The organism is Streptomyces sp. NPDC043996 (genome assembly GCF_056435225.1).
The window spans coordinates 1-84094 of the sequence record NZ_JBWKEY010000024.1 but is presented as its reverse complement, the minus strand read 5'-3'; the positions used below and the strand labels follow the sequence as shown (position 1 = coordinate 84094).

At 68.8% G+C, this 84094-nt stretch carries 67 protein-coding genes and 4 pseudogenes; 42 read left to right on the top strand and 29 right to left on the bottom strand.

Features of this window, described 5'->3' with window-relative positions:
• Positions 1–170: 170 nt before the first annotated feature.
• Positions 171–582, top strand: a pseudogene (locus AC07A4_RS40335) (DUF4158 domain-containing protein); the annotation flags it as partial.
• Here AC07A4_RS40335 and AC07A4_RS40330 read toward each other — a convergent pair.
• The gene (locus AC07A4_RS40330; RefSeq protein ID WP_478609308.1) at positions 581–964 is read right to left on the bottom strand and encodes an RICIN domain-containing protein; all 384 of its coding nucleotides are present in this window, start codon (positions 962–964) and stop codon (positions 581–583) included. The pseudogene AC07A4_RS40335 and the gene AC07A4_RS40330 sit on opposite strands and share 2 nt — an antisense overlap.
• 489 nt (positions 965–1453) lie before the next feature.
• Between AC07A4_RS40330 and AC07A4_RS40325 the strand changes: the two are divergent.
• Positions 1454–2011, top strand: a pseudogene (locus AC07A4_RS40325) (IS5 family transposase); the annotation flags it as partial.
• Between the two features lie 19 nt (positions 2012–2030).
• Here AC07A4_RS40325 and AC07A4_RS40320 read toward each other — a convergent pair.
• Positions 2031–2276 carry a hypothetical protein gene (locus AC07A4_RS40320; protein ID WP_478609301.1) on the bottom strand — a complete coding sequence of 82 codons (246 nt, stop codon included), beginning with the start codon at positions 2274–2276 and terminating at the stop codon, positions 2031–2033.
• A gap of 156 nt (positions 2277–2432) precedes the next feature.
• On the opposite strand from AC07A4_RS40320, the gene AC07A4_RS40315 reads away from it, so the two are divergent.
• The 3 genes from AC07A4_RS40315 (at position 2433) to AC07A4_RS40305 (ending at position 5671) form a co-directional block, all read left to right on the top strand.
• Positions 2433–3539, top strand: a complete 1107-nt coding sequence (locus AC07A4_RS40315) for a NucA/NucB deoxyribonuclease domain-containing protein (protein WP_478609299.1) — start codon at positions 2433–2435, stop codon at positions 3537–3539.
• Positions 3540–3623: 84 nt separating this feature from the next.
• Positions 3624–4196: a hypothetical protein gene (locus tag AC07A4_RS40310; protein ID WP_478609298.1), complete on the top strand. Its 573-nt coding sequence runs from the start codon at positions 3624–3626 to the stop codon at positions 4194–4196.
• Positions 4197–4699: 503 nt separating this feature from the next.
• Entirely contained in the window at positions 4700–5671 is a 972-nt protein-coding gene (locus AC07A4_RS40305) for a quinone oxidoreductase family protein (protein WP_478609297.1), read from the top strand.
• 255 nt (positions 5672–5926) lie between these two features.
• On the opposite strand, the gene AC07A4_RS40300 is transcribed toward AC07A4_RS40305, so the two are convergent.
• On the bottom strand, positions 5927–6085 hold the full coding sequence (locus AC07A4_RS40300; protein WP_478609295.1) for a hypothetical protein: 159 nt from the start codon (positions 6083–6085) through the stop codon (positions 5927–5929).
• 977 nt (positions 6086–7062) lie between these two features.
• Entirely contained in the window at positions 7063–7602 is a 540-nt protein-coding gene (locus AC07A4_RS40295) for a hypothetical protein (protein ID WP_478609293.1), read from the bottom strand.
• A gap of 414 nt (positions 7603–8016) precedes the next feature.
• On the opposite strand from AC07A4_RS40295, the gene AC07A4_RS40290 reads away from it, so the two are divergent.
• Entirely contained in the window at positions 8017–9522 is a 1506-nt protein-coding gene (locus AC07A4_RS40290; protein WP_478609291.1) for an FAD-binding oxidoreductase, read from the top strand.
• A gap of 1120 nt (positions 9523–10642) precedes the next feature.
• Here the strand turns inward: AC07A4_RS40290 and AC07A4_RS40285 are convergent.
• Positions 10643–10843, bottom strand: coding sequence for a hypothetical protein (locus tag AC07A4_RS40285; RefSeq protein ID WP_478609289.1), 201 nt, complete (start codon positions 10841–10843; stop codon positions 10643–10645).
• Between the two features lie 220 nt (positions 10844–11063).
• Here AC07A4_RS40285 and AC07A4_RS40280 point away from each other — a divergent pair, with 220 nt between their 5' ends.
• Positions 11064–11597 carry a GrpB family protein gene (locus AC07A4_RS40280; RefSeq protein WP_478609286.1) on the top strand — a complete coding sequence of 178 codons (534 nt, stop codon included), beginning with the start codon at positions 11064–11066 and terminating at the stop codon, positions 11595–11597.
• A gap of 237 nt (positions 11598–11834) precedes the next feature.
• On the opposite strand, the gene AC07A4_RS40275 is transcribed toward AC07A4_RS40280, so the two are convergent.
• From AC07A4_RS40275 to AC07A4_RS40265, 3 genes are all read right to left on the bottom strand, one after another.
• The gene (locus AC07A4_RS40275) at positions 11835–12113 is read right to left on the bottom strand and encodes a hypothetical protein (RefSeq protein ID WP_478609284.1); all 279 of its coding nucleotides are present in this window, start codon (positions 12111–12113) and stop codon (positions 11835–11837) included.
• A gap of 149 nt (positions 12114–12262) precedes the next feature.
• A complete protein-coding gene (locus AC07A4_RS40270; protein ID WP_478609282.1) occupies positions 12263–12805 on the bottom strand; it encodes a hypothetical protein in 543 nt (180 codons plus the stop codon).
• 985 nt (positions 12806–13790) lie between these two features.
• Positions 13791–13919, bottom strand: coding sequence for a hypothetical protein (locus AC07A4_RS40265; protein ID WP_478609279.1), 129 nt, complete (start codon positions 13917–13919; stop codon positions 13791–13793).
• 153 nt (positions 13920–14072) lie between these two features.
• On the opposite strand from AC07A4_RS40265, the gene AC07A4_RS40260 reads away from it, so the two are divergent.
• Both AC07A4_RS40260 and AC07A4_RS40255 read left to right on the top strand, forming a co-directional pair.
• On the top strand, positions 14073–15008 hold the full coding sequence (locus AC07A4_RS40260) for a hypothetical protein (RefSeq protein WP_478609277.1): 936 nt from the start codon (positions 14073–14075) through the stop codon (positions 15006–15008).
• Positions 15009–15111: 103 nt separating this feature from the next.
• Positions 15112–15813 (top strand): hypothetical protein, encoded by a 702-nt coding sequence (locus AC07A4_RS40255; protein WP_478609275.1) that lies wholly within the window; start codon positions 15112–15114, stop codon positions 15811–15813.
• Positions 15814–16713: 900 nt separating this feature from the next.
• Here AC07A4_RS40255 and mauJ read toward each other — a convergent pair.
• On the bottom strand, positions 16714–17589 hold the full coding sequence (mauJ, locus tag AC07A4_RS40250) for a methylamine utilization protein MauJ (protein WP_478609273.1): 876 nt from the start codon (positions 17587–17589) through the stop codon (positions 16714–16716).
• Positions 17590–17906: 317 nt separating this feature from the next.
• On the opposite strand from mauJ, the gene AC07A4_RS40245 reads away from it, so the two are divergent.
• The 6 genes from AC07A4_RS40245 to AC07A4_RS40220 all read left to right on the top strand — a co-directional run bounded on the left by AC07A4_RS40245 (position 17907) and on the right by AC07A4_RS40220 (position 24850).
• Complete coding sequence (locus tag AC07A4_RS40245) at positions 17907–19283, top strand: helix-turn-helix domain-containing protein (protein WP_478609271.1); 1377 nt, start codon at positions 17907–17909, stop codon at positions 19281–19283.
• A gap of 155 nt (positions 19284–19438) precedes the next feature.
• On the top strand, positions 19439–19606 hold the full coding sequence (locus AC07A4_RS40240; RefSeq protein WP_478609269.1) for a hypothetical protein: 168 nt from the start codon (positions 19439–19441) through the stop codon (positions 19604–19606).
• Positions 19607–19744: 138 nt separating this feature from the next.
• Positions 19745–21343, top strand: coding sequence for an ISL3 family transposase (locus tag AC07A4_RS40235; protein ID WP_478609267.1), 1599 nt, complete (start codon positions 19745–19747; stop codon positions 21341–21343).
• A gap of 314 nt (positions 21344–21657) precedes the next feature.
• Positions 21658–22278, top strand: a complete 621-nt coding sequence (locus tag AC07A4_RS40230) for a zinc finger domain-containing protein (RefSeq protein WP_478609265.1) — start codon at positions 21658–21660, stop codon at positions 22276–22278.
• Between the two features lie 502 nt (positions 22279–22780).
• Positions 22781–23569, top strand: a complete 789-nt coding sequence (locus AC07A4_RS40225; protein ID WP_478609263.1) for a hypothetical protein — start codon at positions 22781–22783, stop codon at positions 23567–23569.
• Positions 23570–23602: 33 nt separating this feature from the next.
• Positions 23603–24850, top strand: a complete 1248-nt coding sequence (locus AC07A4_RS40220; protein WP_478609261.1) for a hypothetical protein — start codon at positions 23603–23605, stop codon at positions 24848–24850.
• A 98-nt stretch (positions 24851–24948) separates the two neighbouring features.
• Here AC07A4_RS40220 and AC07A4_RS40215 read toward each other — a convergent pair.
• The 8 genes and pseudogenes from AC07A4_RS40215 to AC07A4_RS40180 form a co-directional block, all read right to left on the bottom strand.
• Positions 24949–25170 (bottom strand): annotated as a pseudogene (locus AC07A4_RS40215) (helicase associated domain-containing protein); the annotation flags it as partial.
• Positions 25171–25275: 105 nt separating this feature from the next.
• Positions 25276–25554: pseudogene (locus tag AC07A4_RS40210) on the bottom strand (helix-turn-helix domain-containing protein); the annotation flags it as partial.
• Between the two features lie 810 nt (positions 25555–26364).
• A complete protein-coding gene (locus AC07A4_RS40205; protein WP_478609306.1) occupies positions 26365–26679 on the bottom strand; it encodes a helicase associated domain-containing protein in 315 nt (104 codons plus the stop codon).
• 786 nt (positions 26680–27465) lie between these two features.
• Positions 27466–28590 carry an ATP-binding protein gene (locus AC07A4_RS40200; RefSeq protein WP_478609258.1) on the bottom strand — a complete coding sequence of 375 codons (1125 nt, stop codon included), beginning with the start codon at positions 28588–28590 and terminating at the stop codon, positions 27466–27468.
• Positions 28591–28693: 103 nt separating this feature from the next.
• Complete coding sequence (locus AC07A4_RS40195) at positions 28694–29227, bottom strand: Mu transposase C-terminal domain-containing protein (RefSeq protein ID WP_478609256.1); 534 nt, start codon at positions 29225–29227, stop codon at positions 28694–28696.
• Positions 29172–30830 (bottom strand): hypothetical protein, encoded by a 1659-nt coding sequence (locus AC07A4_RS40190; protein WP_478609254.1) that lies wholly within the window; start codon positions 30828–30830, stop codon positions 29172–29174. The genes AC07A4_RS40195 and AC07A4_RS40190 overlap by 56 nt, the downstream gene beginning before the upstream one ends.
• On the bottom strand, positions 30827–31543 hold the full coding sequence (locus AC07A4_RS40185) for a TnsA-like heteromeric transposase endonuclease subunit (protein WP_478609251.1): 717 nt from the start codon (positions 31541–31543) through the stop codon (positions 30827–30829). Before AC07A4_RS40185 ends, AC07A4_RS40190 begins: the two co-directional genes overlap by 4 nt.
• 121 nt (positions 31544–31664) lie before the next feature.
• Positions 31665–32705, bottom strand: a complete 1041-nt coding sequence (locus tag AC07A4_RS40180; protein ID WP_478609248.1) for a TniQ family protein — start codon at positions 32703–32705, stop codon at positions 31665–31667.
• 271 nt (positions 32706–32976) lie between these two features.
• Here AC07A4_RS40180 and AC07A4_RS40175 point away from each other — a divergent pair, with 271 nt between their 5' ends.
• The 4 genes from AC07A4_RS40175 to AC07A4_RS40160 all read left to right on the top strand — a co-directional run bounded on the left by AC07A4_RS40175 (position 32977) and on the right by AC07A4_RS40160 (position 40776).
• Positions 32977–35004 carry a helicase associated domain-containing protein gene (locus AC07A4_RS40175; RefSeq protein WP_478609245.1) on the top strand — a complete coding sequence of 676 codons (2028 nt, stop codon included), beginning with the start codon at positions 32977–32979 and terminating at the stop codon, positions 35002–35004.
• Positions 35005–35351: 347 nt separating this feature from the next.
• Positions 35352–37145 (top strand): AAA family ATPase, encoded by a 1794-nt coding sequence (locus AC07A4_RS40170; RefSeq protein ID WP_478609243.1) that lies wholly within the window; start codon positions 35352–35354, stop codon positions 37143–37145.
• A gap of 312 nt (positions 37146–37457) precedes the next feature.
• Positions 37458–38174 (top strand): hypothetical protein, encoded by a 717-nt coding sequence (locus AC07A4_RS40165; RefSeq protein ID WP_478609241.1) that lies wholly within the window; start codon positions 37458–37460, stop codon positions 38172–38174.
• Between the two features lie 466 nt (positions 38175–38640).
• Positions 38641–40776, top strand: a complete 2136-nt coding sequence (locus AC07A4_RS40160) for a helicase associated domain-containing protein (RefSeq protein ID WP_478609238.1) — start codon at positions 38641–38643, stop codon at positions 40774–40776.
• 235 nt (positions 40777–41011) lie between these two features.
• Here the strand turns inward: AC07A4_RS40160 and AC07A4_RS40155 are convergent, their stop codons facing one another.
• Entirely contained in the window at positions 41012–41881 is an 870-nt protein-coding gene (locus AC07A4_RS40155; RefSeq protein WP_478609236.1) for a WD40 repeat domain-containing protein, read from the bottom strand.
• 286 nt (positions 41882–42167) lie between these two features.
• Between AC07A4_RS40155 and AC07A4_RS40150 the strand changes: the two genes are divergently transcribed.
• From AC07A4_RS40150 to AC07A4_RS40130, 5 genes are all read left to right on the top strand, one after another.
• On the top strand, positions 42168–43319 hold the full coding sequence (locus AC07A4_RS40150; RefSeq protein ID WP_478609234.1) for a hypothetical protein: 1152 nt from the start codon (positions 42168–42170) through the stop codon (positions 43317–43319).
• Positions 43312–43875: a hypothetical protein gene (locus AC07A4_RS40145; protein WP_478609232.1), complete on the top strand. Its 564-nt coding sequence runs from the start codon at positions 43312–43314 to the stop codon at positions 43873–43875. The genes AC07A4_RS40150 and AC07A4_RS40145 overlap by 8 nt, the downstream gene beginning before the upstream one ends.
• 85 nt (positions 43876–43960) lie before the next feature.
• Positions 43961–44530: a hypothetical protein gene (locus AC07A4_RS40140; protein WP_478609229.1), complete on the top strand. Its 570-nt coding sequence runs from the start codon at positions 43961–43963 to the stop codon at positions 44528–44530.
• Complete coding sequence (locus tag AC07A4_RS40135) at positions 44527–47598, top strand: coiled-coil domain-containing protein (RefSeq protein ID WP_478609227.1); 3072 nt, start codon at positions 44527–44529, stop codon at positions 47596–47598. The genes AC07A4_RS40140 and AC07A4_RS40135 overlap by 4 nt, the downstream gene beginning before the upstream one ends.
• The gene (locus tag AC07A4_RS40130; RefSeq protein WP_478609224.1) at positions 47591–49006 is read left to right on the top strand and encodes a Wadjet anti-phage system protein JetD domain-containing protein; all 1416 of its coding nucleotides are present in this window, start codon (positions 47591–47593) and stop codon (positions 49004–49006) included. Before AC07A4_RS40135 ends, AC07A4_RS40130 begins: the two co-directional genes overlap by 8 nt.
• 103 nt (positions 49007–49109) lie before the next feature.
• Here AC07A4_RS40130 and AC07A4_RS40125 read toward each other — a convergent pair whose 3' ends face one another.
• From AC07A4_RS40125 to AC07A4_RS40105, 5 genes are all read right to left on the bottom strand, one after another.
• Positions 49110–50078, bottom strand: a complete 969-nt coding sequence (locus AC07A4_RS40125) for a hypothetical protein (protein ID WP_478609221.1) — start codon at positions 50076–50078, stop codon at positions 49110–49112.
• A gap of 110 nt (positions 50079–50188) precedes the next feature.
• Complete coding sequence (locus AC07A4_RS40120) at positions 50189–50962, bottom strand: AAA family ATPase (RefSeq protein WP_478609218.1); 774 nt, start codon at positions 50960–50962, stop codon at positions 50189–50191.
• Positions 50959–52470: a Mu transposase C-terminal domain-containing protein gene (locus AC07A4_RS40115; RefSeq protein ID WP_478609304.1), complete on the bottom strand. Its 1512-nt coding sequence runs from the start codon at positions 52468–52470 to the stop codon at positions 50959–50961. The genes AC07A4_RS40120 and AC07A4_RS40115 overlap by 4 nt, the downstream gene beginning before the upstream one ends.
• Before the next feature lie 250 nt (positions 52471–52720).
• A complete protein-coding gene (locus AC07A4_RS40110; protein ID WP_478609215.1) occupies positions 52721–55918 on the bottom strand; it encodes an AAA family ATPase in 3198 nt (1065 codons plus the stop codon).
• Positions 55915–57168 (bottom strand): metallophosphoesterase family protein, encoded by a 1254-nt coding sequence (locus tag AC07A4_RS40105; protein WP_478609212.1) that lies wholly within the window; start codon positions 57166–57168, stop codon positions 55915–55917. The genes AC07A4_RS40110 and AC07A4_RS40105 overlap by 4 nt, the downstream gene beginning before the upstream one ends.
• 134 nt (positions 57169–57302) lie before the next feature.
• Here AC07A4_RS40105 and AC07A4_RS40100 point away from each other — a divergent pair, with 134 nt between their 5' ends.
• The 6 genes from AC07A4_RS40100 to AC07A4_RS40075 all read left to right on the top strand — a co-directional run bounded on the left by AC07A4_RS40100 (position 57303) and on the right by AC07A4_RS40075 (position 64144).
• Positions 57303–58124 (top strand): hypothetical protein, encoded by an 822-nt coding sequence (locus AC07A4_RS40100; protein WP_478609209.1) that lies wholly within the window; start codon positions 57303–57305, stop codon positions 58122–58124.
• A 46-nt stretch (positions 58125–58170) separates the two neighbouring features.
• Entirely contained in the window at positions 58171–59310 is a 1140-nt protein-coding gene (locus AC07A4_RS40095) for a hypothetical protein (protein ID WP_478609206.1), read from the top strand.
• Positions 59307–62108 carry an AAA family ATPase gene (locus AC07A4_RS40090; RefSeq protein ID WP_478609204.1) on the top strand — a complete coding sequence of 934 codons (2802 nt, stop codon included), beginning with the start codon at positions 59307–59309 and terminating at the stop codon, positions 62106–62108. The genes AC07A4_RS40095 and AC07A4_RS40090 overlap by 4 nt, the downstream gene beginning before the upstream one ends.
• A gap of 341 nt (positions 62109–62449) precedes the next feature.
• Positions 62450–63232, top strand: a complete 783-nt coding sequence (locus AC07A4_RS40085; protein ID WP_478609202.1) for a MarR family transcriptional regulator — start codon at positions 62450–62452, stop codon at positions 63230–63232.
• A 102-nt stretch (positions 63233–63334) separates the two neighbouring features.
• On the top strand, positions 63335–63556 hold the full coding sequence (locus tag AC07A4_RS40080; protein WP_478609200.1) for a hypothetical protein: 222 nt from the start codon (positions 63335–63337) through the stop codon (positions 63554–63556).
• A 27-nt stretch (positions 63557–63583) separates the two neighbouring features.
• Positions 63584–64144, top strand: a complete 561-nt coding sequence (locus AC07A4_RS40075) for an SAVMC3_10250 family protein (protein ID WP_478609197.1) — start codon at positions 63584–63586, stop codon at positions 64142–64144.
• Between the two features lie 51 nt (positions 64145–64195).
• Here AC07A4_RS40075 and AC07A4_RS40070 read toward each other — a convergent pair whose 3' ends face one another.
• On the bottom strand, positions 64196–64633 hold the full coding sequence (locus AC07A4_RS40070; protein WP_478609195.1) for a hypothetical protein: 438 nt from the start codon (positions 64631–64633) through the stop codon (positions 64196–64198).
• 205 nt (positions 64634–64838) lie between these two features.
• Here AC07A4_RS40070 and AC07A4_RS40065 point away from each other — a divergent pair, with 205 nt between their 5' ends.
• The 3 genes from AC07A4_RS40065 (at position 64839) to AC07A4_RS40055 (ending at position 67331) form a co-directional block, all read left to right on the top strand.
• Positions 64839–65042, top strand: coding sequence for a helix-turn-helix transcriptional regulator (locus tag AC07A4_RS40065; RefSeq protein WP_478609303.1), 204 nt, complete (start codon positions 64839–64841; stop codon positions 65040–65042).
• A gap of 231 nt (positions 65043–65273) precedes the next feature.
• Positions 65274–66761: a UvrD-helicase domain-containing protein gene (locus tag AC07A4_RS40060; RefSeq protein ID WP_478609192.1), complete on the top strand. Its 1488-nt coding sequence runs from the start codon at positions 65274–65276 to the stop codon at positions 66759–66761.
• Between the two features lie 177 nt (positions 66762–66938).
• Positions 66939–67331 carry a hypothetical protein gene (locus AC07A4_RS40055; RefSeq protein WP_478609189.1) on the top strand — a complete coding sequence of 131 codons (393 nt, stop codon included), beginning with the start codon at positions 66939–66941 and terminating at the stop codon, positions 67329–67331.
• 115 nt (positions 67332–67446) lie between these two features.
• Here AC07A4_RS40055 and AC07A4_RS40050 read toward each other — a convergent pair whose 3' ends face one another.
• From AC07A4_RS40050 to AC07A4_RS40040, 3 genes are all read right to left on the bottom strand, one after another.
• Positions 67447–68124, bottom strand: coding sequence for a hypothetical protein (locus AC07A4_RS40050; RefSeq protein ID WP_478609186.1), 678 nt, complete (start codon positions 68122–68124; stop codon positions 67447–67449).
• Between the two features lie 10 nt (positions 68125–68134).
• Positions 68135–68419, bottom strand: coding sequence for a hypothetical protein (locus AC07A4_RS40045; protein WP_478609183.1), 285 nt, complete (start codon positions 68417–68419; stop codon positions 68135–68137).
• 1435 nt (positions 68420–69854) lie between these two features.
• A complete protein-coding gene (locus tag AC07A4_RS40040) occupies positions 69855–70586 on the bottom strand; it encodes a hypothetical protein (RefSeq protein ID WP_478609180.1) in 732 nt (243 codons plus the stop codon).
• Between the two features lie 219 nt (positions 70587–70805).
• On the opposite strand from AC07A4_RS40040, the gene AC07A4_RS40035 reads away from it, so the two are divergent.
• From AC07A4_RS40035 to AC07A4_RS40010, 6 genes are all read left to right on the top strand, one after another.
• Positions 70806–71372 carry a hypothetical protein gene (locus tag AC07A4_RS40035; protein WP_478609177.1) on the top strand — a complete coding sequence of 189 codons (567 nt, stop codon included), beginning with the start codon at positions 70806–70808 and terminating at the stop codon, positions 71370–71372.
• Positions 71373–72240: 868 nt separating this feature from the next.
• On the top strand, positions 72241–73563 hold the full coding sequence (locus AC07A4_RS40030) for a KAP family P-loop NTPase fold protein (protein WP_478609174.1): 1323 nt from the start codon (positions 72241–72243) through the stop codon (positions 73561–73563).
• A gap of 21 nt (positions 73564–73584) precedes the next feature.
• A complete protein-coding gene (locus AC07A4_RS40025) occupies positions 73585–73941 on the top strand; it encodes a hypothetical protein (RefSeq protein ID WP_478609171.1) in 357 nt (118 codons plus the stop codon).
• Positions 73941–74783, top strand: a complete 843-nt coding sequence (locus AC07A4_RS40020; protein WP_478609168.1) for a hypothetical protein — start codon at positions 73941–73943, stop codon at positions 74781–74783. Before AC07A4_RS40025 ends, AC07A4_RS40020 begins: the two co-directional genes overlap by 1 nt.
• On the top strand, positions 74780–76051 hold the full coding sequence (locus AC07A4_RS40015; protein ID WP_478609165.1) for a hypothetical protein: 1272 nt from the start codon (positions 74780–74782) through the stop codon (positions 76049–76051). The genes AC07A4_RS40020 and AC07A4_RS40015 overlap by 4 nt, the downstream gene beginning before the upstream one ends.
• Positions 76035–76799: a TatD family hydrolase gene (locus AC07A4_RS40010; protein ID WP_478609162.1), complete on the top strand. Its 765-nt coding sequence runs from the start codon at positions 76035–76037 to the stop codon at positions 76797–76799. The genes AC07A4_RS40015 and AC07A4_RS40010 overlap by 17 nt, the downstream gene beginning before the upstream one ends.
• A gap of 63 nt (positions 76800–76862) precedes the next feature.
• Here AC07A4_RS40010 and AC07A4_RS40005 read toward each other — a convergent pair whose 3' ends face one another.
• Positions 76863–77690 carry a pentapeptide repeat-containing protein gene (locus tag AC07A4_RS40005; RefSeq protein ID WP_478609302.1) on the bottom strand — a complete coding sequence of 276 codons (828 nt, stop codon included), beginning with the start codon at positions 77688–77690 and terminating at the stop codon, positions 76863–76865.
• 292 nt (positions 77691–77982) lie between these two features.
• Here AC07A4_RS40005 and AC07A4_RS40000 point away from each other — a divergent pair, with 292 nt between their 5' ends.
• Positions 77983–79623, top strand: a complete 1641-nt coding sequence (locus AC07A4_RS40000; RefSeq protein WP_478609159.1) for a hypothetical protein — start codon at positions 77983–77985, stop codon at positions 79621–79623.
• A gap of 105 nt (positions 79624–79728) precedes the next feature.
• A complete protein-coding gene (locus AC07A4_RS39995; protein ID WP_478609156.1) occupies positions 79729–80034 on the top strand; it encodes a hypothetical protein in 306 nt (101 codons plus the stop codon).
• 93 nt (positions 80035–80127) lie between these two features.
• Here the strand turns inward: AC07A4_RS39995 and AC07A4_RS39990 are convergent, their stop codons facing one another.
• Positions 80128–82986 (bottom strand): DEAD/DEAH box helicase, encoded by a 2859-nt coding sequence (locus AC07A4_RS39990; protein ID WP_478609153.1) that lies wholly within the window; start codon positions 82984–82986, stop codon positions 80128–80130.
• Positions 82987–83229: 243 nt separating this feature from the next.
• Here AC07A4_RS39990 and AC07A4_RS39985 point away from each other — a divergent pair, with 243 nt between their 5' ends.
• Positions 83230–83805, top strand: coding sequence for a transcriptional regulator (locus AC07A4_RS39985; protein WP_478609150.1), 576 nt, complete (start codon positions 83230–83232; stop codon positions 83803–83805).
• Positions 83806–84094 lie beyond the last annotated feature (289 nt).

The following is an 84094-nucleotide window of genomic DNA, read 5'->3' as shown; positions in this document are numbered from 1 at the left end:
CCACCAGGTACGACAAGACCGCCCAGTCCTACACAGCAGCCGTCACCCTCGCATCACTCCTGATGTGGGCGTGACACTTTGACGACAACTCCTAGTGCAGGTGATCGGTCTCGTGCGGGGGTTCGGGGAAGGTCCTCGGTCACTGGCGGGATGTGGCTGTGGTCCGCCGCATGCCGACGGAATTTCTGACTGATGAGTGGGGTGAGGTGTACGGGAAGTTCGCGGAGGAGCCGACGTGGCCCGAGCTGGAGCGGTTCTTCTTCCTCGATGACGAAGACCCGAGGCTGATCGCGAAGCGGTGTGGGGGCCGCAACCGTCTGGGGTTCGCTCTCGAGATGTGCGCGGTGCGGTACATCGGGCTGTTTCTGGCGGACCCGGTAGCTGTGCCGTGGCCGGTAGTGGAGCATCTGGCCGAGCAGTGGGGGATCGAGGACGTCTCCTGTATCAAGGAGTACAGGGAGCGGCTGAAGACGGTGTATGAGCACGCGGGGGATTCGAGGCGGACGCCGGCCTGGTGCTCGGCCGTTCCGGGCGTTGCTGTACGGGCGGGTGTGGATGGTGGGCCGGGGCGGGCGGGGTCTTACGTGATGTACTTCAGTGTCCATCGCTGGTTGGGCAGTCCTTGGTAGTCCCAGATCTCGACCCGGGCGCTTTCCTGGCTGCCCCCGGAGTCGCGCTGGGGTTCCAGGGCGCGGCCGAAGAGGTTCGCGATGCGTGCCGGGCCGGACTGGTGCGCGGGGTCTACGTACCAGAGCTGGTCGGGGTTGGTGAAGCTGGTGTCACAGGGCGACAGCCATGTTGACCAGCCGTTGGGGCCCTGGGCCCAGCCCGCGAGGCAGTGGCCGTTCCTGCGGCTGACCACGTGGTAGCGGCCGTTGCCGTCAGCGATCAGGTCCCAGAGGAGGAACGCCTCGTTGTAGCAGTCCCAGAGCCGGACGCGGTCATCGCCGTAGGGGAAGCCCATACAGCGGCCCGTGCCGTAGTTCCTGATCTGGAACGGGCCGACCGCGCGCGGGGCTGATGCCGCCGGTGCCGACTGCGCGCGCGTGCGCGGCTCGGCTGCCCCTGCACCCGGAGCCGCCGCCGCGAAGGTGGCGGCCAGCACCGCCGCGAGTACGGCGAATCGCTTACGTGATGTCACGAGTCTCCCTCTGTTCCGACGCCCCGGGGCCGTAGCCTCAGGGTCCCGCAAGGCACCTGGCTCGACAGGGATGTCGCCGTGAAACTCCCCCAAGGGGTGAAAGGGCTCCGCCCTCTTGCGCCGCGCTCTTGTGGGCCACTCTTGTGGGTCACCTCGCTTCGTGGGTCGTTGTTGTTGATCTTCGGAGAGCTGTTGTGGCGGTCGGGTTCCTGAGGGATGAGCAGGCGGCCCCGTACGGGTCGTTCCGCTGGCGGAGCAGGGGCCCGTTCTGCGGGTGATGCGCCGCAGGCCGCACCCGGTGCGGGCGACGCAGGGGAGGAGGACCGGAAGTGGTCTGCGGTACGGCGCCTTCGCCGGGCACGGGCGAAGGCGGGCGGGCTCGGCAGGTCAAGAGGCGGACTGAGTAGCAAGGTCCACGCTGCGGTCGATGCGGCGGGACTGCCGCTGGTGCTCGTGCTGGCGCCGGGCCAGGCGGCGGACTGCCTGCAGTTGCGGGCGGTACTCGGCCGGGTCCGGGTCGCAGGTCCCAGGGGCCGCCCGCGCACCCGGCCAGGGGCGGTGGCCGCCGACAAGGCCTACTCGTCCAAGGCCAATCGCGCCTACCTGCGCAGACGCGGGATCACCGCTGTCATCCCGGAAAAGAACGACCAGGGCGCCAACCGCCGCGGGAAGGGCTCGGCCGGCGGCCGGCCCGTCGGCTTCGATGCGCACCGCTACAGGCAGCGCAACATCGTGGAGCGCTGCTTCCAGAAGATCAAGACCTGGCGCGGACTCGCCACCCGCTACGACAAGTCCCCCGAGAGCTACGAGGCAGGACTGCACCTCAGAGCATCGCTCATGTGGTTGAAGCACATCACCTCAACCACATGATCCAAACCCCGAACAGCCCCTAGTCGGCGGTCAGCGCGCCAAGCCGCTGGGTGATCCGCTCCAGGAGGTCCAGGAACAGCCCTCGCTCGTTGGCGCTCAATCCGTTGACCAGTGCCTCAAGCCGTGCGAAGTGATCCGCGGCCATGCCGTGCAGCCGCTGGGCGCCGCGCGAGGTGAGGACCACCACCGCGTTGAGCAACGTGTCCGGGGGAGGGACGGCGGTGAGTGTCCGGTGAGCCGTGCCGGTGTGTGGTGGGCGAACCACTCGGTGACCTCCTTCAAGAGCCGTTCGGCCCGATCTTGCAGGACCTGGTCCCCTTCAAGATTCGTCGCTGTCTGAGGAAGTGTCAGGACTGCAGGACAGTCGCAGCGTTGAGTACGGCTGCCACAGGTGTTGCCACACGGAAGGACAGGACGGCCCATGAGCGAGCAGGTGTCCATCTCCCGCAGAAGCAAGGTCCATCGGCCCCGCGGTCTCACCTCAGGGCGGCGAATACCGCTGAAGCGAGCGGTCCTCGTCAGCACGGCGGCCCTGGGCGTGACGATTGCGGCTGTCGGGACGCCTGCCTTCGCCGACCAGGGAGAGGTCGGCCAGATACGTGCCGCGGGCAGTTCCGCCCTGCAGCGCACCGCCATGCCAGCCCCGGTCTCCGCGACAGCCAGCGCGGTGTGCACCAAGAACCAGATCTCGATCAACCGGTACAGCGAATGCCAGTGGCTCACCGTCCACTTCGACATCTACAAGCAGGTCGCCGGGAAGCCCTCATTGCGCGGCACTGTCGAGTTTGACGTCAAGCACAAGATGACCCTCAAAGCGAAGTCCACGACCTGGTCCGAGACGCTCGAGCTGACCAAGGCCAAGACCACAGGTGTCGGCAAGGGCTCCCGGATCAACATCGCCGCCACATCGAAGAGCGGTACCAAGGCGCAGGTCACCTTCGCCCAGGGGCGCACCCTTGATGCTGCCGCGCGCGGCAGCGTCAGCTACACGACCGGCGCGATCGCCAAGAAGAAGGTCAATGCCAAGGCCAAGACCACGTACACCTTCACGGCCTCCAAGCCCGGCTATCAGCCCGGTGTCGTCTCCTACGGCTCGGCCACCTACCGGTGCGACAACTTCTACGGCACCAGCGGATGCGCCTTCCCCGATGCCCCGACCGGCGTCTCCATGATCAATCAGCCGCGCATCGCCGAAGGCATACGCAAGCTTCGCGAACGCGGCGGCCACTACGGTGACCCCCACGGCGGCAAGCCCCTGCGCTGGATGACCAACAGCAAGCAGAAGGCCGCCAACCGCAAGGCCGTATGCTCCAAGACCCCGCCGACAGCCGACAAGAAGGCCGGCCGGACATCCTGCGACGAGTACCCCTTCGCCAGCACCTACGAAGGAGGCACCAAACTCCCTGCGAAGCAGCGCACGATCACCTGGGTCAACAAGGCCGAGAACGACAGCCAGGGCGCCACGATCACCAACTGGCGCCGCGCCTACCACGTCATGGACAAAGACCCCTTCTACGTGATCGTCTGAAGCATCACGCGACCCTGCCCCCATCAGTGTGCCTCCCTGCCCGCTGGGGAGGCACACCCCGGTTGCGGAAGATCAGGAGCCCACATGCTGGTCCATGAAGCCCAGTTCACCCTCGACCTCGGCGAGAGTGGATACCTCATCGGCTTCACCGAGCACGACGACTACCCCGACGACATGCCCTACGGCTGGCGCTGCGGTCCGGCCGGAACTGACAGTGCCGTCGTCCTGCCCACCACCGAAGACGGGCCCCTGCTCCTCACCCTGCAGATCCATGACAGCCAGCCCGCCCCCGAACCGGACACCGGCTGGGAGGCAGCGGAGGAACTCAGCCTGTTGGCCGACCGCTCACCCCTGTACCTCGCCACCCTGGACCCCGGAGAGACCACTGATGCCTGGCCCGATGACCTCCCCGGTCTGGAGCTGCCCCCGCCGTTCTCGCACGACGGCTGGGTCCGCATGCGTCTGTACTGTCAGACCGACGATCCCGAACCTGGCGTCGGCGACCACGCAGAACGCCACCTGATCCAGTTCTGGCGGGCACCGGCCGCGGACCCAGTGCACCCTGCCCTGAGCGAGGACGACCACCAAGCCCGCGCCGCTTACCACACCGCCCGGACCGGGCCAATGCAGGAATACACCCTCGACTTCCCTCTCTAGATCCCAGCCCGGGGACTGGCGAGACGCGAGAGTGCCAGATGCCGGTGAGGCTCTTGAGGCTCCAGCGCCTGGCGGGGCGAGACAACCGGATCGGACCCGCGTATGGCGTGAGTGCTGGCCGTCGTGGAACAGGGCCGGGGGCAGTTCGTCGCGATCGCCTGCCTGGCCGTCGATGCCCAGCAGGGCCACCGGCGGAATTGACTGGCCTGCAGGAACGTGGCTTGTGCCGGGTGTTGATCCCGTGCGGCTGTGTCCGCGATCTCGGGTGATGACCGCTGACGGGTGCCAGCTGTGGTGCGAGTGCGGGCAGAGCCGTGATGTCCGGCCGGCCGTTGACCGCGTTTTGTCACCTGGGCAGGCCCATGTGCGTCGGTGGTACCCCTCTCCCATGTGGGCAATGAGGTGGCTACGGCACCTCACTGCGCGCGGGAATCGGATCGCTATGACCGGAGTTGGTGAGGGAAGTTTGCCGTTTAGGGAAGTTAGCCGTTTCAGGAGGGGTTATGCGAGCGATTCAGGTTTCCGAGGTGGGCGGTGCTGAGGTGCTGCGGCTGGTCGACATTGATCGACCGGTGCCGGGCCCGGGTCAGGCGGTCGTGGAGGTGGCCGCGTCCGGCGTCAACTTCCTCGACGTATACCACCGCCAGGGCCGGTATACCCTCCCGCTGCCCTTCACCCCGGGCACTGAGGGCGCGGGCACGGTCCTCGAGGTGGGACCCGGCGTCACCCATGTCGCTGTGGGAGACCGGGTCGGCTGGGTGGAGATTCCCGGCACCTATGCCGAGCGGGCTGTCGTGGACGCCTCCCGGCTGGTGCCGCTGCCCGACGGCGTCGGCTTCGAGGCCGCCGCTGCCGTGCTGCTGCAGGGCATGACGGCGCATTACCTGGTCAAGGACGCCTACCCGGTCCAGCCAGGTGACACGGTGCTCGTGCACGCTGCTGCCGGCGGCATGGGGCTTGTGCTGACCCAGCTCATCACGCATCTCGGCGGCAGAGTGATCGGCACGACCTCGACACCGGAGAAGGCCGAGCTGGCGCGGCGCGCCGGGGCCGCCGAGGTGATCCTCTACTCTGCGGTGGACGATCTCGCGGCCGAGGTGAAGCGGCTCCATGGCGGCCAGGGCCTGCCTGTCGTCTTCGACGGCGTCGGCAGGGACACCTTCGATGCGAGCCTGGCCAGCCTGCGAACCCGCGGCCACCTGGTGCTCTTCGGCGCCGCGAGTGGTGCAGTGCCGCCCTTCGACCCCATCCGGCTCGCCCAGGGCGGTTCGCTGACCCTGATCCGGCCAAGCCTGGGGCACTTCATCGCCGATCGGTCCGAGCTGCTCCGGCGCGCCGCCGACGTGCTTGAATGGGTGCGCACCAAGGCGCTGGAGACCACCGTGACGGCCCGCTACCCGCTCGCCGAGGTCGCCCAGGCTCACCGCGATCTGGAGGCTCGGCGTACCACCGGCAAGCTACTCGTCATCCCCTAGGGCCACCGGCGGAATTGACTGGCCTGCAGGAACGTGGCTTGTGCCAGGTGTTGAGCCCGTGCGGCTGTGTCCGCGATCCCGGGTGATGACCGCTGACGGGTGCCAGCTGTGGTGCGAGTGCAGGCAGAGCCGTGATGTCCGGCCGGCCGCCGACCGCGTTTTGTCACCTGGGCAGGCTCATGTGCGTCGGTGGCACCCACTAGCTGGGAGGTGCTACCGAGGGCTTCGCGCCCCGCTCCGGCTGGTGGGCAGGGGTTACGGAGCCGGGATGGTGCGCCCCTGCTCGGCTGCGGCTTCGATGGCCTGGCTCTGCACCGTGTGGGGTGCGCGCTCGCCTCTCAACACCGCCTCGGTGAAGACGATGGCCGCGGGCGGCATGGTGGAGGAGGAGAGGAGGGGGCCATCTGTGGGCATGTCCAGCGTGGTGGCCTCTGGCGGGATAGCGTCGTGCACGCGGTCCTGGACCGGCAGTGGGTGCAGCCCGGCGCTTGAGCGGGGGCGGGCAGCTCTTGCGAGGGGGCAGGCGTGCTTGTCCGGTGCTCGCCACACTGTGTCGTGGCTGTTCGTGCGCCTGGCACGAGATGTGCCGGGCGTCTTCGTCCTCTGGCTCCGTGGGTTCGCGCTGAGGGGGCCTCGGGTTTTGGACGTTGCCGTCTACCCTGGCGGCAGCTGTATGAGGGCAAGGCCAGGCACTCCGGCCGGAATACCGCCCCATCGGTGCCGGTGCCGGGTGTCGGCGGCGTGTTCCGGGCGGCGCCAGATGGCCCGCTCCCGGCGGGCCGTCAGACCGCGTGACCGGACGCTTCCCTCGGCTAGGAGTGTGAGGTTGTGGTGAGGGTTGCGCCTGTCTGTTGCGCTGGATGTTGCGCCCAGGGGTTGCGCTAGATGGTGCGCGGCCTGCCGGAGCGTCCTTGTGCCGGTGCAGGTCACCACCCGGTTGTGCCGTGGTCGGGGTGCTGACATCCCCGTTGCGGCTGCTTTCGCCCATGTCCTTTGGCGTGGGGAAGGAGTAAGGGGCGGGCGGGATAGGGCGGCGCGGCCGTGGCCGGGGACCGGGCACGCGCGGCCGTTTCCGCGTCGGCCGGGGCCTTCGCGCCGCGCCGCTGTCAGCCCGGCCGCGGCAGGCCAGGACGAAAGCCGCCGGACGAAATGGAAGCGCAGCCTTTTTGACGCCCCCGGGCTGTTTCCGTTCGTTGTGGCCGAAGCGCAAGCCCTCCCAGGGCGCCGTCGGCGCGGTGAGCTTTGGCTCACCCGTCTGAGGGGAGACGGCACGGACGTACCCGGGGCGACTGGACGCGGCAAGGCGGTCACCAGCACCAGAAAATGATGCGCGGCGCCCGTGTGTTCCGTCGGCACGGACATACCTCAGCCAGGCGGCTCAGGGGAGCGTCTTACAGTTCCAGCAGGGCCCAGCGCCGGTTCCCCGCCTCGCCGCGTTCGGTGTCGGCGCCGCAGGACAGCACCCCGAGCGCGGCAACCTCCTCCAGGAACGTCTCGTCGCCCTGGCCTGGTCCGCCGCCTTGGTGGGAGAGGGCCATGATCAGGGCTGCGCCGTCCTGGTCGGCCACGTGGACGGTGATGCGCTGCCCGCCGTCACCCAGCGCGGCCCCAGCCAGCAGGCGGGTGACCGCGGTGTACTGCTCCCGCTGTGCGGCGCTGGCGAGGTATCCCCAGGAGCGCAGCTGTTCGACGACCTTGGCCGCGGCCCTGGCCGTCGACCAGGGAGCGCATTCCAGGGCCCAGTTGGCGGCGCGCCGGTTGGCGATCAGCGCGGCTGGACGGCGGCGGGCGGGTGGCGTGCCGGTCCGCTTCTGTAGCGGCGTCAGCGGGTCGGGAGGCGGCGGCGAGGGAGGCTTCTTCGGCGGGGGCGGGGTCTTGGGCGGATAGTCGGGCCGAGGCTTCACAGGGGTGTCCTGCCGTGCGTCGTCCATGAAGCGAAGGTACTCCCGAACAGCAGGCAGAGACCCGGTACTTCACGATGTGCCCCACCGCGCCCGCAGGCGAGGCAGGAGCCCGCCTCCCACCCCTCTCAATGAGGCTGGCGAGGAAGATCCCTGACGGCGCGGTCAGCCGAGACCCCGATAACGCTGCCGGCCATCCCTGCACGGCACTCCCTGGCCGTGCCGTAGCCGTAGGTGGTCTGAGGCGGCCAGCCCCCGACCACCATCTGCGGCTGCCGCGGCCGCACACCGGCGCGCTTATCCACCGTTGAGCCGCTGTTGATCACCAGAGGCCAGCTTTCTCCGTGACGCCCCGGCGTCGTCGCATCCATGCGGCACGTAAAACACGTACGACACATGCGACGCGTACGACATGAGAGTCCGCGAGAGACAAGGAACCACCAGGTGTCACAGCAGCAGCCCGGCCGCCGCACCGCGCTCAAGGCCGCAGGAGCCGGCGCCCTAGCCGTCGCCGCCGGTGCCGTAACCGCCACCCCGGCGTCCGCCCACGACAGCACGAGCGCGCTCCGAGGCGAGCACGCGCTGGCCGCACAGCTGCGCCGCGCGCTGCCCGACGACCGGGTACTGGTCCGCGGGGACGCGGCCTACGACGTGGAGCGCGCCGCCTACCACCGGGTCATCGACCACCACCCGGCGGCGATCGTCCTACCAGGCCACGCCGATGACATCGCCACCGCCGTGCGCATCGCCTCCCACCATCGTCTGCCGATCGCCGTGCAGGCCACCGGCCACGGCATCTCCCGCTCCGCACACGGCGGGCTGCTCATCAACACCCGCCACCTCAAACGCATCCGCATCGACGCCGCCAAGCGCACCGCCGTGGTGAGCCCCGGCGTCGTCTTCTCCGAACTCATCGACACAGCGGCCGCCCACGGCCTGGTACCTGCCACCGGCTCGGCGGTGGACGTCAGCGTCACCGGATACACCAGCGGCGGCGGCCTCCCGGTGATCGGACGCACGGTCGGTTTCGCGGCCGACCACGTCACCCGCATCGACCTGGTCGACGCCAAGGGACGGCGGCGCAGACTCACCCCGCACCGCGACGCCGACCTGTTCTGGGCGGTGCGCGGCGGCAAGTCCAACTTCGGCGTGATCACCGAAATCGAGACGGCACTCTTCCCCCTCACCCGCCTGTACGGCGGGAACATGCTGTTCACCGGCGCCATACCCGAACTGCTCAGGGCCTACCAGAAGTTCACCCGCAACCTCACCGAACGCATGACGACCTCACTGGTGATCGTGAACGTCCCCGCCAACAGCCCGGCCTTCCCCGAACCGCTGCGCGGCAAGACCCTGGCCAAGCTGTGCGTCGCGTTCACCGGGGAGGCGGCCGAGGGCGAGAAACTGCTGCGCCCGCTGCGCGCCCTGGGTCCCGCCCAGGACAGTGTGGCCGAGATGCCGTACACCGACATCGCGAAGATCTACGCCGACCCGGCGGGCCCGATCCGTACCCGCGAGCGCGCCGGTGCGCTGCGGGCGCTGGACGACGCGACGCTGCGGCGCCTGCTGCGGGCCGCGGGCCCCGATGCCGACCGGCCCCCGATGATTGTCGAGATCCGTCACCTCGGCGGTGCGCTCGCCCGGGCCCCCCAGCACCCGAACGCGGTCGGACCGCGTGATGCCGCGTTCAACCTGTTCGTCGCGGACGTGGCACCGGACCCGGGCAGGGACGCCGCTCTCGAAGCCGGGCAGGAGCAGCTCTTCGACATCCTCGGCCCCTCGCTGACCGGGCACACACAGCCCAACTTCCTCACCGACCACGACAAGACCGCCACACGGGTACGCCGCGCCTACCGGCCGCGGGACTACGAACGCCTCACGACCCTCAAGCGCCGCTACGACCGGCACAACCTCTTCCGCGTCAACCACAACATCCCGCCCGCGGCCTGAGGGGCCAGCAACGAGCAGGCATCCGGCCCGGCCGATCCGGCCCGGGCCGACACCGCGCCCACAGGCCGGGGCACCGCACCGCACGTGCCGAGCAGGGTAGCCAGGCCCCCGGGCGTGTGAGTGGTCCCGGCCACGCCGCCCTGCGTGTCCTACGGTGCCGGGGAGCTCGCGCAGGCCGGGCACCTGCGGGCGTGGAGGTAGCCGTGGACCGGTCCGTTCAGGCCCTGCCAGAGGTGCGGGCGGATCAACTCGCCGGGGGCGGTGGCGGTGCGGCAGCCCACGCACGACAGCTGCGGCTGCCCGGCATGCTCGCGCGCGGCCTGGTGCTGGACGGCCAGGGTCTGGCCGCGTTCGCAGGGGCCGAGGGGGCAGCGCGGGCATTCGATGCCGTGGTCGTACCAGTCGAGGCAGGCCGCCAGGACCCGGGTCTGGACGGTGTGGCAGGGCGCGCAGGCGCGCAGGCGTCCGCCCGGGGCTGAGGCCGACGCCTTCGCCGGGCGGCAGCGCCCGTGGACACCACACGCACACGGCCCCTGAACGCTGTTGGAGACAGAGGGTGCTGAGGGCGGGCACGACGGCCAGGAACAGACCCTGGGGCACGTCAGGCACGAGGTCGCTCCCCAGGAGAAGCGCGGGGTGGTCCCGGCGGCCCCGCGGCCGGGCCAGTCCTCCTCCAGGCGGCCGGCGGCGAGACGGGCGCCCTCGACACGCTCGGAGAGCAGGCCAGCATGGATGAGGGGGCAGGTATCGAGGTGGGCGCGGTAGGCCCCGTACGGGTGTCCGGGGACTCTCCGGGAACTCGTGGTCGTCCACGCAGCCGTCCGGGTCGGGCGCGGTCTTCCTCCGCGCACCCGTCCTGAGGGAGCCGGTCGTTGCAGATCCGTGAGGGGGGAAGGCGGCTGGGTCTGTTTGCCGGCCTTCGGCGAGCACCGTGCGGTACAGGTTCGTGCGCGAGTGTTCCAGGCTGCAGGAGCGCCGCCCGGTCCGGGCGAGGTCCACCGGATTGCCTGCCGCCTTGCGGCCTGTCAGGAGGCAGCAGCTCAGTACAGTCAGCCGACTGCCAGTGGCCCCGTCCCAGCGGCCTCGTGGTGGGTGCTGACCGGTGGCACACCCGCCGGGGTCAGGCCGCGCGGGTGTAGCGGTCGGCCTGGCGGGCGGTGGCTTCGGTGCGGCCCGCGGCCAGGCGGGCTGCGGCTGCTTCCCGGCCAAGCAGCGTCCAGCGCGTCTTCGCGGTCGTGCGTGCTTCGCGTACGAGGCGGTGGTGGGCGGCCTGGGCGGCGAGCTCGGTGGTGCGGAACTGGTGGAGTTCGTAGTCAAGCATTTCCGTGTCCCCCCTGGGTTTTGGTGTCTCGCTCTGTGCGATGACTCCACTTTCGTTTCCCAGGGGGGTCGGCCGCATCGGGAAGGTTCCGCATCTTCCGGTGGGGCGGGGGCCTTAGGCGTGCGGGGGAGCCTTACGACTCGGTATACGACGCGGTACGCGACAGCCAGGGATCCCCGCGGGAGGCGGTGAGCTCTGGCGGTCCTGCGAGACTGCCGGCATGACGGGCATGATCACGGTCAGCGACTACGACCCCCGATGGCCGGAGCGGTTCGAGGAGCTGCGGCGGCGCCTGGCAGCTCACGTCGCGGATCTGGCTGTGTCCATCGAGCATGTCGGCAGTACGGCCGTGCCCGGGTGTGCGGCCAAGCCGGTCATCGACCTCGACGTTGTGGTGTCCGCGGAGACCGTCATGCCCGAGTTGGTCTCCCGGCTCGCCGGGCAGGGCTACCGGCACGAAGGCGATCTCGGGATTCGGGGGCGGCAGGCATTCCAGGCCCCTCCCGGGGCTGTGGAACATCATCTGTACGCCGTGGTCACGGGCTCAAAGCCCCACCTTGATCACGTCCTGCTCCGTGACTATCTGCGTCAGCATCCCGATGAGGTCCAGCGCTACAGCGCCTTGAAGGTGGCCCTGGCACGGCGGCTTCCTGCCGGCAGCGAGGGCAGGGCGGCCTACTCGGCGGCGAAGAGCGCTCTGGTGGAGGAACTGGTCGCGAAGTCCTACACCGCTCGGGCCGCCGGGGCATCATGACGCGAGGCGGACCGCACGGGTTGCGGCGGGAACATCAGCGACAGGACGCCCCCGCGCTTGTCCCCGGGCCGGATCCGGGACGGCCCCCGGCTGGGCTGACGCTGCGCGCCCGCAGCCCGCGTGAGTCGGCTTCTCAGTAGGCCGTGCTTCCGTGACCGTGGCAGCCCCTGGAACTCAGTACCTGCCGTCTTCGCTGACCAAAGGCTCGACTTCGTCCGGATGCTGCTGGGCGGCGGGTCAGGATGCGCAGTCGTCGTCGGCGTCTGGCTGTGCCGTTTGGAGGCCCGGCTGCGGGCCTGTCTTGAGCTGGTGATGCGGCCGCGTTGGGAACGGTCTGCCGCCGGTGTACCGGGCCTCTGCCTCCGTGACCGCCCTCATGACGGCATCGGCCACGAATGCGGACAGACTGATCGGCGGCAACGCCACCTCCGGATGTCGCTGCAGGCCGACCACGGTGTTGCGCAGCCGCTCCAGATCCTTCGTCTCGATGTACGCCGGGATCTTCTGCTTGCCCACCCAGAACTCCCCTTCCACGACGGCCTCGTTGACAGCCCCCGTCGCCTCGCGGCCCACTACCAGCACGACGTAACCGGCAAGGCCAAGCCAGGGACAGGAGGCAGGGAAAAGAACCTCGGCAGGCACCGCACGGGGGCTCGCTTGCCAGGTTACAACTCCAGCAGAGCCCAGCGCCGGTTCCCCGGATCATCACGTTCGGTGTCGGCGCCGCAAGACAGCACCCCGAGCGCGGCAACCTCCTCCAGGAACGTCTCGTCGCCCTGGCCTGGTCCGCTGCCCTGGTGGGAGAGGGCCATGATCAGGGCTGCGCCGTCCTGGTCGGCCACGTGGACGGTGATGCACTGCCCACCGTCACCCAGCGCGGCCCCAGCCAGCAAGCGGGTCACTGCGCCGCACTTCTCCCGCTGTGCGGCGCTGGTGAGGTACCCCCAGGAGCGCAGCTGTTCGACGACCTTGGCCGCGGCCCTGGCCTTCGACCTGGTGGCGGATTCCAGGGCCCAGTTGGCGGCGCGCCGGTTGGCGATCAGCGCGGCTGGACGGCGGCGGGCGGGTGGCGTGCCGGTCCGCTTCTGTAGCGGCGTCAGCGGGTCGGGAGGCGGTGGCGAGGGAGGCTTCTTCTTCGGCGGGGGCGGGGTCTTGGGCGGATAGTCGGGCCGAGGCTTCACGGGGGTGTCCTGCCGTGCGTCGTCCATGAAGCGACGGTACTCCCGAACAGCAGGCAAAGACCTGATACTTCATGGTTTGCCCCCGCCCGCAGACGAGGGGGCAGAAGCTTGCCTCACGCATCACCGGGTGTCGGCGCGTTGGCGGCCGCTTCCTCAGCCGCGTTGGCGCCCCTGACGCCGGGCAGGGGCTGCCGGGCGGGGGCGAGCACCCAGCAGGTCCTGGCGGGAGCAGATGCCGATCGTGGCGAGGGCTGGGCGGAAGGAGATGAGGGCCCCGCGACCGGTTGGGGACCGGTCCATGTCCGGCCGGAGCGCCGGTTCCACCAGATCCGCTCGCCGCCCGTGACACCTTTCCAGGTCATGCAGAGGAAACCGGCGTTCACGGCGAGATCGGGACCGACACTGCTGCGCGCACCCCGCGCCACTGCCGGCACTTCCCAGGACTCCAGGATGACGTCCCTGCGGGCCCACCAGTGCGTTCCTGGCCTCCGATCCCATCCCTCTCTCCACGCCGAGTACAGCCCGCCCTCGGGCGGACAGGCCCGTGCCACCCCGGCACTGGTCACGGCGAACCGCACACCCAAAGGGTCGCTCCAGACGCCGCTATACTCACGCGGCCGTCCCTGGAGTTCCGCCACGCCATACGGCATGCCGCGCTCAACGGTCAGCGCGGGCCCGAAGTTGGTATGGGCGTTGGGGACAACCTGCGCACCCGACCACTCCTCGTTCCAACTGCTCCGCCAGACCTGTTCCCCCGCCGCTGTGCCCCCCCGAAGCCCCAACCGGTACGCCACAGGCCCGTGCTTGTGCTCGGAGAGCCGCACTGCCGAGTTAGTGGCGATCAGACGGCCCTGCTGGTCGTAGCGCACCGTTGCGAGCAGGCGTGGTGTCGCGGTCATGGACAGCCGGTGCCGTGCGGGACGAGGCGCTGCTCGTTGATACGCCCCCACACCTCGGAGGTCTCGGCGTGGTGGGACTCATCCGCCACCAGCAGGTCCCCTTCCGGCAGCAGCTACGCCCCGCCCCGCTCCACACGCAGCCGGTGCCCAGCGACCGGCGAGCCCTCCACGCTCGCGTACGTCGCCAGCACCGTGAACCGACCGTCCTCCTGGGAGGCGAAGGCGTTCACATGCCACGCCATCGCCCGCGGTTCCGTTGACACCACCCCCCGGCACGCCCCGCAACGCCGACGTCGGCGTTGAGATGGCCGAGACGGTCAGCGCCGCTGGATCACTTTTCGTACAGTGTCCGCAGGGAGGTTCGGCATGATCAGGAGCGAGGGGGTGCTGTCGGCATGACAGCCATGGCTGAGGGCCGTGTCGGTGACAGCGTTTTCGCGCGTGAGTTCTGCCGTGTCACTCTGCCCAAGCTGCTGACCGGAGCGGGGTTGAACACTGACGATGCCCAGACGGTCGCCGCCGATGTGGCCCGCCGCGCGCAGATGCTTGCTGCGCTTCCTGCTGCCTACTTCGATGTCCTGGTGACGCCGTTCCTCGAAGAGGCCTCCCAGCACCGGCCGCGGTCGACACCGGCCTGGCTGAGGGCTGCCGTGGTCGTGGCCGTGCGCAACAGCCGCCTGGAAGACTTCCATGCGCTGGGCGGCCCGCTCGGCAACACCCGGATCGCGGCCATCACCGAGGCTTCCGCTGGCCCGCTTGCCGAACTGCTCCAAGAGCCCGGCGCACCGGTCAAGGGCAACGTGCTGACCGGATTCAACTTGATGTACCCACGTGCGTGGGCGTGCCTGACCGCCTTGTCCGACCTGATGGCATCGGATACCGACACCCAACGCACCTACACCATGCCCGAAGGACCACGGCCTCAGCTCCCCGGTCTGGAGGAGACCGTCCACGCCAGGGAAGCCACGGGCCTCACACCGATGGCCGACGGCCAGGCCGTGGTCGCTTCGGGCATTGACCCGCGTTTTGACCAGGCGCTCCTGATGATGATGCGGCAGGTCAACGAGGGCGTCGCCGAACTGGTCCCGCTGTCCGCGCTCAGCCGCTTGTCCCGCAACAGCGCCAAGCAGCTGCGCGTGCTGGAGTTCCTCCTGTCGCGCCGGGCGACCGTGCTCACCACCAACTACCTTCTGGCCCCGGGCCTGGTGGGGGCCCGCACTCGGCCGCTGGTCAAGCCCGACTCCTACGATCTTCGGGGCAGTATGAAGCAACTGCGAGGTCTTGGTCCGACGCATACCCACTGGGTCAAGGAGCTGCGCAAGCAGTTGTAGCGCCTGCGCGGAACGTGGCGCTCCCTGCGGTGGCACGGTGCCGGGGTGGCTGGGTCATGATGTGAGTGGCCGACGGTAACACGAGTACAGGGGTGGGGCGTTGATGGATCAGGACAGCGAGCTGTGCCGGAACTGCGGGGAGCAGGTGTTCCGGCTTGACGGCGGGCGCTGGTCGCACGGGTTCGGCCAGTGGGGGAGCGTGGGATGCCGTGCTTACAGCTTCACGCGGACAGGTGCCTGGGACGAGCGTCTGACGCGCGCGGACAAGGCCGGTCCGCGTACGCGTGCACAGCGTGAGGGGCGAGAGGAGTTCCCGGCGTGGCCGGCGCTGCGCGAGCGGCGGCTTGAGGCCGAGCGGGAGGAAAGAGAGGCAGAGGCACTGGCCGCGACTCGTTTCTCGCCGAAGCTGGCCAGAGCGGTCAAAGCAGCCGAAGAGGTGGTGGCCGATCCGGGCGACTGTACCTTCCGCACCCTGGAGCGGCGCCGCCAGGCAGTGATCCTGGCGATGGAAGAGCAGGCCCGCCGTACCGCAGCCGGACAAGGACACGCCGCGTTGGGCAGTGTCACCGCACAGAGCGAACTCGGCCGGCTCCTGCAGCTGACCAGGGAACTTCTGCGCGCTCTACGGGCTGCAGAGGAGCATCTGCCGCCGACCGAGGCGCTCAAGGCGGCGGCGGGCCGCTACTGTGCCCGCGTCGACCAGATCGCCAGTGACCGTTACGCGTCGTTGCCGCGGCAGGGCGACGGCGCTGCTGCGGAACGGTACGCGTTGAGTGAGGCGCGGGAGCAGGCGCAGCGGAGCTGACACCGCAGCGTCAGCCCGGAGGACACGAGAGGTGGCGTGTCACGTGTCCGCCCAGGGCAGCTGGAGTCCGGTGAACAGGGCCTTCAGCTCGGGCGGGTAGCTGCCGAGGCTGTCCCGTACCGGGTCGAGGCCTTTACAGACTGGACTTCCCGTCCGGCGATGTGGGGCCAGTAGGAGTCTGCGACGATGATCCACCCTGCCTCATCGGTGAGAGGCCCGATTTCCTCGAGGTGCTGGCGGTTGGCGAGCACGAATTCCATGGCCCGCGTCATGCGTCCGCACCGCGCCCGGAGTACCCGTTGTGTGGACACGCGTCCCCGATAGCGGGCCCGTCCGTAGGTCCTTGAGCGCCTGGCGTTGCGCTTGTGGACGAGTCTTTCCATCGCACGTGCCGGGTACGCAGCCATGTTCCGAGGCCGCTACAGCGGCCAGCCTGGCTACGGCGTCTTCAACTGGAGCCGCTGATGCGGACATCGGTGGCTCCGCCCGGTGTTCGAGGCGGTCCGAAGCGGCCCCGCCAAGGCTTCTTGACCGCGCTGGTCATCCTGTGGGGCCACTTGCAGCCGCTCATGCGGGCCCGCCGTAGCGAACTGCACGCGCTCAGCGCAGCCTTCCAGCGGCCCGGCCCGTCAGAGAGCAACCCGGCGGACGGCATGGCTGCTGCAGAGAACGGCATCCGGGCGTCGACAAGACCCGGCCTGGGCTGACGTTTCCGCAAGGGTTCCCGCAGTCGCTGCATCGCGTGGCTGCACCTGAGCTGGTTCGCCTGGAACCCGATCCTGCAACCACGAAGCACGGCATCCTAGGCCCGGCGGTAGCACAGTCGCCACGGCCGCTCATGCGGATTCGCTGGGACGGTGACGGTCCCACGGACCTCGGCTGAGCCCGGCTGAGGGGTGGTCAGCCCTGTTCGACAGCGATACGTGCCAGGAGTTTCAGCAGGGGCAGGTCGGCTGCCACGGCATCGACTGCGTTGCCGAAGTCGTTGAGGATGAGATCCTTCTTGCCGTGTGCCAGGCCGTTTCGGATGGCGTAGAGGTGCTTGGCGGTATCGATGCCAGCTGTTGTGAGAGCCTCCACACGGCCAAGTGCCCGTTCTTTGAGCACGGAGAACACCTCGACGGGCTCCTCGGCGTGTTCCGGGAGAAATGCTGGAATGGTCAGCAGCTTCCCGAAGTCGTACTCCTCGAGGGAATCGAGGTGGTCGATGATGAAGTCCATGCCGTTGCTGCTCCGCGGCGCTTCCAGCACGCGGTACAGCCCCATGTACTCGGCGAGCAGGTCAACGTGCCTGATGGCCATGGCGTAAAGGGCAAGCGGTTCGAAGCGAGCCGTGAAGCGGCGGCTGAACAGGGCCAGCGGATCCTTGTACGTGCCGTACCGCAGCTGCAGCATGCCGGTGTACCGGATCTCATGGGCCTGCTGGGCGACGGAGTCCAGGGTGTCACGGTAGGTGCGATTGGCGGGAAGCCACGGGCGGTCGTGCCCGATTGGTTCGTAGGGTGCAGTGGCTGGCTCCTGAAGTGGGGTGACAACCGTGGGGGAGTCGTGGTCGAACGCGATGCAGTCCGCGACGAGGAGCACGTCCTCAAGCGACGGCGCCGTGAGGGAAGCGTCGTAGAACCCCTCCGCGTTGAGGGGAAGAGGTACGAGCAGACCCAGCTCGGAGAGCTCTTGCATGCCCCACTTACCATCGGCCTCGAACTCCTCGATGCCGATGCCCGGCATGCGGACGCCGTAGGCAAGACTCAGCCAGTCGATTCCTCCTTGTACCATGCAGGAAGGATAGGCAGCCCGCGTGGGCAGTCTTCCCTTCAGTACGGTTGTGCGGCACCAGGCGGATCGTCCTTCAACGCGCCACAACGGGTCGCCAGGGTGACCGCGTTCGACGCATATCGCCTTGGCGGTATGGGTGCTGTGGTGACCAGCGGACGAGCAGTCCACGGGATGGTGGCTTCCGCGCCCACGCGCCACTTCGGTGACCTCATCTGTCGGAGTGCGGGCCGGATGTCATAGCCCTCGTGCAAGATGGGGAACTGCCTCCATGCCATGGTGCGGAGGCAGTTGGGGTCTGCTGCATTCAGGGGGCGTTCGTGTTCCAGCGTCATCTTCACCGTCATGACGACGTCGATCTGGTGATGTCCGCGCTGGGGGACGATCCCCAGTGCCTGCCGGTTCTCATCACATGGGGTGCGGGCCTGCGCCGTGACGTGGCTTCGTCTCTGCGGGAGGTCATCGCGACCGGGGCGTGGCAGAGCGACTTCCGTGTCCGCAGCGCCGCGGCCCACTGGCGTGAGGAACCCCGCTTCCAGGTCTTCCTTGACCACGGGCTCGAAAAGCGCCGTAACCGAGGCCCCAAATATGAGCACCTGGACGCCGCTCTGCTGACGTTCCCCGAGACCCGTGCCGCTCTCTACCGGGTGAGTGCGGCCGAATGCCCGCAGCACTGCCGCACGGAGACCGGCACTTTTGCCGAGGACCGTCATGTGGATGACTACCGCGAGGCGCTGTTCGGCTGGTACGCCGCCATCCAGCACGCACACGCCTGCGTCGTGAGGGCGGCGCGCTGGTTTGCGAACGCACAACCGCCCGACCCCCGCCTGCCTGGGACCTTCACCGACTGGATGAGCGGAACCCGGCGACACCACAGCAGCGACACCGCGCCGGAGACGGATCCGGCCACCCAACGCGCTGTGCAGGAAATCATCCTGATGATGCACGCCTGGAGTCCGCACACCTTCGAAGCCATCGACGTGGCCTTCCAGAAAGTGGAGGGAGAAGACGCATCCCACGCCTGGGGCGGCAGCTTCGAGCCCGCCGGCCGGCCCGAAGCCCAGGCGGCCGCGGAAGCACTCGCGAGCGTCCTTTCCGCACAGGAACGCCAGCAGGTCCGGGACGTCATCGACGGTATCGAGGCCGACGACGAGGACCGCGACATGGACCTCGCGAAGGACACCACGCTGGCCTGCACCAGCGACCGCCACCGCACCCTCGGCGCCGAATCCGGCGAACGCGAGGACTGCGCCAGGGCCCGGGGCCGTGTGTACGAAGAGGCCTCTCAGCCCTGGAATGAGGATGTCGACCACGCGGCCGAAGCCGCCCGGCTCGCCCGGTTCCTGCTCGGACCCCGTACCGACCGGATCCGCACCGCCCTTGCCGTGGCCCGGGCAGCCGTGGCCCGGGACACCGCCGAGACCGCGCCGCAGGTCTGGCACGACAACGCCGAAACCCTCCGGGAAGCACGCGAAGCCGCAGGACTCGACCTCCACGACGCCGCCGGCCACTTGGGCATCAAGCCCGCCACACTCCAGCGCTTCGAACAGGCAACGGGCAAGCTCCCCGGACGACCGGTCTCCCTCGGCTACCTCCAACTCCTCACTCTGACCTGCACGCAGGCGGGCCGCACCGCTCCCGCCTGCGTCCCGCAGGCCATCTCCCAGCCGGTGGCTTCACTGCCGACCACCCTGTAAGACGCCACCACACCTACACCCCTCGCCGTGCGCCCCGCAGTAGACCGGCTGAAACACAGCCCCTGTAGACCCGGGGCGAACCCGTCGACGCCGCCCGCACCCGGCTTGCCGCCATCACCCCCGACCCCGCGGCAGGCCGGGCCCCACGCGACCACATGGTCGAAGCTTTCGACGGGATCGACCGCTGGGTTCCGCGCCCGGTCCGCATCACCCTCACCGACCTGGTCGACCGCAAAGCCGCCACCATCCGCCAACTCCAGGTCCCCGACACCGAACCCGCCCACCCCGCTGCCCTCGAGGCACTCACCCGCTGGACCGACTGAGTATGTCGATGACGGGCGGCTCTGGCTCAACTTGTGTGGGGCGGTCGCTCTCCGTGATGGCAAAGGCTCGTGAATTCGAACGTGACGTTGCCTGAAAAGAGAGGGACTTGCTGCTCGTCGGGGTGAACGTACGGGGCCGTGAACGATGTCTTGCCCTGTTTCCCGGAGATGCTGTTCGCGTCGCTTCCCAACGTGGTGGTGACGTCTGTCGGCGCGAGCGGCGAAGTGATACGCATCGAGGCACGCAGTGCGACCGACGGGGCTTCATGCCCCGGGTGCGGTTCCTGGTCGCGCCACGTGCACGGCTCCTACCTGCGCTTTCCCGGCGACTTGCCGGTGGTCGGCAGACCCGTGGTGCTGGCCCTCCGGGTGCGGCGGTTCACTTGCCCGACCACCGAGTGCCCGCGGCAGACGTTCGTAGAGCAGCTCGTGGGGCTGACGCGTCGACACGGCCGCTGGAGCGAACGGCTGCGATCGTTCCTCGGCTCCCTGGGCCTGGCCCTCGCGGGACGAGCGGGTGGGCGCCTGGCAGCGTTGACCGGGATCCGGGTCAGTCGGAGCACCGTGCTACGGATGGTGCACGCTCTGCCCGAGCCGTCTCCTCCGCCTCCGACGGCGGTCGGCGTCGACGAGTACGCGATGCGCAAGGGCCGCGTCTGCGGCACGGTGCTGGTCGACGTCGAAAGTCGGCGCCCGCTTGACCTCCTGCCCGACCGGGAACCGGAGACACTCGCCGCCTGGCTCATCCAGCATCCCCAGATCAAGGTCGTCTGCCGGGACCGGGCCCCGTTCTACGCCGAAGGCGCCACGCGCGGCGCCCCGCAGGCTCGCCAGGTGGCGGATCGCTGGCACCTGTGGCACAACCTGGGCCAGGCCGCTGAACGGTGCGTCTCCCAGCACCGACACTGCCTCCGCAGCTCCTCGCCGACAACAAAACCGCAGGCCGAGCCGGGGCCCGCAGCCGAGGAGACCACCACCTCGCCCTGGCCGACCGGCCGCCGCTTCGCCGACCGCACCCGCACCAAGCACGCTCAGGTCCACGCACTCCTAGAGGCCGGCCACAGCAGGCGGTCGATCGCCCGCCAGTTGGGCATGGGCCACCACACCGTGCAGCGGTTCGCCCTTGCCAGGACCCCCGAAGAACTCTTCCGCGGCCAGTGGCAAAACCGCCCGACCAGGCTCGATGCGTTCAAGCCCTACCTCCACCAACGATGGACGGACGGCTGCACCAACGCCTGGAAGCTATGGGAAGAGATCACCGAACACGGGTACCGCGGCAAATACGCCTCCGTCCGCGACTACCTGCGCCCCTTGCGCACCACGCCGCGCGCCCCAGACGTCAAGCCGCCCTCGGTACGAACCGTCACCGGCTGGCTCCTCACGCACCCCGACCTGCTGCCCGAGGATAACCAGCTTCGGCTGAAGACCGCCCTCGCGCATTGCCCTGAACTGGAGGCACTCACCCGGCACATCCGATCCTTCGCCCGGATTCTCACCCAACGCGAAGGTGAGTGGACTGCAGAATGGATCGCCTTGGTGCGTGCCGATGACCTGCCCGGCCTGCACTCCTTCGCCAACGGTCTTGAACGCGACCTCGACGCGGTCGTCGCCGGGCTCTCTACCCCGTGGAACTCCGGCGTCGTCGAAGGCCATGTCAACCGCATCAAGATGCTCAAGCGCCAGATGTTCGGCCGCGCCGGATTCGAACTCCTCCGAAAGCGGGTCCTGTTGGCCTGACGGATAGTGACCGCCCCACACAAGTTGAGCCAGATCCGGAACTCGTCTACATACTCAGAGGTCAGATTCGGGGCGCCGTCGATCCTGCTGCGCCCGGCGGGCTCGCTGCGCAGATACGCGAGGACGGACCGCTGCACCCTTCCCATGCCCCGTGACATGGCCCCAGGATTCCGCCGCGGGCGCGCCTTGGGCAACGAGCGCATACTCTCCGGCGGGAGCGCACCGGCGTACGGGCCCATCAACCGCGTCATCGTCGGTACGGTCATCATCACGGCACCGACGACGGCACACACCACCGGATCCAGGGGGGGCCAATGGGCGTGGAGAACGGATCGCAGAGCATCCCGTGGGGCGGCGAGTGGCGACGGCACCTTCGCTCCGATGCCGAGATGGATCTCGTGCGCTCGTGGATGCGGCGTCTCGAATGCCCGACCTGCCAGGCGGTCGCAGGGCGGGCCTGCCACACTGCGGGCGGCCGCCCGACCAACGAACACCGTGCGCGCCGTGACGCCGTCGGCCCCATCCCGTACGAGGAGTGGCGAAAGGAGGGCCTCATCCCGGAGCAGCGGACGTACACGATCCCGGCAGTACTCAAAGAAACGGAGAAGGCCCGCACCGACTTCAACGTGGACACCGCCCTGGCCGACGGGGTGGCGATCGTCCGCATGTTCCTCGCCGACCGGCTCGGGCTGTTCCTCCAGGGCGAAGAAGCCATGGACCGCATCGACGACGCCGTGCGCAAACTGATTGAGGTCCGCGGGCCGGTGGGGACAGCCGACCTGGTCACCGTCCTCGCCAGCCAAGTCGCCTCGCTGCTGGCTGCAAACGCCGGGCCTGACGGCGACCCGGAGGCCCTGTTTGACGCGATGATCCGCGCGCAGATCGACATAGCCCGCCGGATGAATGCGATCGAGAAGGAACGAGCCGACGGCTGACCGGCCTGGCCGACGCCCATCGTGACCGCGATCTGGGCAACGAACATTTAGCTACGGCGATCGGGAACACGGATGGCCAGCGGGCCATGGGGATGTACAACTCAGCAACGAGCACTTAGGACGTCACGCCGATCGCCGTGGCTACATTCCGCAGTAGCTCTCGGCTCGCATGGCCAAGGCCGCCGCGAGTTCGTCCACGTCGACGTCATCGAGACTGTTGACCTTCTCGAGGTACTCGGTGAGCTCGCTGCGCAGGACCGCCTGCTAGGAGAAGCGTCATCGTCCACGCGGGCAGTCTGCCAGCCCCGCCAGCAGGCAGAACGGCCGTCTGTTGCAGGGGAGTTCGGCCCCATGCGCTCTGCTCATGGGGAACAAGGGGAAGAAGCAGCGTGGCCGCCGACACCGATCTCCGCAACAGCGGCCTGCCCGCCAGCCTGGCGTCCCGACGCCGCGTGCGGCATCGCGGCCGATGGGGACGTTGCCCCTGAAGGGCAATCTCAGCATGCAGGCCACCTTGCTGGAGCAGGCCCCGCCGCACCAACTGGTTGAACTGCTCCTGCCGCACCCGTGGGCGTCGATCGCCGAAGAGGTAGGAGCGCCGTCGAACATCTGCGTCGACGCGGCGCTGGCCCTGCGGCACGCGTTCGGGCAGTACGGCATCCGCACAGAACTCCAGCCTGTCGACCTGAACATCCGAAACCAGAAAGGCGGCGAGGAAGTCTTCCGCACGTCCGAGCAGTCCTGGAGCGCGGACGGCACGGTCTTCCACGGCCACTGTCTGCTCGTCCTGCCCGACTCCCAGCGCATGGTGGACGCGACCGTGGAACAGTTCGCGCAGATCGCAGCCCTCGAGCAAGGGCCGCTGATCGGCAGGACCGCCGCCAGCAAGGAGATCGGCCCCGGCGAACTGATGCCCCCGCACTCCCAGCTCCTGGTGCAGCGCGGCGATCTGCTGCTGCGCTACACCGTGCTCGACGAGCCGCTCGCCTCGCTCCTGCGCGACGACCAGCCCTACATCTCCCGCCACGTGGCACAGCACCGGCGAGCCGGGGTCAATCTCGCCTCGCTCATGCTCCTCGCGCTTCGTGACCCCGAGGTCATCGGCCGGGCCCGCCAGGCACCGTACCCGCGCCTGCGGGCGCTGCTCCGCGTCGTCGCAGACGCCGACCACCAGGTCGATGCCGCGCGCAACTTCCGCTTCCGGCTGCCGGACGCCACAGGGCAGGAGCAGTGGCTTCGGCTCGACGAGATCCCCCTCCCACCCACCACACCGGCGGCCTATCCACGCTAGTGATCGCCATTTTCCTGGAAGGGGAGTCCGTACGTGAGCACGCACGCAGTTGAGTACGTCCGCAGCCTGAAGATCGCGGACGACATCGCGCGGCGGGTGTTCCTGCTGCTGGCCAAGCGCACCCACGCGCCGGGCGACGCGCGCCGGCCCGAGGATGTCCCCGAGGTCATGGGGCTTCAGCTGCGGCCCGGCGACATCCCGGTCCTCGCCCTGCACGCCCAGCTCTCCCCGGACGAACTCCGCCAGCAACTGCGCGGCCTGAAGCAGCACGTACGCATGGACGTCCTCGAGCACCCCGACGGCGTCTGGGAGATCGTGTACGGGCCGTCGTACGCCCGGCCGCCCCGCTCGCCCGATTCCGGCCTGCTGACCCCGGACGCCTGGCTCGTACTAGGCCTGCCCTGGCCTGATCAGACCCGGGAGGGCTGGGGCGAGTGCGCCCTCGCAATCGCCCCGCAGATGATCCCCCGCAGCCTCGTCAGCGAGAGCGCCGGCTTCGCCCTCGACTTCGCCCGCAGCCTCGCCCGCGATCCGGACGACGGGCCGGGCAAGACGGTCTTCTTCTCCGACATCACCCTGTGGCTCGACAGCCAAGGCAAGACCTGGGCGGACCTCGGAGCCGACTACGACGCCGTCGTCGACGAACTGATCGGCGCCCCGGTCCCGCAGCTCTACCTCACCCTCATGCAGAAGGCGCACGCCATCGTCCGCGACGCGAGCCGCGAGGGCATGCGCCTGTACTACCCGAACGGCGACATCGAGCACGTCACCCCGCAGCTGCGCCAGGAAGTCCACCGGGTAATCACCCAGAGCCTGGAGCGCGACTGGCCGCCCTACGTTCAGGGCCTCATCGACCGCGGGGCACTCACCAGAGAGACTGGTCTCCCACCTTCAACGGCACCTGGAGACTTGGCCCCAGCTACGCCCCAGTCAGCCGGTCACCGGTGCTGCCTTGATCGTCAACCATCAGCACCGGATGGATCCCGCCCAGCGCCCCACCGAGGTGTACCAGCGCAAAGAGTTCGTCGATGCGCTCACCTCCCCAGTGATCGCCAGTGGCCAGCTCTTCGACTGGTGGCGCGCTCAAGATTGGTCGGCCGTGCGAACCGCTGTGCTCGGGCGGCCTCACTCCGGCCGGACAAGCAAGCCAACTACGTCACAGAACATCGCGAGTGCCCCACGGCGGAGCAGGTTCTGGTTCCGCTCAGACGGTGCCAACTCTGCATAGCGGAGGATCTGTCGGCGATCCCAACGCTGGCCATTGGGGCAAGGCCGAGGTGATCCGTGAACTGCTGGGGCGTGGCGTGCGCCGGACGGCATCCTGCGCGACGCGCTGACGGCTCGCGATAAGAGGGGCAGCGCGAGGGCTAGGTCGACCGCTACGCCGCTGCCCACTCCACCCCGAGTTCCGCCAGCGCCTGGAGCTTGTCAGCGGTCAGTTTCCCGCGCCTGCTCTTGCTGTTGGACAGGAACACGCCGAGCCTAACCTCAGTCCCATCCGGCAAGACCTCAACGTGCGAGCGACTGACAGGCCCCACAGAACCCGTACGGGCCTTGTACTGCGCCAAGGCCGCGACACCCCGCTCGAAGGCTGCAGAGCCACTCTTTCCCTTCGTGAGTGCTGGCATATTGAACTGCACCAATTCCCTGTCGGAGATGGGAACAGCCCGCATGGCGTGCTCGCGCCAGATTTTGCATGCTTCGGTCCGGTTCGCTGCCCCAAGCTTTTCGAGGATGTTCTGCATGTGCTTGCTACCGGTGCAGAGCCTCACGCCCAGGACACTGGAGATCTGTTGGTCAGTGAGCCCATCGTTCGCCAGATTGAGGACCTGTACCTCGCGGTCGGTGAGAGACTCGGGAGCTGCCCTACGAAGGCGTTGCGCTTTCCTGTCTAGGGCCAGTAGCTCGGGGTGCAGCTGCTCGATGAACTCGCGCTCTTGGGGAGTGAAGGAAAGGCCTTGGCGACCTAAAGCGAAGGATCTCATCGTTCCTGGCGGAGAGTCCATGGGGATGGCGATGTGATCATAGAATCCGAGCACATCGTGAATGTCCTGGCTGGCTTCAGTCTTTTTCCAATCCGTAAGTGACATGCCGTCAGTCACGGTCATGGGTTTGCGCACAGAGGTCGTTGCATAGTGCTGGATTAGCGGATGGCGGCGCATATTTCGCCGGGTGAGTGCCTTGATTTCAGAAGAGTCGACCTTGGATTCGGGCCACCCCAGACCCAGGGCGCCACCCTTAGATAGATCCACTTCGGAGAATACGCATGCAGGGCAGTCCATGGTGTCCTGCAGGAGTTGCGCTATCAGCTCATAGTGAGTCGGGGGTTGACGGATAAAATTCCGAAATAGATCGATCACTGCTTTTTGATTACGGGAAATGCTCATCGATGGTGTTTTCCTACAGTTCGTAGTTCTGAGAATGGTGATGCACCCTGCGTGTGGTCTTCAGTGTGATCGTGCCCGCGTTCCGGTGGCCTGAACGTGGCGAAGTTGCCCAAGACCCGAGGGGAGACTTGCATGTCCGACGGGCACCCGAAGTCCCTACCCAAGCGCACCCATAGGAAGCGGAAGAAGATCCGCGTCCAGATCGGCGATGACCTGGACTTTACGGTCGGCTTGTACGTGTCCCCCAGAGCGTTGGCCATGCTTAGCACAGCCGTTGCAGCATGCGGGGGATACTGCGGATACCTCATCCAGCGATAGCGCGGTACCGCTGCTGCTCAGTGGAGCCCGAAGTCGGCGAGCGCGGAGCGTTTGTCGGGGGTGAGCTTGGCGAACGGGCCTTGGTGTTGGTCAGCCACGCGCCGCGCTTGACTTCGGGACTGGGCCCGCCCAGTTGATGCCCAGTGCGGTGAGGGCGGCCAGCTGCTCCTGGGTGAGTTTGTCGCGCCTCGCTTTAGTGTTGGAGAGCCACACCCCCAGCTTGACGACGACCGGCTCCGCCGTGCCGTCGATCGTGATTTCCTCGGCGTGGCTGCGTGGGACGGGCCGGTCTGTGCCTTCGCGCTGTACCCACTGCGCAAGGGCCTCCAGGCCACGCTGGAACGCCTGCTGCGCTTTGCTCGGGCCCTTCGTGCGGGGCGCCGCCGGGGCTACAGGGGCGTTGATGCCGAGCGTGGTCAGCTGTGACGGTGGCTTTGGTTTTTGGGCAGTTGGGTTGTTGTGGCCTGGGGTTTTGTTTCTTGGTTGGGATTCTGGGCTGGGGTGAGGTGTGTTCTGCGGTGGGGGACGGGCCTGGCGGTGGTTGTTCGGTTTGGGTGTTCGGGGTGTTGTGCAGGGGTTTCGTGGGTGTGTGGGATTGATCTTGGGTGTGTTGTTGATCGGGATGGTGCGTCGGGGGGAGAGTGGTGTGGCTGTGGACTGGGCCTGGTCGGGCGCTGGTCACAGGCGTGATCGGAGGTAGGTGTGGAGCGGTGTGAGTTTTTGCCGGGGTTGAGGGGTGTGTTGAGTGGTGGGTGCCTTGTGTCTGGGCTGTCTGCTTCACAGTGAGATTGATCTTGGTTGTGGGTATCGGCTTGCTGACCTGTATGTCTGACCTGGTGCATGCCATTGGCCATGGATTTTCGTGGGGCAGATCTGCGGTCTCTTTGGGTATGTGAGATTCCCTGGAGTCTTTGAGAACTCCTATGGCGTCGTGCGGAGATGGATATGGATGTGGAGCTCCTGGTGGGGGTGGGTGCGGGGGCTGTGCAGTGTCCCGGGGGCTGCTGCTGGGCGCAGATCGGGGCTGGTTTTGCAGATGCGCGGGAGTTGGGGATTTTGGTGCTGGCGTGGGACGGGTCGTCGGGCCGGGGTCGGTGACGGCGGTGTGGCCGTGTACCCCGCTGGCTGGCGGAGGGCTGCTGACCCGGCGGGATTCCAGCCGGGGCTGCCTGTCCGCTGTGGTGTGAGGGGTTATCCGCCGATGTCGGTGTTGTCGAGGAGGGTGTGGGTGATGTCTTCGGTGCCTTCTTCGATGGCGGTGATGGCTGCCTGGCAGATGAGGTGGGAGAGGAGTTTGAGGTAGCCGCCGGTGCGGGCGTGGAGGTACTGGGCGTGTGTGACCAGGGCGTTGGGGCTGAGGTGGTGCAGGCTGAGGTTTTCCTCGAATCCGCGCAGGAGGCGGGGCCAGGTCTCCTGGTCCCCGTCGTACAGGGGGATGGGGTCGAGCCAGGTTGCGGGCAGGCGGCTGGGGTCGGCAGCGGGCAGCACGGTGCGTTTTGTGCCGTCTTGGCCGGTGGTGAGTGGTGCCCGCAGGCTCAGGCCCTGGTGCGCTGTGGCGAGGTTGTCGGTCTTGACGCGGGCGGCGCGCAGGATCTCGAGGGCGCCGGTGCCGCAGAAAATGGTGGTGATGCCGAGCTGTTCGCGCAGATAGTCGAAGTAGTGTAGTACGGGGGTGAGTTGGTCTGGATGGACGCGCTGCAGGCCGTCGATCAGGAGCAGCTGCGTCCAGCCGCGCTCTAGGACAAGCCGTACGGGATGCGAGAGATCGGGTGTGCGCCGGGTCTGGAGCAGGTCGTCTTCGGTCGTGGGCTTGGGGGCCAGCCCGAGGAACTCGGCGATCTCCCGTACCCAGTTCACCACGTTGTCCGCGTCCTGCGGTGCCGTGATGTGCACGACGGGGATCCGGTCGTCGTGGTGGTGCTCGATGGACTGCTGGAAGGCGCGGCCGATGGCCCGCAGCAGGAAGGTCTTGCCGGTGCCGGGCGGTCCGTCGATCACCCGGTCCATGAGGCCTTCGCGCCGGTTGCGGTTGGCGAGCAGCAGCCGGTGGGCTTTGAGTAGGGCCGTATCGAAGGCGGGGTGGGAGACGAGGCGCAGGTGGCCGTGGTAGCGCAGGCGGGGATCGTCGGATGGGACGGGCGCGCCGGGCGGGGCGCAGTCGTCAAGATCGGGGCGCTGGACCATGTCGTGGACGTAGGCGTTCCAGCCCTGCAGGGTGAAGATCCAGCGGGGCGCCATCGGAGCGGCTTGCGCCTGGTGAAGGATCTGCCGTTCTTGGTGGGCGCGTGCGGTGCTGCGTGCGGCGGCGGTCGCCATGTCTGCTCCTTGGGGCGGTGAGGGGTGGTGGGGGAGTGGTGGCCTGGCGGGCGGGTCATGTCCGGGCCCGCGGATCGCCTGCATACGGTCCGCCCCTTCTGGTTCAGCCGCCGTCTGTGTCGTGGGCCGCCGGTGCCCGGCTGCCGGCGATGGGCAGGGAGGGGTAGGCGGTGACGGTTTCGATGTCGATGGACACCCCTGCGTACGGATCCGCCGCTGCCGCGGGTTCCGCGGTCACCTCCAGTCCCCGATACGGAATGCGCGGCGCGGCCTTCTGTGCCTGGCCGGGGCCTTTGCGGGTGGTGCGGCGGAAGGCCCGCACGGCCTTGACGACCGCCAGCTGGTCGTCGCCTCGGCCGCCGTCCTCCACGACGGCTGCGGTGGCCCGCTCCCACAGGTCCTGGGTCCAGGGGTCGGTGAGGAGGTGCCGGTGGATGAACTCGGCCTCGATCCACCCGTGTGAGTACAGGTGGTCGAAGAGGTAGGTGGTTTCGGGGTGGTAGGGGTTGTAGCGGGCCTCGAAGCGATCACCGTGCTCGGCGATCCCGGAGCGCTGTCCTGCAAGGAGCCGCATCCGCCGGTCAGGGCTCTGGTAGGTGCGGTTTTCGATGGTGATGCCCTTGTCGGTGATCTTCACCCAGGCCGGGATGAGCAGCTTGCGCGCCTGTTCGGCGGTGAGGGGCCGCGGCCGGTAGCCTGACATCGCCACCTGATGCGCGTACATCTCGTTCGGTGACAGGATCAGCCCCGGCGTGAACGGGCTGCGCAGTGCCTTGTGCGGTCGTTGCTGGTAGTCGAGCGCGACCCCACTGCTCGGCCAGTTCCTGCAGCGTGTTGAGGGGATACAGCGGCCCCTTGTCGATTCCCAGGCCCCGGCGGGCGAAGCCGGTCCCCGTCCAGCCCGCCACGTGCTGGCTGAACCGGGAGCCGAGTGTGCGGAAGAAGCGTTCCTTGAGCGGTTTGTCGGTGGGGGTGTTCTTGCGCGCGTACTCGATGGTGATGCCCAGCAGCTCGCAGACGTTGCGGAAGTGGTCGCTCAGGTACGGGCTGCCCTGGTCGATGATGACGGTCTGCGGGTGGATGACGGGGCGCGCTGCGGCGGCGCGGGCGAAGCGTTCATCGGCCGCGCGCAGGTGTTCAAGGGACAGCGCGGAGCCTTCGGCCAGGGCCAGCGGGTCCCAGCCCGGGCGCCAGGCCAGCGGGGCGAAGCACTGTGCCAGCAGCAGGACTAGGTCGTATGCCCGGGTGGCGCGTCCGCCGATCCGCTTGCCCGGCGGGCCCTGTCCGGTCACCACTGGAACGATCATGACCGCGCAGTTGGACCGCGACGCGACATCGATCGCTGAGGTCAGCTCTGCGGAGATGGCTTCGCCGTCGTCACCGAGGGCCTTCACCTTCAGCGGCGAGGTGTCGATCTGCACGACTTGGCCAGGCCGCAGCGCGTGGCTGGGCCGGTAGGGAGGCAGCGGTTTGCTCGCCTGCTGCGCCCGCCGGCGGGTCGGGGCGGCCAGCAGGCCAGCGAGCCCGGTGTCGGCCATCCGCCGGTAGAACGTGGCCCGCTTGACCAGCAGCCGCTGCTGTTCCTGCGGGTCGGTCAGCTGCGCCCGGTAGCGGTCACGGATCACGCCCAGCACGTCGTCGTAGACGGTCTGGATGTCGACCCCCGATTCCCGGCTGCGGGCTGTGACCACTTCACGCATGATCTCGATGACCCGCGCATCCGTGCGGTGGCCCGCGGTGCGCTGGGCCCGCTGGACCAGGACCAGCGGGTTCTCGCCTGCGTGTTTCCACTTCAGCCGCATCGCCTCCAGCGTCTTGGCACTGATGGAGTGTCCCGCGGCGGCCAGTTCCTGCGCCTTGGCCGCGTAACGCTGGGCCAAGGTCGTGACAGCGGGGTTGTAGCCGGGCCTGGGCACACGCTGGCCTGGCAGCAGCCCGGTGTCGAGCTCCTTCATGTGCCGGTGCCACCGCTGGGCCTGAGCGCGCTGCTTCTTGGACAGGCCGGTGGCCAGGTCGGGCAGGGGGGACGGCGCTGTAGGGTGTCCGTCCGCGTCGAGGACGGTGAAGCCCGGTACGGTCACCAGCGCCGTGTACAGCACTTCCACCGGGGCACAGGCGCCTGGGGCCAGGAGCAGGACGGCCGGATGGTGAAATGCCACGACCTGGTACAGGGTGCCCTGCCACAGCACCTGATCACCCAGGCGCACGTGGCCGGGTGTGAACGCTCCCGTCTCGTTCATGACGTTTCGCCGGTGGCCGCCCACGCCGACGCCGAGGGCATCAGGGGCCTCTCCCAGTGAATGTACAGACGGCGCTGCCAGATCAGCCGGTACACCAGGTCGAGCACTGCGAGGTAGGGCACTCCACTGGCCAGCGCCCCCTCACTGATCGGGCGTTCACGGGTGAATGCGTCCTCGATTGCCTCCTGCTCGGCAGCCGCAACCGCAGTCGGCTGCCGATAGTCCGCCACCCACTCCAGATTGGCCAGAGGCATCCCCTCGGGCACCCGCAGGACCGACACCCTCCAGCCGGCCACCCGGGCAGTCTCCTGCAGGATCTCCATCTGCTCCTGCCACTGCGCACCGCCCTTCTCCGGCTCCACGACCACCACGAGCCGCGCCCCGCTGGCCGTCCGCGCGATGAAGTCCGGGCGCCAGCGCCGTCTGCCCCGCGCCCCCTGCCGGTGCAGCTCCACCGGCTCGCCGGAAAACCAGGTGATGTCCGGGGCGAAGTCCAGCTCGAGCGCGACCCGTCTGCGGCGCAGCGAGCCGCACACCACATGGCCGCCCGTGGTCACGCACCACCAGTCGGACAGTTTCCCCGGGCGCCCGCGAAAGGCCACCGGCTCCGCCGGCGGGCGGCGTTCCTCCAACACCACTCCGACAAGATCAGCTGGTCGCACGGACACCAGCTGCCCGCGCTCGTCCAGATGGCACGCCCGGATCCCGCGCACCTGGCCTCCCCTCGTCGCTGGCAGCCAGCATGGTCAGCCAGGCAGCGGCGAGGCAGGACAGCAGGCGGGCTTCGCCCGAACGAGGGGCATGCCCTTGACAGGCCCCCCGGAACGGCCGGGCCTACATTTCTGCCGCCGTCATGCCCAGCTGCCAGGGCAGGCAGGAACGCTCGTTGAGAGCCCCGTTCGCTTCGGCGACCCGGCCATGGCCTGCGGCCAGTGCCAGGCCCCGCCGACCCGCCGCTCGGTACGAGGCCGATGCAGCGCTACCGGCATGGCGCTCCAGCCACATCAGCAGCGGCGCCCGCCCCTCGGCAGAGCCCACCTGCCACCGCTCCATCAGCCGTTCCACGCCGTCGAGCCACCGGGTACGGCCTGCCGCATCGCGCTGTCCGGCGCGTTCGAAGTCGCGCATCGCGTACGCGAGCCGGATCGCTTCCGGGTAGATCACCAGCGGCGCCGCCCGTAGTTCCCGCACCCCCAGGCCGGCGATGCGGGCCCGCTGCACCCAGCACACGGTTTCCGGCATCCGCGTCCACCAGCGGACACAGACCTGGAAGGCGTCGGCGAACAGTTCCTCGCCCGCAGGCCCCAGGCGCGTAGCCAGCCGCACCCGCCCGCGGTGCGCCCGCACCACATCCTCAAGTACCGCCAGCCGTACGAACTGCGGCCCGCTCCCGCGGGAGTCGTCCGACCAGTAGCCATGGCGTACACAGACATTCCAGGCATCCGGCGACAGCAGCCGCACCGGCTCGCTGATGCCACGGGCACCAGCACACAGGGGACATGCGCGTACCAGGTATCCGCTGTCTGCTTCCCACGGCCACCGCCAGACCGCGTCGCCGGCGTGGGGGAGCAGGTGCCGGTCGGCCAGGCTCGGCAGCGCCCGCGCAAGGACATCGGTGCTGCGCCCGGACAGCACCGACAGGTACTCCCGCCCCGCGGCGTTGACGTACATCTCGGTGTACCGCGGGTACTCCTCCACCCGCGCCTCGTCCGCGGGCGCCTCGCCCTGCCCGACGCGGTCGAGGAAAGCGGCCAGGGACAGCCCGTTGGCGTGCGCGAGCCGGGCCACGAACGACCCCGTCGACTCGCCGGGTACGGGCCGAACCGTCAGCGGCAGAGGCCGTGACGGCCCGTACAGGTCCAGAACATCCAGCACACCGCCTCCCTTGCCCACGCCGCAATCACCGTTGCCAGCAGGGAAGCCGGCCGTCAAGAGCACGAAACCCCTTCAGGTGAACCTCGGCGATCGCTCGGCTGGCACGCCCCGGGTCTGTTCACCCTTGGTGCCGTATGCGCGTGTCCGCCGTCATCACCGGGGGAGAGGGCATTGCCTCCTACGACCGCCAAGCGAAGGACGCCCGGGCCGCTACCTCGGCCTGTGCTCACCACAGGACCCTGCGGACCCTGATCTGGCCGGCATCCTCACCATGGTGCACACTCCGGACGCGCTCGCCGATCACGCGGCCGCCCATACCGGCGCGCTCAACGTGTTCTGCACCTACCACTCCCTGGCCAAAGCGGCCGCAGCCCACCGGGACTTTCATCTGCCGCGCTGGGATGTCGTGGTGGCCGACGAAGCCCACCGCACCACCGGCGACTGCGCGAACCTGTGGACCCTCATCCACGACGACGGCGCGCTGCCCGCCCGCCACCGCCTCTATATGACCGCGACCCCCCGCGTCTTCGACGCCACCACCGCCCACTTCGACGGTACGTGGGGCGACAGCGTGATCGCCTCCATGGACGACCTGAGCATCTACGGGCCCGTCGTCTACCGCATCTCCCTGAAAGAAGCCATCGACGAAGGCCTCCTCGCCGACTACCGCATCGCAGGCATCGTCATCACCGACGAGGACCTGCGCCACGCCCTGAACCGGCTGTCCGCACGGACCTGGAGTGGCGAAGCGCTGCGCACGGCAGCCGCTCAACTTGCCCTGCTCACCGCGCAGCACCGCTACGACCTGCGCCGCACCCTGACCTTCCACCCGTGCATCGACGCCGCCGAAGTATTCGCCGAAACCCTGCCGCAGACCGCCGCTCTCCTGCCGCCCGCCCTCCAGGGTCCCCTGTGGATCGGCACGGTCAGCTCCCGCCAGAGCCCCGCCCAGCGCCACCACCACCTCACCAGCTTCGCCGACGTCCCCCTCGACACCGGCCGCTCCACCGCGCCGCCCCGGCGTGCGGTGCTGACCAACTGCCGCTGCCTGTCCGAAGGCGTCGACATCCCGGCTATCGACTCCGTGCTGTTCGCCCACCCCAAGACCAGCACCATCGACATCGTCCAGTCCATCGGCCGGACCCTGCGCCAGATTCCGGGCAGCGGGAAGATCTCCACGATCATCGTCCCCATCTACATGGCCCCCGGCGAAACCCTCGAAGAGGCCACCAAGAAGAGCCCGTTCCACCTGATCTACCGGGTCCTCATCGGCCTCGACGTCTACGACGAACACACCTTCCACCGCGTCGACCACCTCCGATGGACCGGCGACCCCGCCGCTCCGCAACTCGCCGCACGTCCCGAGCGCGCCGACGAGATCGCGCCCCACCTCGGCCTGAGCGACGTCATGGCACCCAACCGCGTCTGGGAAGCCGCCTTCGAGAGGGCCCGCGCCTTCCACGCCGCCCACGGCCATCTGAATGTCCCCAGCCGCCACCAAGCGGGCCGCTTCTACCTGGGCTGGTGGATCGGGCACCAGCGCTCGATGCGCAAGAACAATCTCCTGCTGCCCGAGCGCATCCACCAGCTCGACACCCTCGGCATGCTCTGGGAGCACCCGCCGCACAGCATCGAGCACGCCCTTTCCATGGCCCGCGACTACACCCGCCTCAACGGCCATCTCGCCCCACGCCTGAGCGAGGCCCACCACGGTTTCCCGCTCGGCCGGTGGATTGCCGAGCGGCGCCGGGAAGCACATGCAGGCGGCCTGCCGTACTGCTATCTGCGCGCCCTGAACGAGATTTACCCCTTCTGGAACGCCAGCTGGGACCCCCGGGGCACGTGGCGCCGCACCTGCGCGGAAGCCCTTGCCGCAGCCCGGCGCGGCCAGCTCGCCTTCCCCCACCCGCCTCCCGGCCCCGATGCCCCGCCGCTCACCCGCTGGCTCGACGCCCAGATCAGCGGCTTTTTCGCCCTGACCGAACAGCAGCACCTCCTGCTAGGAGCGCTCGGCCTGGACCATCCCCTCGCCCAGCTCCTCCACCGCCCCCACAGCACTTCCGGCTGGGCGTTCCTGCGCGGCCTGCACGCCGCCCACACCTTCTGGCGCACCCACCGCCATCTCGACGTCCCCGCCCGTCACTTCGACCCCCACAGCCCCTGCCGCTGCCTGGGCCGCTGGATCGCCGACTGCCGTCGCGGCCCGCACCGGCTCACCGAACAGCAACGCACCGCTCTGGAGACTCTCGGCATGCGCTGGACGAAGCGGATGCCCCGGTCCTGGGCGGCGTCCCGCTGATCCGCGCCGCACGGCAGCCACCGCTGCCGGAAGACCGCCGCGGTTTCCCGGAGCCTGGGCGCAGGGCCGTGCCGTGTACCCAACGTCCCCCTCCGATGGGCTGCTGTCTTCACCTCGCTCCCCCTGCTGCCCGGGCAGCGCCCCACCAGCCGCCCGGTCACCGGGCGGCTGGTGGGGCACAGACCTCCCGCGTGCTGGTGTCAGGGCCGGCCTGACGAGCGCTTGTGCAGGACCGCCAGCGTGTGCGGTGCGTGCCCACTCAATCCGGTGAGCCCTCCACAGGGCTCGGTTCCTTGGCCCGGCCAATGCGTTGTCGTGTCGGCAGCCAGGCGCGAGGGGAAATGACGATGGCACGTGATCTGTTCGTCAAGCGGGTACGCCTCGACTCCACCGGCGGGGTCCGTGAGCTGGACTTCGACCATCCGGTGGTGTTGATCCACGGGCCGATCGACACCGGCAAGACGACACTGGTCGACTGCATCAGGTATGTGCTGGGACTGCCGGTGGACTGGCGCCAGGTCCCGGCGGAACGCCTGACAGCCGTGACGGTCCACTGGCGGATCGAAGGCATGGAGATCGCGCTGCGACGCTCCACTGTCGCAGACCTCGCAACGGTGGAGCTGTTGAACCCCTTCGACGGCCAGGTGGACGAACTCCTGGACACCGTGCCGCAAGAGGGCAGCTCGCGACGGCTGGTCGGCGACGTCCTCCTGGAGTTCCTGGGGCTGTCGGAGCTGTTCGCCCCGCCCACCGCGGTGGCCCTGCTGGGCCGCGGCGCCCGCCTGACGTTCGCGCAGCTGTATACCCTGTGCTACCTCTCGCAGGACACTGTCGACGGGACGGAGAGCGTGCGGGGCAGGGCCAACAGCGCGCAGTCCTACAAGACCGTCGTCGAGCTGGTCCTTGGGCTCATCGACGCGCAGATGCGCGTACTCGAGGCCCGCCGCGATGACCTGACCCAGACCGCGGGCGAGCTCAAGCAGCGCACCGAGACGATCGCTGAGTTCCTCACCGGCAGCGCGGCGGAACTGCAAGAAGAGCTCACCCGCGCACGGCACGAGGAGAAGGAAGCACTCACCGCGCTGGAGGAGGTCAAGGGCCGCAAACGGGCCGCCACGTCCCACCTCGACCCGCTGCGTTGCCGCGTCGCCGCCCTGGAGAGCAGCCTGTCCAAGGCCCGTGAAGCGGACGGGGCCGCAGCCCACGGGCTCACAGCAGCCCGACAGAACCTGGCCCGCGCCCAACAGCCCCCGACCGCAAAGCCCGGTGAGCGCTGCCCGGCCTGCTCCCACTCCCTGACCGGTCGGCTCACTGCTGAAGGATGCTGCTGGCTGTGCCAGGGCGTACTCGACCCGGCAGCCCGCACCGAAGCGCTGCGGGCCGCCGAAGCAGCACTCATTACCGCCGAACTGCGCGCGGTCGAAGCCGCCAAGGCCGTGGGGGAAGCCCAGGACGCGCTGGCCCGGGCCCGCTCCACGCTCGAGGAGCAGACCCACCAGGAAATCAGCCCCCTGGCCGGGCAGATCGAGCAGCTCTCCGCCGCCCACGCCGGCGCCCGCACCCGCTCCAGCATGCTGGAGCACCAGCTGGACCCGCACCGGCGCCTGGCGGAACTGCACCAGGCGCTGCGCACGGCACAAGAGGAGCTGCGGGGGGTGCGGGAGGACATCAAGGCACGCAAAAGGCTGCTGGCCGGACGGCAGGTGACACTGGGCGAGATCGAGGAGCAGTTCCGGGCGATCACCGACGGGCTGAACCTGCCCAATGAGCCCGGAGCCCGCATCGACGCCAACTCGCTGCTGCCCAAGGTGAGGTCAGGCAAGCTGACCAAGGTCGGTCACGGAGTGCGCACCACCATCAACGTCGCCTACCGGATGACGTTCCTCAGCTATGCCCTGCTCACCGGAGCCACAGAGCTCCCCACGCTGCTGATCATCGACTCACCCCGCAAGAACGTCGGATACGGGGACCAGGACCAGCAGCTCATCGGTCGGCTGTACACGCACTTCCTCGATCACATCTCCACCTCCCGAGCCCACCAGGTGATCATCGTGGACAACGATCTGCCCTCCCTGCCCGCACAGCTGCGACGGCGTATGCACACCATTGAACTCACCCGAGAGAACCCGCTGGTCCCCTGAACCGCCCGCCCCCTGCAGCCAGCTACCCGCGAGCACGGCCAGGCGCACCAGCTCCTGTGCTGCTCCGTGTCGGCGCCGTTGTCCTAATCCTTTCCAGCCGTACCGACAAGTCTTGCCGGACGGACCTCCTCTGCCAGGCACCGCCGCACGCCCGACCGCGTCCACGGTCTGGGTTTCCTGTTTCCCGGTGGGCTGTCAGTTCCTGCTTCTAGGCTCTGCGCCATGGCATTAGCGAGGCCCAGACGGCCGGTCACTGAGCTGCCGGGCGACCCTGCCCGCCTTCACCTCCACTACGGTCACGGACATCCCGCGGTGCCCTATGACTCTGAGGACACGCTGGAGTCCTGGTACGTCGCGGTCACTTACGGGCTGGCGGGCGACGAGGAGTGGGACGACCCAGAGGACGAGGAGGGCCGTGCTCCGGCTGCGGGTACTAAAGTCGGGCACCTCATCTTGTGGCGGCTGCGCGAGGACACCGGCGACAACCGGTGGGAGGCGGCGGACGCCGAGTCCGGCGATCTCGAGGTCATCGCATCCGCGGTCCTTGGCCGGTCCGGAGGCGACGGCTACAGTGCCGCGTTCGAGAAGGCGATCACCCACCCGGTCGGCGATCTGCTGCTCCTCGACCGCGTCAGCCTCGACAAGACGTGGAGAGGCTTCGGGCTGGGACCGGCTCTGGCGGCCGAAGCGATCCGCCGCCTGTCCGGCGGCTGCTGCGCGGTCGCGGTCTATCCGGCCATGGGCGAGTACCCCGAAGACCGTGGGCAGGTCACCGAGGCATACCGCCGCCAGGCGAAGAAGAAGATTGCTGCCCTGTGGCAGAGCATCGGCTTCCAGCCGTTCCGCCGCGGGGTGTGGCTCCTGGACACCGCCCTGCGGCAGCCAGAAGAGCTCATGCGGGCCCGCCGTAGCGAACTGCACGCGCTCAGCGCAGCCTTCCAGCGGTGCGGCCCGCCCGAGAGCAGCCCGGCGGACGGCGTGACATCGGCAGAAAGCAGCACCCAGGCACCGAACCAGATTCCAGGCTGACTTCCCGCACGCGCTGCGGCGCGCGGCTGTACAGGAAAACCGAAGACTCGTATCGAGAGGCGCGCACAACCATGGGGGAGAGGCAGGCGGTGGGCGAGGACATCCAGGACCGGCTTGACTGGGCACGGCAGAGCCTTCAAGAGATGGGCGTCTTCGAGACGCACCGCCTTCGGCGTGGCGACCCTCTTCGGCTTCTACCGCGCTCTCACTGCGATCGGCTACCGCAAACTCGCCGAGCAGACCGCAGACCCGGCACCCAGCGCACCCGTGCCCGCCCAGCCTCAGCCCGGTCCCGCATCACCCTGAGCCGCCCGCTTGGGCGCCTGAACCAAGTTAGGGCGTGGTCGAAGAAGCGACGGTCTCCGCCCCATAGAGGTGATGTTCATCTCCGACTGCCCCCACATCGCCCGTTTCCCTGCGGAAGTATGGCGGATGCCATGCCAGCCGTGAGTTGAGGTTGCACGTGATGTCTACCAGCCCTGAGTCTGTGTCCGCTGCGGCCACAGCCCCTGCCCCTCGTCGGCTGCTGCGCCCAGATCAGCAGCAGGCGGTGGACAGCGCGGTGCGGCATCTGAACAAGCCGGGCTCACGCGGGCACATGGTCTCGGCGTGCGGAACGGGCAAGACCCTGATCGCGCTGCGTACCGCCGAAGCCCTTCAGGCCCGGCATCTGCTGGTGGCAGTACCGTCCCTGGACCTGATCGCCCAGTGGGCCCAGGCCGCACGCACGGACGGCCGTACCGAGCCGCTTATGGCCGTCTCTTCCCTCCAGGCCGACAAGCATCCGCTGCTCGCGGGCGCGGGGGCGGTGAGTACGGGTTCGGGGGAGTACCTGGCCTACTGGCTCACCCGGCACAAGAAGGCGACCGTGTTCGTCACGCTCGACTCGCTGCCCCGCATCGAGGAGTCCGGGCACTCGGTGTTCACCGCCCCCGTCTTCGACCTCATGATCGTGGACGAGGCACACCGCACGGCCGGGAGCTGGGACAAGCAATGGACGATGCTCCACGACAACCAGCACGTCCGGGCCGACCGCCGCCTCTACCTCACCGCAACCCCTTACGAGTGGGAGGCCCCGCGTCTGGCCGAAGTCCCGGACAGGCGTCCACTCCCCAAGCGGACCGCCGCGACCGCGCCCGCGTGGGAGGCACCGTCCCTGGTCGCGTCGATGGACGATGCGAAGGTCTTTGGCCCGCGCCTGCACACGTACTCCCACGCGGATGCGATCGAGGACGATGTCCTGGCCGACTACCAGCTCCTGATCCCCACCATCACCGACACCGACCTGCGCACCGTCCTGACCAATCAGGACGACGCACACGCTGGTTTCGCCCCCACCGCCCGGCGGACGACCGCGCTGCACCTGGCCGTCCTCAAAGCCATGACCGCCCACGACCTCCACCATGTGATCGTCTACTTTCAGCAGGTCGCGGACGCCTCCGACTTCGCCCGCCAGTTCCCTCACACCCTGCGCACCCTCCCCGAAACGCAGCGCCCCGACTGGGCTGACGATCTGGCCGTGCAGTCGATCAACGGCACCCACACCCCCGACCAGCGCACCAAGATCCTGGCCCGCTTCGAACAAGCCGACCGCGCCGTGATCACCAACGCCCAGGTCCTGTCCGAGGGCGTCGACCTGCCGGCTGTGGACGGCATCGCCTTCGCCGACCGCACCGCGAGTGTCCGCCGGATCGTCCAGGCCCTGGGCCGCGCCCTCCGCAAGCCCCCTGCTGTCGACCGCAAGACGGCGAGCCTGATCGTTCCCGGCTACCTCCCACCCACAGCAGACCCCACCGACCTCCTGGGCACCCCCTACGAAGCCCTCTGGCTCATCACCGCAGCGCTACGCCACCACGACCAGTCCATCGCCGCCCGCGCCCCCAGAAAGAACACCAAGCACCGCCTCGACCGCGACGCCCACCGGCTGATCGCGCGCCGCTTCCGCTTCGACTTCACCCTCGACCCCGGCCACATCGCCCGCGCGATGGACCTCATCGCCTGGCCGGCCACCGGCACGGCCCTCTCCGAACCCCGCCGCGCCGGCCTGGCGGCCGCCATCCGCTACCACGAAGAACACCATCACCTGCGCGTGCCCACCGACTTCGAGGACGCCTACGGCTACCGCTTGGGCGCGTTCATCACCGGCCAGCGCACCGCCTACCACCAAAACTCCCTCGATCCTGACTGGATCACCGAGCTTGAAGACCTCGGCATGGTCTGGGACGACCACGAGGCCGCCTGGCAGGCCAACCTGGCCACCCTCGAAGCCTTCCACACCGAACACGGCCACCTCGCCATCCCCACCACCGCCCCCGGCGGCCAATTCCTCGTCGTCCAACGCGGCCTCGCCCGCAAGAACGCCCTGCCCGCCGACCGCACCACCCAGCTCACCGCGCTCGACCCCACGTGGACGCTGCCGTACGGCCCAGACTGGCACCGCAAATACCACCTGCTGCGCCACCACATCGAGGCCGGCAACGACCCCGCCGCGCTCCGCCGGGACACGGTGATCGATGGTGTGAAGGCCGGCGCGTGGCTGCACCGTCAGTTCACCACCTGGCCCCACCTTGACCCCGGCCAACGCGACCTCCTCACCCACTGATGGTCTGCGGGAGCGTGTCAGTTGGGCATTGTTGCCTGAGTGTCAGTGACGCAGCCTCAGTGACCTGCTGGTTGGAACTGACGGGTAGTGCCGACCTGTTGCTGACATGCGTGACGATAGCCCAAGTCATTCTCATGCCGACTGCTATAGACAGGTGCGAGTTGGTTCTGGTCAGAGGCTCCCTGCAGGTGTGAAGCTGTGCTCCGGCAGTGGGCATTGTCGGGCGGTGGTGTCCCTACGACGGCTCTGCTTGGAGCGGCCAGTTCAGAGTGGCAAGCCCCGTTGGACCGCCGATGTGCACGTACTGCGTGCGGCCGGGGGTGTGGACGATGTTGGTGACCGGTGCCGCGGTGAGCAGGGAATGCACGAGACGCCCGGTGAGGGGCTCCCGCAGCCGCATGCCGGTGCCGTTGCCTGCTGCCAGCAGACAGGTTCCCCGGACGTGGGGGAGCGGGGTCATGGCGGCGGTGTACGGGGTGTCCATCCGGCTGATCGGACTCCGGTCTCGAGGGTCCCAGATCACGATCTCGTGGGGCGTGGCGACGGCCACCGCGACACAGCCATCGGGCAGAGGGATGAGAGACAGCGAAGTGACTGCGGGGCGGTGGGGCAGCGTGCCGTCCTCGACGAGTTCGCCACTGGCCACGTCCCACACCAGCAGCCGGGAGCGCGCTGCCCCCATCACCAGGCAGCGGCAGGTGGGGGAGGGCAGCGCCAGCAGCGCGGTGATGCCCCGCCCGCCGTCGGGTAGTCCTGCCACCTCGCCGGTGGTGGCATCGACGACGACCGCTCCTGTGTTGCCAGCCACCACGACAGCGATCCGGTCGTCCGGAAGCTGCACGGCGCAGCAGCGGTTCTCCTGGAACGAGCCGCTTGCGATCGGCTTGGCGGCATCACGCCCGACGTGCCACAGATGGATGGTCTTTTCGTCGCCCACCACCACGGCGGTCTCGTCGTCCGGGCCGGGTACTGCCTCCAGGAACGTCACGGGCTTGGGGTGCTCGTATGCCAGGACATGAAGCCAGGTGCCCGCCAGATCGGCCTGCCAGCCGGCCCGCACCCCTTCCGGGACGGCCAGGCCCGACGCGAGGCTCCGCTCCAGCACGACGGGACGATGGACACCTCGGCTATCCCGATGCACCTGACACGCGCTCACTGCTGCGGCTGGGGCTAGGGATGGACAAAGACAAGTTTTGTGGTTTCCAGGCCCTTTGAGCCCGGTAGCGGTCATGCTGGTCCAGGGACGCACGTGATGCGAGGTGGAGGGGGACTTGCCGGATCAGCCTGACTTGTTCTCCGTGCAGCAGGAGGACGACGCGGAGGGTCTAGAGCACATACCGCCATTCGTGGCACCGGTCGCTGCTGCACCGAGCGCAGTGACACGCGATCCGGTGGCACTGCGCATCGCCGAGGCCATCCGGGACGTGTTCGGCGACTTCGGCTCCGAACACGGCCTGAGCCGCGCGGAGATAGCCCAGGCGTGTGCTGCGGTTGCCTCCGCCTGCGAGTTTGATGCGAGATTCCGGGTCTTCATCAAGCTTCGTCTGCTGGAGTCGCTGCGCGGCAAGGCCCACGACCAGCGGTATGTGTTCAACCCGACCAGCGGCGCGGCGCTGTTGGTCTATGAGCGGCTCGGGGAGGCCGGCGGTGTCCAAGAGATCACCATGCTGCTGGACCGGACCCGCGAAGGCCTCCTGAACGGCTCCCTGACCGAGGAGCAACTGGCCGCCAAGATTGCGCAGGCCCGGCGCAGCTTGGCGAACTACACCAACCACCTGCTGCGGCTCGTGCGTACCAGGCCCGTCGAAGAACTGCTTGGCCAGCGCCACCACCATGCCTACACCACCTCGCTCGAGGAGGCAAAACACCTGGTCCACGCCGTCGCCGAGCAGTACCCCGCGCTGCGTCCTGCCGGTACCCGCCTGATCCAGGAAGCCCTGCGCTACACGGCAGCCGTCAACGAGTTCCACGACCGGCTCATGCAACAAGCCACCACCCGCCGCAACTTCAGCATGCTCCTTCCCGAGCAGTACGTGACCGCGGCCCGGCGGTCCTCCGCCGACGCGCTTGCCCAGGTGTTCGCCACGACCGTCTTCGATCCGCCGCACGTCCAGATCACCACGGGTCAGATCCTTACCGCCGCAGCCGACCACCAGCCCCCACCACCACGGCAGCGCCTGCCCCGCCCCCCGTCGCGGCCGCCCGGACCGGACCCGGTCGAGGCCGCACGCGCCAAGGCCGCGCTCGCCCGCCAGCGACGGGAGGCCACCGTGACCCTGCTCATGGCCGGCAAGGACGAAGCCGACGTCACCGCCGCCCTACGGGCCCTGCCCTGGCAGGCAGCGGTCAAGCATCTGATCGAGCTGCTGCGCGCCGCAGCGGACCCGGCCATCCCGTTCATGCTCGACATCTCCCGCGAGGTCATCGTGGATGGTGCAGGCCCGGTCACCTACGCCTCACCGGTGACCGCGTACCGCATCCCCGACAGCCCCCAAGGCATGGACGACGACACCGAAGCCGCACCGCAGAGCCCCCATGAGTGACCCCTACCTGCTGGCACGCGCCCGGGCCCTGCGCACGGTTCCCGTCCCCGCGGACCGCGCCGAACTCAGCCAGCTGCGCCGCGTCGTCGACGATGTGGAGCGCCGTCTGGTGGATACCGTCACACCCGACGGTATCCAGGAGCTGATGGCCGGCTGGGCCCTCGACGTGGAACCGGCCAGCGGCGCCCTGGGCGACAGCGACGCCCACCGCACCGCCTCGGCCGTCCGCCTGGTCACACTGGCCTGCTGCATCCGCCACTGCTGGCCCGACCCCAGCCAGCCGCTGTACCCGGGACAGCCCGCCGCGCAGGAGGACGTCATCGCCTCCCTGGCTCCCCTCCAGGACGCCCTCACTCCCCGGGAAGGCGTGGCCGCACTGGGCCAGAGCGCACACTTCCTGACGGCCCTGCGGTTCCTGCGTGCCTGCGGCCACCTCTCGGCGGACGCCGGCGACGGCATGATCCGCCTCGGACCCATGGTCGCGCTGTGGTCCGAGCGCGATGTGGCCGAACTCCGCAGCGGCTACGACGTCCTGCCCGCCCCGAGGAAGAGGTGAACCGGTGGACGTACCGGCACTGCAAGCCCTGTCCCACAACCGGCGAGCGGACGTTCGAGCGGCGGTCTGCGCAGTGGAGACCGCTATGCTCCCTGTGCGGCCGGCCCACTATCGCGCCCTCGCAGAGACCCCGCTGCGGGTCGTGGTGGAACAGGTCCTGGCCGCATCCGGACGCACGCTGCTCGCGGTCGGCGGCGGCTACCTCACCGGCTACACCGACGAGATCAGACAACGTCTGGCGCACGAAGGAATCGGGATTCTGCCGCGCGACGACCGCGCCGTCCTCACTCTGATCCTGCTGTTCAGCGTCGCCATTCCACGAGCGTCCGGCATCACCCTGCCCGAGCAGTTGTGGACCCAGGGCACCCCCGTGCCCAGGGATCAGCTCAAGGACTGCCAGGTGTCCGACGTGGCCCTCACCGGCGCGTTGCAGCGCTTGACCGACGCCGATCTGGTCCGCCGGACCAAACCCGGCTACGTCCTGGGCAACCAGTTCCTGCGCCTGACGCCGGCCGTGGGCGCCGAGCTGTTCGAACAGCTGATCCTGCTCGCCGACCCCGACGGTCCCCTCGCCGAATCGATCCGTCGCCGCCGCGCCCTCCGCGTCGTGCCTCCGGCTGCCGCTCCCGACCACGAGGTGCCCGACACACCATGACTACTCCGCCCGCGTCCGATCCGTCCCGGGGCATTGTCGGCGACCGTCAACTCGTCGGTGTCCAGACCTTCGACATCGCCCGCCTTACGGCACACGCCGTTCCGATCCTCCCGGAGACCTTCATCGCTGTCTCCGGCCTCGGTCCCAAGGACGACTCGAACGGCTCCGGCAAGACCAGCTTCCTCATCGCCGTCTCCCTGCTGCTGGCCGACCCGCAGTGGCGCCTGGAGGCCAACGGGGGCCGGCACGCCAGCGGCATCCTGTTCCGTCCCGACGCAGCCGGCGTCGACCAAGCTCACCATGCCTCTCCGGTCACCCACGGCTACATCGTCGGCGTCTTCGCCGACCCTGCCGACCCCGTCACCAGCTCGTTGACCGTATGGGTCCGCATCGCCACCACCGCCCCCTACCTGCAAGCCAATTGGATCGAGGGCCTGCACCTCGCCGACGCCCCCACCGATCACGAGCGCAGCATCCAGGCCGACGCCCTGTGGCGCGAGCTGGGCACACGCCAGATCCTTTCCGCCCGGGCCATGGCCGAGAAACTCTACGGCACCGCCCCGCGCTGCCTTACCTACCTCGACACCGCCCTGCGCCCACCCGTTCCCTCGCTGCTCAGCCAGCAGCTGACCGAGATGGAGCCCCACGACATCGGCCGGTCCCTAATCGCCCTGTCGGGCATGACACACCTGCTGGAAGAGGAAGAGGACCTGCGTGGCCAGGCCCTGGAACACCAGATCAACCTCGACAAGGCCCAGACGGAGCACGCCCAGGCGCTGCTCGCAGAAGACGACGTGATGAGCGGCGTGCACGCCCGCGAGGCTGCCCGCCTCGCCCTCCAGCTCGGTCACGAGGCATGGCGCCGCTACCTCGCGGCCTCCTTCCGCGACGCCCACGACAGCGACCAGCGCATCGCCGCGGCCATGGAGGAGGAGAGGCAAGCGGCCGCGGCAGTCGCAGACTTGGTGCAGGACGCCGAGGGCCATGTGACCTCGTTCGGTTCCGCTGCGGACCTCGCCACCCAGGAGAGCGAAGCCCGCCAGACGTGGTCCGGCGCCCAAGAACATGCACGCGAACTGTCCAGCAAGATGACGGAGTTGACCACCCAGCAGGCGCTGTTGCACAGTCAGCGGACCACGCTCCTGCCCCAGGCACAAAGCTGGGACGGCAGCGACTGCGCCACCGCGGCCGCCCGCCTGGAACGACGCCAACGCGATCACGCCAAGGCTGAGCTGCAACGCCTGGACGCCGAAGACATCGCCACCCGAGCCCGCACCCACCTGCACAACGTCGAACGGGGCCGCAGTGGGAAGGCTGGCCACGCCATCGATCTGCTGAGTGAACACCGCATCCCCGCGCACGGCCTGCTCGACCAGCTCAACGTGGACGAGGCCGCCCGCCCCGCGTGGGAACCGCGTCTAGCGCCCTGGCAGGACGCGATCGTCGTCGAACCCGAGCATGAAGAAAAGGCCCGCCGCCTTCTGCATGCCGCTCTGCCCGGCGCGCAGATCATCTCGTCCGACGAAGGGCAAGAACGCCTGCCCGAGGGCATGCACAGCACCCTGAACGTGGCGCGCTTCCTCGGCACCCTTCAAGAACGTCTGATCCCCTCAGCCGACGGCGCTGCCGTCCATGACCAGGCGCTGGCCCTGACCGTGATGGGTGGCTTCACGACCCCGCTGGCCGGGCGCGAAGCCCGGCTCCGACAAGCCCGCGACGATCTCACAACCGCCGAGCAGGGCACCGCTGAGGCCGCCGAGGCCGTGACCGTTGCCGCCGCTGCCCTCACCCTGGCCACGACCCAGCACGCGGCCGCCGAGGCCGCCGAAGAACTCGCACGCCTCCGCACCCGAGAGAACGACCTTCAGACCCAGATCGACGAACTGACCGGCCGCGTCAACAAGGCCGCGCACGACGAACAGAAACTCCAGCAGACCTGGAAGGAAGCCGTGGCCCGGCACGCCTCCCACGAGCAGCTTCTCGCCAATGCAAAGCTCAAACTGGAAGCGGTCAGCAAGGCGCTCAAGGAACGGCACCGCACCCTGGCGGCTCTTGAACGCCAGCGCAGCCAAGTCGCAGCAGCCCAGTGGCAGCTGCAGTGGGACGGCACCCTCGAAGACGCCGCCCGCCTCTTGGACCCGGCATCGGACCAGGCTCGTTCACCCCGGCCGGCGACCCTGCACCGACAGGCGCAGGACGAACTACGCAAGGCCTACGAGTACTACGGGCTGGACGGCACCCCAGGCGCAGACGTCGGCGAAGAGCTCCGCGCCGGAGAGGAGACGATGCGGGCCTTCTCCGACACCGACCCTACGGCCCTGCCCACCCTCACCTTCACCGACGTGGCGGCACCGCTGGACAATCGCCTCGCCGGCCACCGCGACCAGGACGAAGTGGCTGCAACGCGCATTACCCGCGACCAGCACGCCCGGGAACAGGCGATCGCAGAACTCACCACCGGGGTCGCCACCTGCGTCCGCAACCTGGAAACCCTCCAGGACATGATCGAAAAGCACCTCGACGGCCTCTTCGCCCAGATCAGTGCCGCCTTCAACGACCTCGACCTGCGTGGCGACGGCCACGGAGCCAAGCTCGAGCACATCAGCGTCCGCCCCCAGGGCGCCGGTGACTGGCAGTGGCAAGTCATTCCGCGGTGGAAACGCTCCCGCAGCGGCGGATATGTCTCCTACCGAGAAAACGCCAACAGCGCCCAGGTCAAAGTGCATGCCATCCTGCTGGTCCTCGCGGCACTCCTGGCCGACTCCCAGACCCAGGGCAGAGTCCTGATCCTGGACGAACTCGGCAACAGCCTCGGGGAGGTCAACCGCAAGGACATGCTCGCCGCCCTGCGTGACGTCGCCCGTGACCAACACCTGACCATCCTCGGCACCTGCCAGGACAGCGTCCTCGCCGACGCCGCCGATGTCTGCGGGGAACTGCTGTGGTTCGTCCACGCATCAGCGGCCGACATCATCAACCAGCCCACCAACATCTGGGCCTTCGACAGCAACGGTGACCGTACCCAACTCACCGAAGACTGGATCACCGCAGGACGCGCCCATGTCTGATCCCACCCCCAGGCCTCCACTCCTCATCGGCGAGGCACACGGCCGCGAGACCGTCCCCTTGCGTAACTTGCCGCCGGGCATCACCGCTGTCACCCTGCCGCGCATCACCAAGGACGCCGACGACACCATCCACGTGAGCGTCCCCAGGGACCAGCGACGGCGGGTCAGTCCCCGGCAGGTCGACCTCGTCGCCGACCACCCCGTCAGCCCCTATGAGCCGCCGCCCGCCCTGACCACCCGACAACTGATGAAGGTCCTGCGGACCAAGACCACCAAGCGCTGGCCCACCATCCAAGCCGACCTCGGCGACGCCTGGCAGACCGTGGTCGACCTCATCCGCTGCGGCGCCGTCATCCTGCGCTGCGACGTCGTCAACGGCACCGCCTACAGCCCGCGGTCATGGACCCTGACCCAGTCGTGGGCCGAACTCGCCGAGGACAAACTCGCCGAACTCCAAGGCCGCCAGCACCCCGAAGACCTGCACCGCGAGCTCCTCGACATCATGTCCGGCGTCCCTCAACTCGCCCATGAACAGGCGCTGCTGGCCAAGACACCACCCGGGCGCGTCCTGAAGATCCCCGAAGGCACCGCCACACGAGCCGAGGACTGGCGCGTGTACGAGGTCGCCATCCGGGCGGCTGGCATCTGGTGGCCCGCCCAGGACACCCCCCGCAAGATCACTGCCAAGGAACTCGCCGGACGCAGCCTGCGCAACACCAAGAGCGCCTGGACCCCAGCCAGGCAGCAGGCCTTCTCCAACCTGATCGGCATCCCCTTCGACCAGGCCGTTGACAAGGCCGACACCGAACTACGCATCCGCGGCCCCCTACAGTGGCGCGTCGGAACCGTCATCGCCGATGCGGCAGCCTGCAACCCCTGGCTCGCTCTGCCTGCCCGCGGGGTCCGCTCCCTCGGCATGATCTCCTGCGATGCCCGGGGCATCTTCCTGGTCGAGAACCAGGACACCTTTGAACAGGTCTGCAAGATCCCGGAGATCGCCGACACCTGGTTGTGCATCTGGGGCAAGGGGTACGCGACCAGCGGACTGGCCGAATTCCTCCGCGGTCTCGACGGTCTGCCCGTCGCGGCGTGGGGCGACCTCGACGCCCACGGCATTCGCATCATCGGTAACCTCGCCGACCGTATCGGGCGGCCCATCACACCCGTCGCGATGACCGTCGACCTCTACCGTGCTGGCATTAAGTACCACCAGGAGCCCGCGAAGCTGGAAGAGAACCGCGAACTCGCGGTCCGGCTCGCGCGTCAGGGAATCGCAGCCCTGCGTGATCTGGCCGATGAAATCGCTCGAACCGGTGGGCACGGCTGCGAACAGGAGACCCTTTACAACGACGTTCTCCCCACACTCCCGGGTCTGCTGAAATCCGTACCGCTTCCCGCTTCTTCCTGACCCCGTGTCAGGCCAGAGCGGCGCGCGGTCCAGGCCGTCTTCCACCGCTCCTGTGCGGTTCAGGGCGGGGTGCGGAGAGCCCGCAGAGGTGCTTCGCAAGGGCTCACCGGCGGCCCGCGTTCGGGAGCGGTCCCGGGGTGAACAGTTCTTCGGCGGGGAGGCGGGCGGCGAGGCGGTGATGGGCGCGTGCTGCGGTGAGCAGGGGGCGCGCCCAGGCGGGCACCGTGTGCAGGCGGCAGTGGCGGTGGCCGGGGCTGTGGGTGCGCAGCACGGTGATGCTGCCGTCGAGGTCGATGTCGCGGATGCACCGCAGGGCGATCTGCGTGGTGGAGGTGAACGCGAGCGCGCTCAGGGCGCCTGCGGTGAGCGGGTGGGCGAGAGCGGCCAGGTGCGCGGCGTCCTGGGGGTGGACTGGCAGGGTGGGGGAGGGGGAGAGGAACTGGGCTGCCGCGGCAGCCCCGGCACAGGCCTCGCGCGGCCGTGGCGGCGGGGCCGGCAGTGCGGGGGGCCGTGGCAGGGGCGCGTGCGGCTCTTGGAGGGCCGGGGCAGAGGCGGCGGGTGGGGTGGGCAGCGGCGGGAAGAACGGGCGGGCGGGCGCCGGCCCCGGCTCGGCGAGCACCGCCTGGAGCGGGCGGAGGCCCTCAAGTCGGCGCCCGGCGCAGGCCAGCACCGGCGGCATGCGCCGGGGGGAGGCCTGCCACAGCACCGTCAGCTGGATCCCGGTTGCCGCTCGCCAGGCGAGGAGCTGCTCCAGCCGTGCGGTGCTCAGCAGGTGTGTGCGGGTGACCACCAGGTGCCGCAGCCCGCTCGCAGCGCTCCACGCGGCCGCGGCCAGCCAGGCGGGGCCCACCGAGTCCAGCCGCCCATCAGGGGTGCCCGGGCCCGGTGCCAGGCGCTTGCCCAGGGCGTAGAGGACATCGTGGGCAAGGGCAGCGGGGCGGCTGCTGGCCGGAGTCGGCTGCACGGTGATGCGGCCCTGCCCGGGCTGGTGCGCGTGCAGGGCGGCCTGGGTGTACGCGAAGTCGTCGTGGTCATCGATGACGACCGTCACCTGGTGCGCGGCGCGCCTCACTGTTCCTTGTCCTTCCGCGTGGCACCGCTCTCAGGGGCGGTGCCGTGCGTGCCCCGGGACGAGCCGGCCGGGGGCGCGCCTGGTGAGCGCCCCCCCGGCTGGCCTTGCGGTTACATGCCGCTGAGCTTGCTGTAGACCCAGCGGACCAGGTCGTCGTTGATCTCGGTCAGCTGCATCTTGTCCATGCCGTTGATCAGATGCTTGGTGACGGTGGCCCAGTTGCGGAAGTTGCCGTGTGCCGCGGCGCGGTCGATGCCGCGGATCGTGTGCGGGTCCGCTCCCGACCACGCGGAGTGGAAGGCGGGCAGTGTGGCCACGACTTCGTTCTCCGACATGCGGGTGAACTTTTGCCAGATGAAGATCCGAGAGGTGAGCATCGGCTCGCGTTTGAGGACCTTGTAGCAGCCGTCACCGCCAGCGAAGATCACGGAGATCTGGGTGTTGCGGTCGTCCCACAAGTGCCGCCAGTACTCGAACGAGCTGCGCCCCATCCACTGCGCTTCGTCACACACCAGGACACGGAAGGTTTCCGACAGTGTCTCTTTGAGCAGGGTGTCGAATTCGATCGGACGGGTGGGCGGCTCCCCGGGCAGCCCCAGGGCCTGGAACAGGCCGTGCCGGATGTCGCGCGGGGTGGGGCCGGAGCGCAGCTCCAGGCGGTAGGTGATGTCCGGGGCGAGTTTGCGCAGCGCGCAGTTCACAGACATCGTCTTGCCGAAGCCGGCCGATCCGAAGGCGCACATCATGCCCTGCGCCTCGATGGTGTCCTGGATGTTGTCCACCGTCGTCAACAGGGCTTCCGTGCCGACCACCTGAGCGTCCAGACGGTGGAAATGGTCGGCGCTCTCCGCAGGGAGCCGGCCGAAGTTCATGTCACTGTTCACGCGCGATCCTGAGGGGCGTCCGGGGCGGTGTCCGGCGGCAGAGGGCGGGCCCAGTCGTCGGAGGGTGGCAGGTGCGGGATGAAGCCGGGGTTGGCCAGCCGGGACAGGTCCAGTGCGGCCGCGCCGGACAGTTCGGTCTCGGCCTCGTGCTCGGTCAGCGCCTGCAGCCGCTGTGGCGGAGCTGCGGTGGTGACGGCTTCGAAGCGTTCGCGGCGCAGTTTGGCGGCCGCCTTCGCGTCCGCGCGAAGCCGCCGGGCCTTGGATGCGCGGGCGTCTCGGACCTGGCGGATCTGCTCAGGGGTGGCGGCGCTGGCCAAGAACGCTGGGCCTAGGTGCGCACCTTGCACGTCGAAGACCTCGATGCTGGTCTCGTGGTGCGGTAGGTAGCGCAGGATCACCCGGGTGCCGACCAGGCCCACCATCCACTCGGCGATGTAGTGCCGGTTGTGCCAGCGCACGCCGTGCGTGCTGATGGTGCGGGTACGGCCGTCGTCCTGAAGGCCGAAGAGGGCCAGTTGCTCGGCCGGAACGTCGTACACGGGGGTCGGGTCCGCCCGCCACGCCTCCAGCGGGGTGCGGTCGGCCAGGCGCTTGGGCTTGTGTTCGGTGTTCCACCACCTCACCCAGTCCAGGAGCAGTTTGACGAAAGTTTCGAAGGTGAGCGCCGGCGCGTCCGGATCGACGGTGCGCTTGCCGGTGAGCTTGGGCTGGCGGGTGTAGCGGGGCAGGGAGACGAACAGCATTTCTTCTGCAGCGCCGTTGAGGGCTTCGATGGTCCCTTTCAGATGAGGGGTGTAGGGCGGCAGGTCCACGACGGGCACGGCGAATGCGCCCAGCGCGCAGGTAACGGCGGCGGACAGGTACTCCTTGCCGCGGTCCACGCGGACCAGGCCGGGCAGCCCTCCGGCCGGCCCGAACGTCCCGGTGCGATCCAAGGCCGTGCGCAGCGCGGCCAGTACGGCGTCGGTGCTCGGCGCGTGGGGGGTGATGGCCACTCCGGTGATGACGCGGGTCGCGCAGTCGATGAACCAAGTCACCCAGGGCTGCACGAGTTCGCCCTCGACCCATACCTGCACGGGTACGCACTTGTGGTCGCCTTCCCACGCGGCGTTGCGTTCTGTGGGCGGGCGCTTACCGAAGACGTCATGGGCGCGTCGTGCTGTCTCCCCGTGGGCGAGGCCGGCCCGGTCCCCGGGCGTCAGATCCAGGCGCAGCGCCCGGTGCAGGGTGGCCAGTGACGGCACCGCCTGCCGGGGGTCGTCTGCGGCACGCTGGCGCAGTTCACGGTGTACGGCGGAGGCGTTGCCGCACCACAGCACCAGCAGCCGCCGGATCTCCGGCGTGATGGTGAACCGGGTCCTGGCGAGCGGGGTGTGACGGCCGGTGCTGCGTGCCTCGGCCAGCCACCGCCATACCGTCCGCTCCGAGCGGCCCAGGGCCTGCGCGGCCAACTTCACGTGCGCGGTGAGCAGTTGATTGCGCTGGTCGAGCGCGACGAGCCGCGCGATGGCGGCCGCGCGTCCCAGCCGGGCGGGGAGGGCGGGTGGGGTGGGGTGTGGGCTGGGTGGACACGAGCCGCTCATGCGGTCCGTCTCCTTTCGCGATCAAGGGTGCAGGTGGAGGGAATCGGGTCTCACGTCATGGCTGCGGGTGTGCCAACGCCGGGGCGGCCGCGCACGCGGCAGGGCCCCATGCGAAAAGGCGGCTCGAGCAGGTCCCGTTTCGGTCCGGCTGTACTCAGGGCGTGTGACAAGCGGCTCAGAGGTGTTCCACCAGCTGTCGGACTCCGTCGCGGACGAAGTCGAGTTGCTGCTCCTCGGTGAGCCAGGCGCTGTGGGAACCCTGGTCGGTCTTGGTGACCAGCAAGACCTCGTCGACCGCCTCGGCCACCGGATACAAGTGGCTGATGACGGCGATGAGTTGGTCCCTGTCGGCGCTGTTGCGCAGGACGGCCAGGGTCTCGTCCAGGCGCTCGGAGTCCAGCGACGCGAAGCCCTCGTCCAGGAACAGGCTCTCCACCCGCTGGTGCCCTTGGCTGTGCAGCTCAACGAGAGCGAGGGCCAGAGCGAGGGAGGCCTGGAAGGTCTCCCCGCCGGAGAGGGTCTCTGGGGCGCGGACGAGGTTCGTGGGCCGATCCAGGATCTGGAAGTTCTCGGCGAACGCGTAATCCCCGCCAGAGAGTTCTTGCAGGATGCGGCTGCCGAGGATCAACAGGGCGCGGGTGCGCCGGTTGGTGAGATAGGTCAGAAACTTGCCGTCGGTGAGCAGGCCGCTGACCCTCTTCCAGGCAGCGACCTGCTGTTCGGCCGCCTCCTTGGCCTGGTCCAGCGCTTCGGCGTAGGGGATTTGAGACCGGACGGTGCGCAGTTCGGCCACGGCTGTGTCGTGGGCGGTCTCTGCGGCACTGGTCTTGCCGCTGAGCGGATCCAGGGCGGCAGGTGCGAGCAGATCGCCGTCAGGGGGCAGCGGAAAGCCGGGGTCTGGGTCGGCGTCGGTGGCGTCGGCGCCGGCTTGGGCAAGGAGTTCTTCCTTGAACGCCTGGGATACCGCTGCGGTCTGCTGTCTGGCCTGCTTTAGGTCCCCGGTCAGCTGGCAGCTCAGTGTCGTCAGCGCAGCCGTGTAGGCGTCGGCGGCGGCCAGGTCGCTTCCGTCCGGCACGGGGGGCAGCTCGCCGGGGAGGTCCTTGCCGAGGATGTCGGCGGTGTCCGTGGTCGCGTCCGCCCACCGCTCCAGCTGATGGGCGAGTTTGCGGACCGGAGTGTGGACCGAGCGCTGGCGGCGGTCTTCCAGCACCCGCTGCTCTGCGACGTTGGCCGCCAGCGCCTCGCGCGCCTGCTCGTGGCCGTCGGAGATCTTCTGAAGCTGGGCAAGGCGCTGGGTGACCTTCTGCTGGGAGCGGGCGATATCCAAAGTACCGGGCAGTTCGGGGGGAGAGGGCTGGACAGGCTGCACCAAGGCCGGAAGACCAGCGATCTGCTCCACCAGGGTCTGTAGGTCGCTCTCGTGTTGTGCCACGGCACTGTCCAGACGCTTGCGGTCACGCTGCAGTCGGCTGCGGCGCCGCTTGAGTTCGGCGCGGGTCGCTTCATTTTCCGCCCGCAGGGCTGCCGCCTTTTCCTTCGCCTGGGTGAAGACTGCGATGGCGTCGGCTTCCACCACCGTACGCAGCGGCGTCACCAGCTCCCGGATGATGCTGGTGAGTTGGGCGCTGCTGACGGGCTCCTGCTCGCTGACCACACGAGTCCGCGCGAGGGTCTCCTGGCCCATCGCCGCCAAGGCGGCGGACGGGGCCGTAGCACAGTGGGAGCGCAGCGCCTCGATAAGGTCGTGGACGCGGCGCAGGGATGCATCCAAGCGCTCGCCGACGGCCAGACGCTCAGGCCGGTGGCGCTCAAGCGCCTTCTCGGCGGTGCTCAACGCAGAGGTGACTTCGGCCAGGGCGCTCACCCCCTTGTTGAGGGCGGCCGCACGCGTACCGACCGTGCGCTTGGCCCGTTCCAGGGCCTTGGCATCCAAGGGCGGCGGGGGAGCGAAGTCCTTCGGGAGCGGCTGGCTGCACACCGAGCAGGCATCACCGGACGTGAGATGGGACCCGGCGCAATGGGCGGCATCCTCATGCTGCAGTGTCGCGAACTGGCCGGCCGCCGCGTCGTGGGCGCTGCGCAGCTGTTTGAGCTTTGCGTCCAAGGCGGCTTTGTGCGCGCGCAGATCCATAACCGTCTGCAGTAGCGCCGGTTCCGCGTGCCGGTGCCCCGCCACGGCCCCGGCATCCTGCAGTGCTTGGCGCACCGCGTCCTGGACGTGTTCGCTGTGCCTGCGCACCTCGGCGCCAGCCCGCTCCGCTTCGCCAGCGGCCTCATCGAGGGCCGCGTGCTGCTGTTCGTGATCGTGCAGCTCCTGACGGGCCTGCGCATCCTCCTGGTCCTGCTCGCGGTGCGCGTGCTGTTCCTGTTCCAGCCGTTCACCCCGGGAGCTCAGATCGCTGATCTGGGTGGGCAGGAGGGAAAGTACCGTCAAAGCACCGGACAGGGACACGACCGTGTCGCCGGCCTCGGCAGCCTCATCCAGCGCGGCCTGCGCCGACTCCAGGCGGGCCGCCAACACCTGGGCGCCCTCCTGCAACAGCGCGGATTCGGCGTCGAGCTCCTTCTGCCGGGCAATGGTCGCTGCGATCGTCTCGGCCGCATCGTCCACGGCACGCTGCCGCAGTGCCCGTGTCGCCCTGTCCACGTCCTTGATGCGGGGCTGCTGCGCCACCCGGTCCTGGGCCTCGCGTAGGAGGTCAAGGCGTTCACGCCGCTGGCGGGCCATGCTGAGGGTGCGCTCCACCTCCCGCTCCAGCTGGGCGGCACTGTCGAGCGGATTCTCCTTGAGCCGTGCCCGTTGCTGGATGGTCTGGGCAACGCCGGTATTGAGGCGCTCGATGCGCGTGTGCGCGTAGGTGCGTACCCGTTCCAGTTCATCGATGCTGAAGACACTGCGCAGGATGCCGGCGCGCACACTCGAGGGGGCCTTCAGCAGGGCATCGAATTCTCCCTGGCGCAGCAGCACCGTGCGGATGAAGCCTTGGAACTTCAGTCCGACGATCTTGACGATCGCGTTGTTGACCGCGCCCATGTTGTCGACCCGCTTGTCCGGGTCCCTGCCGGGCAGCGGCTCGAGTACAGCTTTGGGGGGTTTGCCGGAGGCCAGGGCGCGGGCGACGCGCCAGCGCTGCCCGTTCACGGAGAACTCCAACTCCACGCTCATGCTCGCGCAGCCGTGACTGATCAATGAGTAGCCGTCCGGCGCCCAGGAGGACCTCCCGTACAGGGCGAACAGGAGTCCCTCCAGCACGGTGGTCTTCCCGGCGCCGGTGTCCCCGAGGATCCCGATCAGGCTCTTGCTGGTGAAGTCGACCGTGTGGGTACCGCGGTAGCTGCGCAGGTCGGTGAATGTGAGACGTACGGGCCTCATGACGCCTCCGTCCAGGTATCGGCCAGTGCGGCACGCAGCAGTTCCTCCGCGGGGGCCGGCGGCGGGTCCTCCTCGTCGAGTTCGGTGAGCAGGCGGGCGAAGGCGGCGACGGTGTCCTGCGCGCTGCTGTTGGGCACGTCTTGTTCGGCCAGGTAGGCGCGGAAAGCATCGGGCAGGTCCGGCTCGTCGTCGAGATCCGTGTCCAGCACCGTGTCGGGGGACGCCTCCCGGGCAGGCGCCGCGCTGAGGACGGTCGCGTCGGACACCATCTCGGCGACCTTGCGGCGCAGGTGAGCGTCGGTCTCCTCGCCGGTGATCACCACTTTGAGGAGGGTTCCCGCGAACTCACTGGCCCGGGCCGACAGTTCTTCGAAGGTGCCGGTGAAGCTGGCCAAGGGGCGCGCGCTGGTCAGCGGGCGCGGCAGGACCCGGACAGGACGCCCAGGGTTGGCGTCGACGATGGAGACGCTCTTGGCCTCGCCGGCTTCGCCGAAGTCGAGTTGGAGCGGGCTGCCCGCGTAGCGGGCAGCGGCAGTCGGAGCACCGATCACCGCCTGTGGGGCGTGGATGTGCCCGAGAGCGGCGTAGGCGACCGGCGGGAGATCTGCTGCGGGAATCGCCTGGTGCTCCTGGCAGTCCGCCATGCGCTCACTGTGGGAGCGCCGGGCGCCGACGATGAACACATGGGCCGCGAACACCAGCACATCCCGGTCGGGATCGTGCCCCTCGAACAGACCGGCCGCCAGCCGCGCCTGCAGCCCGCGCATCGCCGCGGCGTAGTCGGCATAGGTCGTACCGAACACCATGGAGCGCTCCCAGAACCGGTTGGGATGCACGTACGGCAGGACGGCCAACCGGATGCGCTGCTTGCCGCCGCACGCATCGAAGGTGAGGACACCGCCGTCGTGCGGCTCGCGGAGCCGGTCGATGAAGAAGAGCCCCCGGCCGCGTGCGGGACCGGTGAGGTACCGGAGCAACTCGAAGTGTCCGCAGGAGTCGTGGTTGCCGGCCAGGACGACGGTGGGGGCCACTTCGGCGAGTTGGTCCAGCACACGCACGGCGCGCATCACCACCTGCGGCGAGGGGCGGGAGGAGTCGAACAGATCGCCGCTGTGCACGATCAGATCCGGCCTGCTCTCGTGGGCGACCGCCACGATCTCAGCCAGCACGGCGTCGAAGTCCTCCTCCCGGGAATGTCGGAACAACGTGTGGCCCAGATGCCAGTCGGAGGTATGGATCAGCCTGCTCATACGGCGCCTTTCTCGTGCACAGCATGGAGGGGGAGGGGGCAGAGGACTGCCCTCGAGGCCGGGACAGTACAGCAATAAAACTGCGTAAAGTTGTGCGAACATGCGCAACTCTGAGTCGCTGCTACCATGCGCGCATGCATGAGCACCTGGACGCTCTCGAAGCGCGCATGCAACAGCTGCAACAGGACATGCGGCAGGCGCACATGCGGCAGGACAGTGCTCAAGTCCGCCTGCTAGGCGAGGAGCTCAAGCGCACCCAAACCGCGTACAACACGCTGTTCGGCTCCGCTGACGCGGCGCCCGAACCGATCCAGCCGCAGCCGCAGCCGCAGTCCATGGCCGAGCTGGGCGGGACGGTGCTGCCCGCCCGCGAGCAGGTCCACCAGGTGCTGACGCTCCTGACCGTTCCCGCCACACCCAAGCTGGTCAGCCAGGTCCACGAGGCGTTCTTCTCCGGCCCGTTGAACACCGGGCGGTTGGCCGCCGTGCGCCGGGAAGAGGAACGCTCCTTTCGCTCCTCGCCCTACGCGCGCGCCTACTACGTCTGCTCAGCGCTGACCGCCGACCTGCTCGCCCCCGTCCGCGCTCTCCTCGCCCTCAGCACCTGGCCGCTGGAGCAACGCGTGGTGGGCCCGCTCACCCACCGCGTCCACTTCCTCACCTCGGCTATGCGATTGGCGGAAGCCGCCCAGGCCCGCACCGATGGCACCTTGCGGCAGGAGCCCGTACACCGACTCCTGCTGCACTACAACCGCAACATTCCCGGCTGCCCCGCCCAGGGGCCGCTCGACCTGGACGCGCTCCGCGGCGCCGCCGCAGCCGAACTGGCCATCCACGCCGACGACGACGCCGACGCCCGCACCGAGGCCGCCCGCCGCGCACAGCAACTCGCCGACATAGAAAGGCTCTTCGGCAACACCCTGCGCAACGTCACCCGCCTGCGCCGCACGTCCTGACCGCGCGTCGTGCCGCACCACCGCACCGTGATCCAAGGAAAGAACCGTGAACTCGCTCGCCGCACGGCTAGATGCCCTGAGAGGATCCGGCCCTGCCGTTCCGCACACCGCCCAAACCCTGGCCGCGCTGACCGCCAACCCCGAATGTGACCGGCGCGCCCTGCTCGATGCGGCCGGCGTCAACAAGGATGCCCTCGCCGCGCACCTGAACCTGCCGCGGCCGCTGCGCACCTCCGCGATCGCTCTGGGCCACGGCGCCGCCTTCGAGCGCCAGGTCACCGCCCAAGCCGGCGCCGAACTCATGCGATTGCTCCGTGAGACCCTCGGCCTCTCCCTGTCCGAGGCGTCCTACGCAGACGTCAACTCCGTGGCAGGCCGTGAGCCGTCAACGCTGGCGCTGCGCTATGCCCACACCCGCAGCCTCGTCCTCGGTGCGGCCCGCGACCCAGCACGCGCCCGCACATTGCTCGATCACCCCGTGCTCCGTCTGAGCGTCGCCGGCCACCCCGCCTACCTGGAACCCGACATCGTCGCCGTCCAGCACCACGAGACCTTCCACGTCGTGGAGATCAGATCCTTCCCCGTCATCGACGGCCAAGCCGACCCCGCCAAAGTCACCGCCGCGCTAATGCGGGCCGCGGCGTACGTTCTGGCCCTGCGTGAACTGCTTGCCGAGGACGGCCACCCGCCCGAGCGCGTCTCCCACCGGGTGGTCCTGGTCAACCCCCGTGACTTCTCCCGCCGCCCCGCCGCGGCCCTCGCCGACGCGACCCAGCAGATCAAGACGCTGAGTCGGCATCTCGGCCGGCTGCGCCGCCTGCCCGACCTGCTCGACCAACTGCCCCCCAACACCACCTTCGACCTGGCCCCGGACCGTGAGGCGCATCCGACACGGCCCCGCGAAGAACTCGCCGCAGCACTGTCAGCCCCCCGCGCGCATTACAGCCCCTCCTGCCTGCACCACTGCGAACTCGCCGCCTACTGCCGCAGCGAGGCACGCCACCAAGGACGGACCGAAGTCCTGGGCACCACGGTCCGCGACGACATCGCCGGCATTGACACCATCACCCTGGCGCTGGCCCTCACCGACAATCAACTGCACCCCTCACGCGAGCGGGCCGACCTCACCCAGGCACTGCGCCACGCGGAAAGTGTCCACGCCGACTTCCTGGCAGATACGACATGAGCCTGCTCGCCACCCTGCTGCGGATGCGCGCCGCCGCAACCGGTAACGCCATACCCACCAGCCGGCTTCGTCATCTGCACTTAAGCGACCAGCCCCTGATGCTGCTGCCCCTGAAGCAATCGGGCACCGCGGCCCGCCCCCTGGCCGTCATGCTCGGCACCGACCCCACCCGCCCCGAACTCCTCCTCGCGCCGCCGACGGGCAGCACCACACCCATGCTCACAGCCCTCGCCTCGAGGGTGACCACCTACATCCGAGAACACCAGCAGAGCCGCGAACACCTGCCCGCCACCCGCACCAAGCCCGCGCGGCAGCGTTTCCTCTCCGCCCCGCAGCTCCTGGTGGCCAACCCCCAGGCCGTGGCCTACCTGAACACTCTCGGACGTGACCTGCGACTGCGTCCCGTTGACGGAAAATCCGCCGACTCCTGCCCGGTGCGGTGCCTGGGCCAGTGGCTGACCTACTTCGCCACCCGCGCCGAACTCGTCGGCACAGCCGCACTCATCCCCTTGACCAGCTTCCTCGCCATGCATTGGGTCACCGGCCAAAGCCCCCTGGAAGACGAGGACTTGGCCACCTTGCTGGCCTGGATCGACCCACCCCAGCACACTGCCAGCGGCCACCAGGCCGCCCTCGCCGCCGAAGACCCCGCCACCCACCGCTCAGCCGGCCCGGCCACCGACCCGGCCTTCGACACCGACCACCTAGCCCCCCTCTTTCACACCTACCGCGCCGATCCGCACCAACAGGCCCGCTGCATGAACGACGTCCACATCCTGCTGACCCACGCCCTGCAGCCCATGTGGGAACACATGTGGCAGGCCTACACCCTCCTGCAGGCCCTGCCCGAAGCCGACGGCACCCCGCGCCGCTGGAATCGAGAACGCACCCAGTTCACCGACATGACCGCCTACCTTGCCCAGGACGGACGCCCCCAGCCTGCCCACGACAGCCCAGTCGCCGCCGCCATCGGCCTGGCCCGCAGGGAACACACCGCTGCGGTCTTCCATGCCGAACGCGCCCTCGACGACCCCTTCACCCGAGCAGAACTGCGCACCTCCGGCGAAGCTTTCGCCGGCACCGTCACCGCTGTCGACGCCGACCACCTCGAATACGGAAGCAGCAAACGAGCGCTGTGGCGTCCCCGCTTCACCGTCTCCACCACCGACCCGCTGCGCCTGGAACCCGGCCAGATCCTGGCCTGTCCCACCCACCGTGGCGCCCGCTACACGATCCGGGCAATCACCCCTCGTGACGGTGACACCCTCGTCGACCTCGAAGTCACCGCCGGTATGGGCACCCTGGCCCGCCCCCGCCACACCGTCCTGCCCGACACCGGCGCCTCCCTGGTCTGCACGCTCGCCCCTGACCAATGCCACCAACTGCCGCAGTTCCCGCCGCCCGACCAGATCCCTTGGACCCACGCAGGCCCCCCAGCCCCGCGAGCGAAGCGGCAACAAGCAAAAGCGGCACGCCGCCTGCGCCCGCCTGCGCCACACCACCGGGTAGACCACGCACAATGCGCCATCGTGGAACAGCTGCCCACGCTCACCCATCCCGGATCGGTGGTCGACGCACCACCCGGCGCCGGAAAAACCACCCTGGTCATCCACTCCGCGCAGACTCTCGCCCAGTACGGCGCCCCCTGCCTCGTCATCACCCAGACCAACAGCCAAGCTGACGACCTCGTACGGCACCTGGCCCGCTCCCACGTGCCCACCGCCCGGCTCATCGCAGCCGAGCGCACCGTTCCTCCGGACGTGCTGGCGCTATCAGGCGTGCGCGTCGGCCACCGCATCCAGGACCTGAAGACGGCCCACGTCCTCGTGGGCACGGCCATGAAATGGGCCACCATCCGCGATGGCCACTGGCCCTGGGCCATCATCGACGAGGCCTACCAGATGCGCTCCGACATTCTCCTGCGCATCGGCCACCTCTTCGACCAAGCCCTCTTCGTGGGCGACCCAGGTCAACTCGACCCGTTCTCCACGATCAAAACCCACCGCTGGGCCGGCCTGCCCCACGACCCCATGAACAGTGCGGTCGCCGTCCTTCTCGCCCAAAACCGCGACCTGCCCGTCCACACCCTGACCACCTCCTGGCGCCTGCCGCCCACCGCCGTACCCCTGATCCGCGACGCCTTCTATCCCTTCACTCCCTTCGAAGCCGCGACCTATCAGACGGAGCGGACCCTCACCTTCGACGTCCGCGGCATGCGCACGCCCGTCAACCAGGCCCTCGAGACGGCCGCCCGTGCCGGATGGGCCCTGCTGGAACTGCCCGCCCGCATCACCCATCGCATCGACACGGAAGCCTTCCACACCGCCCTGCAAACAGCCGCCGCACTGCTTGACCGGCAGACCACGGCAGCCTGCGACAACCACTCCCACGGACGCGTCCTGAAGCCCTGCGACCTGGCCATCGGCGTCGCCCACCGCAGCCAGGCCCACCACATCAACGCACTGCTGCAGCGCCACTATCCGCGCCTGCACGGTGTCACCGTCGACACCGCCAACCGACTCCAAGGCCGCGAATTCAGCGTCACCATCGTGCTGCACCCGCTCTCCGGCCGTTGGGACGCCTCCGCTTTCCACCTGGAAGCCGGCCGCCTGTGTGTCCTCGCATCCCGCCACCGTCACGCCTGCATCGTCATCGCCCGTGCCGGCATCGCCCCCCTCCTCGACAGCCACCCCTCCAATGACCCGGTCCACCTCGGAGTGACTTCGAAGATGCCCGACGGCTGGGAAGCACATCATGCAGTCCTCGCCCACCTCGCCCCCCATACCATCCGTACCTAGCCCCCCAATAGGCTCGCCCTACGCGCCCGAGCCGCCCCTCAAGGGCCCGGTGGTGCTGCGGGCGCGCCTCCTCCCGTAGGCCCGGCCAACCTCCATCGCGAGACCGGGCCCTCTCCGGGACACCCATGCGCACGCTGAGCCATGGGCAGCCCGCGGCCAAGCCCTCCGCGCATCCCACGAACGCTCTCCTCCAGGCCAGCCACGGTGCCTTCCGGCGCGCAGCGACGCCTTGTGCTGCGTGCAGCTGGTGCAGGGAGCGGGGAGCCTGCCCGCCCCCGCCGCTTCAACGGTCCCACCTCGCCCCCCAGATCTGCGGGCCGCCAGCGGACCATAGTTCATTCTTGACTTATAGCCCTGGCGGTGGTGTGCTGGCGGATGTGAGTACCGCCGCGCTCCGCATGACCCGCCCGACAGTTGACGTGCTGCGCCTACTGCTCTCGGCGCCAAAGGACGATCCGCTCTGGGGAGCGAGGATCAGCGAGCTCGCCGATCTGGGAAAGAGCACGATCTCGCAGATCCTGACCCGGCTTACTGCTCTGGGCTGGCTCACACTTCGCGAAGAGAACGGGCCACACCCAGGCCGCCCGCCGCGGGTGTTCCACACGATGTCGCGCAAGGGGCGTCGCCAAGCCACCATCGCCCTCGCTGCGCGGGATGCACGCGGACACAGCAGGGCTGCCGGCCCGGTCGTGCCCCAGACGTCAACGCCCCCTGTGCGACAGCCGATCAGGCACGCCCAGCACACCACCCCTGGCCCCGGCACACCCCTGGCCCAGCCCGCGCCCAAGATGGCGGGCTACTGGCCCATCCGCTCCCCGAAATCCGAAACGCTGCAGCACACCACGCCCGAAGACCAGGCCACGGCGCGTACCGGAGCCGATGGGCCTTTCCGCGAGGGAGACGACGTCCCCGAACACCTGACTGAGCTCACCGAGGTACTCACCACACTGAACGGCGTCAACCAGAGCCTCACCAGGAACGTGTTCGCGCGGGCCGCTGGAGGCCCAACCCACGCGGAGCAGTACGAGACACTCGTACGGTCCATCATCAAGCAGAGCAGCGAGCTGCGTCGCAGAACGCAGCGAGCCCCCCATGCACGCCCGCGCAGCCAAGGCGGCAGCTGAGTCTCGCCTTCTGGGCGGAGTTCCGTCCAGACCCATCCTTTTCCTTCGCTCATCCTTCACCCTGGGGCCGGCAACGGCGGCGGAGCGATCCGGAGGCGGGAAATGCGGGAGCTGCAGTATCTGTCCGTGGCCAAGCTTGACGACTTTTACGAGCAGCCGCGGCGAAGAAGGTTCACGGACCGGTCCGTTGAGGCCGAAGCCAGCGTGCTGGGCTCGGGCGGTCGCGTCGCCGTGGGGGACAGCGCGGCCGCAGAGCGCACCCTCGCCGAACGCCTGGAGTGTGTCCTGGAGCATCTGAAAAAGCAGTGCTGGGCGCGCTCGTGAGAGCCCGCGGCGTGCGGGCACCTCGGCATGGATGCCTGGCTGGAGTTCCGCGGCCCGTTCCGCTACGGCGCCGCAGCCAGCGACGTCGGATTCCACGACCGGGGCGTCTTCGCCTACGCCTCTTCAGAAGAGGGCTGCTGCACGCACCGCGATGGTGAGTTCTGCCCCAACATCGAGCTGCTGCTGTGCGGCTCAAGGCAGCACGTACGGGACCACCGTGACCACCCGCCGACCAGGATGGGGTCCGGCTCGGACTGGCTGCACGCCATGGCGGTCGACCTGGTCCAGCGCGAGGACCGTGGCGACACAACAGCCCCCGAGACGCTGGCCTCCACCAGGCTGGATGACCAGGAATTCGCGGCCAGGTCTGCCTTCTCTATGATCTCGCGCTACTACCGGACCCCTGGGTATCTGCGCGGGCATGCCCGTGTGTTGTGCAACTTCCCTCCGGAGCGGCTGCGGCACCGGCTGATCGTGGCAACCCCGTTGTACGTGGAGGCTGGGGTACAGCCGCCTCCGCTGACCACGCCGCTTTCTGAAACCGGGCAGACTGCGCGCCACCGGAGCTGGTGGCGATCACAACGGTGAGCCGGCGTTCGGGGAGCTACAAGCGGTGGTGAAGACCAGGGGGATGGTGCTTCACAGCGCCTCGACCCATTCGCAGGCCTCGTCCGCCGGCTCGGGCGAGACCGGCGTGGTGGAGGGCTGGGCGGGTGTGCGCAGCGGGGGCTCGGGGACGGTCGCGGCGTGGGGGATGGCGCCCGCGCAGCCGCGGCAGACATCTGCCAGATGCCAGGTGCGTCCGTTGTTACTGCAGATCAGCAGCAGCCGCAGCGGGCCGGAGCAGGGTGTGGGATGGCGGTGCCAGACGCAGGCATGCTCGCGGCACTGGCAGATCCGCAGGTGCAAGGGCACGGGCGCTGCGGCGAGATGGCCAGCGAGATGACGCCGGGTCTGATCCACCAACGGGATGCCCGGCTGCATGGTGAAAGAGCGGCAGGTGCTGCAGGTGAGGGTCGGGGCCCCGGCGCGGATGCTGATCGTCACGCTCCAGGCGCGTGAGGGCAGAGCGGTCATGGGGTCCCTTCGGGCAGGTGCGGGCGGAGTCGGAGCCGCAGCGGGGATGTCCGGCGAGCGGACACCGTAGTGCAGACCTGTTCACCGCAGGCTTTCACCCGGATCGCAACAAATAGGGCAGGGGTCTGCACCGTCGGATGGGCAGGTGCCGATCTTCCTGTCGCCGGAACCGGACCCGACGGCACTGCGCGAGTCCCTCGCCTGACTGCGCGCGCAGCGCGGCGGCAGCTACGACGAACTCACCGCGCGCAGCGGCCTGTCCCGGCGCACCCTCATCGAGATCGAGCAGGGCCGCACCAGTGGAACCCAGGCCACCTGGCACGCCCTCGCCCACGCCTTCGGCATCCCGATGGGAACCCTCCTCGACCCCCTGTGCACGGGGCACGAACCTCCGTCCGGCGAACGCTGAATTCTCCGCCGTCCCTCACCTGATCGGGACACCAGACTCGACCAGGAACGCGAATCAAGGCCACATGTTCGCTTCCTGTCATTCTCCCGAGGGGACCCGGCGCGACACGCCCCGGCCGCGGACGCCTCGGCTGGCACCTTTCACTCCGGTACCTGCACCGCCCCGTGCGGGGCCTTCCCACACGCCCGCACTTCGGTGCGGGCTGTCACGGCTTCCCGGAGATCCCCTTTCATGTCCTTCACTCCCACTGAGGAACAGGCTGCCGCCCTCAAGGCGTTCGGCGACGGCGAGCATCTCGTCATCCAGGCCGGCGCAGGCACCGGCAAGACCTTCACCCTTGCCTTCCTCGCCGAACAAGCCACCCGGCGCCGTGGCCGCTACCTGGCCTTCAACCGGGCCATCGCCCAGGACGCGGCCACCCGCTTCCCCACATCGGTGCAGTGCAAGACCGCCCACTCACTGGCCTACGCAGTGCTCGGCCACCGCTACCGCGAACGCCTCAACAGCCCCCGCAGGCCCGGCTGGAAAGTAGGCCAGGACCTCGGCCTGAACACTCCCGCCCGCATCAACGGCCGCGACCTGCTGCCCGCCACCTTGTCCAACACGGTCCTGCGCACGGTGGCCTGCTACTGCCAGTCCGCCGACTTTGAACTCGCCCACCACCACGTGCCGCAACTGCGCGGCCTCGACACCGGCGAGGCGCACGCCGAACTCGCCGATCTCCTGCTGCCGTACGCCGTGAAGGCCTGGGACGACCTGCAGAACCCCCACGCAGGCATGGTGCGTTTCGAACACGACCACTATCTGAAAATGTGGGCCCTGACCGACCCTGTCCTCAACACCGACTACCTGCTCTTGGACGAGGCCCAGGACACCAACCCCGTCCTCGAGCAGATTGTCCTCGCCCAACGGGAGCGCACTCAGATCGTCATGGTCGGCGACTCTGCCCAGGCCATCTACGGCTGGCGAGGCGCCCGCGACGTCATGACCGGCTTCACCGGACACCACCTCACCCTCACCCGATCCTTCCGCTTCGGCCCAAGGCTTGCCACCGAAGCAAACCGCTGGCTCAACCTCGCCGGTGCTCCCATCCGGCTGACCGCAAGCACCGACATCCCCACCACCGTTGGCCCCCACACCAAGCAGCCCGGCGCCGTACTGTGCCGCACCAACATCGGCGCCGTCACCGAAATCCTCACCCTCCTCGACGCAGGCACCTCCACCGCACTCGCCGGCGGAGGAGACGCCTTGCGCGTCCTCGCCCAGGCCGCCCGCGACCTCATCCAAGGCCGGCGCACCCACCACCCCGAACTGGTGCTGTTCACCACCTGGAACGAATTGCGCGACTACGCCGAACTCGACCCCGCCGGCGCCGACCTCCAACCCTTCACCAACCTCGTCGACGACCACGGGCCCGACGCCATCCTGAAGGCCGTCGACCGCCTCGTCCCCGAACCCCAGGCCCAGGTCACCGTCTCCACAGCCCACAAAGCCAAGGGCCGTGAGTGGCCCCACGTGCGCATCGCCCCCGACTTCACCCCGCCCCCCGACACCGACGAACTCGACAGCGCCGGCAACCCCGTCCCCGGCCCCATCGACCCGGACGAAGCACGCCTCGCCTACGTCGCCGTCACCCGCGCACGCCTCCATCTCGACCCCTCGGGCCTGGCGTGGCTTGACCACCATCCCGACGCCCCTGCAAGCAGCCCACTGACCTGACCTCAGCGGGCTCGGAGATCGGCCGTAGGCTCTGAGGGCCCTACCGGAGTCAGAGGGTCTGTTCAGCGCTGACGATCTTGCGTTGGTCGGTTCGAGGAGGGAGATCGCGTCCGGCGTCCGTGCTGCGAGCGAGCGCCGGAACTCGGGGTTGCCCTCTCGTGGATCGAGGACAAGAAGGTGGAGGGGCTCGTCGTCCAAGAGGCCGCGCTCACGCAGACCTGGAAGCACGGCGGCCGCGCTTTCATGGCCGACCAGGGCGAGATCCTGCCCGACGACCCCGAGGACCCGATGCGGACCACCATGCGGCAGATGATGGGCATCTTCGCCCAGTTGGACCGCGGCATGACCGTTGCCAAGCTCCGCCGCGGCCGCCGCATCAAGGGAGAGAAGGGCCAGTACGCGTACGGTGCCCCGCCGTACTCGCGAACGCATCGGACAAGCCGCCGACCCTTCGCCAGCGATCGTCCTCACGCCGGCCTTGAAGACAGGCGTAGAACGGGTGTGAGTAGTTGCGGTACAGAAAGTGGGAACGGGCGCGGGGCTGTTCGCACCTGGCGCACCCGACGCTGAGGCTGATGTTGGTCTCGGCCTGTCCTGGTCGTGCTGTCGAGGACCTGACGACAGCGTCGAGCCCCCGAACATCCGCGGATGGCCGGGGGCTCGACGAGACGGCCGGTACGGGGCTCTACGCGGCTCGGTCCAGGTGCCCGGGAGGGAGGTTGCCGTCGGAAACGAGGTTCGGCACGGAGGCACCGGGCTGTCCCGGATCCCGGCGCCTATGGGACGCCCGTTCTGCGGCACGGAGCCAGTCGCTGTACCGGAACCAGGGCACGTCGCACGCCATCAGAAAGGCGCCCAGCTGGGTATCGTCGACGGGCAGGGTCCTGCCGGTGATGATGCGTCGGCAGGTGGTGCTGGGCAGCAGTCCCGGGTTGAGGCTCCGCTCCATCTCGCCCGGTGAGGGGTAGCCGGCCCAGACGTGCTGATCGCGTAGGGCACGACTCAGGTCCGCACGGGTGGAGATCAGGTTCGGGTCAGGGGCTTTGTGGACGTAGTAGGGCGCCCGGGTCGCCCGGCGCGCGCGGATCCATAGTTGCCGAGCGTGCGACAGAGTCCCTTCGGGGTTGGTCAGGTCTTCCTCCGGGGTGGCGGTCTTGCCGACGAAGTGCACGACCGTGTCCCAAGCGGGCACCGTCGTGCCCGACGCAGCCCGCTCCAGGGTCGCCTTCGACGGCAAGCCGTTCATCAAGCCGGACAGCGCTTGGTAGGTCAGGCCGGCCTCGTCCTTGCGGGTCCGCAGGAACTCGGCGAGCTTCGCGCGCGCCGGGATCGTGATGTCCACCGGCTTCTCCGGACGTCCCATGGCCTTCACCTCAAACCCGCGAGGTGAAGTAGGCTCGCATGAAGCGGCTGATGCGGCCGCCGGCGCCCCGGCCGCCGGTCATCACCAGGACGACGATGACCGCGCCGATCAAGCCGGAACCCGCGACCAGGAGCAGAACCTCCTGCAGGGTCATCCCAGCGGGGGCGAGAACCGCCGCGACGGCTATGCACGCGATGGTCACGAGTGCGTGCGGTACGCCGAACGGGGCGTGCGCGGAACAGTTCAGTGACGCAGACCCCGCGGGCTCTGCCGCGGCCGAAGGCGTGCTGCTCATAGAGAACTCCCTCACCGCCCGGCGACCTGAAGATCGCCGGACGGTGCTACTTGGCTCCAACCTTGTCCATCCGTGCCCCTATCGGGAGTTGGCGCTCCTGGCGCACGTAAGGACCTGCTGCCGCAAGGGTCTCAGCCGCTACGTCACGAATGACAGTCCGGCCAAACTTTTGTTCACCAGCGCACCAACAGATTCTTTTGGGGACACAGCGCACTGCCGACGTCGGTCATATCCAGGGAAGCAGGGACTTGTTGGAGCGTGTCCGCAGCGGGGGGTGCAGGTCAGCGCGCTGCGTCGCGGCCTAGCACGAGAGACTGACAGTCCGTTAGCGCCCTATTTGCGGTACGTGATTGAGGTAGAGCCGCAGGTCAGAGCTCTGCATCGTCACGTCTATGTACCGAACAGGCCCTCTTCTCCGCCCCGCGCTTCGTCTTCCCTTGCACGATTGGGGGAGTGCGTTGAGCTGCTTTGATTCAATTTCGCGCCGCTGATCTCAGGTCGATCTCGTACGGGATGCCTCATCCTCGTAACCACGGAGCATCGCCAGAAAGCCTGTGGCGGCTCCTGCCCTGTTGCTACTGGCTCCAACCGGCACGCAGAGGGGCAAGAGGCTTGGTGTTGGCGCACCAGGCCACGTGAAGCCGATCGCCCGCGCCCTTCGTGGCCAGGCGTCGGCTTCACTTGTTTTCTGGCTGTTTCCTACCGGCCCAGGGCCCGGGCCTCCCCGGGACTGCGTGGGCGCCGGCGGCTCGTACCGGGCGGCGCTCTGCGCGTAGGTGGGGGACTTCGTGGCCTTGGCCTGCTCCTGCTGGACCAGCTTTTCGCGGCCGTCTCGCGCTGGTGCTGCTTCGGGAGCTCCTCGGCGAGCGCGGCCGCGGAGGGCCAGCTCACGGAGTGAGGCTCAGGTGCGCGCGGCGAACGGTGACCAGCAAGCGCCACCGCTCGCGCGTCACGGGTTCGTCGTCGAGCCAGCGGGCTGGGGGAGTGGTGGTCGGCGGGCATCGCCAGGGAGCAACGCACGGCACTGCTTGCGGCGGCGGACGGGCTTCCTCGGCATCCGGGCCACCCCACCAGCGTGATCCCCGGCCACGGCCGGCGGGAAGGGCGCCCAGGAGCGCAGAGGGTGCCAACTGCTGGCGAACGCCGTTCCCGAACACCTGAAGTGCGGCACCGGTCGGCAAGCAGTCGGTCTTCGGGAACCGATCGCTGAACACCGCTGCCACGGCTGTGACCAGCGTGCAGCGACGAGCCCCCGACATACGGCGGTTGCGGCCAGCCAACCCAACCGCCCAGCTGAAACTGGTACACACCGCGCTCGGCGATGTCGTCGCTTCGCTCCGCATGGCCGGATTCTCTGCCGATTTCGCCGGCCGCCTCAGTGCCCCGAAGCTCTTGCGGCAGGCCGTGTGTGGAGTGTGCGCTGGCGAGGCGGCGTTCAGGGTGAGGGTGTGTGCTTGCGTCGTCGCCGTAGCTCACGTTGTGCTTGGGCGCGGGCGCATTCGCGGGAGCAGTACTTGACGCCCTGGGTGCGGTGCTGGCCGTACTCGGCGCGGCCGCGCTGTCGCACGAAGTGCCGGCGACAGGTCTCGTTGGCGCACTCGCGGACGGTCGCGTTTTCAGCGAGGTGGTTGTACAGCTGCAGGAACGCCACTGAGTGGATGGTGGGATTGCGGTCGGCGAGGTCGCCAATCCCGATGCTGAACCTCCCCAGGGCGGCCTGCAGAGCACTCTCCAGGTGGTCGATCCGGATGGAGATGAGGATGTCCTGCAGATGCTCCAGAGAGTGGGGCCAGGCAGGGTCGTGATCTGGGTTCTGGGCCTGGGAATGGACCAGGTGCTCCTCGGTCACCTCGGAGGCGACGAGTTCTTCCAGCCCTCCCTCACGCTGACAGGCCAGCCAGGTGGTGATTGCCTCCTGGGCTGCCGTGAGATGCAGTCTGACTTGGTCGCGGTGGACACCGCCGGGAAAGGCCCTGCCAGGAGGGTCAAGGCGTGTGAGCGCATCGAGCTCTTCCAGCTCCTCGTCGGCGCGGTCCAACCGGTCGAGGTCACGGTTGTTGAGCTCGAACAGCAACCCATACGACCGGAATAGATCGGCCGCTGCTTCCAGGTCGGCAAGGGGAACATCGAGGAGCTCACGTAGGTAGAAGTCGCCGGGAAGCTGCACTGACGGTTGGCCGCCTGAGGGAGCGGGCGGCCAGACGATCCAGTCGCCGTCGACCTCAACGCCCCCGAATGGCCGCAGAGGTGGGGTGGGAACAACTGTGCCGGGCCAGAGCGTGGGACGAAAACGTGGGTCAACGTATGCCGACATAAAGGCAGGGTAGCGGGTAGCTTCGTAGTACGGAACCATTTGACTTGGTACCACTCTCAGGGGAGGGGCTGCATGACAGGTTGGAGCGAGCGCAAAGCGATCGGGGACCGGCACGAGCAACGAGTCACGCGTGAACTCCAACACCGCGGCTGGGTAGTTCACCCAGCCGGGCAAGGCACCTACCCCGTCGAGATGCAGCGGGCACTGAGCCGGACCGACTCGCCGCTGCGCTACTTCCCGGACCTGTTGGCTGTCCGAGGCGCGGACATGGTCACCATCGATGCCAAGACATCGATGCAGAGCACCACTTCCGGGCGTTTTGCTATCTCCTGCAAATGCGCCATGGCAGGACTGCAGTTCATGGGCATCAACGCCCCCATCCCGCTGCTGTACGTCTTCGGCGACCTCACCGTCCTGACACCAGCCGAGGTCGTGCACTACAACTGCCATGCCCGCCGGGCGTCCGCCGGCTCCTACTACCTGGTGAACACCAGCGAAGCACACCGCTTCGACGAGGTCTTCGGCCCGGCCACCACAACAGTCGATGACCGCCGTCCAGCGTCGCCCTCACAGCAGAACTCTGGCCAAGCGCCGCCGCAGCGGCTCCGCCAAGACCCACACCACCCCAAGGCGGCCTGATCCGCGGAGCGCCTGCAACAGGGCGAGGAGAGGGTCCCAGGCAGGACCGTACAGATCCGCCCGGCTACCCGACTCGAGATGCACGACAGGCACCACGATCGTGGCGATCTTCTCCGCCACCCCGCCGCAGCCGAGCCCGAGCGCGCACCGCGCTCGGCCTGCTGCGCCTGGACACGCTGCTCGGCAGGGGTACGCAGTGCACGGCCTACGCACTGGACCAGGTCGATGGCCCCACCACGTGGGTCGATGAAGGCGACCGAGTCAACGACTGGGACATCCAGCCCTTCCCCCAGCTATGTCGTCTCGCTGTGTTTGCGGCAGTTAGCTGATCTTCAAGGCTCTGACCTGCGCACCTTCGTGAACTGAGAAGTTGATTATGGAGGGTTCGGCTGCTGGAATGTCGTTGGTTGGCCGTACGTCGGGGCTGCGACCTGCTCGTATGCAAGTTCTGAGCCGTGGCGTCACTTTCATTGAGACGGCCTTGCGTGCGGCAGAGTTTGTGGCGGGATGTTGCGGCGGTGGACACCTCCGCGGGTAGCCGCCAGCCGGGCGCGGAGTGTCGTTCCCCGGCTCCAGGCGAACGTGGACTCGGCCGCAGGTCGAGCAGGGCGTAGCGGCGGTCGCGTCGCCCGTGAAGCGCTTGCCGTCGGTGTGTCGCTTCCTGAGTTCGCGTCGGCGTCGTGGTATGCATGATTTTCACGGAGTGGGCGGTGCGGCGGGTTGGTGCTGGACTTTTCGATGGGTGCTCGATCACCTGGGCTCGCAACTGCTGTAGCGCCACTCCGTCTGCTGGCAAGAGGCGCGGAGACGGGATCGGTCGGTGAGGTGAAACGGCGAACGTGTGGATCGGCCTGCCGGGGGGCGCCGGATGAGCGAATTGCAGCTGTGGGATGACAATCCGACGACGGTGGACCTTCTGGGATTCGCTTCGATTGTCGACACCGTTGTGGCTGCCTTGCGGTCTCCGTCTCTGGACCCTGTGACGATCGGGATCAACGCCCCCTGGGGCGGAGGGAAATCCACCGTCCTCGGCCTCTTGCATCAGGCATTGGACCAGGAACCCGGATATCGCGTCATCCGTCTCGATCCGTGGGAGTTCGACGACCAGTTCGATGTGCGCGGCGCTGTCGTCGGTGAAGTCCTGCAGGACCTGCTGACGGCCTACCCGGACGCGGGTCTCGAGGATGCTGCCAAAGGTCTCCTGGAACGGATCAGTTGGTCACGTGTTGCGGCCAGCATGGCTCGCGGTCAGCTGGTGGCGCAGACCGAAGACCTCGTCAAAGCCTTCACGCCGCAGCCGAGGCAGGAAGCCAAGAGCCTGGCGGGATTCCGCAGCGAGTTCGCCAAGCTGCTTCAGGACGTGGAACCTCTCCAGCGCCTCATTGTCTTGGTGGACGATCTCGACCGGTGCCTGCCGGACGCCGTGATGGCCACCTTGGAGGCCATCAAGCTGTTCTTGTCCGTCAAGAAGGTGGCGTTCGTCCTGGCGGCCGATCAGGAGATGGTGCGTGAGTCCATTGCCGTCAGCCTTGACGCCACGGGCCGCGGAGAGCAGTTCGCACTCCGCTATGTGGAGAAGATTGTTCAACTGCCGCTGTCGTTGCCACGTATCAGTACGGACGAGGCAGGCGCCTTCATCGCCCTCCTGCTTTCACAGCGCCGGTGCGAACAGGAAGGTGATTACGAACGGCTGGTCACGCATGCCCAGCAGCGTCGCGCGCAGGGGCGCTCACCCGTTCTGGCCGATATGCAGAACCTGCCGTGGGCGCCTGACGCTGACACTCTGGCATTGGCCAGCCGCTTTGCCGCAGGTCTGGCCGCGCACCGTACGGGAAGCCCTCGCAGTATCAAGCGGTTTTTGAACGCATTCGCGCTGCGTACTCGCATCGCGGAGCGGCACGGCATCAACATCGACGCCTCGGTGATCGCCAAGCTCATGCTGCTGGAGGACAGCCACGGCAAGGACTTCGAGACACTCGTGCGTCTCCAGGAAGCCCAGCGGGCCGAGCTGTTGGAACGCTGGCAGGCTTGGGGCCGGGACGAAGAGAATGACAAGCCTACCGAGGTTACTGAGGACAGCAGAGAATGGGCCGCATCCGATCCCGATCTCACCACCGCGCCGATCGGCCCGTACCTGAGTCTGGCCGCATCGCTGGTCAGCCTCACAGCTGCCGCGTCCCTGACACAGTAGCAGCTCACCTGGGTCGGTGACTTGGCCAGCGCCTCTGAACCGCACCGGCGTGACGCCCAGGCCGAGATCGTTGCCGCGCTGGTCACCGACCGGCAGGCCGTCGTCGACGCACTGGTTCAGCGCGCGCGCCGCGAATCGGACACCGATCCGCTGGCTGAATCGCTGGTGCATATCGCACGCCACACCCCCGAACTGCGGTCAGCCGTCGCGCAGGGGCTGTGGGAGATCCGCAAATACCTCATGCCCGGAGCCGTCGTCGACATGGACAGCAGCGGTGTCGAGGAACTGCAGGCGCTGATTCCGCAGCTGGCTACGGCTACCGATATCGACCCGGCGACGCAGGAAATCGCACGGATCACGACCGCAGGGAGCGACTGATGGGCACCTCCGGTTCCTACGGAGGGAGCGGCAACGCGGACTGGAAGCACGCCCACGAGGCGTTCGACGCACTGCCCACCTCGGCGCCCTCCGGCATCGGCCCCCAAACCCCGCCCGACCTCCCGGATGGTCAGGAGCAGCTCCTCGACAGGATGCTCAGCGCGCTGTCCACCGCCCTGCAGAAAGACGACCTGGACCGCGGGAGACCACCGGCCAACCCGTACCCGCTCTCCGCGCTGCTGTCTTCCCCTCGAGGTGGCGGCAACGGAGGAGGCGGAGCGGGAGGCACACGCGATCTCGCCGGAAGAGCCGGCGCTGGATCACGACGCCAGGTCATCAAGGGCTCCTCCCGCGGTGCCGCTGCTCTGGCCGGGGCCTACGCATTGCGCAACGGGGACACGGCCCGACTGCGAGAACTCGGCCTGGACCTCGCCGAACTCCGCAGCCTGCGCCCGCTTGCGCAGGTCTCGCGCATCCTACAGACGGTGCTCGGTGACGCGGGCCACCCCGATGAGGCGGCCCTGCGCAAGGCCGCCACTAGATACGTCAAGGCCGTACTCGTCGATCCTGACCCACCCGCACAACAAGACGGTCTGCGCGGACTCGTCACTGAATGGATCTACGAACTCTCGCTGGTCGAACTCGGATCACAAAAAGCACAAGGAGACCTGACGGCGCAGGAAGCGATCAGCAAACAACGCCTGGTCCGCTCCTGGCTGGAGCGCCGCCTCAAGAACATCGGCGTCCCCGACACGCGCCGCATGACCGTACAGGAGTTCACTGCAACAGCAGCCAAGGTGACCGGGGAGGCACTGCGCATGCTCCGCGCACGACGCTCATGACGATTGCTCTCGAAGTGCTGCCCCACGATGCCCAGCAGCACGAACACTCCGCCACGGCTCTGCGCTGGGCCCGAACCCCTGCCCACAGCCCCACGCCGGAAGTGGCCGGCACCCTCGGATGGGACCTCGACCTGATCGGCGCTGTCCCCGTGGCGGCCGCTGACCTGGTCCGCGTCGCTGCCGCGGCCTACCTTGCCGATCGGAGAACTCCCCGCCCCACCACGTTCGTCAGGACATTCGAACTCGCCGTCCACACCGTCAATCCCGAACTCTGGAACAGTGCACCCGGTGAGCTGGCCGAAGAGCTCCTGCACTGGTTGACCGGTGACGTATGGAACCTGCGCGCCGTGCCCGCCACCGTGACTGCCCGTACGCATGTCCCCCTCGCGCGCGCCGCCGACGTCATGCTCCTCAGCGGCGGTCTTGATTCGCTGTGCGGAGCTGTCGATCACCTGCAGGACGGCATTGAGCGGATCTACCTCAGCCATTACGACGGCAGTACCGCGGTACGGAGCGCACAGAACATGGCCAGCTCCTGGCTGCAAGAGCGCGTCTCCTGCCACCTGCGCCACCACAGCATCAAGATCCGCCCCCACGGCACTCCCGCCGAGTCCACCTCACGGAGCCGCAGCCTGTTGTTTGCCGCACTCGCAGCTGCCACGGCGGCCACCGCGTCGAGCCCACAGGTGACCGTGCCCGAGAACGGATTCACCAGCATCAACCCGCCACTGACCACCGCACGCGGCGGCGCCCTGACCACCCGGTCCACCCACCCCGGCACCTTCAGTCGCCTCAACGCCCTCTTGGCCGCCGCCGACATCCCCGTCGCCATCGGCAACCCCTATCTCCACTGCACCAAGGGGGAGCTCCTGGAACGGGCCCACGACCGAGCAGGGGACGCGCTCCTCACCGCTGCCGCCGCGACTGTCTCGTGCGGAAAACTCGACGGAGGCCGCTACAAGGGCGGCAACGCCAACCTCAACTGCGGACTGTGCGTGGCCTGCTTCGTGCGTCGCGGGTCCTTCACCGCCGGCCCCCGCCACGACCCCACCGTCTACCTCGTCGACCATCTTGCGGGCTCCTCAAGGGAGTTGCTGCTCAGGCACCGCCGCAGAGATGTCCTGGATGTCCAGCAGGCCTACCTCAACGGCATCGACGAAATCGATATTCTCGCCGTAGGCGATCTGCCTCCCGAAGCCGACTTCGACGCCATCGCGGACCTGTGCCAGCGAGGTCTTGAGGAACTGAGCCGTGTCCCTCTTCCCTAACGAACTGCCCGCGCTGGACTGTCACGCCCACATCGCCCCCGACGTATCCGACTCCCAGATCAGCGCTTTGAACGGAGCCGTTGTCTTTGCGGTGTCGCGCACCCCGGCCGAGACCGACTACGCCCTGCGACGCCGGGACATCACCCTGGTCTGGGGCACTGGTGTGCACCCGGCGGTGCCGGCTGCCCTCGAAGCCTTCAGTCCGCACCAGTTCCGCGCCACACTGCAGCGGACCTGCTTTATCGGAGAAGTCGGGCTCGATCGCCGCGGCAGCCTCGAACTGCAGCGGTCCGTCCTCGCTCAGATCCTTGCCGCCGCGCGCGACGAACCGGTCCTCCTCTCGCTGCACAGCAGCGGACGTACCGCTCCTCTGATGGACCTGCTCACCAGCCACCCGCATCCGGGGATCATCCTGCACTGGTTCCTCGGCACTCCGGCAGAGCGGCAGCAGGCCATCAGCCTGGGCGCTTACTTCTCTGTCAACGCCGCCATGCCGGACGAGACACTCGCCGCTTTCCCCCTGCAACGCCTCTTGCCCGAGACCGACTTTCCCGCCAGCAGACGTGCCACCGGCGCGTCCCGTCCAGGCGTCGTCGCCCCGCTCGAACGGCGCCTGGCCGTGCTCCACGGCACGACACCGGAGATGATCAGACGACGTTTCTGGCAGAACCTGCGCGAATTGACGACTCGCACCCAAGTGCTGGACCGCCTGCAGGAGCCCATTGCGGACTGGGCACTGGAAGCCTGACCACTTCCCTGAGGCGCACTCCCCACCACGACCACAGCACCCGCGCAGCGGCCCAAGAACCCGTCAGCCACTCGGAGACAGGCGCGCTGCGACTGCGCTGTCCGCGGCGACCGCATCTGGCAGCACGCAGTCGATCAAGCTGCCGGCCTGAAGCACCTGAGCAGCCGTCAGACCCAACGCCGAGGACAGGTCAACACGAGTGAGGTCGGCGCCTCTCAGATCGGCGTCGGTGAGATCGGCGTTCGTGAGATCGGCCCCTTCGAGGCTGGCATCCCTGAGCCGCGCACTGCGCAGGTTCGCTTCGCTGAGGGTGGCGCCCTCCAACCGGGCCCCGTTCAGATGCGCGCCTGCCAGGTGCACCTTCCGCAGATGCAGGCCGGACAGATCCACCGGCACACCACTGCCACCATGCCGCGGGCGCGTTACCGTGAGTGCGCGCAGCGCTTCCTGGACCTGCGCATCCGGCTTCTTCGCCAACTGCGCTGTCGCCAGTTTCGTCGTCGCGGCAGGCTGAGCTTCCTCGCGCACGAACGCGTTTAGCACCCGTGCCGCAGCGTCGCCCTGATCCGGGGCATCCTGCACGATCTGCTCCATCGCCAAGACACCCCCAAGACGCACATATGGCTCGCCGGAACTCAGCCGTTCCAAGGCTTTCGTGAAGCGGTCGGTGACCTGGCCCCGCCGAGACAGCCGGAACGTACGAGCCGTATAGGTCAGGGCAATTCCAGCGCCGGCCGCGGCGACCACCTGGACGATGGCGAGACGGAACTGCCCCACCGCCGCCGCCCGGCCGGCACCATCGAGCAAAGACCAGTCGTCGCTCGTCACCCATCGCGCCAGACGCGCCGTCAGCGGGGTGAAAACAAGAGCCACCACTCCACCGAGCACCATCACACCGGACACTGTCAGGACGGCCGACCGCGTCCGCTTCCACCACATGCACTGTTTCTATCGGACACGGCGACCAGCGCGCACAACGTCCAGGTCAGTTGATTCGGCCTCTGGCGGTGCTGGTCTGCAGGGGAGTGTCAGTTGGACGTCGTCATTTAGGTGTCAGTGGCGCAAGCTCGGTGGCCTGGCGGGTTGGCGCTGACGCGTGGTGCTCATCTGCTACTGACATGACTGACGATGGGGCATGTCGTTCTCGTGCAGAGCTACGCGGGCGAAGCCGGATACTGGGAAGGTGAGCGGGCTGGAGGAGACCAATGTCCGCCTCGGGCCCTGCGCCGTGGCGGCACTGGCGACGATCGCGGCCCGGCGGTCGGCCTCGCGGGACGAGACGCTGCGCCAGCTGCTGGCTGAGCACGTTCGAGCGCAGGAGGCCAGGGCGTTTGAGGAGCGGCTGACGCACATTTCCACCGTGCTGCGTTACCCGCCGCCCCCACGCTGGCGCAGCGAGCCGCGGACAGACCGGCCCGTGCGGCTGCGGGCGCCCGCCGACTTGCTGCAGCGGGCGCGGGCTACCGCGCTGCGTCTGCCGGGCCAGCACCCCCGCAGCTACCGCGACTACCAGAGCCGGATACTCACCGACGCGGTGATGACCGCCATCGCGGTGGCCGAGCCCTTCAGCGACGACTTCCTTCAAGACCTCGTGCCGCTGCTGCGCCACCGCGCGGCGCTGAGCCTGTGGCGGCTGGCAGCGGCCGTGACCAGCACCGGCCCCGAGCGGGAACTCCTGAAGGCAGCGGAAACCCTGCGTGAGCAGCAAGAATGCCCCAAACGCGGCCCCGACGAGCGGGAGCATCGCCTGCTGCGCACAGCCGAGATGCTGGAGACGGACGTGGCCTGGCACGCCCCGGCACGCTTCCAGGCCGCCATCAACCTCGCCCGCGAGCTCCTGACCGGCTCCGACGCCCAGGATGCTGAGGAATCTCTCTTCCAGCGGGACGAGTCGTGGCACGAGCTGTACCTGGACGCCCTGTATGTCCACGACCAACGGCGCGCCGACCTGCTGCGAGGGGCCACCAGCTATGACTGGGCCGGGCGCGGCGGTGCGGCCCTGTGGCGTGCCGAGCGCCGCATCGGCCTGCAGGACTTCGAGGACTGGCTGACCAGCGGCCAGGACGGCAGGGACGAGTACACGGTGTCGCCGCCCGGCTGGCGGCTGCACCCGCCTGAGGCCTGGCACGCCCTGCTGCTACCCGCCGGGCAACTGGCGGCGCCGTTTGCGGCGTGGGCCGAGCAGGGTTTGGTCCTGGCTTTCCCCTGCCGCGGCGGGCAGGGGCTATGGCCTCTGCTCGGTGGGCAGCCCGGGCCCGGCTGGAGCCCGGTGCCGGGCGTGGAAACTCTGATCGCCGCGGCACACAGACTGGCCCCGCACGAGGTCACCGGCTTCATCGAGGCCGTACTCATCGACTGGTGCCACGATCCCGACGACGAGGACGACGACGCGTTCGTCTTGGAGCTACCCGTCGACAAGGCACACGACTTCGGCTTCATCACTATCGAGGACCGTCAGCGAGCCATGGCCAGGGCCCGCGAGATGACGCTGGCGAGCATGGACACCGTCATCGACGCTCTGGAGGGCGACGGGCACAGCGCGCACGCGCTGGACGAGCTACGACAGGCCCGGGGCAACACCCGCAGGTTCCGCACCCTCGCCAACCGGATCGACAAGCGCATCACCTCACGCTTCCACATCACCCGGCCCACCTGGCCCTGGCCCGGGCAGGCAGTCGCCGGTGAATTCCTCGACAGCCCGCGGCCCGACTGGGTGCAGTGGCTCGCCGGCTGGGCACACCGCCGCAGCGCCCTGCTGCTGGAGCAGGCCATGCAGGATGCCTGGCAGCGTGCCTTCGACCGGTACCACCGCCCCACCATGTGACACCCACCGATAAATACGGGCACACCCCTGTGCGCTCCACTGGAACCAGACCTGCACACGCCCGTTGCCCATCTAGCAGCGCGCTCACCCCTCAAGGAGCCTGACATGCAGCCCTTACGACCATCGGCGATCTCCACTCTCCTCTTCGGTCTCCTCGCACTGGCCGGAGCTGTACTCGGTGCGCCGTGGTGGCTGACCACAGTGTGCTTCGCCTGCTTCGTTCTGGTACTGGCCCTCGCCGTGCTCCAGTCGGTCTTCCCCCAAGACTCCGCACACCGCCTGGCCTGGTGGCGCACCCGTTGGCACCACCAGCAGCAGCGCCGTCGCATCGCACACGACCCGCGCTGCGGCGGTCACGGCGGAGCTGACCACATGCAGGCGGCCGGGCCCCGCCCCGGAACGCGGCCGTAGGGCCGGTGACCCGGTGCACCTCGTCAGCAGCACGGACAACACGGGCAGACTCTTCCGCGACCCGGGGGAGGCCGCTGGCATCAACGACAGCATCTACACGGCCGGGCCTGTCTCCTGCCCGCCGCTAGCCTGGTCCTTGCCGCCGTCTGACGCTTGCGCCCAGGGGAGTCCGAGGCCGGTGAACAGGGCTTGCTGCTCGGGTGGGTAGGTGTGGTAGCGGGCCCGCACCGCGTTCAGCCGCCTGCGCAGCTGCACGGGGACGCCGCCCACGCGGGGCCGGTAGGTGTCGTGGACACGATGCCGGCCATCCGGCCCGACGAGGGGGCCTACCTCCTGCAGGTGCTGTCGTGCGGCGGTGACGATCTCCATGAGGCGCTCCGTGCGGCTGCGGGGCACCTGCACCACGCCCGCAGTCTTGACCCGCTTGTCTCCGGCTGCGGGGCCCATGCGCAGCTTCAGCAGTACCCGACGCTGCTCCTCCGCGAGGTGGGGCCATCTGCGGTGCTGGTCACGCAGCCACTTACCCAGATCGTCCCCGCGGAAGACCCGGCTCCCGGTCAGGAGTTCCCCGCGGCGTCCGCCCTGGGCGTGGAAGGCCTCGAGGAGGACGAGTTTGCGTTCCCAGCCCGCGTTCCACGGCGCCCTGGCCCGTACCCGCCACACCGCGAGCTCGTCGAGCGTGCGGGCGACGTCCTGCTCCTCGGGCTTGGCGCCCCAGGAGGGCCTGCGGCATTCGCTCAGCAGCTTCCCGATGCGTACCTGTTGCCCGTCGACATCGATGCTCTCCTCCACCCCGGGCAGCAGATGCCCGTATCGCTGCGCGTACTCCCGCGCGGCCTCGACCAGGACCTGCCTCGCGGAGGCCCGGGGCTCCCACACGAACCTGTACTCGCCCAGCAGGGCGGCCAGGTCCGCAGGGACGCGTCGCGGCCGCGCGCGCCAGGCCTCCAGCCCTTCTTCCTGCCCGAGCTCGGCGATGAGGGTGCGGAGGTCATCGCGGTCGCGGCGCCACTGCCTGCGGACCCGCTCCAGCTCCCACCCCAGCCGAACCACCACAACCCCCGGCTCCACTACGGACTCCTGCCCCCGCTCCCGACCCTCCGCCTGCCCCTCCGCGAGCTCCTGCTCCTGGCCCTGGCCTTGCCCGGGCACCTTCACCGGCTTGTGCCCTCGCTTCTTGAGGAGAGGGATGCGGGCGTAGTCGACCGGGAGGGTTTCGTGCCAGTCGACGGGTACGCGCAGGTGCCCGGTGCGCTGGTGGTAGGAGCTCACGGCTCGCATGACGCGTTCGGTGTCGGCGGTGACAGGGTCGGCGAGCACGGTGATCTTCAGCCAGTCCGCGACCACGGCCGCTGACCGCTGCCGGGTGAAGGTCAGCATCTGCTGGAGCTCGCGCGCGCGTTCCTCGCGCCGCTGGCGCGCCTCCTTGGGCGGCTGTACGCGGTGCGGTCCGCGGCTGGTGCTGCGCCCCGCGCGTTCCACCCGCCGCGCGGCTTCCTCCGGCTCCTCCTCGTCCTCTGCGCCGCGGTCGGTGTGGTCGGGTTCGTAGGACTCCAGCGCGCGCAGCATGTTGATCACTGGCACCCAGTCCGGTCCGACGAGCGTGTCATCCGCAGGCCGCGCGAGGTGGAGGACGGGCACGATGATCGACGCGACCTTGTCGGGGTTCTCCCGGTCGTAGCGGACGGCGCGGCCCGCGATCTGGAGGAGGTCGCCCTGCGCCGCGCGCGGGTCGACTAGGGCGACGGCGTCGACGGCGGGGACGTCGACGCCCTCGCTCAGAAGGCGTACCGAGCAGACGACCGCCAGGTCCACCGGCCGCCCCTGCAGGTCCGTCCCCGCCGCCAGGGCGGCCAGGGCTCGTTGCCGCTCCCTGGCCGGGGTGCCTTCGTGCAGGGCCACAGCCCAGACCCGCCGCGGCGCAGACGTCCCCTGCCCGTGCAGGACCCGTGCGAGCTGCGGCAGTGAGGCGGCGGCCGCTCGGGCTCCGGCGACGGTGGAGTGGTAGGCCAGCAGCCGGCGGCACCCCACCCGCCCCGCCGCCCGCAGCACCGCCCCCAGCGCCGCCGTGAGCAATTCTGCCCGTACACCGGCATCGGCTCGCCCGCGTGCCGCGGCGAGGTCGCGGAGCCGGGCTTCGTCGATCTCGGCGGCTACGACGGGGCTGTGGGCGAGCTTGCCTCGCCGCTGCGCCTCTCGAAGCCCCAGCCGGTAGGCGACGGGCCCGTGCTTGCGCTCGGAGAGCCGCACCACCGGATCAGCGGCGATCAGACGGCCCTGCTCATCCCAGTGCACGGCCCCGAGCAGGCGTGGTGTCGCGGTCATGGACAGCCGGTGCCGGGCCGGTACGAGGTGCTGCTCGTTGATCCGCCCCCACACCTGCGAGGTTTCGGTGTGGTGGGACTCATCCGCCACCAACAGGTCCCACTCTGGCAGTGGCCGCGTTCCGTCCCGCTCGACACTCAGCCGGTGTCCGGCGATCAGCGAGCCCTCCACGCTCGCGTACGTCGCGAGTACCGTGACCCGGCCGTCCCCCTGGGCGGCGAAGGCATTCACATGCCAGGCCACCGCCCGCGGCTCCGTCGACACCAGCACCCCCGGCACGCCCCGCAGAGCGGCATCCCGCGGCGCGTACACAGCAATCACCGGGCCGCTGCGCCCGGCCGCGCGCAGGACCCGGTAGGTCTGCTCCAGCAGGGCCCGTGTGGGCACGACCATCAGCAGCGATCCGTGGGCCGCGACCAGGCCCGCGACCCGCGCGGCCACCCACGTCTTCCCCAGCCCGGGCGCCATGTGCAGCTGCGCGCGAAACCGCGGCCGCCGTGCCCTGGGGGAGGGGGTGTAGACGCGCATGACGGCGTCGACCGCCTCGTCCTGGTGGTCGTAGAACGCCGCGAGATCCACCTCCGGCCGAGCCGCCGCGCCCACGTCCATGACCACCCTCCGGAGCATCGTGCAGGGGTGGCAGCCGATCAGCCGAACACCCAACCAACTACCTTCTGTGACAACCTAGACCGCCGCACCCGGCACCGTCCTGTGAAGCGGCACATCCCTCCCCGCACGCGCGAGAGCCCGAACGCACGCCCCTGGAATTCCAGCAATAAGAGCACGCGAGAATTCCGCCAACTCACTGCAGAACAGCGCCAATTACGGTAGTGTGTAACCAAGCAATTATGGTGACGGAAGGAGGAGGAAATGCCGGAGAGGAACAACGAGTTCGGCAAGTACGGCGCCCGCGGCATCAAAGGCCACGAGGCCGTTGCACGCCAGCTCGACCAGCTTGCTGGATTCATCGCCACACCCATTACCGCGCGCCGTGGCCTGATGGCCCGTCTGCACTACCTCACCCGCACCAGCCACGCCCGCGAAGCAGCCCGCGCAGCCGGCCTGACCGTCACCGACCGCACCCTGAAGGCCTGGCTGGCCAGTCAGCGCAGCCCCTCCAGGCAGAACCTGCACCACATCGAGACGGCCTACCATACGGTGCGCCGTCACAACGTGGCCCGGTATCTGACCAGCCGCCTCAACCGGGAGGGGCGCGGGACCCGGGTGGAGTTCCACCCTCTCAACCAGTCCCAGGTCAGCTGGCCCCATCAGCGAGTCGTGAGTTTCCGTGCCCTCAACGTCCGCCGCTGGGACCCGGTGGTCGCGGCCTGGGCCGCAGACGACGAGCAGGCCTTGGACGACGCCTGGTTCGGCGACGTGACCATCGAACTCGGCAGTGAATACGGCAGTTACGAGTACGTGTCGAATATCGGATTCGCAGCCTAGCCTCAAATTCGATATCCTAGAATCAAGATATCGAATCCAAAACGTGAAAGAGCGTCAGGGGGATCCCCGGAACAGGGATGAGCCGAAAATCCGGCAGACCCTACCAACCTCGTAGCCAGCCCCAGGAATTCGCGGAGCGAATTCCGTCCCGGATCGCGGAGCGATCCGGGCGCCGGGCAACGGAGTTGACCGGCCGTCAGCCCCGGAGGGGCTGACCGAGCAGCGCGGAGCGCTGCTCCCTCCCGCCGCGTAGCGGCGGCGCGGCGTGTCTGCGGAGCAGACCGCGCGC

Excerpts from the sequence above, each read along its gene's own strand:
- AC07A4_RS40295 (WP_478609293.1), bottom strand. The coding sequence starts at position 7,602 with ATGGACGACGCACGGCAGGACACCCCTGTGAAGCCTCGGCCCGACTAT.
- AC07A4_RS40255 (WP_478609275.1), top strand. The coding sequence starts at position 15,112 with ATGGATCAGGACAGCGAGCTGTGCCGGAACTGCGGGGAGCAGGTGTTC.
- AC07A4_RS40105 (WP_478609212.1), bottom strand. The coding sequence starts at position 57,168 with ATGAGCAGGCTGATCCATACCTCCGACTGGCATCTGGGCCACACGTTG.
- AC07A4_RS40050 (WP_478609186.1), bottom strand. The coding sequence starts at position 68,124 with ATGGGACGTCCGGAGAAGCCGGTGGACATCACGATCCCGGCGCGCGCG.
- AC07A4_RS40145 (WP_478609232.1), top strand. The coding sequence starts at position 43,312 with ATGAGTGACCCCTACCTGCTGGCACGCGCCCGGGCCCTGCGCACGGTT.
- AC07A4_RS40315 (WP_478609299.1), top strand. The coding sequence starts at position 2,433 with ATGAGCGAGCAGGTGTCCATCTCCCGCAGAAGCAAGGTCCATCGGCCC.
- AC07A4_RS40090 (WP_478609204.1), top strand. The coding sequence starts at position 59,307 with ATGAGCCTGCTCGCCACCCTGCTGCGGATGCGCGCCGCCGCAACCGGT.
- AC07A4_RS39995 (WP_478609156.1), top strand. The coding sequence starts at position 79,729 with ATGCAGCCCTTACGACCATCGGCGATCTCCACTCTCCTCTTCGGTCTC.
- AC07A4_RS40020 (WP_478609168.1), top strand. The coding sequence starts at position 73,941 with ATGGGCACCTCCGGTTCCTACGGAGGGAGCGGCAACGCGGACTGGAAG.
- AC07A4_RS40005 (WP_478609302.1), bottom strand. The coding sequence starts at position 77,690 with ATGGTGCTCGGTGGAGTGGTGGCTCTTGTTTTCACCCCGCTGACGGCG.
- AC07A4_RS40045 (WP_478609183.1), bottom strand. The coding sequence starts at position 68,419 with ATGAGCAGCACGCCTTCGGCCGCGGCAGAGCCCGCGGGGTCTGCGTCA.
- AC07A4_RS40030 (WP_478609174.1), top strand. The coding sequence starts at position 72,241 with ATGAGCGAATTGCAGCTGTGGGATGACAATCCGACGACGGTGGACCTT.
- AC07A4_RS40225 (WP_478609263.1), top strand. The coding sequence starts at position 22,781 with ATGCAGGCCACCTTGCTGGAGCAGGCCCCGCCGCACCAACTGGTTGAA.
- AC07A4_RS40240 (WP_478609269.1), top strand. The coding sequence starts at position 19,439 with ATGGTCGAAGCTTTCGACGGGATCGACCGCTGGGTTCCGCGCCCGGTC.
- mauJ (WP_478609273.1), bottom strand. The coding sequence starts at position 17,589 with ATGGTACAAGGAGGAATCGACTGGCTGAGTCTTGCCTACGGCGTCCGC.
- AC07A4_RS40190 (WP_478609254.1), bottom strand. The coding sequence starts at position 30,830 with ATGAACGAGACGGGAGCGTTCACACCCGGCCACGTGCGCCTGGGTGAT.
- AC07A4_RS39985 (WP_478609150.1), top strand. The coding sequence starts at position 83,230 with ATGCCGGAGAGGAACAACGAGTTCGGCAAGTACGGCGCCCGCGGCATC.
- AC07A4_RS40270 (WP_478609282.1), bottom strand. The coding sequence starts at position 12,805 with ATGGACGACGCACGGCAGGACACCCCCGTGAAGCCTCGGCCCGACTAT.
- AC07A4_RS40170 (WP_478609243.1), top strand. The coding sequence starts at position 35,352 with ATGGCACGTGATCTGTTCGTCAAGCGGGTACGCCTCGACTCCACCGGC.
- AC07A4_RS40260 (WP_478609277.1), top strand. The coding sequence starts at position 14,073 with ATGACAGCCATGGCTGAGGGCCGTGTCGGTGACAGCGTTTTCGCGCGT.
- AC07A4_RS40075 (WP_478609197.1), top strand. The coding sequence starts at position 63,584 with ATGGATGCCTGGCTGGAGTTCCGCGGCCCGTTCCGCTACGGCGCCGCA.
- AC07A4_RS40015 (WP_478609165.1), top strand. The coding sequence starts at position 74,780 with ATGACGATTGCTCTCGAAGTGCTGCCCCACGATGCCCAGCAGCACGAA.
- AC07A4_RS40200 (WP_478609258.1), bottom strand. The coding sequence starts at position 28,590 with ATGGCGACCGCCGCCGCACGCAGCACCGCACGCGCCCACCAAGAACGG.
- AC07A4_RS40305 (WP_478609297.1), top strand. The coding sequence starts at position 4,700 with ATGCGAGCGATTCAGGTTTCCGAGGTGGGCGGTGCTGAGGTGCTGCGG.
- AC07A4_RS40060 (WP_478609192.1), top strand. The coding sequence starts at position 65,274 with ATGTCCTTCACTCCCACTGAGGAACAGGCTGCCGCCCTCAAGGCGTTC.
- AC07A4_RS40110 (WP_478609215.1), bottom strand. The coding sequence starts at position 55,918 with ATGAGGCCCGTACGTCTCACATTCACCGACCTGCGCAGCTACCGCGGT.
- AC07A4_RS40175 (WP_478609245.1), top strand. The coding sequence starts at position 32,977 with ATGGTGCACACTCCGGACGCGCTCGCCGATCACGCGGCCGCCCATACC.
- AC07A4_RS40035 (WP_478609177.1), top strand. The coding sequence starts at position 70,806 with ATGACAGGTTGGAGCGAGCGCAAAGCGATCGGGGACCGGCACGAGCAA.
- AC07A4_RS40070 (WP_478609195.1), bottom strand. The coding sequence starts at position 64,633 with ATGACCGCTCTGCCCTCACGCGCCTGGAGCGTGACGATCAGCATCCGC.
- AC07A4_RS39990 (WP_478609153.1), bottom strand. The coding sequence starts at position 82,986 with ATGCTCCGGAGGGTGGTCATGGACGTGGGCGCGGCGGCTCGGCCGGAG.
- AC07A4_RS40310 (WP_478609298.1), top strand. The coding sequence starts at position 3,624 with ATGCTGGTCCATGAAGCCCAGTTCACCCTCGACCTCGGCGAGAGTGGA.
- AC07A4_RS40280 (WP_478609286.1), top strand. The coding sequence starts at position 11,064 with ATGACGGGCATGATCACGGTCAGCGACTACGACCCCCGATGGCCGGAG.
- AC07A4_RS40300 (WP_478609295.1), bottom strand. The coding sequence starts at position 6,085 with ATGCCCACAGATGGCCCCCTCCTCTCCTCCTCCACCATGCCGCCCGCG.
- AC07A4_RS40330 (WP_478609308.1), bottom strand. The coding sequence starts at position 964 with ATGGGCTTCCCCTACGGCGATGACCGCGTCCGGCTCTGGGACTGCTAC.
- AC07A4_RS40230 (WP_478609265.1), top strand. The coding sequence starts at position 21,658 with ATGGGCGTGGAGAACGGATCGCAGAGCATCCCGTGGGGCGGCGAGTGG.
- AC07A4_RS40080 (WP_478609200.1), top strand. The coding sequence starts at position 63,335 with ATGCGGGAGCTGCAGTATCTGTCCGTGGCCAAGCTTGACGACTTTTAC.
- AC07A4_RS40140 (WP_478609229.1), top strand. The coding sequence starts at position 43,961 with ATGCTCCCTGTGCGGCCGGCCCACTATCGCGCCCTCGCAGAGACCCCG.
- AC07A4_RS40130 (WP_478609224.1), top strand. The coding sequence starts at position 47,591 with ATGTCTGATCCCACCCCCAGGCCTCCACTCCTCATCGGCGAGGCACAC.
- AC07A4_RS40135 (WP_478609227.1), top strand. The coding sequence starts at position 44,527 with ATGACTACTCCGCCCGCGTCCGATCCGTCCCGGGGCATTGTCGGCGAC.
- AC07A4_RS40265 (WP_478609279.1), bottom strand. The coding sequence starts at position 13,919 with ATGGCGTGGCATGTGAACGCCTTCGCCTCCCAGGAGGACGGTCGGTTC.
- AC07A4_RS40100 (WP_478609209.1), top strand. The coding sequence starts at position 57,303 with ATGCATGAGCACCTGGACGCTCTCGAAGCGCGCATGCAACAGCTGCAA.
- AC07A4_RS40160 (WP_478609238.1), top strand. The coding sequence starts at position 38,641 with ATGTCTACCAGCCCTGAGTCTGTGTCCGCTGCGGCCACAGCCCCTGCC.
- AC07A4_RS40285 (WP_478609289.1), bottom strand. The coding sequence starts at position 10,843 with ATGCTTGACTACGAACTCCACCAGTTCCGCACCACCGAGCTCGCCGCC.